At 71.6% G+C, this 113,812-nt stretch carries 103 protein-coding genes (2 of these 103 only partly in view); 45 read left to right on the top strand and 58 right to left on the bottom strand.

Translation table 11 applies throughout. The features are described 5' to 3' along the window. The 4 genes from H4696_RS15230 to H4696_RS15245 all read right to left on the bottom strand — a co-directional run. A protein-coding gene (locus tag H4696_RS15230; RefSeq protein ID WP_086856759.1) for an ArsB/NhaD family transporter crosses the window boundary here: on the bottom strand, positions 1–618 show its start. 675 nt of this gene lie to the left of the window's left edge; the window shows 618 of its 1,293 coding nt (coding positions 1–618); it begins with the start codon at positions 616–618; its stop codon lies beyond the left edge, outside the window. A 19-nt stretch (positions 619–637) separates the two neighbouring features. Beyond that, positions 638–1,084, bottom strand: coding sequence for a CBS domain-containing protein (locus tag H4696_RS15235; protein ID WP_086856758.1), 447 nt, complete (start codon positions 1,082–1,084; stop codon positions 638–640). Between the two features lie 39 nt (positions 1,085–1,123). Further along, positions 1,124–2,338 carry a cation:proton antiporter gene (locus H4696_RS15240; protein WP_086856757.1) on the bottom strand — a complete coding sequence of 405 codons (1,215 nt, stop codon included), beginning with the start codon at positions 2,336–2,338 and terminating at the stop codon, positions 1,124–1,126. 127 nt (positions 2,339–2,465) lie between these two features. Beyond that, positions 2,466–3,044 (bottom strand): hypothetical protein, encoded by a 579-nt coding sequence (locus H4696_RS15245; protein WP_192782326.1) that lies wholly within the window; start codon positions 3,042–3,044, stop codon positions 2,466–2,468. Positions 3,045–3,221: 177 nt separating this feature from the next. Here H4696_RS15245 and H4696_RS15250 point away from each other — a divergent pair, with 177 nt between their 5' ends. Next, positions 3,222–4,568, top strand: a complete 1,347-nt coding sequence (locus H4696_RS15250; protein ID WP_086856069.1) for an APC family permease — start codon at positions 3,222–3,224, stop codon at positions 4,566–4,568. A 142-nt stretch (positions 4,569–4,710) separates the two neighbouring features. Here H4696_RS15250 and H4696_RS15255 read toward each other — a convergent pair whose 3' ends face one another. After that, positions 4,711–5,676: an Lrp/AsnC family transcriptional regulator gene (locus tag H4696_RS15255; protein ID WP_086856070.1), complete on the bottom strand. Its 966-nt coding sequence runs from the start codon at positions 5,674–5,676 to the stop codon at positions 4,711–4,713. 116 nt (positions 5,677–5,792) lie between these two features. Here H4696_RS15255 and H4696_RS15260 point away from each other — a divergent pair, with 116 nt between their 5' ends. Further along, on the top strand, positions 5,793–7,232 hold the full coding sequence (locus H4696_RS15260) for an FAD-dependent monooxygenase (protein WP_192782327.1): 1,440 nt from the start codon (positions 5,793–5,795) through the stop codon (positions 7,230–7,232). Between the two features lie 24 nt (positions 7,233–7,256). Here H4696_RS15260 and H4696_RS15265 read toward each other — a convergent pair whose 3' ends face one another. Together H4696_RS15265 and H4696_RS15270 are read right to left on the bottom strand one after the other, a co-directional pair. After that, positions 7,257–8,243 carry a helix-turn-helix domain-containing protein gene (locus H4696_RS15265; RefSeq protein WP_086865481.1) on the bottom strand — a complete coding sequence of 329 codons (987 nt, stop codon included), beginning with the start codon at positions 8,241–8,243 and terminating at the stop codon, positions 7,257–7,259. 34 nt (positions 8,244–8,277) lie between these two features. Beyond that, positions 8,278–8,589 carry a hypothetical protein gene (locus H4696_RS15270; protein WP_143265501.1) on the bottom strand — a complete coding sequence of 104 codons (312 nt, stop codon included), beginning with the start codon at positions 8,587–8,589 and terminating at the stop codon, positions 8,278–8,280. Positions 8,590–8,791: 202 nt separating this feature from the next. Between H4696_RS15270 and H4696_RS15275 the strand changes: the two genes are divergently transcribed. Beyond that, positions 8,792–9,793, top strand: coding sequence for an RNA polymerase subunit sigma-70 (locus H4696_RS15275; RefSeq protein WP_086865479.1), 1,002 nt, complete (start codon positions 8,792–8,794; stop codon positions 9,791–9,793). A 17-nt stretch (positions 9,794–9,810) separates the two neighbouring features. On the opposite strand, the gene H4696_RS15280 is transcribed toward H4696_RS15275, so the two are convergent. Next, a complete protein-coding gene (locus H4696_RS15280) occupies positions 9,811–10,377 on the bottom strand; it encodes a dihydrofolate reductase family protein (RefSeq protein WP_086865478.1) in 567 nt (188 codons plus the stop codon). Positions 10,378–10,661: 284 nt separating this feature from the next. Beyond that, a complete protein-coding gene (locus H4696_RS15285; protein ID WP_086865477.1) occupies positions 10,662–10,859 on the bottom strand; it encodes a hypothetical protein in 198 nt (65 codons plus the stop codon). 178 nt (positions 10,860–11,037) lie between these two features. Here H4696_RS15285 and H4696_RS15290 point away from each other — a divergent pair, with 178 nt between their 5' ends. Further along, a complete protein-coding gene (locus tag H4696_RS15290; RefSeq protein WP_086865476.1) occupies positions 11,038–11,736 on the top strand; it encodes a TetR/AcrR family transcriptional regulator in 699 nt (232 codons plus the stop codon). 48 nt (positions 11,737–11,784) lie between these two features. Here H4696_RS15290 and H4696_RS15295 read toward each other — a convergent pair whose 3' ends face one another. Continuing rightward, positions 11,785–13,707: a putative Ig domain-containing protein gene (locus H4696_RS15295; RefSeq protein WP_192782328.1), complete on the bottom strand. Its 1,923-nt coding sequence runs from the start codon at positions 13,705–13,707 to the stop codon at positions 11,785–11,787. Between the two features lie 136 nt (positions 13,708–13,843). Between H4696_RS15295 and H4696_RS15300 the strand changes: the two genes are divergently transcribed. The 3 genes from H4696_RS15300 to H4696_RS15310 all read left to right on the top strand — a co-directional run bounded on the left by H4696_RS15300 (position 13,844) and on the right by H4696_RS15310 (position 16,640). Then, complete coding sequence (locus tag H4696_RS15300; protein ID WP_086862734.1) at positions 13,844–14,857, top strand: LuxR C-terminal-related transcriptional regulator; 1,014 nt, start codon at positions 13,844–13,846, stop codon at positions 14,855–14,857. Between the two features lie 68 nt (positions 14,858–14,925). Further along, on the top strand, positions 14,926–15,930 hold the full coding sequence (locus H4696_RS15305; RefSeq protein WP_225955693.1) for a permease: 1,005 nt from the start codon (positions 14,926–14,928) through the stop codon (positions 15,928–15,930). Then, positions 15,927–16,640, top strand: coding sequence for a TIGR03943 family putative permease subunit (locus tag H4696_RS15310; RefSeq protein WP_086862736.1), 714 nt, complete (start codon positions 15,927–15,929; stop codon positions 16,638–16,640). Before H4696_RS15305 ends, H4696_RS15310 begins: the two co-directional genes overlap by 4 nt. On the opposite strand, the gene H4696_RS15315 is transcribed toward H4696_RS15310, so the two are convergent. From H4696_RS15315 to H4696_RS15335, 5 genes are all read right to left on the bottom strand, one after another. Beyond that, complete coding sequence (locus H4696_RS15315) at positions 16,622–17,473, bottom strand: ACT domain-containing protein (RefSeq protein WP_086862737.1); 852 nt, start codon at positions 17,471–17,473, stop codon at positions 16,622–16,624. The two genes, H4696_RS15310 and H4696_RS15315, sit on opposite strands and share 19 nt — an antisense overlap. Before the next feature lie 65 nt (positions 17,474–17,538). Next, entirely contained in the window at positions 17,539–18,288 is a 750-nt protein-coding gene (locus H4696_RS15320; RefSeq protein WP_086862738.1) for a short-chain dehydrogenase/reductase, read from the bottom strand. A gap of 14 nt (positions 18,289–18,302) precedes the next feature. After that, positions 18,303–18,503 (bottom strand): hypothetical protein, encoded by a 201-nt coding sequence (locus H4696_RS15325; protein ID WP_143265241.1) that lies wholly within the window; start codon positions 18,501–18,503, stop codon positions 18,303–18,305. Between the two features lie 11 nt (positions 18,504–18,514). Beyond that, the gene (locus H4696_RS15330; protein ID WP_086862739.1) at positions 18,515–19,156 is read right to left on the bottom strand and encodes a DUF3159 domain-containing protein; all 642 of its coding nucleotides are present in this window, start codon (positions 19,154–19,156) and stop codon (positions 18,515–18,517) included. Then, on the bottom strand, positions 19,153–20,286 hold the full coding sequence (locus H4696_RS15335) for an FAD-dependent oxidoreductase (protein ID WP_225955694.1): 1,134 nt from the start codon (positions 20,284–20,286) through the stop codon (positions 19,153–19,155). The genes H4696_RS15330 and H4696_RS15335 overlap by 4 nt, the downstream gene beginning before the upstream one ends. A 101-nt stretch (positions 20,287–20,387) precedes the next feature. Here H4696_RS15335 and H4696_RS15340 point away from each other — a divergent pair, with 101 nt between their 5' ends. Further along, positions 20,388–20,993, top strand: coding sequence for a TetR/AcrR family transcriptional regulator (locus H4696_RS15340; protein WP_086862741.1), 606 nt, complete (start codon positions 20,388–20,390; stop codon positions 20,991–20,993). 7 nt (positions 20,994–21,000) lie between these two features. Here H4696_RS15340 and H4696_RS15345 read toward each other — a convergent pair whose 3' ends face one another. Then, on the bottom strand, positions 21,001–21,807 hold the full coding sequence (locus H4696_RS15345) for an NAD(P)H-binding protein (protein ID WP_086862747.1): 807 nt from the start codon (positions 21,805–21,807) through the stop codon (positions 21,001–21,003). Positions 21,808–21,888: 81 nt separating this feature from the next. Between H4696_RS15345 and H4696_RS15350 the strand changes: the two genes are divergently transcribed. Next, positions 21,889–22,821, top strand: coding sequence for an AraC family transcriptional regulator (locus H4696_RS15350; protein WP_086862742.1), 933 nt, complete (start codon positions 21,889–21,891; stop codon positions 22,819–22,821). A gap of 18 nt (positions 22,822–22,839) precedes the next feature. Here the strand turns inward: H4696_RS15350 and H4696_RS15355 are convergent, their stop codons facing one another. After that, a complete protein-coding gene (locus H4696_RS15355; RefSeq protein ID WP_086862743.1) occupies positions 22,840–24,054 on the bottom strand; it encodes a L,D-transpeptidase in 1,215 nt (404 codons plus the stop codon). A 59-nt stretch (positions 24,055–24,113) separates the two neighbouring features. Further along, on the bottom strand, positions 24,114–24,530 hold the full coding sequence (locus H4696_RS15360; protein ID WP_086862744.1) for a MarR family winged helix-turn-helix transcriptional regulator: 417 nt from the start codon (positions 24,528–24,530) through the stop codon (positions 24,114–24,116). A 46-nt stretch (positions 24,531–24,576) separates the two neighbouring features. On the opposite strand from H4696_RS15360, the gene H4696_RS15365 reads away from it, so the two are divergent. Both H4696_RS15365 and H4696_RS15370 read left to right on the top strand, forming a co-directional pair. Then, positions 24,577–25,263 (top strand): class I SAM-dependent methyltransferase, encoded by a 687-nt coding sequence (locus H4696_RS15365; protein ID WP_086862745.1) that lies wholly within the window; start codon positions 24,577–24,579, stop codon positions 25,261–25,263. 165 nt (positions 25,264–25,428) lie between these two features. Next, positions 25,429–26,550 (top strand): cytochrome P450, encoded by a 1,122-nt coding sequence (locus H4696_RS15370; RefSeq protein WP_338078677.1) that lies wholly within the window; start codon positions 25,429–25,431, stop codon positions 26,548–26,550. Positions 26,551–26,613: 63 nt separating this feature from the next. On the opposite strand, the gene H4696_RS15375 is transcribed toward H4696_RS15370, so the two are convergent. The 7 genes from H4696_RS15375 to H4696_RS15405 form a co-directional block, all read right to left on the bottom strand. Further along, on the bottom strand, positions 26,614–27,873 hold the full coding sequence (locus H4696_RS15375) for a cytochrome P450 (protein ID WP_086865453.1): 1,260 nt from the start codon (positions 27,871–27,873) through the stop codon (positions 26,614–26,616). Beyond that, positions 27,870–28,370, bottom strand: coding sequence for a GTP-binding protein (locus tag H4696_RS15380; RefSeq protein ID WP_420831564.1), 501 nt, complete (start codon positions 28,368–28,370; stop codon positions 27,870–27,872). Before H4696_RS15380 ends, H4696_RS15375 begins: the two co-directional genes overlap by 4 nt. A gap of 88 nt (positions 28,371–28,458) precedes the next feature. After that, positions 28,459–28,818, bottom strand: a complete 360-nt coding sequence (locus tag H4696_RS15385; RefSeq protein ID WP_086865451.1) for a DUF742 domain-containing protein — start codon at positions 28,816–28,818, stop codon at positions 28,459–28,461. Continuing rightward, positions 28,815–29,234: a roadblock/LC7 domain-containing protein gene (locus tag H4696_RS15390; protein ID WP_086865450.1), complete on the bottom strand. Its 420-nt coding sequence runs from the start codon at positions 29,232–29,234 to the stop codon at positions 28,815–28,817. Before H4696_RS15390 ends, H4696_RS15385 begins: the two co-directional genes overlap by 4 nt. Before the next feature lie 76 nt (positions 29,235–29,310). Continuing rightward, the gene (locus H4696_RS15395; RefSeq protein ID WP_249027285.1) at positions 29,311–30,669 is read right to left on the bottom strand and encodes a sensor histidine kinase; all 1,359 of its coding nucleotides are present in this window, start codon (positions 30,667–30,669) and stop codon (positions 29,311–29,313) included. Between the two features lie 331 nt (positions 30,670–31,000). Continuing rightward, the gene (locus H4696_RS15400; RefSeq protein ID WP_086865448.1) at positions 31,001–33,448 is read right to left on the bottom strand and encodes a glycoside hydrolase family 3 N-terminal domain-containing protein; all 2,448 of its coding nucleotides are present in this window, start codon (positions 33,446–33,448) and stop codon (positions 31,001–31,003) included. A 193-nt stretch (positions 33,449–33,641) separates the two neighbouring features. Beyond that, positions 33,642–34,439 carry a PaaX family transcriptional regulator gene (locus H4696_RS15405; RefSeq protein ID WP_192782330.1) on the bottom strand — a complete coding sequence of 266 codons (798 nt, stop codon included), beginning with the start codon at positions 34,437–34,439 and terminating at the stop codon, positions 33,642–33,644. Positions 34,440–34,636: 197 nt separating this feature from the next. Between H4696_RS15405 and H4696_RS15410 the strand changes: the two genes are divergently transcribed. From H4696_RS15410 to H4696_RS15420, 3 genes are all read left to right on the top strand, one after another. Then, the gene (locus tag H4696_RS15410; protein ID WP_225955695.1) at positions 34,637–35,962 is read left to right on the top strand and encodes an extracellular catalytic domain type 1 short-chain-length polyhydroxyalkanoate depolymerase; all 1,326 of its coding nucleotides are present in this window, start codon (positions 34,637–34,639) and stop codon (positions 35,960–35,962) included. Positions 35,963–36,042: 80 nt separating this feature from the next. Continuing rightward, positions 36,043–36,915, top strand: coding sequence for a class II glutamine amidotransferase (locus H4696_RS15415; protein WP_086861615.1), 873 nt, complete (start codon positions 36,043–36,045; stop codon positions 36,913–36,915). Between the two features lie 198 nt (positions 36,916–37,113). Then, on the top strand, positions 37,114–40,770 hold the full coding sequence (locus tag H4696_RS15420) for a glycoside hydrolase family 3 C-terminal domain-containing protein (RefSeq protein ID WP_086861616.1): 3,657 nt from the start codon (positions 37,114–37,116) through the stop codon (positions 40,768–40,770). A gap of 46 nt (positions 40,771–40,816) precedes the next feature. On the opposite strand, the gene H4696_RS15425 is transcribed toward H4696_RS15420, so the two are convergent. Together H4696_RS15425 and H4696_RS15430 are read right to left on the bottom strand one after the other, a co-directional pair. Beyond that, complete coding sequence (locus H4696_RS15425; protein WP_086861617.1) at positions 40,817–41,863, bottom strand: hypothetical protein; 1,047 nt, start codon at positions 41,861–41,863, stop codon at positions 40,817–40,819. Further along, a complete protein-coding gene (locus H4696_RS15430; protein WP_169735026.1) occupies positions 41,863–42,363 on the bottom strand; it encodes a SigE family RNA polymerase sigma factor in 501 nt (166 codons plus the stop codon). The genes H4696_RS15425 and H4696_RS15430 overlap by 1 nt, the downstream gene beginning before the upstream one ends. 131 nt (positions 42,364–42,494) lie before the next feature. Here H4696_RS15430 and H4696_RS15435 point away from each other — a divergent pair, with 131 nt between their 5' ends. Next, positions 42,495–43,013: a hypothetical protein gene (locus tag H4696_RS15435; RefSeq protein WP_086861619.1), complete on the top strand. Its 519-nt coding sequence runs from the start codon at positions 42,495–42,497 to the stop codon at positions 43,011–43,013. A 7-nt stretch (positions 43,014–43,020) separates the two neighbouring features. Here the strand turns inward: H4696_RS15435 and H4696_RS15440 are convergent, their stop codons facing one another. Continuing rightward, positions 43,021–45,411: a ricin-type beta-trefoil lectin domain protein gene (locus tag H4696_RS15440; RefSeq protein ID WP_086861620.1), complete on the bottom strand. Its 2,391-nt coding sequence runs from the start codon at positions 45,409–45,411 to the stop codon at positions 43,021–43,023. A 34-nt stretch (positions 45,412–45,445) separates the two neighbouring features. Further along, positions 45,446–46,909 carry an endo-1,4-beta-xylanase gene (locus H4696_RS15445; RefSeq protein WP_086861621.1) on the bottom strand — a complete coding sequence of 488 codons (1,464 nt, stop codon included), beginning with the start codon at positions 46,907–46,909 and terminating at the stop codon, positions 45,446–45,448. A gap of 386 nt (positions 46,910–47,295) precedes the next feature. Between H4696_RS15445 and H4696_RS15450 the strand changes: the two genes are divergently transcribed. Further along, positions 47,296–49,122, top strand: coding sequence for an RICIN domain-containing protein (locus H4696_RS15450; protein WP_086861622.1), 1,827 nt, complete (start codon positions 47,296–47,298; stop codon positions 49,120–49,122). Positions 49,123–49,129: 7 nt separating this feature from the next. Here the strand turns inward: H4696_RS15450 and H4696_RS15455 are convergent, their stop codons facing one another. Continuing rightward, positions 49,130–49,393, bottom strand: coding sequence for a hypothetical protein (locus H4696_RS15455; RefSeq protein WP_143265137.1), 264 nt, complete (start codon positions 49,391–49,393; stop codon positions 49,130–49,132). Positions 49,394–49,462: 69 nt separating this feature from the next. On the opposite strand from H4696_RS15455, the gene H4696_RS15460 reads away from it, so the two are divergent. From H4696_RS15460 to H4696_RS15475, 4 genes are all read left to right on the top strand, one after another. After that, complete coding sequence (locus H4696_RS15460; RefSeq protein ID WP_225955696.1) at positions 49,463–49,933, top strand: MarR family winged helix-turn-helix transcriptional regulator; 471 nt, start codon at positions 49,463–49,465, stop codon at positions 49,931–49,933. Continuing rightward, entirely contained in the window at positions 49,930–51,306 is a 1,377-nt protein-coding gene (locus H4696_RS15465) for an MFS transporter (RefSeq protein ID WP_086861625.1), read from the top strand. Before H4696_RS15460 ends, H4696_RS15465 begins: the two co-directional genes overlap by 4 nt. A 36-nt stretch (positions 51,307–51,342) precedes the next feature. Beyond that, positions 51,343–51,636, top strand: coding sequence for a DUF1330 domain-containing protein (locus H4696_RS15470; RefSeq protein WP_086861626.1), 294 nt, complete (start codon positions 51,343–51,345; stop codon positions 51,634–51,636). A 116-nt stretch (positions 51,637–51,752) separates the two neighbouring features. Further along, a complete protein-coding gene (locus H4696_RS15475) occupies positions 51,753–52,745 on the top strand; it encodes an aldo/keto reductase (RefSeq protein WP_086861627.1) in 993 nt (330 codons plus the stop codon). 70 nt (positions 52,746–52,815) lie between these two features. Here H4696_RS15475 and H4696_RS15480 read toward each other — a convergent pair whose 3' ends face one another. The 4 genes from H4696_RS15480 to H4696_RS15495 form a co-directional block, all read right to left on the bottom strand. Then, the gene (locus tag H4696_RS15480; RefSeq protein WP_192782331.1) at positions 52,816–53,046 is read right to left on the bottom strand and encodes a hypothetical protein; all 231 of its coding nucleotides are present in this window, start codon (positions 53,044–53,046) and stop codon (positions 52,816–52,818) included. A gap of 56 nt (positions 53,047–53,102) precedes the next feature. Next, positions 53,103–53,675 carry a hypothetical protein gene (locus tag H4696_RS15485; RefSeq protein WP_086861629.1) on the bottom strand — a complete coding sequence of 191 codons (573 nt, stop codon included), beginning with the start codon at positions 53,673–53,675 and terminating at the stop codon, positions 53,103–53,105. A 56-nt stretch (positions 53,676–53,731) separates the two neighbouring features. Further along, complete coding sequence (locus H4696_RS15490; protein ID WP_143265139.1) at positions 53,732–58,492, bottom strand: hypothetical protein; 4,761 nt, start codon at positions 58,490–58,492, stop codon at positions 53,732–53,734. A 63-nt stretch (positions 58,493–58,555) separates the two neighbouring features. Continuing rightward, positions 58,556–58,885: a hypothetical protein gene (locus H4696_RS15495; protein ID WP_086861631.1), complete on the bottom strand. Its 330-nt coding sequence runs from the start codon at positions 58,883–58,885 to the stop codon at positions 58,556–58,558. A 133-nt stretch (positions 58,886–59,018) separates the two neighbouring features. Between H4696_RS15495 and H4696_RS15500 the strand changes: the two genes are divergently transcribed. The 8 genes from H4696_RS15500 (at position 59,019) to H4696_RS15535 (ending at position 68,286) form a co-directional block, all read left to right on the top strand. Next, on the top strand, positions 59,019–59,669 hold the full coding sequence (locus H4696_RS15500; RefSeq protein WP_086861632.1) for a TetR/AcrR family transcriptional regulator: 651 nt from the start codon (positions 59,019–59,021) through the stop codon (positions 59,667–59,669). A 125-nt stretch (positions 59,670–59,794) separates the two neighbouring features. Continuing rightward, entirely contained in the window at positions 59,795–61,288 is a 1,494-nt protein-coding gene (locus tag H4696_RS15505) for a flavin-containing monooxygenase (protein ID WP_086861633.1), read from the top strand. Further along, entirely contained in the window at positions 61,288–62,196 is a 909-nt protein-coding gene (locus tag H4696_RS15510) for a metal-dependent hydrolase (RefSeq protein WP_086861634.1), read from the top strand. The genes H4696_RS15505 and H4696_RS15510 overlap by 1 nt, the downstream gene beginning before the upstream one ends. Beyond that, positions 62,193–63,245 carry a PDR/VanB family oxidoreductase gene (locus H4696_RS15515; protein ID WP_249027044.1) on the top strand — a complete coding sequence of 351 codons (1,053 nt, stop codon included), beginning with the start codon at positions 62,193–62,195 and terminating at the stop codon, positions 63,243–63,245. Before H4696_RS15510 ends, H4696_RS15515 begins: the two co-directional genes overlap by 4 nt. Beyond that, positions 63,242–64,735, top strand: coding sequence for an aldehyde dehydrogenase family protein (locus H4696_RS15520; RefSeq protein WP_211299715.1), 1,494 nt, complete (start codon positions 63,242–63,244; stop codon positions 64,733–64,735). Before H4696_RS15515 ends, H4696_RS15520 begins: the two co-directional genes overlap by 4 nt. Then, on the top strand, positions 64,732–65,613 hold the full coding sequence (locus tag H4696_RS15525; protein WP_086861636.1) for a short-chain dehydrogenase/reductase: 882 nt from the start codon (positions 64,732–64,734) through the stop codon (positions 65,611–65,613). Before H4696_RS15520 ends, H4696_RS15525 begins: the two co-directional genes overlap by 4 nt. Before the next feature lie 10 nt (positions 65,614–65,623). Continuing rightward, positions 65,624–67,393, top strand: coding sequence for a fatty acid--CoA ligase FadD11 (gene fadD11 / locus H4696_RS15530; protein WP_086861637.1), 1,770 nt, complete (start codon positions 65,624–65,626; stop codon positions 67,391–67,393). After that, positions 67,390–68,286 carry an alpha/beta hydrolase gene (locus tag H4696_RS15535; RefSeq protein ID WP_086861638.1) on the top strand — a complete coding sequence of 299 codons (897 nt, stop codon included), beginning with the start codon at positions 67,390–67,392 and terminating at the stop codon, positions 68,284–68,286. Before fadD11 ends, H4696_RS15535 begins: the two co-directional genes overlap by 4 nt. 9 nt (positions 68,287–68,295) lie before the next feature. On the opposite strand, the gene H4696_RS15540 is transcribed toward H4696_RS15535, so the two are convergent. Together H4696_RS15540 and H4696_RS15545 are read right to left on the bottom strand one after the other, a co-directional pair. Next, positions 68,296–69,051, bottom strand: coding sequence for an SDR family NAD(P)-dependent oxidoreductase (locus H4696_RS15540; protein WP_086861639.1), 756 nt, complete (start codon positions 69,049–69,051; stop codon positions 68,296–68,298). Then, positions 69,048–69,470: a nitroreductase/quinone reductase family protein gene (locus H4696_RS15545; RefSeq protein ID WP_086861640.1), complete on the bottom strand. Its 423-nt coding sequence runs from the start codon at positions 69,468–69,470 to the stop codon at positions 69,048–69,050. The genes H4696_RS15540 and H4696_RS15545 overlap by 4 nt, the downstream gene beginning before the upstream one ends. 72 nt (positions 69,471–69,542) lie before the next feature. On the opposite strand from H4696_RS15545, the gene H4696_RS15550 reads away from it, so the two are divergent. Next, entirely contained in the window at positions 69,543–70,106 is a 564-nt protein-coding gene (locus tag H4696_RS15550; RefSeq protein ID WP_086861641.1) for a TetR/AcrR family transcriptional regulator, read from the top strand. Here the strand turns inward: H4696_RS15550 and H4696_RS15555 are convergent, their stop codons facing one another. Then, positions 70,107–70,985, bottom strand: a complete 879-nt coding sequence (locus H4696_RS15555; protein ID WP_086861642.1) for an alpha/beta fold hydrolase — start codon at positions 70,983–70,985, stop codon at positions 70,107–70,109. 112 nt (positions 70,986–71,097) lie between these two features. Between H4696_RS15555 and H4696_RS15560 the strand changes: the two genes are divergently transcribed. Next, positions 71,098–73,023 carry an AfsR/SARP family transcriptional regulator gene (locus H4696_RS15560; protein ID WP_086861643.1) on the top strand — a complete coding sequence of 642 codons (1,926 nt, stop codon included), beginning with the start codon at positions 71,098–71,100 and terminating at the stop codon, positions 73,021–73,023. Here the strand turns inward: H4696_RS15560 and H4696_RS15565 are convergent. Next, positions 73,008–73,670: a hypothetical protein gene (locus tag H4696_RS15565; protein ID WP_086861644.1), complete on the bottom strand. Its 663-nt coding sequence runs from the start codon at positions 73,668–73,670 to the stop codon at positions 73,008–73,010. The two genes, H4696_RS15560 and H4696_RS15565, sit on opposite strands and share 16 nt — an antisense overlap. Before the next feature lie 299 nt (positions 73,671–73,969). On the opposite strand from H4696_RS15565, the gene H4696_RS15570 reads away from it, so the two are divergent. After that, positions 73,970–74,947 (top strand): phosphotransferase family protein, encoded by a 978-nt coding sequence (locus H4696_RS15570; RefSeq protein ID WP_086861645.1) that lies wholly within the window; start codon positions 73,970–73,972, stop codon positions 74,945–74,947. A 136-nt stretch (positions 74,948–75,083) separates the two neighbouring features. On the opposite strand, the gene H4696_RS15575 is transcribed toward H4696_RS15570, so the two are convergent. After that, positions 75,084–75,734 (bottom strand): VC0807 family protein, encoded by a 651-nt coding sequence (locus H4696_RS15575; RefSeq protein WP_086861646.1) that lies wholly within the window; start codon positions 75,732–75,734, stop codon positions 75,084–75,086. A gap of 229 nt (positions 75,735–75,963) precedes the next feature. On the opposite strand from H4696_RS15575, the gene H4696_RS15580 reads away from it, so the two are divergent. Next, the gene (locus tag H4696_RS15580; protein WP_249027045.1) at positions 75,964–77,040 is read left to right on the top strand and encodes a sensor histidine kinase; all 1,077 of its coding nucleotides are present in this window, start codon (positions 75,964–75,966) and stop codon (positions 77,038–77,040) included. After that, positions 77,037–77,717 (top strand): response regulator, encoded by a 681-nt coding sequence (locus tag H4696_RS15585; protein WP_086861647.1) that lies wholly within the window; start codon positions 77,037–77,039, stop codon positions 77,715–77,717. Before H4696_RS15580 ends, H4696_RS15585 begins: the two co-directional genes overlap by 4 nt. Positions 77,718–77,836: 119 nt before the next feature. On the opposite strand, the gene H4696_RS15590 is transcribed toward H4696_RS15585, so the two are convergent. The 5 genes from H4696_RS15590 to H4696_RS15610 are packed head-to-tail and all read right to left on the bottom strand — an operon-like array spanning position 77,837 to position 82,541. Further along, on the bottom strand, positions 77,837–78,643 hold the full coding sequence (locus tag H4696_RS15590) for an alpha/beta hydrolase family protein (protein ID WP_086861648.1): 807 nt from the start codon (positions 78,641–78,643) through the stop codon (positions 77,837–77,839). Beyond that, complete coding sequence (locus tag H4696_RS15595; RefSeq protein ID WP_086861649.1) at positions 78,640–78,960, bottom strand: DUF4387 domain-containing protein; 321 nt, start codon at positions 78,958–78,960, stop codon at positions 78,640–78,642. The genes H4696_RS15590 and H4696_RS15595 overlap by 4 nt, the downstream gene beginning before the upstream one ends. After that, entirely contained in the window at positions 78,953–80,320 is a 1,368-nt protein-coding gene (locus H4696_RS15600; RefSeq protein WP_086861650.1) for an acyclic terpene utilization AtuA family protein, read from the bottom strand. Before H4696_RS15600 ends, H4696_RS15595 begins: the two co-directional genes overlap by 8 nt. A gap of 5 nt (positions 80,321–80,325) precedes the next feature. Next, entirely contained in the window at positions 80,326–81,279 is a 954-nt protein-coding gene (locus tag H4696_RS15605) for a phosphoglycerate dehydrogenase (protein ID WP_086861651.1), read from the bottom strand. Continuing rightward, on the bottom strand, positions 81,276–82,541 hold the full coding sequence (locus H4696_RS15610) for an MFS transporter (protein WP_086861652.1): 1,266 nt from the start codon (positions 82,539–82,541) through the stop codon (positions 81,276–81,278). Before H4696_RS15610 ends, H4696_RS15605 begins: the two co-directional genes overlap by 4 nt. A 77-nt stretch (positions 82,542–82,618) precedes the next feature. Between H4696_RS15610 and H4696_RS15615 the strand changes: the two genes are divergently transcribed. Beyond that, positions 82,619–83,332 (top strand): GntR family transcriptional regulator, encoded by a 714-nt coding sequence (locus H4696_RS15615; RefSeq protein WP_086861653.1) that lies wholly within the window; start codon positions 82,619–82,621, stop codon positions 83,330–83,332. Positions 83,333–83,339: 7 nt separating this feature from the next. Here H4696_RS15615 and H4696_RS15620 read toward each other — a convergent pair whose 3' ends face one another. The 3 genes from H4696_RS15620 to H4696_RS15630 are packed head-to-tail and all read right to left on the bottom strand — an operon-like array spanning position 83,340 to position 88,089. Beyond that, on the bottom strand, positions 83,340–85,394 hold the full coding sequence (locus tag H4696_RS15620) for a hydantoinase/oxoprolinase family protein (RefSeq protein WP_086861654.1): 2,055 nt from the start codon (positions 85,392–85,394) through the stop codon (positions 83,340–83,342). Beyond that, a complete protein-coding gene (locus H4696_RS15625) occupies positions 85,391–86,998 on the bottom strand; it encodes a hydantoinase B/oxoprolinase family protein (protein ID WP_086861655.1) in 1,608 nt (535 codons plus the stop codon). The genes H4696_RS15620 and H4696_RS15625 overlap by 4 nt, the downstream gene beginning before the upstream one ends. Then, positions 86,995–88,089: a tartrate dehydrogenase gene (locus H4696_RS15630; RefSeq protein ID WP_086861656.1), complete on the bottom strand. Its 1,095-nt coding sequence runs from the start codon at positions 88,087–88,089 to the stop codon at positions 86,995–86,997. Before H4696_RS15630 ends, H4696_RS15625 begins: the two co-directional genes overlap by 4 nt. Before the next feature lie 97 nt (positions 88,090–88,186). Here H4696_RS15630 and H4696_RS15635 point away from each other — a divergent pair, with 97 nt between their 5' ends. The 4 genes from H4696_RS15635 (at position 88,187) to H4696_RS15650 (ending at position 93,219) form a co-directional block, all read left to right on the top strand. Beyond that, positions 88,187–89,113 carry a LysR family transcriptional regulator gene (locus tag H4696_RS15635; RefSeq protein WP_086861657.1) on the top strand — a complete coding sequence of 309 codons (927 nt, stop codon included), beginning with the start codon at positions 88,187–88,189 and terminating at the stop codon, positions 89,111–89,113. Positions 89,114–89,293: 180 nt separating this feature from the next. Further along, the gene (locus tag H4696_RS15640) at positions 89,294–89,863 is read left to right on the top strand and encodes a hypothetical protein (RefSeq protein WP_086861658.1); all 570 of its coding nucleotides are present in this window, start codon (positions 89,294–89,296) and stop codon (positions 89,861–89,863) included. Between the two features lie 219 nt (positions 89,864–90,082). Beyond that, positions 90,083–91,678: a GMC family oxidoreductase gene (locus tag H4696_RS15645; protein ID WP_086861659.1), complete on the top strand. Its 1,596-nt coding sequence runs from the start codon at positions 90,083–90,085 to the stop codon at positions 91,676–91,678. Continuing rightward, complete coding sequence (locus tag H4696_RS15650; RefSeq protein WP_086861660.1) at positions 91,675–93,219, top strand: GMC oxidoreductase; 1,545 nt, start codon at positions 91,675–91,677, stop codon at positions 93,217–93,219. Before H4696_RS15645 ends, H4696_RS15650 begins: the two co-directional genes overlap by 4 nt. Positions 93,220–93,365: 146 nt before the next feature. On the opposite strand, the gene H4696_RS15655 is transcribed toward H4696_RS15650, so the two are convergent. The 7 genes from H4696_RS15655 to H4696_RS15685 form a co-directional block, all read right to left on the bottom strand. Further along, complete coding sequence (locus tag H4696_RS15655; RefSeq protein WP_211299716.1) at positions 93,366–94,256, bottom strand: LLM class flavin-dependent oxidoreductase; 891 nt, start codon at positions 94,254–94,256, stop codon at positions 93,366–93,368. A gap of 8 nt (positions 94,257–94,264) precedes the next feature. Next, on the bottom strand, positions 94,265–96,052 hold the full coding sequence (locus H4696_RS15660) for a thiamine pyrophosphate-binding protein (RefSeq protein ID WP_086861661.1): 1,788 nt from the start codon (positions 96,050–96,052) through the stop codon (positions 94,265–94,267). A 25-nt stretch (positions 96,053–96,077) separates the two neighbouring features. Beyond that, a complete protein-coding gene (locus H4696_RS15665) occupies positions 96,078–96,746 on the bottom strand; it encodes a ThuA domain-containing protein (RefSeq protein WP_086861662.1) in 669 nt (222 codons plus the stop codon). Continuing rightward, positions 96,743–98,311 carry an APC family permease gene (locus H4696_RS15670; protein ID WP_086861663.1) on the bottom strand — a complete coding sequence of 523 codons (1,569 nt, stop codon included), beginning with the start codon at positions 98,309–98,311 and terminating at the stop codon, positions 96,743–96,745. Before H4696_RS15670 ends, H4696_RS15665 begins: the two co-directional genes overlap by 4 nt. Before the next feature lie 48 nt (positions 98,312–98,359). After that, the gene (gene hisD / locus H4696_RS15675) at positions 98,360–99,685 is read right to left on the bottom strand and encodes a histidinol dehydrogenase (RefSeq protein WP_249027046.1); all 1,326 of its coding nucleotides are present in this window, start codon (positions 99,683–99,685) and stop codon (positions 98,360–98,362) included. A 125-nt stretch (positions 99,686–99,810) separates the two neighbouring features. Beyond that, complete coding sequence (locus H4696_RS15680) at positions 99,811–101,397, bottom strand: PucR family transcriptional regulator (protein ID WP_192782332.1); 1,587 nt, start codon at positions 101,395–101,397, stop codon at positions 99,811–99,813. Further along, positions 101,382–102,407 (bottom strand): glycoside hydrolase family 3 N-terminal domain-containing protein, encoded by a 1,026-nt coding sequence (locus tag H4696_RS15685; RefSeq protein WP_086862150.1) that lies wholly within the window; start codon positions 102,405–102,407, stop codon positions 101,382–101,384. The genes H4696_RS15680 and H4696_RS15685 overlap by 16 nt, the downstream gene beginning before the upstream one ends. 126 nt (positions 102,408–102,533) lie before the next feature. Here H4696_RS15685 and H4696_RS15690 point away from each other — a divergent pair, with 126 nt between their 5' ends. Next, the gene (locus tag H4696_RS15690) at positions 102,534–103,592 is read left to right on the top strand and encodes a LacI family DNA-binding transcriptional regulator (protein WP_086862149.1); all 1,059 of its coding nucleotides are present in this window, start codon (positions 102,534–102,536) and stop codon (positions 103,590–103,592) included. Between the two features lie 10 nt (positions 103,593–103,602). Here the strand turns inward: H4696_RS15690 and H4696_RS15695 are convergent, their stop codons facing one another. Continuing rightward, positions 103,603–103,806, bottom strand: coding sequence for a hypothetical protein (locus H4696_RS15695; protein ID WP_225955697.1), 204 nt, complete (start codon positions 103,804–103,806; stop codon positions 103,603–103,605). On the opposite strand from H4696_RS15695, the gene H4696_RS15700 reads away from it, so the two are divergent. Further along, a complete protein-coding gene (locus H4696_RS15700) occupies positions 103,805–104,080 on the top strand; it encodes an SDR family oxidoreductase (protein WP_086862148.1) in 276 nt (91 codons plus the stop codon). The two genes, H4696_RS15695 and H4696_RS15700, sit on opposite strands and share 2 nt — an antisense overlap. A gap of 5 nt (positions 104,081–104,085) precedes the next feature. Here H4696_RS15700 and H4696_RS15705 read toward each other — a convergent pair whose 3' ends face one another. The 3 genes from H4696_RS15705 to H4696_RS15715 all read right to left on the bottom strand — a co-directional run bounded on the left by H4696_RS15705 (position 104,086) and on the right by H4696_RS15715 (position 107,558). Beyond that, entirely contained in the window at positions 104,086–105,504 is a 1,419-nt protein-coding gene (locus H4696_RS15705; protein ID WP_225955698.1) for a M1 family metallopeptidase, read from the bottom strand. 137 nt (positions 105,505–105,641) lie between these two features. Then, positions 105,642–106,634 (bottom strand): SMP-30/gluconolactonase/LRE family protein, encoded by a 993-nt coding sequence (locus H4696_RS15710; RefSeq protein WP_086862147.1) that lies wholly within the window; start codon positions 106,632–106,634, stop codon positions 105,642–105,644. 54 nt (positions 106,635–106,688) lie between these two features. Next, entirely contained in the window at positions 106,689–107,558 is an 870-nt protein-coding gene (locus H4696_RS15715) for a helix-turn-helix transcriptional regulator (RefSeq protein ID WP_086862146.1), read from the bottom strand. Positions 107,559–107,683: 125 nt separating this feature from the next. On the opposite strand from H4696_RS15715, the gene H4696_RS15720 reads away from it, so the two are divergent. The 5 genes from H4696_RS15720 to H4696_RS15740 form a co-directional block, all read left to right on the top strand. Beyond that, positions 107,684–108,628: a LysR family transcriptional regulator gene (locus tag H4696_RS15720; protein WP_086862145.1), complete on the top strand. Its 945-nt coding sequence runs from the start codon at positions 107,684–107,686 to the stop codon at positions 108,626–108,628. Positions 108,629–108,699: 71 nt separating this feature from the next. Then, positions 108,700–109,989 carry an FAD-dependent oxidoreductase gene (locus H4696_RS15725; RefSeq protein ID WP_086862144.1) on the top strand — a complete coding sequence of 430 codons (1,290 nt, stop codon included), beginning with the start codon at positions 108,700–108,702 and terminating at the stop codon, positions 109,987–109,989. A gap of 13 nt (positions 109,990–110,002) precedes the next feature. Beyond that, positions 110,003–111,649 carry a dihydroxy-acid dehydratase gene (gene ilvD / locus H4696_RS15730; RefSeq protein ID WP_192782333.1) on the top strand — a complete coding sequence of 549 codons (1,647 nt, stop codon included), beginning with the start codon at positions 110,003–110,005 and terminating at the stop codon, positions 111,647–111,649. Positions 111,650–111,710: 61 nt separating this feature from the next. Then, complete coding sequence (locus H4696_RS15735) at positions 111,711–113,051, top strand: MFS transporter (RefSeq protein WP_086858029.1); 1,341 nt, start codon at positions 111,711–111,713, stop codon at positions 113,049–113,051. Beyond that, on the top strand, positions 113,048–113,812 hold the 5' portion of the coding sequence (locus tag H4696_RS15740) for an aconitase X (protein ID WP_086858030.1). Its footprint extends 513 nt past the window's final position; 765 of the gene's 1,278 nt are visible here — the first part of the coding sequence; its start codon is at positions 113,048–113,050; its stop codon lies beyond the right edge, outside the window. Before H4696_RS15735 ends, H4696_RS15740 begins: the two co-directional genes overlap by 4 nt.

The raw sequence follows: 113,812 nt of genomic DNA on the forward strand, positions 1-113,812 counted from the left end.
TGCCGGGTCGACGGTGAAGGAGCCGCGGAACAACCGGGGCAGCACGAGCGCGAACACGACGAGCTCGATGGCCACGATCGGGGCGAGGTTGACCAGGAAGTCGTTGAACGCCAGCCCGGCGCGGCTGCCGATGATGATGTTCGGCGGGTCGCCGATCAGGGTCGCCGTGCCGCCGATGTTGGCGGCGAGCACCTCGGCGATGAGGAACGGCGCGGGTTTGATGTCGAGGCGGTCGCAGACCAGCAGCGTGACCGGCGCGATCAGCAGCACGGTGGTGACGTTGTCGAGGAACGCCGAGGCGACGGCGGTGATCAGCGACAGCAGGATCATCACCCGCAGCGGGGATCCCTTGGCCCGCTTGGCCGCCCAGATCGCGACGTACTCGAAAACGCCGGTCCGCCGGAGGATCCCGACGATGATCATCATGCCGAGCAGCAGGAAGATGACGTTCCAGTCGACCCCGGTGTCCTCGGAGAAGAACGCGTCTTCCGATCCGCTGACCCCCAGCGCGAGCACCACTCCGGCGCCACCGAGCGCGGCGGCGGTCTTCGGGATCTTCTCGGTCGCGATGAAGAGGTAGGCGACCACGAACACCGTGACCGCGATCGCGGTGGTCACGCCACCACCCCCGCGGCGGTCAGCGCGGGGTCAGCGCCAGCTCCAGGAGACGGGACGCGGAGATCACGCCCAGCAGGGTCTTGCCCTCCATGACCGCGACCAGCGGGCACCGCAACCGCGCCATCATCGCGGCGACCTCGATGATCGTGTCGTCGGCGTTCACCCGGGGCAGCTCCGTGGCTTCCTCGGGCAACAGGGACCGCACGGTCTTGCCACCCAGTTTGTCGCACACCCGGTCGGCCATCGACTCGTTGAGCACCCCGGCCAGCGACGGGTCGTCGCGCACATAACCGGGCACCAGGAACTGCACCACCTGCGAGGCCGGCAGCACCGACTGCGGGCAGCCGGCCTTGTCGGTCACCACCAGGCCGGGGAGCCGCCGCTCGGCCAGCAGCCGCGCGGCCTCGAGCGCGTTGGAGTCGAGCTCCACGACCGGGTATTCCTCGGCCATCTGGGCGGCGTGCATCTTCCCAGCGTACGACGTCCCGAACGGGGGCGCCGGGGTTCATGGGCTTCTCCTGTCGGTTTCTTGACGGGCCGCGTGGCCGGTGGGGAGGTTGTCCGGCGGCTCGACCCGCAGCGCCTTCGCGATGGGGACGTCGGTCGAGGAGTGCAGCACGATCGACAGCGCGATCGTCACGGCGACCAGGTCGAACACCAGCTCGCTGTCCGGGATGCCGGACTGCAGCGCCAACAGGCCGTAGACCACCGAGGCGAACCCCTTCGGCCCGAACCACGCGGCGGTCGACCGTTCCCGCCCGGACATCGGGGTGCGCAGCAGCGACAGCAGCACCGCGGCCGGCCGCACCAGCACGATCGCCAGCACCGCGACGATCCACGCGCCGACGCTCAGGTGCGACAGCCGATCCGGGGTGATCAGGGCGCCGAACACCAGCAGCGCGGCGAACTTCGTGATCTCCGAGAGCAGGTCGCCCAGCGGCTCGAAGTGCTCGGCGGCGAGCCGGTCCATCGTCGCGAGGGTCGAGCCGGCGGCGAACGCGGCCAGGTACGGGTTCGCGTGGGTGAGGTGACAGCCCGCGTAGAGCATCACCGCGATCGCGAGCGGCCCGAGCGCCTGCAGCCGCGGCTCGGCGGTGAGGATCTTCAGCCGCCACGCCAAGCACACCAGTGCGGGCACGGCGACGCCGAGCACCAGGCCGAGCACGAGTTCGAGCGCGACGGTGCCCAGATCGGACTCGGTGTGCGCGGCGGTGGCCAGGAAGATCAGCACGAACGGCAGCGCCAGGCCGTCGTTGAGGCCGGACTCGACGTTGAGCAGCCGCCGCAGCCGCAGCGGGACGTCGTCGCGCCCGACGATCGCCGCGGCGAACACCGGGTCGGTCGGCGACAGGATCGCCCCGACCAGCAGCGCGGTCGGCCAGTCCAGCCCGACCAGGAAGTGTGCGGGCACGGCGACGCCGATCATGGTCAGCGGCATCCCCAGCCCGAGCGCCCGGCCCGAGAGCCGCCAGCCCTCCCGCAGCGCGGGCAGGCTCGCGCGCTGACCGTCGGTGAAAAGCACGGTGAACAACGCGATGTCCGCCAGCGCGGTCACCAGCGGATCGCGGGGGTGGATCTCGACCAGCCCGAACCCGCCCTGCCCGATCAGGGCACCGGCCAGCAGGAACAGCAGCGCGGTCGAGAGGATCGTGCGGGCAGCGACCCCGGACAGCGACACGCTGACCAGCAGCACGACGCCGAACGCCAAGATGAGCGCCATCGGACTCCCACGTTCGGTCCAACCGCCCGCCGCCCAGGCCGGGCACGGGCAGGCCGACCAGACTTCCCGGCACTCCTCGCGTAAAGATGCCGCAAAGACGGCTCCGGCGCAAACCGGATGACGCCGGTCAGTTCGCGGGTTGCCGATCCCCGGCGAGCGACAACAAGGACATCCCGGCGGCAACGCCGACCATCGTGAACACGCCACGCGGCCAGAAGATGTGACTGTCCAAAAACGACACGCTCGAGAGCAGGAGAACCACGGCACCCGGCGCCGCCCGCCACCGCTCCCGCAGGGCGGCCGCGGCCACGATGAAGACGCCGGCGGCGAGGAAGCAGCCCGCACCGAGGTACCCGAGCAGGTCCCCGATCTCGAAGACGGCACCGACGACCGGCGTGGCCCCGTGCTGGGCGCGCACCACCGTTCCCGCCCCGATCCCCGCGACGGCGTCGAGACCGCCGTAGAACGCCGCGAACCCGAACGCGGCCAGCCGCCCGGGCCACCGGAGCCAGGGCGGCGCCGAAGTGAGCAAGAGCCACTGCGCCACGGCGAGCAGGGGGAAGACCGGGAGCAGGATGACGTGCAGCGTGACCCACCAGGAGGCGGTAGCCGCGTCGAGCTGCCCGGGATGCACCGCGCCGAAGCCCGCGAGCAGGAGTCCCGGCACCGCGAAGAAGACGGCGCGCTGCCACCGTGACCCGATCACCGGGCGACCATAGCCCGCTCAGTGGGCGATCGAGCGGGCGACGAGATTAGAGAACCCTTACGTCCGTGCACCGGGTCTGTCAGGGTGTCCGTCGGAACCGGCTCGACACCGATCGACGGAGGTAGCTCGACCTTGGCCCCGACCGCCACCGCACCACGACGGGCGACCAGCAGGCCGATGCTGTTGTTCGCGTTCGCCTTCGCCGTGATGGCCGACCCGGTCTCCTCGGTCGCCTACGCCATCGAAGCCGCCCTCCGCGCCTTGCACGGCGACCTCGCCCTGCTGCTCCCGACGATGGCGCTGGTCGTGGCGATCGTCGTCGTCGTGATCGTCAACTACCACCAGCTCGTCGCCCGCTACCCCCAGGGCGGCGGCGCCGCGGCCGCCACCGGCGAGGCGTTCGGCGAGGCCGGCGCGTTCATCCCGATCGGCGCCCTGATCGTCGACTTCGTCCTGACCATCGCCATCAGCTCGGCCGCCGGCGCGTCCGCGGTCATCGCGTTCTTCCCGGCCCTGGCCGGGCTGCGGATCCCGATCGCGCTGCTGCTGGTCGCCGGGGTCGCTGGCGGCACCTGGTTCGGGCACTTGGGCCGCACGGTGTTCGCGGTGATGACCGTCACCTTCATCGCCCTGGCCGTCGCCGTGCTGGTCTCCGGCCTCTTCGTCACCCCGCACCCGGCCGGGGTCACCACCGCCGATCCCGGGCACGCGCCGCCGCTCGCGGTCGCGCTCGCCTTCCCGGTCGCCATGGCGCTGGCCACCGGGATCGAGGCGCCGTCGTCGGCGATCGCGCAGCTCGGCCAGCTCGACGACCCCGGCCGCCGCCGGTTCGGCCGGGTCACGCTGTGGCTCACCCTCGGCGTCGTCGGCACGATCACCCTCGGCCTGACGGCACAGGCGGTGCGCCTCGGCATCGGCGTCCCGCACGAGGACACCACGCAGATCGCCGAGCTCGCCCGCGCCGCCACCGCGACGCCGGTGTTCGCCGCGTTCCAGTTCACCACCGCGCTCCTGCTGCTGTCGGCGGCGAGCTCGTCGTTCCAGGCCGGACCGGGGTTGTTCAAGGCCCTCGCCCGACACCGCCACCCGGACGGCTCGACGACCGGCATCCTGCCCGCGTGGCTCGGCCGCACCAACAGCCACCACACGCCGTACTGGGGCGTGGTGGTTTTCATGCTGGCCGCCGGCGTGGTCACCGCCGCGGCCGGCGGACGAGACCAGGAGCTCGTGCTGTTCTACGCCGCGTCGGTGTTCGTCAGCTTCCTCGCCGGTCTCGTCGCGATGGCCCGGTTTTCCTGGCACGAGCGCAGGTTTGTTTTCCTCGCGATCAACGTGGTCGGCGCCGCCGCGGTCGGGTTCACGCTGGTGGTCAACCTGACCCGGGGCGACCCGATCATCTCGATCGCCGCCGCGCTGCTCATCGCCGCCGCGCTCTACGCGCTGTGGGTCCACTCTGGACGGCCGCGCGGGATCCGCAATGTCGCCGCCGAAGCCGAACACGAAGAACACGGGACCGTCCACTGAGGCCAGGAAACCCGAACACCGCATCGCCGCGGTCATCAGCGGCGCGGCGAAGGTGTAGCGGGCGAACCGCTCGCGTGACCGGCCCTGCGGATGTCAGGCCGTCGTCACCCTCGGGACGTCCGATGTGTACACGACTCGGTAGTCAGCCCCGGCTGACGGCCCGCTTGACCGTCTTGATCACCGGTGCGGTCTCGACGTGTGTGATGGCCGGCAGCTCGGCCACCCGCGTCGTCAGGTACCGGTACAACGCTCGCTGGTCCGCGCACACCACGCTCCCGTACAGGTTCGTCGGCCCGGTCGTCGCGGCGGCGAACGCGATCTCCGGATGCCCGGCCAGCGCCTCGCCCGCCTCCTCCAGATAAGCGGGGGCGACCGAGAGCCAGAGCAGGGTTCGCGGGCCCACGCCGAACAGGCGCACGTCGACGTCGATGTCCAGGTACAGCACGCCGCGCTCGCGCAGCTCGGTCATCCGGCGCCGGACCGTCGTCGGCGACCAGCCGGTCACCGTGGCCAGCTGCTCGAGCTCGGCGCGGCCGTCGGTGGCCAGCGCGGCGAGGAGCTTGCGATCCCCGTCGTCGAGCCTCACCGGTCCCGGCCGGTGGGGCACCGGGAGCGGGCGCAGCCGTTCGATCGCCGCCTCGTCCAGCGACCCGAGCTTGGCGACCAGGCTGTCCGGGCCGCCGTAGAACGCGTGCAGCACGGAGTGCGCCGTCACTCCCTCCACGCGCGGGGTGCGCGGGAGCTTGGCCAGCAGCAGCGCCTCGCTGTCGGCCTCGCTCTCGGTGCGGACCGTGCAGGTGATTTCCGTGCCCCCGGAGGTGATGCTCACCCAGGACGTGTCGGGGCGCTGGGCCAGCGCCTCGGCGACCGGGACCGACGCGGCGGGCGCGCAGCGCACCCGCAGGAACCACAGCACCGCGCCCAGCGCGGTCGGGTCGACGCCGCCGAGCACCCGCACCGCTCCCGCCGACCGCAACCGGGCGTAGCGGCGGGCGATGGTGCGATCCGACACGCCGAGCACCTCGGCGATCACGCTGAACGGCGCCCTGCCGTTGACCTGCAGGGCGTGCGCCAGCCGGCGATCCAGCTCGTCGTAGTCGGATTCCACCGTTCCGAACGTAATCGACGTCGGATATCGACGCAATCAACCCTGGTTCTGGCGCGACCGGCTCGGCAAGCGGGAGCGTCGCTCTCGTCCTGATCGACACCACCAGGGGAGAAACCATGGACACCGAAGTGCTCATCGTCGGCGCGGGCCCGACCGGCCTGACACTGGCCAACGAACTGCGGCTGGCGGGGGTGCCCGCCGTGCTGGTCGACAAGCTGCCCGAGCGCAGCACGCTGTCGAAGGCGGGCGGCGTGCAGTCCCGCACGCAGGAGGCGTTCGACCAGCGCGGTCTGCTGGAACCGTTGCTGGCCAACGGAAATCACCCCATCGGCACCGCGCACTTCGCCAGTATCACGCTGCCGCTCACCCGGGGCCGGCACCGGCACCCGTGGCGGTCCATCCCGCAGGTGGAGATCGAGGGATTCCTCGTGCGGCACCTGGCCGCACAAGACGTCCACGTCCGGCGCGACCGCGAACTGACCGGCATCACCCAGGATGCGGACGGGGTCACCGCGACCTTCGCGAACGGCGACGTCGTCCGCTCCCGTTACCTGGTCGCCGCCGACGGCGGCCGCAGCACGGTGCGGTCGCTGCTGAACGCGGAGTTCCCCGGCCGGCCGGGCACGATGACCACCGTCGCCGCCGACGTGCGGTTGGCCGGCGACGTCCAGGCGATGACGCACGCCCGGAGCGAGGACGGGCAGTGGGCGTCGGTGTTCCCGCTCGGCACCGATCCGCAGGGCCGGCCGCTTCGCCGGCTCGCGCTGGGCGGGCCGGGCCGGTCACTCCCCCGCGACGTCCCGGTCACCGAGGACGAGATCCGCGAAGGTCTGCGCGCCGTCTTCGGTGACCGGGTGCGGCTGCTCGAACTGCGCTACGCCCGCCGCATCACCAACGCGGCCCGGCAGGCGGCCCGGTACCGGCACGGGCGGGTGTTCCTGGCGGGCGACGCCGCCCACGTCCACCTCCCGATCGGCGCGCAGGGCATGAACACCGGCATCCAGGACGCGCTGAACCTCGGCTGGAAACTCGCTGCCGCGGTGCACGGCTGGGCCCCCGCGCACCTGCTCGACACCTACCACGCCGAACGCCATCCCGTCGCGGCCGCCGTGCTGCGCAACGTCCAGGCGCAGAGCCTGCTGATGGACCAGCAGGGCACCGGCGACCCGGATCTGACGGCCGTCAAGGAACTGTTCGCGGCCCTGACGCGACTGCGGGAGGTGCAGTACCACCTCGACGACATGCTGTCCGGGATGGGCATCCGCTACCCCGTGCCGGGCGCCGAGGGGCAGCCGCTCCTCGGCCTGCCCGCGCCGGACGTCGATCTCGGCCCGGTCCGCTCGCACGAGCTGCTCCGGCGCGGACGCGGCGTCCTGATCGATCCGGCCGGCAGGTTCGCCGAGGTCGCCGCCCGCTGGCAGGACCGCGTGGACCGCGCGGGCCAGGGCGCCGACGCCGAGCCGATGCTCATCCGGCCGGACGGCTACGTGTGCTGGGCAGGCAAACCGGACGACCTCGAACCGGCGCTCGGCCACTGGTTCGGCGAACCCTGCTGATCGGCGGCGCCCGGCCGGTGGCCCTCAGGGAGTCTCTTCGCGCAAGGCGGCGGCCATCCATTCCTGGACCGCCGCCGTCTTGTCCGGGTCCGGCTTGGGCGTGCCGTTGATCGTCGCCACGAGCGTGCTGTACCTGACCATCAGGTTCGTCCCGGTCAGCCTCGCTCGCATCTGCGCCGACCTGGTCCGGTCGAAGCCGGCCATGGTGCGGCGGGCCTTGGCGATGTCGTGGTCGCCGGTCATGGCCGCGACGAAACCGGCCGAGTCGGCCGCCATCCGCTCGGCGATGTCCCTGGCCTGCGGGGAATCCGCCGGTACGCCTGCCTGCTGTGCCGCCTGCGCCTCCAGGTAGAGCGCGCGCTGCCGCTCGGCGCGGGCCAGCATCTCCGGTGTGGCCATCAGCTTGCCCTGCTCGGTGCCGAAGGCGCGGTGGAAGTAGGTCCGCAGCTCCGTGCGGAACTGGTCGTCCCGCACGATTTCGGCGAGCTCGATCCACGCCTCGAGCTGCTCGGTGGACGGCTCCTCCGGCAGGTGCGGCCGCCGGCTGCGCAGCAGTTCCAGGTAGCCGGGGTGGACGTCCACGCCGTCGGTCACGAAGTCCCAGAACCGGCTGATGAGCCGGTCGCGGTCGTCGTCGGACATCGAGACGAGCTTGTGCATCAAGCTCACCTGTTCCGTCGTGGTGTGCTGCCGCACGATGGTCCGCAGCACGGCGCGGCGCGCGTGGAACTGCCGCAGCTGGTCCTCGACCAGCCGCAGGTGCCTGACGGCCAGCTCCCGCAGGGTGCTTTCCTCGGCCAGCACCCGGCGGATGTCGTCCAGGCCGGCGCCGAGGTCGCGCAGGGTGCGCACGAGTTCGAGCCGGGCGATGGCGTGCACGTCGTACTGCCGGAAGCCGCCCTCGGTGAGACCGGTCGGCGGCACGACGCCCTCGTCGGCGTAGAACCTGATCGCGCTCACACTCAGGCCGGTGCGGCGGGCGACGTCGCCGATGGGGTAGAGCTCGTTCATACCCGCCACTATGCGACCTCGACCGGCTTGAGAATCAAGGCCTGGCACGGGTCGTCGCGATCATGCCGCCCGCCGCACCCGCCAGTGCGCCGAGGAGCGTGGTGACCAGCACCAGGGACACCCCGATTCCCAGCCAGGTCAGCGCCGCCGGCCCGGTGCCGTTGACGAGGGTGTAGAGCACCGTCAGCAGGAACACGACGACGTGGCCGGTCAGCGCGGTCACCGCGCCGGTCTTGACGGCCGGCTCGAGACCGCCACACCGGGCGGCCAGGAACCCGGCCCCGACGTAGTAGGGGAAGAACAGGACGACCACGATCATCGGGCCCGGCGCGTCCCAGTTCCGCATGAGGTACACCGACACCGACATCAAGAACCCGCACAGCAGTCCGTACGGGTGGATCGCGCGAGACCGACCGCCCGGCTGGGATTCCACAGTCCTCAAGTCGCCAGCGCGAAGCGCCCTGTTACCACCGGCTTCACCGATGAGGAATCCGTTGCCCCGTCGTCAGTTCTGGTACCCCCCTCGCACCGTGGAAGGATCGACGACCATGACCGACGCCAGGCCGCTGGGCACCGACGAGGCCGCGTTCATCGCGGCGGCCCGCTCGGGCGACACAGCACGGTTCGCCGTCGTCACCGAGCGCCACCGGCGTGCGCTGCAGACGCACTGCTACCGGATGCTCGCGAACTACGACGACGCCCAGGACCTGACCCAGGAGACGTTCCTGCGGGCGTGGCACAAACGGGAGTCGTTCAAGGGCCACGCCGCGCTACGGACCTGGCTGTACCGGATCGCGACGAACGCCTGCCTCGACTTCCTCGAGAAACGCAACGACCGCACCCCCGTGCCGGCCGAGCTGCCGGGGACCGAGATTCCTCACCTGCAGCCGTACCCCGACCTGATGCTCCCCGAAGACCCGCAGGACTCGGTCGTGGCGCGGGAAACGATCGAGCTGGCGTTCATCGTCGCCGTCCAGCGCCTGCCGCCGCGGCAGCGGGCGGTGTTCATCCTGCGTGACGTCCTCGGCTGGCCGGCGTCGAAGGCCGCCGTCGCCCTCGAGCTGACGGTCGCCTCGGTGACCAGCGCACTGCAGCGGGCACGCGTGACGATGCGCGAGCAACTGCCCGGCCGCCGCCTCGACTGGCGGAGCCCCGCCACCCACGAGCTGACGAACGCCGAGCGCGGCGCGGTGAAGTCGTACATCGACGCCCACGAGCGCAACGACCTCGACGCGCTGACGTCCCTGCTGCGCGACGACCTGCGCTTCGCGATGCTGCCCGATCCGGGCACCGTGACCACGACGGCTAAGGACGCGGTCGACGGCTGGGTCTCCGGCGGGCTCTTCCAGCCCGGCCACGACGACTGGCGCGGGATCACCACGACGGTCAACCGCATGCCCGCCGCCGCGCTGTACCTCCGCACCCCCGACGACCCGCGGTACCGGTTGTTCGCCGTCGCGGTGCTGCACGTCGTCGACGGGCAGATCGCCGAGCTCACCGGATTCGAAGCCGCCGGCAAACCCTGGCTGGGCCTGCCCCCGGCACTGTGATCCGGGGGCAGGCGGCCTCATCGCCTCGTCTCGTACCGGGTCAGGATCGCGCCGCCGGGAAACGCCCGCGTCTCCACCAGGTTCAGGCTCACCCAGCTGTCCAGCGCGGTGAAGAGCGGTGTGCCGCCACCCACCAGGGCCGGGTGCGTGACCAGGACGTACTCGTCGATCAGCCCGGCCCGCATGGCCGCCCCGGCGAGCGTCGCGCCGCCGATGCCGATCGGGCCGCCGTCCCCGGCCTTGAGCCGGGTGATCTCGGTGACCGCGTCGCCGGTGACCAGGCGGGTGTTCCAGTCGACCTGGTCGATCGTCGAGGAGAACACCACTTTCGGTGTGTCCCGCCAGTTCCGCGCGAACTCGATCTGCGCCGGGGTCGCGCCGGGCTGCTGGTCACCGGTCGGCCAGTAGGAGCTCATCGCCTCCCACAGCTTGCGCCCGTACAGCGTCAGCTCGTTCGCCCGCTCGTAGTCGAGCCACCACTGGAACAGCTCGTCGCTCGGCGCCCCGCTCCAGCCGATGTCGTCGCCGGTCGCGGCGATGTAGCCGTCCACGGTCACGTTCATGCCGAAGATCAGTTTCCGCATCGTGCCAGCCTCCTGTGAGTCGATGTCCCCCGTACAGACGGGCGCGGCGCGAAAACCTGATCGGTGCGCATCCCCCGTGGGGGTGGCCGTGGTCGGCCGTGTCGTCACGACCACGAACGGCGGAGGTTTCACGGCCGGGGAGCCGGAGGGTGGCACCGAGGGAACGGTGTGCCGGGCTCGCGTAGGGGGCGAGCCCGGCTTCACCGCGCGGGGCCGGCAACGCCCCCAGGCCTTTCCCGTTGGTGACACAAGGGTGGCGAGAGATCCACCGGATGAGCTAACCCTCAGGGGTGGCCGCTCGGCGGCTCGGCCTTGGCTTCGTCCGTGCAAAACCACCCGTTCGAGTGGGGCAGTTCGCTCTGCTCCCCGCTCGCCGCGGGCACGGCGTCAACCCAGGACAGGCCAGCCTCGGCGAGCAGCCGGTCGAAGATGGGGGTTGCCGGACGCCGCACCGAGCCGCCGTGAGTGTCCACATCGTTCATCGGCGTTCCCGCAAATCGGCGGGCGACCACCGATCCGGCAGGTGGTCGTCGTCCGTGGAATCGTCCATCGCCTACTCCGTGATCATTTGCGCCGCTTGCACTCTCGGTGATTTGTGAGCGCACAAAGTAACAGTTACAGAAGCGTAGCCCGTAATGGCCACCCGGTACGCTTCGCGAAGTGACGTCATCCAGAGCGGGCACCAGCTCCGGCGACGGCCGGGCGGCGCGCTGGGCCGGGCAGCGGGAGCGCCGTCGCCGCGAATTCGTCGACGCCGCCCTGCGGGCGATCGCCGAACACGGCCCGCACGTGTCGGCCGCACACATCGCCGACGCGGCCGGCGTGGCCCGCCCGCAGCTGTACCGGCAATTCGACGACGCGGCCGACCTGACGCGAGCGATCGCCGACCGGGCCACCGAGCAGATCATCGTGTCGTTGCGGCCGGTGTGGGAGCCGCAGGGCAGCGCCATGCAGATGATCTCCGCCGCCGTCGACGCCCACACCGGCTGGCTCGCCGAACACGGCAACCTGTACCGCTACCTGATCCTGCACTCCCAGATCGGCCGCCGCGAGGGCGAGGACGCGATCGCCGACGTCAAAACCGTCATCGCGCGCCAGCTGACCCAGGTTTTCGAGTACTACCTGACGATGTTCGAGCTCGACGCCCGCGTCGCCACCGTCCTCTCCTTCGGTGTCGTCGGTCTCGTCGATTCCTGCGCCGCGCAATGGCTCGAGGCCCCGCTCGGGATCACGAAGGCGCAGCTCTCCGGCATGCTCACCCGCTGGATCTGGCACATCCTCGACGATTCGCTCCGCACCGCCGGGATCGAGATCGACCCGGATCTTCCGCTGCCGCCACCGCCACCGCAGCCGCGCTGAACCGGAGAAGGCCGCCCCGGTGCCCGGGACGGCCTTCCGCGGTTTCGGTCAGCTCAGCGTCAACGCGGTGTCGTCGACGCAGAACGACGTCTGCAGGGACGAGTCCTCGGTGCCGGTGAAGGTCAGCGTCACCGTCTGCCCGGCGAACGCCGAGACGTCGACGGTGCGCAGCTGGTAGCCGGTCGCCTGGTTGAGGTTCGAATACGACGCGAGCGTCGTGGACCCGGCCTTGACCGTGAGCTTGTCGTACGCCGTCGTGGTGGTGGTTTCGGCGGTGTCGACGTGCAGGTAGTAGGTCAGGGTCGCGTGGCAGCCCGCGGGGATGCTCACCGACTGCGACAGCGTGTCCGTGTGCGTGCTGCCGTAGCCGTCGAGGTAGGCGAGGTAGGTGCCGCCGTGGGGCGCTTCACCGCTGGACGACGTGCTGACGACCCCGCTGGACGCGGTCCACGGGCTGGTTCCGCTCTCGAACCCGGGGTTGCCCAGCTTCTGGCCGGAGCAGCCACCGCCGCCGGTCGGGCTGATCGTCCAGGTGAAGGTGGTGCTGCCGGTGGCTCCGGAGGAGTCCTTGGCGGTGGCGGTGACCGAGTACGTGCCGGCGGTGGTCGGGGTGCCGGAGATCAGGCCGCCCGAGCTGATCGACAGCCCGGCGGGCAGGCCACTGGCGGTCCAGGTGTAGCCGCCGCTGCCGCCGGACGCGGACAGCTGCAGGCTCGCCGCGGTGCCGACGACCCCGTTCTGGCTGCCCGGGTTGGCCGCCGTGACGGGGCCGGGGCCGCTGCCGCCGGTGAAGGCCGCGGTGCCGTTGGGGGTGCCGAGCCCGGTCGGGCCGTCCCAGCCCGCGCCCGCCTTGCACTGCACCGCGACCGAGCAGCTTCCGTTGCTGCCGGAGGTGACGTCGTACAGGTTGCCGGTGTGCGAGTACGGGTAGGCACCGGGGGTGTCGGACGAGCCGGGCGTGCCGGCGAGGGCGTACACCGACGCGATGATCGGCGCCGACGCGCTGGTGCCGCCGTACACGGCCCAGCCGCTGCCGCCGTAGGTCTGGTACACCGCGACGCCGGTCTGCGGGTCGGCCACCGCCGAGACGTCGGCGACCGCGCGCATGGCGCAGCCGGTGGTGACGTTCTGGAACGACGGCTTGGCCACCGAGCCCGAGCAGCCGCTGCCCGCGCCGCTCCACGCCGTCTCGCCCCAGCCGCGCGTGCTGCTGTTGCGGCTCAAGGAAGTCCCGCCGACGGCGGTGACGTACTGCGACGACGCCGGGTAGCTGATGCCGTAGCCGCTGTCGCCGGTGCTCGCCGTGATCGCGACGCCGGGGTGGTGGAAGTAGCTGGAGTCGTAGGAGTTCTCGCTGCCGTCCTCACCGCCGCCGTAGCTGTTGGAGACGAACTTCGCGCCCAGGGACACGGCGGTGTTCACCGCCGTGCCGAGGTCCGCCATGCTCGGCTGGTTCGCCTCGACGAGCAGGATGTGGCAATTCGGGCAGATCGCCGAAACCATGTCGACGTCGAGGGAGATTTCTCCCGCCCAGCCCGAATCCGCGGTCGGCAATGGACTGGTTTGGCCGTTTTCGTTGACTTTCTTGAAGCAGCCGTTCGCGGTGGTGCAGGCGGGCAGCCCGTAGGTGGACCGATAGGCCGCGAGGTCCGATTCGGCGTTCGGGTCGTCGTTGGAGTCCACAATGGCCACGGTGGCCGACGCGCTCCCGCCGGCGGTGAGGTTGTAGGCCGCGCGCAGGTCCGTGGGGCCGAATCCGCCGGGCAGCGCGTTCGGGGAAAGCGTGGCGCGCATGGTGTCGGTCTGCCGTTCGGCGAAACACGTTGCCATGCCGGGCCGCACGTCCTGGGCGCAGACGCGGGCGGTCGGGTGCGCGGTGGACGGCGCGGCCACGGCGGGCAGTGCCGGGGCGGTCAGTGCCAAGGCCGCGAAGCCGGCCAAGGCGAGGATTCTTCGAGCTGAACGGGACACGATCCCTCCAGGGAATTTCCTACGAACGGCGATGGGATGCCGGTGTCCCGTTGTCTACAGTTCGTTCAGCCCTGGTGGTGACGCACTGGTGCCAGTGGCGCAATGGTGTCGGCTCGTCCGGTGGAGGTGCCCCCGAATGGTCCCCGAAACAACTGGCCATCTGGTGACTCTCGGCCTCAAACCGGACGAAGCCGAAATCTATCTCGGCCTACTTTCGTCGGGCCCCGTTCCCGTCGAGCAACTCGTCGCCGACACCGGCCGCGAGCCCGGCGAGGTCCGCCGTCTGCTCGACGTGCTGGCCGAGGTGGGCCTCGCCGGTGCCGTCGACGGACCCGGCTCGCCGGTTTCGGCGCTCCGGCCGGAACCCGTGCTGGAAGTGCTGAGCCGGGCACGCGAGACCGAACTCGCCAGGGCCCGGCTGGCGGTGACGCGCGTCTACGAGCAGAGCCGCCGGTCGGCGGGCGGCGACCACGACGGCTCGATGATCGAGGTGGTCAGCGGAACCGTGGCGGCCGAGCGCGTCCGGCGGCTCGAGCGGGCCGCGCGGACGGAGGTCCGCGGGCTGGATTCGCCGCCGTACTACGCCGACGCGGACGCCAACGAGATCGAGCTGGAGAACCTCGCCCGCGGCGTCCGGTACCGCGCCGTCTACGGGCGGTCCGCGCTGGAACGGCCCGAGTACGTCGCGGAAAACATCCTGCCGTGCGGGAAACTGGGCGAAGAAGCCCGGATCCTCCCGGAGGTGCCGGTCAAGCTGCTGATCATCGACGACGACTGCGCGGTGCTGTCCGGCGTGGACCGCACGGTGCTGCTGATCCGCCCGTGCGGCTTGTTCGACGCACTGGCCGGGTTGTTCGACATGTGCTGGCAGGTCGCCCTGCCGCTCGGCCTGGCCGACGACGGCTCCGGTTCCCCGATCCGGCCCAGCGAACGACGGCTGCTGGGCCTGCTCGCCGCCGGTCTCACCGACGACCAGGTCGCCCGCGTGCTCGGGGTGAGCAGGCGGACGATGTTCCGCTACCTCGAGAACCTGATGGCCCGCACCGGCGCGGCCAACCGGTTCCAGCTGGCCCTGCACGCCACCCGCAACGACTGGATCTCCGGCCCCGGCCGGCCCCGCGCGACGCCGATCCGGTCGGTGCCGGTCTGAGCCGTCCGCCCGGTGAACCAGGCGCGGCGCTCGTTCGTGGAATGTCATGTGGGTGTGAGGAGATCCCCTTGACTGTCACCGAAGAAAACCGGACAACTCCGCCGGGTCCGGGCAAGCGGGCGGGCTGGAACTTCGATCCGGTCCTCGTCCTCACGCTCGTCGTGCTCGCGGGTTTCCTCTTGCAGGGACCGGTCCGCGGAGCCTTGGCCACGCCGGCGATGCAGAGCTGGCTGACCGTGTTCGTGGCGGTGGTCGTCCAGGCGCTGCCGTTCCTCGTCGTCGGGGTGCTGCTCTCAGCCGGGCTCGCGGTGTTCGTGCCGCCGTCGTTCTTCAGCCGCGCGTTCCCGAAGCGGCCGGTGCTCGCGGTGCCGGCGGCCGGGCTGGCGGGGGCGGTCCTGCCCGGGTGCGAATGCGCGTCCGTGCCGGTCGCCGGTGCCCTGGTGCGCCGCGGGGTCACGCCCGCGGCCGCGCTGGCGTTCCTGCTCTCGGCGCCGGCGATCAACCCGGTCGTGCTGACGGCCACCGCCGTCGCGTTCCCCGGCCGGCCGGGGATGGTCGTCGCCCGGTTCACGGCGAGCCTGCTCGTGGCGTGCGTGATGGGCTGGCTGTGGCAGCGGCTGGGCCGCGCGGACTGGCTGCGTCCGCGGGCGCACACGTCGGCCGAGGGAGCCGGCAAGGGGGCGGCGTTCTGGGGTTCGGTCCGGCACGACGTGTTGCACGCCGGTGGCTTCCTCGTCGCCGGCGCGATGGCCGCGGCCACGCTGAAGGCGGTCGTGCCGGCCGGCTGGCTGCACGCCGCGGCCGCCGACCCGGTCGTGGCGGTCCTGGTGCTGGCCGTCCTGGCGGTGGTGCTGTCGATCTGCTCGGAGGCCGACGCGTTCGTCGCGTCGTCGCTGACCCAGTTCTCGCTGACGGCGCGGCTGGTGTTCCTGGTGGTCGGGCCGATGATCGACCTGAAGCTCTTCGGCATGCAGGCCGCTACGTTCGGCCGCGGGTTCGCGCTCCGGTTCGCGCCGGCGACCTTCGCCGTCGCGGTGGCCATCGCGGCCGTGACCGGGGCGGTGCTGCTGTGAACAGCCGGGCGGCGCAGGCGATCGTGCTGTTCCTGCTCGGCGGGGTGCTGCTGCACGCCGGGCTGACCGGCCTCTACCTGCGCTACATCAAGGCGGGGCTGCAGCCGCTGGTGCTCGGCGCCGGCGTCGTGCTGATCGCCGCGGCCGCCGCCACCGTCTGGTACGGCTGGCGCCGGGGACGCGCCGGCGCCCACCGCACGCCGCGAGTCGCGTGGCTGCTCGTGCTGCCCGTCTTCGCCCTCGTCCTGGCCGCGCCGCCGGCACTGGGCTCCTACAGCGCCATGCGCGCCGGCACCGCGCTGACCCCGCCCCTGGCCCTGCCCGCGCTGCCCGCCGGGAACCCGGTCCGGCTCGGCGTGATCGACTACGCCGACCGCGCGGTCTACGACCACGGGCAGTCGCTCGCCGGGCGGCGCGTCGTGCTCACCGGCTTCGTCGCCTTCGACCGGTCCGGTGCTCCTTTGCTGGTGCGGATGCTGCTCAGCTGCTGCGCCGCGGACGCCCAGCCGGTCAAGGTCGGCCTCACCGGGCAGGTCCCGCCCGTGCTGCGACCCGACTCCTGGCTCGAAATCACCGGCACCTACACCGCCCAGCAGGCCAAGGACCCCGCCAACGACGGGACCATCCCGTTCATCACCGTCGAACAGGCGAATCCGGTGGCGCCGCCGGCGGATCCGTACGAAGGCCTCGGCTACGCCCCGAGTCCATGACCCTGCCGCGGAACCTCCACATCGGACTCGGGGGCCGCGGTCCCGGCGAGCCGGCGGTGGAGGTCGAGGACGGCCCGGGCCCTGGCCAGCTCCGGCGGCGTGAACGGCAGCAGCGGCCTGGTCACGACCACGTCGCCGTCGGGGTCCGCCAGCCGCATCGTCGTGGTGCCGATGCCGTCCGCCGTCGCTTTTCCGGTGCGCCCGCCGGGTGAGGTGCGTTCGACGGCGCACTCGCCCAGCACGGCCCGGAGCAGCTGGGCCAGGCCGGCTTCCGGCTCGGCCGCCTGGGCCGCGATCGTCAGCAGGCGGGTGGGCAGATCGACGAACTCGTGCACGTCCGCCGGGACGACCCGGACGTCCCGGCCCCCGCCCAGCTCGGTCACCTCGGCGATGTCCGCCGCGCGCACGGATTCCCGTGTGCGGACGAGGAATTCGTCCACGACACCGTCCGGGACGGCGAGCACCTGCAACGAGACGATGTCGTAGCGGTGCGCGGCCAGGGCCGCGGTCACGCCCGCCAGGCTCCCGGGCACGTCGCGCACGGTGGCGCGGATCCGCCACGCCGTCCCGGTTTCCGGTGGGTGTACTCCCCCGGTGCCGCGTGCGGGCTCCGGTCGCGGACGGTGCGCCCACCGGCGCCACGCGACGGTGGCGATCAGGAGCCCGCCCAGCGCGAACAGCACCACCGGCCCGACCCGGTTGTGCGACAAGGTGCTGACGAACAGGTCGGCGACCCCCGTGGCGATGAACAGGGCCGCGAGCTCGATCAGCTCCCGGCCCATCGAGGTCCTCGCTCGCTTGGCGCTCTTCGGCTGTACCTCGGCATCGGTCATGCGGACAGCATCAGCGTCCTCTTTTACCCCGGCCTCGCCGCCCTGTCACGATTCAGTTAACGGCATCAGCGCGCCGCCGTCAGACCGCCGTCGATGGTGACGATGGTGCCGCTGATGTAGCCGGCGCGCCCGGACGCCAGAAACGCCACCAGGTCCGCGACCTCCTGCGGCTCGGCGATGCGCCCCGAGGGCAGCGAGGCGAAGCTCGCGTCGAGGTCGGCGTTCGCGGCGCGCATCGTGGTGATCCGCTCGGTGGCCACCGGGCCGGGGTTCACGCCGACCACCCGCACCCCGTGGCGCGGGCCTTCCCCGCCGAGCGCCTTGGTGAACGCCATCAGGGCCGCATTGCCCGCCCCGCCGGCGATGTACCCGGCGGTCGGCCGTTCGCCGCCGGTGCCGATGACGTTGACGATCACGCCGTGGCCCCGGTCGCGAAGCCGCGGGTACACGAGCCGGACGAGGTCGATGTAGCCGAGGACCTTCAGGTCCCACGCGTGCCGCCACCGGTCGGGACCGACGTCGTCGAGCGTGCCGGCCGGGATGTCCCCGGCGTTGTTGACCAGGATGTCGGCGTCGCCGGCGGCCTCGGCGAGTTGCTCGAGGGCGGCGGGGACCCGCAGGTCGACGGCGTGGGTGGTCACCGCCACGCCGTGGTTCTCCCGCAGCCTGCGGGCGTGGTTGTCCAGCGCTTCCCCGTTGCGCGCGGCCAGGTGCAGGTCGCACCCTTCGGCGGCCAGCGTCTCGGCGATCGCCACGCCGATGCCTTTCGAGGCGCCGGTGACCAGCGCGCGTTTCCCCTTGAGGTGCAGATCCATCGGTCCCGTTCCGTTCAGCTCGTCGCGGCCAGCACGTCCTTCGCGGTACCAGTCTCGGCGATGCGCGGAAAGATCTTCGTGATGGCGTGATCGCGCGTCCGAGGTTCGTTGACAGCGCCGCGGCTCAAGCGCCCCAATGTGGCGTTGGTTGCGTCTGACGCACCGAACGCCACATTGGGTGCGCTGGACGCACCGAACGCCACATTGGGGCGCATGGCCCCGAGCGTCAACCAACTTTCGACGCGTGACACACGGTGGCCTGTGGAGCCGTGCGCAGGATCCGCCAGCTCAGGTAGACGCAGACGCCCAGCGCCGGCGCACCGCCCAGCAGCGTGGCGGCGATGCCGAGCGGGACCACCGATTCGGCCAGGTACAGCGGCACCAGCACGGCCACGGCGATGGCGTACTTCGCCAGGAAGATCGCCGTGCACGCGTAATAGCGCCGCCGCTCCCGGCGATCTCGCCGCCAGGCGGCGCGTTCACCGCGCGCGGTGCCGATCACCAGCCCGATGACCGGCCACCGCACCAGGATGGACACCAGGAACAGCGCGCCGCCGACGGCCTGCCAGAGGACGGAGGTGAGGTAGAAGTCGGCCGCGTTCCCGGTGCCCCCGGCCAGCAGTGCGGACACCCCGACCACGAGCAGCCCGACCACCGGCTGCCAGACCTTGCCGGTGGTGCACAGCCGCACCACGGCGAAGGCCACCACGCCACCGACCGCGATCAGCGCGGAAGTCAGCACCTGCCCGGTCAGCAGGTACGCGACGAGGAACAGGGCCCGCGACGCGACGCTTTCGGCGACGGTGCGCCAACCGCCGACGGCACTGAACAACGACAGGGACTTCTGAGTGAGCATGCCGAAGCTCATGCGGTCGCCTTCGCCGTGACGGACGCGAAACCGTTGCGGCGCATGGTCTCCTCGTAGGCGCCGATCGCGTCGAGCAGGCCGAGCCGGCCGCGATGCGCCTCGGCCAGTGCCTGGCAGAGGCGGTGCGCGTCCTGGATGGCCAGGTTGCCGCCGAAGCCCGGGGCCAGGTGGATGGCGTCGCCGATGACCGTCACCGGACCGGGCGGCCAGGCGGGCATCGGCGGGATGGTGCCGCCGCGCAGCGCGACCGTGACGTCCGGCCACGCCTCGGCGACGATGGTTCGCAGGACCGAGGGCAGGTCCGCGGTCAGCTCCTCGGCCCGGCGCCCCACCGCCACCGGCGATCCGAGCTGCTCCCGCGTAATGGGCAGGGCCCACATCACGTAGTCCTCGATCCCGGCGACCGCACTGGAACGCAAGGCAGGCAGCCACTGTTGCCGCGCGGCCACGGGAGACTCGGTGAACCGCAGCACGCCGAACACCATCATCGTGCCGCGCACCCGCACGCTGGCGGGGCTGTCGCCGATCAGGCCGGGCAGCCCGGTGCCGGCCACGGCCCGCAGCGGAGTCGCGCCCATGATCGTGCGGCGTCCCGTATCCACGACCCGCACGTCGGGCAGATACCCGCGGCGAACCGCCGAACCGACGCCGTCCGCGCCGACCAATACGTCCGCGGTGTCCGTTGTGCCGTCGGCGAACCACACCCGGACGGTGCCGTCGGCGCGCCGCTCGAACCGCGTGAACTCCGCCCCGAATCGCACCACGTCGTCCAGTTCGGTCAGCAACACCGCCCACAGCAACGGCCGGTGGACCTGCCGGCCGGGCCGCGGCCGTCCCGCCACCCCGTCGGACGGCTGAGCGCCCGCGACGGTGAGTTCTCCGTCCACTTCGGACAGCGTGAGGGTCCGCTCACGCGGTCCGCCCGTGGTGGCCGTCAGCATCGCGACATGCGCCGGCGGCAGGCACGCCCGCAGCCCCGAAGCGCCCCGGTCGTCGAGGTGCAGGCTGATGCCCTGCGGACGGCCCAGCGCACCGTCCCGCTCGTACACCGCGACGTCGATCCCCGCCCGGCGCAACCCGTGAGCCAGCGTCAGCCCGCCGAGACCCGCGCCGACCACAACCACTCTCATCGCGCCATCCCCATTCTTCATCGCTTGGTGAAGACCACCGTACGGCGGGTCCGGCCAAAACTCCACCGAGTGATGAAGAAAGGTGTTAGGCTTCGGTGGTCATGACAGACCACGACACCCACCGCCCCGGACGCTGGCGCTCCGGCGCGGAGAGCAAACAGCGGATCCTGCGGGCCGCCCGCGAGCTGTTCGGCCAGCACGGCTACGGCGGTACGACCGTGCGCGCCATCGCGACCGCGGCGGAAGTCGACCCCGCGATGGTGTTCTACTTCTTCGGCACCAAGCAAGGCCTGTTCAGCGCCGTGATCGACATGCCGGGCACCGTCCCGCCGGCCATCGAGTCGATCTTCACCGGCGACCTCGGCACCATGGGCGAACGCATCGTCCGGACCCTCGTGGAAAACCTCGACAAGTCCGACCGCCCCCCGCTGGTGATGCTGACCAGGTCGGCGCCGACCGACGCGCAATCCGAAGCGCTGCTGCGCGAATTCATCGACCGGGAGATCACCGGCCGGCTCGCGGCCCTGCTCGGCACACCGGACGCCGTGCTGCGGGCGAGTATGGTCAACGTCCAGATCCTGGGTCTCGCGGTGGCCCGGTACATCGTCCGCGTCGAGCCGATCGCGTCGGCCTCCGTCGACGAGCTGGCCATCACGTTCGGCCCGCTCGTGCAACACTGCCTGACCGGGCGAACGGCACCGTCTTGAGCGCGAGTCATGCGCCCGCTTCGTTCCGGTGTGGCCAGGTGGTCGCGACGAAGTCCTCGAACGACCGCGGCGGGCGGCCGAGGGCACGCTGGACACCGTCGGCGAGCTCGGCGCCGCGGCCGTCGCGGAGATCGACCAGCAGCCCGGTGAGCAGGTTCGCCACGTTTTCCGGGACGCCGTAACGGATTTGCCGCTCGACGAAGGCCTCCGGGGCGACGTCGAGGTAGTCGATCTTCCGGCCGGTGGCCCGCGCGATGAGTGCGGTCGCTTCCGCGAAGCCGACTGCTCGCGGCCCGGTCAGCTCGTAGACCCGGCCGTGGTGCCGGTCGTCGGTGAGCGCTGCGGCGGCGACCTCGGCGATGTCCTCGGCGTCGACGAACGGAGCTCGTCCTTCGCCGGCCGGGAGGGTCAGCACGCCGTCGCGGATGCCGGCCGCCCACGGGCCCTCGCTGAAGTTCTGCGCGAACCAGTTCGGGCGCAGGACGGTCCAGCCCGCGCCGCAGCCGCGGACTGCTTCCTCGGCGGCGTGCAATGGATGCTCGGCTTCGCCGGCACGCGGGGCGGACAGCAGCACGAGCCGGCGGGCGCCCGCCGAGACCGCTTCGGCCACGAACCGCGGGAGCCGGTCCCCGCCGCCCAGGTTCGGTTCCACGAGGTAGACGGCCGTGACACCGGCCAAGGCGGCGGCCCAGGTCGCCGGGTCGGCGAGGTCGAAGCCCCGGGTGCGGGAGCCGACCCGGGCGGCGGCGCCGAGCCTGCGGGCGATGCGGCAACCGGTCTTGCCGGTGCCGCCGAGAATCAAGGTGGTGGGCATGCCCATAAGCCAACTCGCTGACGGCGAGACGATCCATGGGTGAAAATCGCCGATACCTTTGTCAGCGTCTACAGTGCCGAGATGGACGTCCTCAGCGACCTGCTGGACCGGGCCCATGCCGGCCACGCGCTGGTCCGGCAGCTGATCCAGCGGCCGCCGTGGTCGCTGGCCTTCGCCGACGCCCCGCCGCTCACGCTGGTGGCCACGCTCGGCGGGCACGCGTCACTGCGCGTCGGCGACGCCGCGCCGGTGCGTCTCGCCGCCGGGGACCTCGCGCTGATCACCACGTCCGCGTACACCATCGCCGACGCCCCGGGCACCCCGCCGCAGCTGGTGATCCGCGGGACGAAGAAGTATCCGGTCCCCGGCGCGGAGCGGGTGAAGAACCGGTCGCCGCGCACGTACGGCGGCGGCGAGCCCGGGGCCACGACCATGCTCCGCGGCGCTTACGAACTCCACGGCGCCGCCGCGGAACGGCTGCTCGGCATGCTCCCGCCGGTGGCGGTGGTGCCCGCCGGGCCGCGGACCCGTGGCGCGCTGGACCTGCTCGCCGCCGAGGTGGCCCGCGACGAGCCCGGCCAGGACGCCGTGCTCCGACGGCTGCTGGACCTGGTGCTCGTGCTGGCACTGCGCGGCTGGTGCGCCCGGCTGGAGCCGTCGCCCGCCTGGTACCGCGCGTTGAGCGACGCCGGCGTCGGCGAAGCCCTGCGCTTGCTGCACACCGAGCCGGCGCACCGGTGGACGGTCGCCGAGTTGGCCGTCCGGGCCGGCCTGTCGCGCGCCGCGTTCGCCGCACGCTTCGCCCGGCTGGTCGGCGAGCCGCCGCTGACCTACCTGACCGGCTGGCGGATGACGCTTGCCGCGGACCTGTTGCGCGACACCGAAGACACCGTCGCCACCGTCGCCCGCGCGGTCGGGTACGACGACCCGTTCGCCTTCAGCGTCGCCTTCAAACGCGTCCGCGGCGCCAGCCCCTCGGACTGGCGCCGCGGCCGGGTGACTCCCGGTCCGTGACCGAGGCGCGCTCAGGGCTCAACCGTGCAAAGCGCTACCGGCCTGCCAGGCGCTCCAGCTGATGGCCCAGTCCCCGTGGCCGTTGTTGATCGACAGCTGCGGACCGCCCGAGTTGGTGATCTCGACGACGTCGCCGACGTTGAAGTTGTCGAAGAACCACTTGGCGTTCTCGGTGTTCATGTTGAGGCAGCCGTTGGAGACGTTGGCACTCCCCTGCACGCCCACCGTCTTCAAGTTCTCGTGCAGGTATTCGCCGTCGTTGGAGATCCGGACGTTCCAGTTCTCCGGTGCGTTGTAGTAGCCGGGGTCCCCCTCGCACACGCCGTAGCTGCAGGAGTCCATGATCTTGTGTTCTTCCTTCCCCAGCACCGTGTGGGTGCCGTTGAAGGTCGGCGTCGGGCCCCGCGGCGGGGTGTCGACGGTCTTGCCCATGCTGATCGGCGCGGTCTTCACCAGCTCCCCGTTGTGGAACGCCTTGATCTGGTGCGTTTTGCCGTCCGCCTTGGCGATCCAGGAGTCGTGGACCTTGTAGCTGGCCGAGACGTCCTGCCCGCCGTACACGCCACCGCCGATCGGCATGCCGAAGGTCGTGGTCTCCAGCTTCACCGTCGACCCGGCCTTCCAGTACTCCTGGGGCCGGAAGTGCACCTCGCGCTTGCCCACCCAGTACCAGCCACCGCCCTGGGCCGGCGAGGAGGTCACCTTGAGGGACTTCTCCACCGCGGCCTTGTCGGTGATGTCGTGGTCGAACTTCAGGCCGAGGACCAGGCCGACACCGACATCGCCCGACGGCGGCTGGGAGAGCGACGGCGTGGCGACTCCGGCGGGCTTGAGCGTGTGCACTTCGCCGCGCTGTTCGGTCGCCGCGCCCGCCGCGTTCACCGCCGTGGCGACCACCTGGTAGGTGGCCCCGTACCGGAGGTGGTCGTCGCTGGTCCACGTCGTCTTGTCCGGCGAAAGCCCGCCCTTGACGGCGTTGCCGGTCTGCGGGTTGGTGACCGCGACCGCCTGCAACGTGCCGCCCGCGGCCTTGACGACGATCGGGTCCTTCGGGCTCAGCTGGTCCTCGCCCGCGGGCACGAACGCCACGGTCGCGGCCGGCACCCCGGGCACGCTTGTCATCCCGGCCGCCGCGGGCGCACCGGCCGCTAGCGCCGTCCCCGCGGTTTCGGTCTGCCCACTACACGCGGCCAGCACCAAGCCGGCCAAGCCGAGCCCGGCGATACGGATCATTCTCACGATCCCTCAGACGTCCGAACCGCCACCCCGTTGTGTCACGATCCGATCTCCGTTCACCGGCCGACCGCGACGAGGAGCCTCCGGAGCTCGCGCCGGTCCTTTTCGCCGAGTTTGGCCAGGACCCGGTCCTCGGCTTCGGCCACCGCGGGGTCGAGGCGCGCGAGCAGGGTCACGCCTTCGCGCGTCAGCGTGGCGGGCAATGACCTCCCGGACGGCACCGTGGCGGGTCGCGTCACCAGGCCGCGATCCTGCAGCTCGCGAACCACCTTGTTCATCGCCTGCGGCGACACCTGGGCCTCGCGGGCCAGCTGGGCGTTGGACTTCGGCGCCTGCGCCAGCATCCGCAGGCAGAGGTACTCGGGCGCCGCCAGCTCCGCCGGCTCGAGCACGGCGGTGGCCACCTCGGCGCGCAAGGCCGCGGTGACCCGGTGCAGCAGGTAGCCGAGCGGCTCGTCCCGGAGTCCTTCCATGTCAACCATGTTGACATATATCAACCGGGTTGACATCCTCAGGTGCATGACGAACTCGACCGGCGACGCGTTGTTCGAATCCGCCTACCGCGGCCAGGCTCCTGAGATGGGCCAGGGATTCCGGCCCCCGTGGAGCATCGGCGAACCGCAACCCGAGATCGCCGCGCTCATCGACGCGGGCGCGTTCCACGGTGAGGTTCTCGACGCCGGCTGCGGTGAGGGCGCGACGTCGCTCCACCTCGCCGAGCGGGGTTTCACGACCGTCGGTCTGGACCAGTCGCCGACCGCGATCTCGCTCGCCCGGGAGGAAGCCGCCAAGCGCGGCTTGGCCAACGCCGGCTTCGCGGTCGCCGACATCAGCACCTTCACCGGCTACGACGGCCGGTTCGGCACCATCGTCGACAGCACCCTGTTCCACTCGATGCCGGTCGAGCTGCGCCGGCCCTACCAGGAGTCGATCGTGCGCGCCGCGGCGCCCGGCGCGTCCTACTTCGTGCTGGTGTTCGACAGCGCGACCGTGCCCTCGGACAAGGTCAACCCGGTCTCCGCGGAGGAACTACGGGAGGTGGTGGGCGCGTACTGGACGATCGACGAGATCCGGCCGGCCCGCATCCACGCCAACGTCCCCGACGGCTTCCCCGGCTTCGCGGACTTCGCCGGCAGCGACGTCCGCGACGAGGGCGACGGCCGCAAGTCGGTACCCGCCTGGCTGCTGTCGGCGCACTTGTCCTGACCGGACGACCACCTTGGCGGTGTCAACCATCCCGGATAGCCTGAGGACTTCATCGCCGAGCGAAGGAGTCCCGTGACTTCAGCAGGGCACGCACCTGACATCTTGTCACCGGAGTTTGCCGCCGATCCCTATTCCGCTTATGACTTCATGCTCGAACATTCGCCCGTGCTCTGGCACGAAGGAATGCAGAGCTACATCGTTTCGCGGTACGACGATGTGTCTCGCGCCTTCAAGGAGAGCACGTTCACCACCGACAACTACGGCTGGCAGCTGGAACCCGTGCACGGGCGCACGATCCTCCAGATGAGCGGCCGCGAGCACGCCATCCGCCGCGCGCTGGTGGCGCCCGCGTTCCGTGGCAACGAACTGGAGGAAAAGTTCCGCCCGGTGATCGAGCGGAACTCCGCCCAGCTCATCGACGCCTTCCGCGACCGCGGCACGGCCGACATCGTCACCGACTACGCCCGCCACTTCCCGATCAACGTCATCGTCGACATGCTCGGGCTGGACCAGAACGACCACGCCCGGTTCCAGCGCTGGTACAGCGCGATCATCGCCTTCCTCGGCAACCTCAGCCAGGACGAGCGGATCACCGCCGCCGGGCTCGAGACCCACGACGAACTCGCCGCGTACATGATCCCGATCATCCGGGAGCGCCGGGAAAACCCCGGCGACGACCTCCTTTCGGCACTCTGCGCCGCCGAGGTCGACGGCACCAGCATGAGCGACGAAGACATCAAAGCCTTCTGCAGCCTGCTGCTGGCCGCCGGCGGCGAGACCACGGACAAGGCGATCGCCAGCCTGTTCCGCAACCTGCTGGCGCACCCCGATCAGCTCGACGCCGTCCGCGCCGACCGCACCCTGATCCCGAAAGCGTTCGCCGAAACCCTGCGCCACACCCCGCCGGTGCACATGATCATGCGGCAGCCCGCGGCGGACGTCGAGATCGGCGGCCAAACGATTCCCGCCGGCAGCACGGTGACCTGCCTGATCGGCGCGGCGAACCGCGACCCGCGCCGGTTCGCGAACGCGAGCGCGTTCGACATCTTCCGCACGGACCTCCCGACCGAGACCGCGTTTTCGGCGGCGGCGAGCCACCTTTCCTTCGCACTGGGCCGGCACTTCTGCGTCGGCGCGCTCTTGGCCAAGACCGAGATCGAGGTCGGTGTCAACCAGCTGCTCGACGCGATGCCGGACCTGCGCCTGGCGGAAGGCGCGGCACCCGCCGAACGAGGCGTGTTCACCCGGGGGCCCGAGTCACTGCCGGTGACGTTCACCCCCGCCTGACCCGCCGGGCCCCGGCCGGCCGAGGCCGCCGGGGCTCGACGGCTCAGCCGCGAAAGAAGGCGCTCACCACAGCGCCGGCCCGGCCACGTGCACCGGGGTGAAGTGCACCGGCAGGCTCTCCAGACCCCGCATCCACACCGACGGCCGCCACTTCAGCTGCTCGGCCGGCACCGCGAGCTCCAGGTCCGGGAGCCGGTCCAGCAGGACTTCGACGGTGGTGCGGGCGATGACCTCGGCCACCTCCGGCGCCGGGTAGGGACAGCCGTGTTCGCCGTGCCCGAAGGACATGTGCGCGTGGTTGCCCAGCGCGCCCGACGCCGCGTCCGGCCGGGCGTGCGGGTCGGCGTTCCCGGCCGCCAGCCCGAGCACCACCAGATCCCCTTGCCGCACGCGGACACCGCTGAGCATGGTGTCGCGGCTGGCGAAGCGCCCGATGAAGTTCTGCGTCGGCGTGTCGTGCCACAGCACCTCGTTGAGGGCCTGGCCGACACTGCCGCGCCCGCCCGAAAGCGTCATCGCGAAGCGGCTGTCGGTCAGCATCAGGCGGATGGTGTTGCCGATCCAGTTCGCCGTCGGCTGCTGCGCCGCGGCGGTCACCACGAGGAGGTCCTGGACGACCTCCTCGTCGGTCAGCGCCGCGGGGTGCTGCAGCATCGCCGTCGGGACGTCCGCGCCCGGCTGCTCGTGCTTCACCGCCACGAGCCGCGCCATCGCCTCCTGCACCCGCATGTACGCGGGCAATGCCTCGGGACCGACGTCGAGGGACAACGCGACGTCGCGCACCAGCGCCGGCGCCTCCGAGTCGGGCATACCGTACATCTTCGCGACCGCGAGCAGCGGCGCCTGCTGGGCGAAACCGGCGATGAGGTCGGCTTCGCCGGTGCCCGCGAACCCGTCGATCAAGCGGTCCGCGATGCGCTCGCAGTGCGCGCCGAGGTCGAACTGGTCCACCGCGGACAGCGCGTCGCCGATCGCGCCCGCCCGGCGCCGGTGCTCCCCGGCCTCGGTGAACATCACCGACGGGTTGTGCATCACGTAGGGCAGCAGCGGCCAGTCTTCGGGGACGTTCTTCCACTGGTTCCACCGGCGGCTGTCCCTGGCGAACAGCTGCGAGTCCTGGCACACCTGGTGGATTTCGCGGTAGCCGGTCGCCAGCCACGCGGGGATGTCACCGTCGAGCAGGACCGGGACGACCCCGCCGTGCTGCCGCCGGATCCGGGCGTACAACGCGGCGGGGTCCTTCTGGAACTCCGGCCCGTACAACCGGACGCGGTCCGACGTGGAGGCCGCCTCCGCGTGGGTGCTGGTGTGGGAACCGGTCACGATGCGCCCTCCCGGACTTTGGACAGGGTGTAGAGGTGGTCGACGAGCGAGATCAGCACCTGCTTCGACGAGTCCCGGTCGCGGGCGTCGCAGTCCACGAGCGGCACCTCGGCGGACAGGTCGAGCGCCGCGCGCACGTCGTCGAGGCTGTGCTTAGGCGGGCCGAAGTTGTTGCGCGCCACGATGAACGGCGTGCCGTGGTGTTCGAGCCGGTCGATCGCGTACCACGAATCGGCCAGCCGCCGGGCGTCCACCAGGACGACGGCGCCGAGGGTGCCGGCGAACAGGCTGTCCCAGAGGAACCAGAACCGTTCCTGCCCCGGGGCCCCGAACAGGTAGAGCACCAGCTGCTCGTCGAGGCTGATCCGGCCGAAGTCGAACGCGACCGTGGTCGTCGTCTTGGCCTGCACCCCGCGGGTGTGGTCGACGCCGATCCCGGCCTGGGTCATCGTCTCTTCGGTGCTCAGCGGCCGGATCTCGCTGACCGACCGGACCATGGTCGTCTTCCCGACGCCGAAGCCGCCGACGATGACGATCTTCACGCCGTCGTTGGCGGTGTCGGCCAGGGGCAGCCGTTCTTCTCGTTCAAAGATTGCGGAGTCCAACGAGCACCTTCTTGAGGAATTCCGAGTCGGAGGTCCGTCCCGCGGCCTGGGCCGACGACGGATGTCGGGCGGACACCTTGCCCGTGGCCAGCAGGTCCGCGAGCAGGATCTTGATCACACTCACCGGGAGCGCCAGATCGGCCGACAGCTCCACGACCGACGTCGGCTTCGCGGTGATCCGCAGGATCCGGACGTGCTCGGACTGCATGCCCGCCGACGGCTCCGACTCCCGGACGATCAGGGTGACGAGATCGAGATCGACGTCATCCGCGCTGCTGCGCCCACCCGTGACCGTGTAGAGCCGGTCCGGGTCCTCCCCGTCGAGCGCGGCGCGCGTCACGAAGCCGGGTGGTCGGCCGCCGCGAAGCGCGGCGGGGCGGTGAAGATCGAGCCGATCTGTTCCACCAGCTCGTCCATGTTGTGGCCGATCAGGCCGACGTCGGCGTCTTCGGTGGCGATCACGGCCAGGTGCGAGCCGACCCCGGCCTCGACGATGAAGAGGATCCCGCCGTGGAACTCGGTCATCGAGTTCCGCACGCCACCGGTGCCGTCGCCGAACTCGACCGACGCGCCGTGCGCCAGCGCCTGGACGCCGGCGGCGATCGCGGCGAGCTGGTCGGCACGGTCGACGGTGAGCCCCTGCGTGTGGCAGAGCTTCAGGCCGTCGCGGGAAAGCACGAGGGCGTGGCAGGCCCCGGCGGTGTTGGTGACGAGGTTTTCGAGGAGCCATTCGAGGCTCTTGTCCGAATCAGTCATCGAATCCGGGGACCGGGCGCGGCGGGTCCCCTTGCTCCCATCTGGCGGTGTGCGGGTGTACGGGCGGGGCGACGGGTCACGCGTCTTCGCCGGTGTCCGAAGGGGAAGCGGCCTGGCGGGTCGGCAGGGAACCACCGCTGCGCCGCTGCTGGAAGGCCCCGAACCGGGACCCGGTGTCCCGCTCGGCCCGGGCGGGGCTCGGGGTGGGTGACGGCGGCCGGCGCGACGCGGCGGTCAGCGTCTGCCCGCGCGAGCGCTTCGGCAGCTCCGACGGCTCGGACAGGTCGCCGGCGATTTCGTGGCTCGTGTCGGCGGGGCCGGGCCACACGACCGACGCGGCGTGCTCGTCCGCCTCCGGCAGGGCGTCGGGCCGGGGCTGGGTGATCAGCTGGGTCGGGATGCGCATGACCACGCCGATCCCGCCGCGGGAAGACGGCCGGAAGAACACGTGCAGCTGGTGCTTGCGCGCCAGGCTGCCCACGACCGCGAGCCCGAGCCGCGTGCCCGACATCGAGGTGAGGTCGAGCGGCTGGTCGAGGGAAACCGTGCGCTCGGCGCGGGCGAGCGCCTGCGGCTTCATGCCGAGGCCGCCGTCCTCGATGGTGATCACCGCGCCGTTGTGCAGATCTTCGACGTAAACGTGCACTTCTTCCGACGGGGCGGAGAACTTCGTGGCGTTGTCCATGAGTTCGGCCAGCGCGTGCATGACGTCTTCCGCGGCGTAGCCGACGACCGCCACCCCGCTCGCGGAATGCACCCGCACCCGCTGATAAGCGCCGATCCGGCCGAGCGCCCCGCGCAGGATGCTTTCCATCCGGATCGGTTTCGTCCAGCGGCGGCCCGATCGCGCACCGGTGAGCACGGCGATGCTGTCGGCCAGCCGCCCCGCCTGCGCGGTGAGGTGATCGACCTTCAGGAGATCGCCGAGCATCGCCTCGGACGACCGGTTCTCCATTTCGCGCAGGTCCCCCAGCGTGCTGGTCGCCAGTGCCTGCAACCGGCCCGCCGCGCTCGCGCAAGCGGCCGTCGCGGCGGCGCGGCGACGTTCGCCGACGGCGATCTCGTCGACCAGGAGCCGCAGGGCGCGCTGGTGCAGTTCGTCGGCGGGGCGCGGCACCTCGGCGAGCACGCTGTCCGCGAGCCCGCCACCGCGCAGCCGCCGCACCGCGTCCGGGACGGTCCGGTCGAGCAGCAGGGCCAGTTCGCCGCGGCCCTGCTCGACGGCTTCGCGGGCGTGCCGGGCTTCGTCCTGCGCGGCCTGGGCCTGCGCGGTCGCGGCCGATACCTGGTCACCGCGGCGCAGCGCGAAGAACACGGCGACACACGCGACGATTCCGGTGAGCGCGCCGGCAACGGCGACGAGAATCGCCTGACCACCGGAAACGGACAAGGACACCCCGGTCCAGATCGCGGCCGCGGCGACGGCGGTGACCACTACCCCGGTTACCGCCCGGCCGACTGACGCGCGTTCTTCCCGATGCTGTGCGGGCGGTCGTTCCGACATCGCTCCACTTCCTCGAGTCCGATTGGTGTCCGAACAGTACTCGGTTCGCCCGGAGAGATCACGACTCGGTTTCGGAGCGCCGCCGGACCGGCGCACCGGCCGCAGCCGGTGTCCGACGGTGTCGGCGAAAATCTTGATTACCACACATGCGGAGAATTGGCGGCGAAATTTGATTCACCGCAGGTCGGCACCTGTGCGGTCACTGTCCATTGTGGAATGCTGCGCGGGGCGACGCGCCGGCGTCGCCCCGCGGCAACCCGTGCTACTGGATCACGAACGGCGCCGACACGTCGACCGCGTACGGCGTCGTGCCGTTCTTGTCCAGCTGCAGCACATAACTGCCCGGCACGACCGCGGGCGGCCCGGACGCGTTGATGTCCGGCGCGCTTTCGGCCAGCGTGGCCGCCGGGAAGGACACGCGCACGACCTGGGACCGGCCCGGGTCGAGCGTCACGCGCGCGAAGCCGACCAGCCGTTGCGGCGGGACGACCACCGGGCTCACCGGCTGGGCCACGTACACCGGCACGACGTCGGTGCCGGCGCGGGTTCCGGTGTTGGTGACGGTGAACGTCGCGGTGGCCGTGCCGTCGCGCGCGACCTTCGGCGTCACCGCCAGGTTCGTGTGGGTGAACGTCGTGTAGGACAGGCCGTAGCCGAACGGGAATTGCGGGTTGTACGCGTTGCCCGGACCGGACGCGGTGCTGGGCAGCTGGTCGAAGAACTTCGGCTGGTCCCCCAGCGGCGACGGGGCCGTGCCGGCGAAGTCGGCGCCGACGGCCGGCGCGTCGGACGGCCAGCTGATCGGCAGCTTGCCCGCGGGGTTCGTCTTGCCGAACAGCACATCCGCCACCGCCGTGCCGGCTTCCGTGCTGCCCTGGTAGGCCATCAGCACCGCGTTCGCCTTCTCGGCCGGGCCCAGCCCGACCGGCCGGCCCGCGACGACCACGACGATCACCGGTTTGCCGGTCGCCTCCAGTGCCGAGACGAGGGCCTGCTGGTCGGGCGCCAGTGCCGGAGCCGGGTTGTCGCCCAGCCCTTCCGCGTAGGCCTTCTCCCCCACCACCGCCACATAGGCGCTGGTGTCGGCCGCGGCCGCGACGGCGCTCGCCTGATCCGGCGCGTAGACCGCGGCCGGGTCCGCGGCCCGGATGCCGCCCAGCACGGTGGTGCCCGGCGGGATCTGGTTCTCGGGGCCCATGCAGCAGACGTGCCCGGCCCCCGCCACGCCCTGCCAGCTCACGCTCCAGCCGCCGAGCTGGTTGGTCATCGAGTCCGCGCTCGGACCGGTCACCACGACCTTCGCGCCGGCCGGCAACGGCAGCGCGTTGTTCTCGTTGCGCAGCAGGGTGATCGACTCGCGTGCGGCCTTCGCCGTCTGGTCGCGGCCCGCGGTGACGGCGGCGTTGGCGGCGTTCGCGTCGACGCACGGTTTCGCCGGGTCGGCCACGCACGGCTGGTCGAACAGGCCGAGCTGGAACTTGAGCGTGAGGATGCGGCGCACGGCCTGGTCGATCCGCGCGTGCGAGATCTTGCCCGTGTCGACGGCCTGCAGGATCGCGGCCTGCCACCCGGCCGGGTCGGTGACCTGCATGCTCATGTCGACGCCCGCGTTCACGGCGGCGGCGATGGCACCCGGGAGATCCGGCGCGATGTGGTAGGCGGTCTGCAACGCGGTGACGTCCTGGTAATCGCTGATCACGACACCCGGGAAGTGCATCTGGTTGCGCAGGACGTCGGTCAGCAGGTAGTGCGACGAGGTGGCGGGAACGCCGTTGATCGAACCGGAGTTGACCATCACGGTCCCGGCGCCCGCGTCGATCCCGGCCGCGTACGGCGGCAGGATCGTCGTCTGGAGGTAGTTCATCGGGAGGAGCGCCTCGGCCCGGTCGTGCCCGTTGACCGACTGCGAGTAGCCGGCGAAGTGCTTGACCGTCGCGCTGACGTTCAGCTCACCGCGCTTGCCGGGCGTCTGCATGCCCTTGATGTTCGCGGCCCCCATGGCGGCCGACAGGACCGGTTGCTCGGCCCACGTCTCGTAGGTGCGGCCCCAGCGGTTGTCGCGCGCGATGTCCTGCACCGGGGCGAAGTTCCAGGTCCAGCCGGTGGCGCGCAGGGCGTCCGCGGTCGCCTTGCCGCCGGCCTGGGCGAGCGCGGGGTCCCAGGTGGCGCCCATGCCGATGGACTGCGGGTACAGCGGCGCCTGCCACGGGTGGCCGAAGCCGTGCACCGCGTCGATGCCGAACACGACCGGGAGGTGCAGGCGCGAGTTCTTGATCGCGAACTGCTGGATGGTGTTGTACTCGGTGGCCCAGTCGTAGCCGGTATTGCCCACGCCGCCCTTGCCCGTGGTGTCGACCGGATTCTCGGTACCACCCGCGAGAATCGAGCCGACGTGGGCGTCGAGCAGGATTTTCCGCATGCATTCCGGATTGGGCATGCCGAATCCGTTGTTCCCGCACGTCGTGCTGTTCGCGTCGGTCAGCGTGGTGACCAGCTGCTGGTCCATCTGGCCGACCTTTTCGGGCAGCGTCATCGCGTGCAGCAGCGCCTCCACCCGCGCCGGCACCGGGCGATGCGTGTCCAGCCAAGGCGCGGCGCCCGGCTGGCCGGCGGCACTGCCGCTGGCGGTGAACGCGGGAACCGCGAGCAGGGCAGCCGCCGCGAACACCGTGACGGTGGCGCGGGTACTGGGTCTGTGGTTGCGGAACACCTGACCTCCTTCAGCCGTGGTCGGCGCAGACCGGCCGGATGGGTGCCAGCGCACCGTAGGCACCTTCCGCCGGGCTGTAAAGCGCCGAACGGCCGCCGGTAACGGCGTTCGTACACACCTTGAAGGAACGCCACGGCGCGGTCGACGACGTTGCGGGCAATGCGCCCGGGAGCTACGCGAGGAACAGAACGCCTCAGGCGTCCACGATGGACCCGAGAAGTTCCCCGGCCAGCTTGCCCGCCGGGCGGGCCCACTGGTGACGCAGCTCGCCGAACAACGCCGCGGCACGGACTCCGGGCCAGTCCGCCGGCAGGAGCGCGGGCGGGAGGACCGGGTCGCGGCGGATCAGCAGCAGCCATTCCGCGCCCAGCCGGACGCGGCGGGACAAATCGTCGAGGTCGGCGAAGGCCCCGCCCGTCCAGCTGCGGAGAAACCGGGTGTACCCGTCGGCGATCCCGGCCAGGTCCCAGGCTTCCGCGGCGATGCGCGCGGGGTCGGTCCACAGGAAGGATTCGGCGCGGAACACCTCGGCGTGGTCGAGGAGATCGAGTTCGGCCAGCGCCGCCGAAACGTCCTGCGCCGACGGCGAAACCCAGAGGCCGCTGCGCAACGCCCCGAAGCCGAACCAGCCCAGCCGGGTCCGCAGCGCGTGCCGGTCCGCGCGGCGGCTCTCCGGCACCGAGAACGTCAGCAGCGTCCACCGGCCGTCCCAGTGCCGGTCGACGACCTCGCCCTCGAGCTTGCGCTGCCCGTCGCGCAGCACTTCGGTGCCGTGCGCGGTCAGCCCGAGGAACGCCTGGCGGCCACGGCGTTCCGTGCGGAGCAGGCCTCGGTGCCCCATCCGGCCGAGCGTCGCCCTGGTCGCGTGTTCGCCGACGCCGAGGCGGCCGAGCACGCCGAGGACACCGCCGGTCGACACGACCGTCCCGCGGTCCAGCACGTGGTCGCCGAACAAGGTGAGGAGCAGCGTCTCGGGCCGTACGACCGGCATTCCCGGCCCCCTCTCGCCGAACCGGAGCACCGGCCGATATGCACCAAGAATGCGACGATCTTCAAATATTCGTCCACCTTTTACCGAAACTTTCGGCGCGATCAGAGTAACCACAATTCCAATGTTCGGCAAATCATTGACGGTCGTTGGGGAACTGCCTACCGTCGTGGCGGGGAATTCCCAACCGGAGGTCGACGATGACGAGAATCAGGACCCTGCTCGGAATGCTCGCCGGTGCCACGCTGATCGCCGCCGCCGCGCTGTCGGCGCCACCGCCGGCGGCCGCCGCCTCACTGGTGGAGGTGACCGGCTTCGGCGACAATCCCGGCGGCATGCGGATGCACGTCTACGTGCCGGACTCGCACCCGGCCCACCCCGGGATCGTGGTCGCCATGCACGGGTGCGGCGGCTCGGGCCCCGGCTTCTACGCGGGCAGCGAATTCGCCTCGCTCGCCGACCGGTACGGCTTCCTCGTCATCTACCCGAGCGCCCAGCAGCAGGCCGGCTTCGGGAACTGCTTCGACACCTGGTCCGACGCGGCCAAGCGGCGCGGCGGCGGCAGCGACCCGGTCTCGATCGTCTCGATGGTCACCTACGCCGAGCAGCACTACGGCGGCGACCCCGGCCGGGTCTTCGCCACCGGATCGTCCTCCGGCGGCATGATGACCAACGAAATGCTCGCGCTCTACCCCGACGTCTTCAAGGCCGGCGCGGCGTTCATGGGGGTGCCGTTCAACTGTTTCGCGAACGCCGCCGACTACCCGCCCGGCAGCAGCAAGTGCACCGGCGGCAGCATGAACCGCACCCCGCAGCAGTGGGGCGACGCGGTCCGGCAGGCCTACCCCGGCTACACCGGTCCCCGCCCGCCGATGCAGCTCTGGCACGGCACCGCCGACACCCTCGTGCCGTACTCCCTGCTGCAGGAGGAAATCGAGCAGTGGACGAACGTGTTCGGGCTGAGCCAGACCCCGACGTCCAGCGACACCCCGCAGTCCGGCTGGGACCGCCGCCGCTACGCCGACGCGTCCGGCACCGTCCAGGTCGAGGCGTACAGCATTCAGGGCGCCGGCCACAGCCTGCCCGCCACCGGCATGGCCGCGTACGCCATCGCCTTCTTCGGCCTGACCGGTACCACCCCGCCGACCACCACCACGACCACGCCACCGACCACGACGACCCCGACGACCACCACCCCGCCGCCGTCGGCGTCGTGCGCGGTCGCGGCCGCGGTGAACGCGTGGAACAGCGGGCTGACCGAGAACCTCACCATCACGAACACCGGCACCACCCCGGTCGACGGCTGGTCGCTGGTCTTCCCGCTGCCGGCCGGCCAGACCATCACCTCCGGCTGGAACGCCACGTACTCGCCGTCGTCGGGCGAGGTGACCGCGCGCGCCGCGGCCTACAACGGCACGATCGCGCCGAACGCGTCGGTCACCATCGGCTTCCAGGCCACCCACACCGGGACCACGGCCGCGCCCGCGTCGTTCGCCCTCAACGGCTCGGCCTGTTCGCGCGGCTGACCGGGCGGCGGGCAATCGAACGGTTCGCCGCGCCCCGGCCGGGTATCCGCCTCTGACACCGTCAGGAAGGAATCCGGAGGATGTGTCGTCTGTTCGGTTTGTCCGCCGCGCCGCAGCGCGTGCACGCGACGTTCTGGTTGCTCGAAGCGCCCGACAGCCTCGCCGCACAGAGCCGCCGGGAGCCGGACGGGACCGGCCTCGGCGCCTTCGACGCCCGGGGTGAGCCGCTGGTGTGGAAACAGCCGCTGGCCGCCTACGCGGACGAAAAGTTCGCCTACGAGGCCAAACAGTGCGAGTCGGCGACGTTCCTCGCGCACATCCGCTACGCCTCGACCGGGGGTGTCGAGCCGGCCAACACCCACCCGTTCGCCCAGCACGGCCGGCTCTTCGCCCACAACGGCGTCATCGGCGACCTCCCGGCACTGGAAGCCCGCCTCGACGGCGAACACCGCGAACTCGTCGGCGGCGACACCGACTCCGAACGGTTCTTCGCCCTGGTCACCCAGGAAACCGAGGCGCACGGCGGTGACGTCGGGGCCGGCCTCACCGCCGCGGCTCGCTGGGTCGCCGAGAACCTGCCGGTCTACGCGCTCAACGTCATCCTGACCACGGCCTCGGAGCTGTGGGCGCTGCGCTACCCGGACACGCACGACCTGTACGTGCTGCAGCGCTCGCCCGGCGGCCCGCACGGCGACCGCCACCTCGAGCACGCCAGCGCCGCCGGCCGCATCCGCGCGCGGTCCGGGGCACTGGCCCACCACCGCGCGGTCGTCGTGGCCAGCGAACGGATGGACGAGGACCCCGGCTGGCGGAACCTCGAACCCGGGCAGCTCCTGCACGTCGGCGCCGACCAGGTCGTCACCCGGCGCACCGTCCTGGAGCAGCCGCCGCGGCACCTGCTCGCCCTCGACGACCTCGGCGGCCACGCCGCCGCCTCCCAGCTCGGCCGGTAGCGGCTCCGCCGGATCCGCGAAAGTTTCGCGGCAGCTGAAAGTTACATCCGGAAAGCACAGCCCGGCGATCGGGCGGAGCCGAAACCCTTGCCTCGAAACGGGAACGGCTGCTAACGATGACGGGACCAGGCCGGGGATTTCGCCGGAACACAGCAAGCACCCAGGTGATCCCCACCGACACTCTGTGACGGAGATCCGATGTCCTTGCTCCTCCGGCGAAGGGCACGGCTCACCGCCGTTTCCCTGCTCGCCGCCACCGTGACCGCGGCCACGTTCGTCCCGTCCGCGTGGGCCGGCCCGCAGCCGGCCGCCGCCGCGCCGCCGGTCTACCGCGACACCCACTACAGCTTCGCCGAGCGGGCCGCGGACCTCGTCTCCCGGATGACGCTGCCCGAGAAGGTGCTGCAGCTGCACACCAACAGCGCGCCGGCCATCCCGCGGCTCGGCGTGCAGCAGTACACGTACTGGAGCGAAGGCCAGCACGGGCTCAACACGCTCGGCGCGAACACCAACCCCGGCACCGCGACCGGCGGCGTGCACGCCACCAGCTTCCCGACGAACCTGGCGAGCACGATGTCCTGGGATCCGGAGCTGGTCTACCAGGAGACGACGGCGATCTCCGACGAGGCCCGCGGCATGCTGGACAAGTCGCTGTGGGGCGTCGCGCAGAACAACATCGGCCCCGACAAGAACGGCTACGGCTCCCTGACCTACTGGGCGCCCACGGTGAACCTGGACCGCGACCCGCGGTGGGGCCGCACCGACGAAGGGTTCGGCGAGGACCCGTACCTGGTCGCGAAGATGGCCGGCGCGTTCGTGAACGGCTACCAGGGCCAGACGCGAGAGGGCCGGCCGATGACGCCCTACCTGAAGGTCGCGGCCACGGCCAAGCACTACGCGCTCAACGACGTCGAGAACGACCGCCACGCGGACTCCTCCGACACCACGGACGCCAACATCCGCGACTACTACACCGCGCAGTTCCGGGACCTGATCCAGGACGCGCACGTGTCCGGCCTGATGACGTCGTACAACGCGATCAACGGCACGCCGGCGCCCGCGAACACGTACACGGCGAACGAACTGGCCCAGCGCACCTACGGCTTCGACCGCTACACGACGTCCGACTGCGGTGCGGTCGGCGACGTCTACGCGCCGGGCAGCCACAACTGGGCGCCGCCGGGCTGGACCACGACCACCGCCAACGCGGCGACGCAGTGGACGAACACCGCGACCGGCCAGCAGGTTTCCGGCGCCGCCGGTGGCCAGGCGTACGCGCTGCGCGCGGGCACCCAGCTCAACTGCACCGGCTCCGAGGACACCCTGGCCAACATCCAGGAAGCCATCAAGGCCGGCGTCCTCTCCGAGGGCGTCATCGATAACGCGCTGGTGCACCTGTTCACCATGCGCATGCAGACCGGCGAGTTCGACCCGGCCGACCGGGTGGCCTACACGAAGATCACCAAGGACCAGCTCCAGAGCGCCGCGCACCAGGCGCTGGCCACGAAGGTCGCGGACAACTCGCTGGTGCTGCTGAAGAACGACCGGGTTCCGGGTGCCGCCGCGCCGCTACTGCCCGCCGATCCGGCGAAGCTCGGCAGCGTGGTCGTCGTCGGCGACCTCGCCGGCAAAGTCACCCTCGGCGACTACTCCGGCGAGCCGGCGCTGCAGGTGAACGCCGTGCAGGGCATCACTTCCGCGCTCAAGGCGGCCAACCCGGCCGCCACGGTCACCTTCGACGCGTGCGGGACCTCCACCGGCACGACCGCGGCGGCGAGCTGCTCGGCGGCGACCACGGCCGCGATGAAGACCGCCGACCTGGTCGTGGTGTTCGCCGGTACCGACACGAACGTGGCCACCGAGGGCAGGGACCGCACCGGCATCGCCATGCCGGGCAACTACGACTCGCTGCTCGACCAGGTCGCGGCGGCCGGCAACCCGCGCACCGCGCTGGCCGTGCAGGCGGGCGGCGCCGTGTCGCTCGACCACGCCAAGAGCGGCTACCCGGCCATCGTGTTCAGCGCGTACAACGGGGAAAGCCAGGGCACCGCGCTGGCCGACGTGCTGTTCGGCAAGCAGAATCCCAGCGGGCACCTGAACTTCACCTGGTACGCCGACGACACGCAGCTGCCCGACATGAAGAACTACGGGCTGACGCCGTCCCAGACCGGTGGCCTCGGCCGCACCTACCAGTACTTCACCGGCACCCCGGCGTACTCATTCGGTTACGGCCTTTCCTACACCGGCTTCGCCTACTCACACGTGCACGCCGACGCCAAGACCGCCCGCGCGGACGGCAAGGTCACCATCGGGCTCGACGTCACCAACACCGGCCGCACCCCTGGCGCCACCGTCGCGCAGTTGTACGCCGCCACGGCGTTCAGCGTGCCCGGCGTGGAGCTGCCGCGCCAACGGCTGGCCGGCTTCAAGAAGACGGATGTGCTGGCCCCCGGCCAGACCCAGCACCTGAGCATCCCCGTGCGCATCGCCGATCTGTCGTTCTGGGACGAAGGAAAGCACCGCCAGGTCGTGTACAACGGCGCCTACCGGTTCGGTGTCGGCGCCGACGCCGCCCACCTCGCCGGCAGCGCCACGGTGGCCGTCACCGGCGCCATCACGCCGAAGACGCAGTACGTGACCGTGCAGCCCGACCAGGTGGTGTTCGCGCCCGGCCAGAGCATCGACCTGGCAGGCAAGAACCCGTGGATCGCCGACGACACCGCCCAAGCCGCGCAGCACGTGCCGGCCGACCACGTCGTGGAGGCGGTGAACAACGACCAGTCGTTCGTCGACCTGGCGCGCAAGCGGGTCGCCTACCGCAGCAGCGATCCGCGCGTGGCCCAGGTGAGCCGGACCGGCAAGGTGACCCTGCTCGCGCCCGGCGTCGCGACCATCAGTGTCACGGTCGACGGCGTCACCGGCTCGACGCCCGTCGTGGTCAAGCAGCCGTTCACGCTCAGCGCGCCCGACCGGGTGCAGCCGGGCACGACCTACACCGTCACGACCACCCTGCCCAACCCGGCGGGAGCCCGGCCGCTGCGGGACGTGACGCTGACGCTCAGCGTGCCGGCCGGCTGGACGGCGCAGGCCACTTCGCCGTCGACCTTCCCGACCGTGGCCGCGGGACAGACCGTCAGCACCACGTGGCAGGTCGGCGTGCCGGCCTCGGCGCAGCCCGGGAAGTTCGACGTGTCGGCGCAGGCCACGTTCACCTCCGCCAACGGGCCCGGCAGCTCGGTGGACGCGACCACCGTGATCCTGCCGCACCCGCCGTACCCGTCGTTGGCCGCGGCCTACAACAACGTGGGCGTCAGCGACGACGCCACCCCCGGCGCGGGCAACTTCGACGGCGGCAACGCCAGCTTCTCCGCGCAGGCGCTGGCCGCCGCGACGCCGAGTCTCACCCCGGGCGCCACCTTCACCCACGACGGCCTGACGTTCACCTGGCCCGACGTCACGCCGGGCAGCCCGGACAACGTCGTCGCGGGCGGGGTGGCCGGCGGGCAGACCATCACGGTCTCCGGCACCGGCCACACCCTCGGCCTGATCGGCGCCGGTGACTACGGCAGCCCGACCGGCACCGCGACGGTGACCTACACCGACGGCACCACCGAGTCCCACAGCGTCAGCTTCGCCGACTGGTGGGCCAACGCGGCGACCGGCGGCGACATCCTGACCACGGTGCCGTACCTCAACAACAGCAACGGCCGGCTGAACCAGCAGGTGAGCCTGTACTACGCCCCGATCCCGCTGCAGGCGGGCAAGACGGTGCAGTCGGTGACCCTGCCGGACGTCAGCGACGGCGCGAACGCCGGGACGGCGGCGATGCACATCTTCACCCTCGCCATCGGCTGAGCCGTGGGTCCTCTTCGGACGTGTCCGAAGAGGACCCACGGCACCCTCAGTGCGGAAGGACGACGTGGTCGGCGATCGCGTACAACTCCGCCTGCGTGCTGGGACCCGCGACGGCGATCGGCGCGTCGTGGACGGCGTCGAGGATCCAGAGCGTGCGGTAGCCCTTCTCCTCCACGTAACGGGTCGCGTGTCCCTGGACCGGCCGCCCCGCGGTGCCGCGCACCTGGCCGGCCTCGTCGCTGCGGACCTGGACCGGCGGCACGGTGCTGCACGTGCCCACCGAGTAGCTCGTGCGCTCCCCGCCGCCCGGACCGCCCTTCTCGACGTCGAACGTGCACATCCGCAGGCCGTCGGGCAGCTTGCCGAGGCCGAACGCCGGGGTGACGGTGGTCTTGCCCGGGAAGGTGACGTTCTCGGCGACGCGGCGGCCCGCGTCGATCAGCTGCTGCGCCGGCGCCGTGCTGCCCGGCTCCGCGGACACGTTGACGTACAGCGAGCCGCCTTCGGGGTGGGTCAGGTACACCTCGTAACCGCCCCGGCCGCCGGAGTTCGAGCTCTCCACCCCGGCCCGCCCGCCGATGGTGACGGGCCGGCCCGGCCCGGACTTGAAGGCGGCCTCCGAGACCGGCATCATCCGCATTTCCTGCACGTCCACGAGCAGGACCTGAGGTCCGGACGTGACGGTCAGCATGTACTCGCCGCCGTACACCGGCTTGTCGGGGTTCGCCGCGCTGCCCCCGGTGTTGATCCGGCGCGCGTGGTAGTCGGCCTTGCCCGGCGGCAGCCAGCCGAGCGAGTACGGCATGGTCAGCTCCGCGATGGCCGCCTTGGGCGGGGCCGCGACGGGAGCCGGAGCAGCGGGCCGGCCGGCGCCCGTGGCCACCTGGTCGTCGGGCGCGGACCGGTTCAGCGCGACGACGGCGACCGCGGCCAGCGCCAGCAGGACCACCCCGGCACCGGCCGCGAGCGGACGGCTCACCACGGCGCGCTTGCGGTCGAGGCGCTGCCGCGTGGCCGCCAGCACCTGGTCGCTGTCGGGGGCGTCGGGCTCGTGGGCGGTGAAGGTGTCCTTGATCAGGTTCTCGAGGTCCATCAGCTCTCCTTCGCCTGGGCCACCCGGTCGATGCTCAGGCCGTGTCGCAGGGTCGTCAGTGCTTTGCGGGCGTGGGCCCGGACGGTGGCCTGGGCGCAGCCGAGCAGGCCGGCGATGTCGGCGTCGGCGAACTGCTCGTAGTACCGGAGCACCACGACCGCGCGCTGGCGCCGGGGCAGCCGCGCCAGGCGCTGCCACATGTCCTCGCGCGCCGCGTGGTCCGCCGCGAAGTCGTCCGGCCGCGCCGCGTCCGGCGGGTCGCCCACGGCGATCAGCCGCGCCGACCGGCTGCGCCGCCACGACAGGTAGTCGTTGGTCACCATCCGCAGGACGTAGCGGTCGGGGTGCTCGGCGTCGCTGATCCGCCCCCACCGCCGGTACGCCTTGACCAGCACGTCCTGCACCAGGTCAGCGGCCTGCTCCCGCTCGCCGGTCAGCATCGTCGCGTAGCGCAGCAACCGCGGCAGGTGCGCCCGGACGAAGTCCTCGTAGTCAGCCATCACTAGGAAGACTGCTCCCGCGCGCGATCCGTGTACCGCCGGGCAGAACTTTCTCGCGAATCCCGCGTACCTCGCCGGGTGAGGGCGTTTGTCCCCTCCCGCCGAGGCCGCGGCCGTGGTCGGCTGGACCGATGATCATCCTGCGCCTCGTCGGCACCGTGTTGTGGTTCGCGCTCCCGGCCGCGCTGCTCACCTACACGATCCACGACCTGGCCGTGCGGGACGCACCGACCTACGACGTCGAGGGCACGGTCATCGCCCACCGGAAGGAGGTCCACACCGGCAGCGGGTCGGACGCCACCTCCTCCACCATCTACTTCATCACCGTCCGGGACGCGGAGAACGGGACCTTCGAGTTCGGCGACGACGACCAGGCACTCGACACCGACCCCGGCACGCCGGTCGTGGTCAAGGTTTCGAAGCAGACCGAAGAGATCGTCCTGGTGCGCAAGGGCGGCACCGTGGTCGACCTGCGCGCGACGATCAGCCAGGACGTCTGGATGATCGTGTTCGGCGGGCTCGGCCTGCTCGTCGCGCTCGTGCGCGAGTTCCTGCTCGAGGACTACGACATCCCGCGCTGGGCGGGCCTCCTCCTGGGGTTCCTGGCCGCGGGCGGCGGCGTGTACCTCGCGCTGCGGCTCGCCGGGTAGCCCCTCCTCAGTTCCGGGTCCACTTCTGGTTGCCGCCGCCGGTGCAGGAGGCGAGGTCGATCAGGGTTCCGTTGCCGGTGCCGTTTCCGATGGCGTCCAGGCACAGGCCCGACTGGGTGCCCACGATCGTGCCGTCGGACTTGAGCGTCCACTTCTGGTTGGCACCGCCGGTGCACGTCCAGATGATCGCCTTGGTGCCGGGGGTCGTGCCCTGGCCGCTGGCGTCGAGGCAGGAGCTGCCGTACACCCGCAGCTCACCGGCGGCGGTCGAGGTCCACTGCTGGTTGGCGCCACCGTTGCAGTCCCACAGTTCCACCTGCGTACCCGACGTCTGCGAAGCGTTGGGCACGTCCAGGCAGCGCCCCGAACCGGTGCCGACGACCGTCGACGTCGTGCCGCCGTTCCCGCCGCTGCCCGGGGTGATCGACAGGTTGTCGAACTGGGCCGTCTCCCCTTGGCTCGTCGCGTAGCCGACCTGGCCGGCTCCCCAGGTGGCATCGTTCGCCGAGCCGACGGTCGCGCCGTCGACGACGGCGGTGACGGTGCTGCCGGAGAAGGTGAGCGCGAACGTGTGCCACCGGTTGGTGCCCAGCGCCGCGACCGTGCCGTGCGCGAGGGTGGCGACCGTGCCGTTCGTGTTCGAGTTCAGGATCGACCAGTTGCCGGTGTCGCTCACGCGCAGGTGGTAGGCGTTGAGCCCGGCCGCCCCGGTGTAGCTCTGGCTGCCGGCCCGCCCGATCACCTCGGCGTACCCGGACTTTTCGAGCAGGACGTCGGAGGAAACGGTGTAGTTGCTCCAGCCGAGCTCGCCGAGCAGGGTGTGCGGGTCGGTCAGCGGGTCCCAGGTGATCGGGGCCTGCGCGCTCATCTGGCGCACGCACCGGCCCGCGCGGCCGCCGCCGCAGGCCGCCACCTCGAAGGAACCCTGCCAGTCCATCAGGTACTTCGCCTCGGTGCCGATCGCGTTGCCGTCGAAGGAGTCGCTGTAGGGCAGGCTCAGCGCGCCCGCCGCCGGACCGGCCGCGGTGCCCTTGCCCTGCCCGGTCGTGGTGGTGAGGGTGTAGACGTACCCGGGCTGCACGGTCAGGCTGAAGCTGCCGCCGGACGGGGTGAGGTCGGTGGTGTGCACGAAGTAGTCGGCCGCGTTGCCGGAGCTGACGTTGGTGGCCCACACGTGCACGGCGCCCGTCGACAGGCCACCGGTCGCGGTGAAGGCCAGCGTCTGCGGCCCGCTCGCGTCGACGGTCTCGACGACCGTGCTGTAGTCCTGGTTGTTCGGCGACTTCAGCGAGACGTAGCTGCCGTTGTTCCGGTTGCCGCCGAGGTAGCCGCTGGAGGCGTCGAGATATTTCCAGCCGGGCGCGGTGAACTGGCTCGTCTGCGCCAGCACCCAGGCGTTCTTGCCGATCGAATAGTGGCCGGACCACGGCTGCGCGGCCAGCGCGACACCCATGGTCGGGTAGGGCAGGTTCGGGGTGATCGCGGCGACGATCGGCCAGTTGAGGTACGCGGTCATCTTCCCGTCGATGTACCCCCGGTTGAGGCCGCGGGCCATCGCCTGCGCGCCGCCGTTGTAGTCGTCCGAGCCGTTTTCGCTGGCCCACAACGGTTTTCCGGACGAGGTGGCGGCCGCGGGCACGCCGCAGTTCGTCTGGGCCGAGCGGTAGCCGCACGGGTAGTGCGCGCCGATGATGCCGATGGCGGAAGCGAAAGCGGGGTTGGAGTTGACGTCGTTGGCGATCGACCAGTCGGAGTCGGCACCGACGATCTTCACCGCCGAATAGCCGCCGGAGTTGAGCGTGGAGCGCAGGTTCTCGTACCAGCCGACGTTGTAGCCGCGCTCGTTCCAGCCGCCGAGGTAGTCGATGGCCAGGTTGTGCTGCTTGGCGCAGCCCAGCCACGTGGTCAGGTAGCCGAGCGTGTCGGTCGACCAGAAGTTGCCGCCGCCGATCCAGCCGGGCGCTCCCCAGGCCAGTCCGTACAGCTTGATGTTCGGGTTGCGGGCCTTCGCCTGCTCCGCGAGCCAGAACTCGTAGCCGACGTCGCAGTTGACGCTCCCCCGCGTGTGCTCGACGCTCGGCTCCGCGCCGGAGGTGGAGTTGGTGTCGCCGCCGATCTCGATCTTGAGGATCTGCACCGAAGCGCCGTAGCCGGGTTTGAACAGGTAGTCCAGGATCTGGCCGCGTTCCGGCTCCGGGTAGTCGATCAGCAGGCGGGAGTTGCCGCCACCGCCGCTGATCGCCCCCACGCCGTCGAACGTGCGCCCGCCCGACGAGCCGTTGATCGTGATCGAAGTCGCGGCTTCGGCCGGTGCGGCGGTGCCGGCCACGACACCACCGGCGGTCAGGGCGAGGCAGCCGACCATGACCGCCACCCGCCGGCTCCTGAACCTTGTCATGACGAGTTCCTTTCCCGACGTGGTGGTTGCGCGGCTAGCCGAGGGTCCATTGCTGGTTGCTCCGGCCGTTGCAGGTCCACAGTTCGACGAGGGCGCCGTTGGCGGTGGACCCGCCGGTGACGTCCAGGCAGAGCCCGGACTGCACGCCGGTGACCGTCCCGTCGGCGTTGACGGCCCACTGCTGGTTGGCCTGGCCGGTGCAGGGCCAGATGATCACCTTGGTGCCGGCACTCGTGCCGCGGCCGCTGGCGTCGAGGCAGTCGCCGCCGTTGTACACGCTGAGCGCGCCCGAGGAGGTGCGGGTGAAGGTCTGGTTCGACCCGCCCGAGCAGTCCCGGATCTGCAGCTGCGTGCCGGCCGTGGTGGTCGAGTTCGGCACGTCCAGGCACTTGCCCGCGCCCACGGCGTGCACCGGCCCGGTCCCGCCGCCGGTGGGAGGCGGGCCGCCGAGAGCCGTCGCGGTGGCGTTGTAGGCGGGCTTGGGCTGGTAGTTGCCGTCGTACATGCTCGCGGCGCCATAGCCGGGGAAGGTCCCGGGAATCCAGGAATCGGCGTCGCCGACGCCCCACTGCGAGACGCCGGGGCAACGCGTCACCGCCAGGCAGTCCTTCACCACGGTGGCGTAGTCGTTGGCCTGCTGCTGAAGGCTGCTGCTGGAGGCCGGCAGCTGGATGCGGTCGTCGAGCTCGGTGATGGCGACGTCCAGTCCCAGCGCGGCGAAGCGCTGCATGTTCGCGAGCATCGACGACGGGACCTGGCCGACGATGAAGTGGCTTTCCAGGCCGATCCCGCCGAGCGGGACGCCCTGGGACAGCAGGGATTGCGCGAGGCTGTAGAGAGCGTTGCTCTTGGCGTTCTGGCCTTCGATGTTGTAGTCGTTGATGTACAGCACGGCGTTCGGGTCCGCGTTGTGCGCGGTGCGGATCGCGTCGGCGAGGTAGCCGGTGCCCATGGCGCCGGTGAAGGCGTCCTGGCGCAGGCTGCCGTCCTCGTTGAAGGGCTCGTTGATCACGTCCCAGGCGTAGATCTTGCCCTTGTAGTGGGTCACCTCGGTGGTGATGTGGGCTTCCATCGCGCCCTGGACCTGGTTGCGCGGCAGGCTGTTCACCCAGCCGGGCAGCTGGGCGTGCCAGACCAGGTTGTGCCCGCGCACGCGCATGTTGTGCGCTTGCGCGAAGGACACGACTCGGTCGCCGGGGCCGAAGTTGTACGAACCGTTGCCGGGCTCGGTGGTGTCCCACTTCATCTCGTTGCCCGGGGTCACCATGTCGAACTGGGCGCCGGCGAGCGAGGTGATCGTCGCGTTGTTCACCATGTTGCCGGTGAGCTCGGTGCCGATGTACTTGTTCTGGGCCTCGGCCAGCGAACGCAGGGGCGAGGCCGCATCCGCGGGCGGTGCCGCGGCCAAGACCGGCGCGACGGCGAGCCCCACCGCGACGGCGAGCGCACCGGGCCGGCAGCGGGGTGATCGACGCGGTGAGCGGGCGAAGGGGCGCATGGCGAACTCCGATGGCTTCGTTGGCATCTCTGCGGGTGGCGCAGTCCGAAAGGCGGCGGTCCGGCACCAATCCCTGGTGCGACAGCGAAAACAGGTAACTCCCCGGCGGTGATCGGTGTCAAGCGACCGTGAAAGGTGCACGGCCGGGACCTCGGCACGCAGGGCCTCCGACGTCGAACCGGTTCACCCGCCAGCGGAAATCCGGCCAGCCGCCGGGACTGAAACTTTCATCGGCGTGCGCTTGAAACCCGGTGGTCATCCGGTTTCCGGCAACCGGCACATTGACCGCGTCCGGCTCACGACGTACCGTCCGCCCGACCTCGTCGGTCGAACCGGTTCGATATCGCCGGCCGGTTCCGGCGGTCGCGTGCGACGCGGGAGGACCCATGAGAACGAGAACCGGGCGCGGCCGGCTGTGGCCGGTGCTGGGTGCGGCGCTGGTGCTGGCCTGGTCCGTGCTGACCCCGGCCACCAGCCAGGCGGCGGGCGTTTCGCTGTCCGTGGACCTTTCCGCGACGCGAGGACCGGCGACCGGCGTGGGCGAAGGCTTCCTCTACGGCATCACCCAGGACGGCAGCCAGCCGGCCGACGCGTTGCTGCAGCCGTTGGACATCAACGCCTTCCGCGGCGGCGGCTGGTTCTCCGGCGGCTGGATCAAGGACGGCTACCAGAACGGCTCCGCGACCAAGGCCGACCTCGACTCGATCATCGCGCAGGCGAAGCGGCTCACCCGGCCGCCCTACCACGCGCAGTACCAGGTGCTCGTCACCGACATCTACGGCCTCAACGGCGGGCAGCCGTCGAACACGGTGTACCCGTGCGACAACGGCGACTGCTCGAACTGGCTGAAGTTCATCGACGCGACGGTGGGCGCGTTGCAGGCGTCGGGGCTGAAGTTCGCCTACGACATCGACAACGAGCCGGACATTTCGGTGTTCTGGACGCGCGGCGTGAACAGCCCGCAGTACTTCCAGATGTGGGACACCGCCTACCGGGAGATCCGGCGGCTCGCCCCGGGAGCGCAGATCGTGGGACCGTCGTTCGCTTACACCCCGCAAAGCCGGCCCGAGCAATGGCGAACCTGGCTGGCGCACGCAAAGGCGGCCGGGACGGTGCCGGACATGATCACCAACCACGACGAGGGCGACGTCGACGACCCGGTCACCGTCTCGCAGTCCCTGAACAGCGCCCTGGCCGCGGCGGGGATCGGCGCGGTGCCGCTGTCGGCGAACGAGTACCAGCCCGCCGACCGGCAGACCGCCGGCGTGACCGCGTGGTACCTCGCGCGCTTCGCGCAATCCGGGTACACCAACGCGATGCGCGGCAACTGGGTCTGCTGCGTGACGCCGAACCTCACCGGCATCCTCACCCAGAGCGGCGGGACCTGGCAGCCGACCGGCAACTGGTGGGTGATGCGCGACTACGCCGACCTCACCGGAACCCTCGTCGGCACCGCCGGCCAGGTCGGCTCGACGGCGATCTCGGCGGCCGAGGACGCCACCGCCCGGCGCGCGGTGGCGATCATCGGCGACGCCAACGGGTACACCGGCGCCGCGTCCGTCACCTTCACCGGCCTGGGCGCGGTTCCCTGGCTGGCGGACAACGGCAGCGTGAACGTCACCGTGCACCGCATCCCCGACCAGGCGCCGCTGGCCGCACCGCAGGTGGTGTACAACCAGAACATCAGTGCCGGCACCGCGATCACCGTGCCGCTCACGTTCCAGGCGTCGCACGACGCGTTCGCCGTCTACCTGACCCCCGCGTCGGGTTCCGGCGGCGGGTTCCCCACCGGCTACCACCGGCTGGTCGCCGCCCACGACAACCTGTGCCTCGACGTCTACGGCAACACCTCGGCCGCGGGCGCGGCGATCGACCAGTGGACCTGCAACGGACAGGCCAACCAGCAGTTCCAGTTCATCCCGGGCACCGGCGGCTACGGCGAACTGCGGGCACAGAACTCCGGCCAGGACGTGGCGGTGTCGGGCGGTGCCACCGTCCAGGGCACGCCCGACATCGTCCAGCAGCCCCCGAACACGGCCACCGGCAACCTCTGGCAACCGGTCCCCCAGTCCGACGGCTCGTACGAGTTCCGCAACCAGCGCAGCGGTTTGTGCCTGGACGTGCCCAGTGCCGGCACCAGCCCCGGTCAGCAGCTGGACCAGTGGCCGTGCAAGAACGCGCCCAGCACGAACCAGGACTTCCTGGTCGGCTGACCGGCGCCTACTCCGGGTCGGCCCGCAAAGACAACCAGGCCAGGACAACGGAGACCGGCGGTGCGAGCAACGCTGCTACCCGCGCCGCCCGCACCGGCATCCCGGCTCGCACCGGCGGATAGCCGGGCGGGACGGGCGGTGGGACGAAGCGCAGCCGGGCGTCCAGGTGGTGCCACCGGTGCACTTCCAGGTACATGATCCGCCAGCTGCCCGCCCAGATCGCGAGTGCGCCCACCAGCGCACCCCTCAGCACCCGGACTTCCGGCTTCATGACACCACTCTCGCACGTGACGACGACCACTTACATAAACAATGAATATAAACCTGCTATGCTCCGGGCATGCGCCGTAGAGACAACCCATCCGCCGCCATCGGGGCAGCCCTCTACGGCCTGGCCACGCGAGCCACGAGACGCCTCCCCCGGGACATGAGCCTGACGTCCGCCGCCACCCTGGCCACTCTGGACCGGACCGGCCCGCGGCGCATCACCGATCTGGCCGCGGTCGAGGGCGTCACCCAGCCCGCGATGACCACCCTGGTCCGGGTGATGGAAGAGTCCGGCCTGGTCGAGCGGCGGGGCGACCCGTCCGACAAGCGGGTCACGCTGGTCTGCCTGACCGAGGCCGGCGCCTCCTACGTCCGCGCGCGGCACCAGGCGGGCATCCACGCGTTCGAGCGGTTGATCGGCGAGCTCGACGGCGACGAGGTCGACGCGCTGGTGGCGGCCCTCCCCGCGCTGAAGCACCTGGCAGAGCTCGAAAGCCAGGACCGCGAAGCAGTGACCGGCGCCCGGTCGGCGGGGTCGCGGTGAAGGTGCTCCCCGAGACGCGGTTGCTGGTCCCCGCCCTGATTTTCATCGCTCTGGTCGTGGCGGCGGTGGCCAGCCTCGGGACGCCGCTCATCACCAGCGTGGCGACGTCGTTCCACGTCTCGCTCGGCAGCGCGCAGTGGACGCTGACCATCGCGCTGCTCAGCGGCGCCGTCGCCACGCCCGTCCTGGGCCGGCTCGGCGCCGGCCCGCACCGGCGGGCCACGATCCTCGCCACGCTGGCGGTCGTCGTCGCCGGCAGCGCGCTCACCGTGCTGCCGCTGCCGTTCGCGTGGCTGCTGGCCGGCCGGGCAGCCCAGGGCGTCGGGCTCGGGCTGACGGCGCTGATGATGGGCGTGGCCCGGGACCACCTCCCCGAGGAGCGCAGCGCGGCCGCGATCGCCCTGATCTCGGTGGTCTCGATCATCGGCGCCGGCGTCGGTTACCCGCTGGCCGCGCTGCTCGCCGACCTCGGCGGGGTGCGGGCCGCCTACGGCCTCGGCCTGGTCGTCACCGCCGCCGCACTCCTGACCGCGTGGCGCTCCATGCCCGAGGCCCCCGAAGGCCGCTCCGCCCGCGTGGACGTGGCCGGCGCGGTCGTCCTGGCCGCCGCGCTGCTGCTGGTGCTGTTCCTCGCCGGCGAACGGAATCTGTGGAGCCGGCACCTCGCCGTGGCGGCGGGCCTCGCCGTCGTCGCGGTGGTGCTGCTCGGCGTCTGGGCCGTCACCGAGCTGCGCAGCGCTACGCCCCTGGTCGACGTGCGGGCGGTGCGGCACCCGGCGGTCGCCGGGGCGAACTTCGCGATGTTCGCCGGCGGGATCGGCATGTACCTCCTGCTCACGCTCATCACCCGGTACGCGCAGACGCCGCACGACGCCGGCTACGGCTTCGGGCTGACGACCTTCGTCGCCGGGCTGGTCCTCATCCCGTTCTCGGTGCTGGGGTTCGTCGCCGGCAAGCTCACGCCGCGGCTGCGCACGCGGATCGCCGACCCCCTGCTCCTGGCCGGCAGCGCCGTCGTGGTCGGCGGCGGGTTCGCCCTGTTCGCGGCGGCCCGGTCGAACCTGGCCGAACTGTTCGCGGCGATGGGCGTGCTCGGCTTCGGCGTCGGCGGCTTCTCGGCCGCGATGCCCGGCGTCATCCTGGCCGTCACCCCCAAGAGCGAGACGTCGAGCGCCATGAGCTTCAACTACGTCGTCCGCAGCGTCGGGTACTCCCTGGGCAGCGCCATCGGCGGCCTGATCCTCGCCGCGGGCACCGGCCCCGGCCGGCTCTTCCCGGACGACAGCGCCTACACCACCGCGGCGCTGGTCGGCATCGGCGCACTGGCGATCACGACGCTGACGAGCCTCGCTCTCGCCCGCCGGCGCTCGTAAGCCGGATTCACCCATCACAACACTGGAGGTTCCATCATGCCCAAGGGCTACTGGGTCAGCGTCTACCGCACCATTTCCGACCCCGAGAAGCTGGCTGCCTACAACGAGCTGGCCCGTCCGGCCGTCAAGGCCGCGGGCGGCCGGGTCTTCGTCCGCGGCGGCCGGGTCGAGGCGCACGACGCCGGAATCGCCGAACGCACCATCCTGATCGAGTTCGACAGCTTCGAGCAGGCCGTCGCGGCACGCGAGAGCGCGGCCTACCAGGAGGCGCTGGCCGCCCTTGCCGACGGCGTCGAGCGCGACTTCCGCATCGTCGAAGGCATCGACTGACCGCTCACGACGGGTCCTGCGGCTTGACCTGGTGCGCGCTCCAGGTCCTAGCGTCGAAGGCGTTCGCCAGCCCTCGAGCTACCGCCCGGTCCGCCGGGCAGGAGGAGTATCCGCGCATGATCACCCGAACCACGCTCGGCTCGCCCGGTCTCACCGTCAGCGCGATGGGCCTGGGGTGCATGGGGATGAGCGAGAGCTACGGCGCCGCCGACTGGGACGGCGGCCTGGCCACCATCGACCGGGCCCTGGAGCTGGGCATCACGTTCCTGGACACCGCCGACGCCTACGGCACCGGGCACAACGAGGTGCTGGTGGGCCGGGCCATCCACGGCCGCCGGGACCAGGTGCAGCTGGCCACCAAGTTCGGCATCGACCGCAGCGCCGGAGATCGGGCACGCCGCATCCGCGGTGCGCGGGACTACGTGCTGCGCTCCTGCGACGCCTCGCTGCTGCGGCTGGGCGTCGAGGTGATCGACCTGTACTACGCCCACCGCCCGCCCCAGGACGTGGAGATCGAGGAGACCGTCGGGGCGATGGCCGAGCTGGTCCAGGCGGGCAAGGTCCGCCATCTGGGCCTGTCCGAGGTCGACGGCCAGCTGCTGCGCCGGGCGCACGCGGTGCACCCGATCACCGCGGTGCAGAGCGAGTATTCGCTGTGGACCCGCGACGTCGAGGCAGTCACCCCGGTGCTGGCGGAGCTGGGGGTCGGGCTGGTGCCGTACTCCCCGCTGGGGCGCGGGTTCCTGACCGGCGCTCTGGACCGCTCCGCGCTGGGCGAGAAGGACTTCCGGCGCACCAACCCCCGTTTCGCCGGCGAGGCGGGCGAGGCCAACGAGAAGATCGCGCAGACCGTGCGCGAGGTCGCCGACCGCCTCGGTGCCACTCCGGCTCAGGTGGCGCTGGCCTGGGTGTACGCCCAGGCCGACCGGCTCGGCGTGGCGGTGGCGGCCATTCCGGGCACCCGCAGCCCCGCGCGGCTGGAGCAGAACGCGGCCGCGCTGGAGCTCACCCTGGACGCCGAGGCGCTGGCCGCGCTGGACCCCCTGAGCGACCAGGTGCTGGGCGAGCGCTACCTCCCGGCGCACACCGCCGAGGTCGCCCGGGGCTGAGGTCGTTCAGGATGCCGGTGCGGTAGGCGTCGGCGACGACCTGGGCACGGTTGTTGCCGCAAAAGTCTGCCTACACCGGCACCCCCTCGAAACCGAGCACGCGCTCCAGACCGGTCACCAAGTCCCGAAATGACAATCCCGGAACGTCAACCTTCAGCTCTACCTCGCGGGCAACGGCGAACAACTCTGACGCCTCCGCGGTGAACTCGAGGAACAACCTCGAGCCCGCCAAGGCCACGCAGAACACGCCCAGCGAGTCCGACTCCTGCGCCTTCGCCGCCCGCAGCGTGTACACGCTCACCTGGTCGCCATCCACGTTTCGTCGCCCCATCCGTGATCGAGCCGCCGCCGAGGTGGTCAAGGTGACGAGCCGACCCGGCGCCGCAGTTCCTCGATCCGCTCGACGAACAGCTTCGCCGTCTCGACCTCCCCGTCGTCCACCTCACCGCCACCGCTGCGGAAGCCGATGGTTCTCTCGCGCTCCCTCTTCAGCGACTCGGCCCCTTCGACGTGGTGCCGGTACAACGCGTCCAGCAAGGAGTCCGCCAGGCGTGTGACAGGGCTTTCCGGCGTGACGTCGTACTCGATGCTGTAGATCGTCGACCGGCCCGCCGCGAGTTCGGTGACGCGGTAGCACCAGAACACGCCGCCGAACGCGCTGCCGATGCTGTAGCTCACGCCGAGGGGAACCAGGTCCGCGTCGCGGGCGAGGATGTCGGTCTCGAGGTCGTCCGTCCGGTCCGGTGGCGGGCCGCCGCGGGTCAGCGGGACGGCCAGGTCCCACGGCTGGTAGGTGTACTCGAACATCAGCACCGGCCGTGCCTCGGCGAGCACGAAGAACTCGTCCGGGAACGCCACGCCGTAGCACTCGCGGAGGACCGCGCGCGGGTCGAGCCCGCGCTCGTACAACGCCCGCGCCAGGCGGGTCATCGCCGGGTAGTCGTCGCGGGCCGCCTCGGCGCGGAGGCGGTCGAGCGGTTCCTCGGTCAGGACGATCCGCCTCCGCTCTGGTGCTCGCTCATGATGGTGTCCAACAGCCGGTGCAGCCGGTGCCAGGTCGCACGCAGGTCGTCCGCCGTCAGCGCGTTGATGATCTCGCCGGCGGTGTTCTCCGCCGCGCGGATGGTGTCCACCATGGCCTTCGGCTTGCCGTCCCGGACCGCTCGTTCCGCGATCCTATTCGCCGTCCGGTGCAGGGTCCGCACCCGGGACTGGACCTCGCGGCTGTCCGCGGTCAGCCGCGGGTTGTCCGACATCAGCAACGCGATGTTCTCGACGTGCTCGAAGATCGCGTTCTGGATCTGGCCCTGGAACTGCTCCCGGACGTCCCTGGGCAGCTTCATCAGCTCGGCGTTGGACTTGACGAGTTCCCGGGCCAGGTTCTTCGCACTGGCCATGCTCTGCGACTGCAGCATCAGCACGTAGGCGCGGTGCGCGACCCGGATGCGCTCGTCCGCAAGGGTCCGGCCCTCGGCCGCCGCCACGACGTGGCGCGGGGTGGACTCGAGCCCACGCGGGATGTTCCCCGGCGCCGCGCTCGTGACCGTGCTGACCTCCGGCGCGAAGTGCAGGGTGAAGTCGACGCCGAAGACCCGCATCAGCTTGTTGCGCAGGAACCGGCCCTCGGCCTCGCCGACGCCGTAGAGCCCGCCCTGCACGTGCAGCAGCGCCCTCGTCCTGATCTTCTGGAAGATGCCCTTGACCGCGCCCTCGTTCACGTCGAGCAGCTTGATCAGCATGTTGGGCTCGGTGGGGTAGAGCATCTGCGGGTGCACCTTGTTGATCGCCGCCCGGATCGCGTGGTCGACCTGGTTGGACCACAGCGTGAGCTGCCTGCGACGCCGGGCGTCGCCCCGCCGCCACTTGAACCCGCCGAACCGGTACCCGCCGATCACGATAAGCGGGTGCTGGCCCAGTTCGTCGAGGACCTTCACGTACGCGGCGAGCACGCCCATCGTGTTCTTCGCCGTGACGGAGGTGTCGGCATCCTGGCCGACGGCGTACACGACGTCGTTCATCTTCGCCAGCACACGCGTCGCGGTCCGTACGTAGGACGAGCCGAGCACCTCCTCGCGGAAGAGCCCGAACGGCAACGCCTCCTTGGCGCGCAGACCCTTCTCCCGCTCCTCGGCGAGCGGCTTCTTGTCGCCCAGCTTCTTGAACTTCCGGCGCACTTCGGCGATGCCGACCCGCTTCCTCTTGCCCTTCTTGACGCGGACCCAGTTCGGGGTCCACACGAAGCCGAAGACGGCCATGTTGAGCTCGGGCCGCGTCTCGACCTTCCCGACGGCCGCGCCGATCTCGCTCTTCCCCTTGTCGGGATCGAGGAACTCCATCGCGTTGATGCCGATCACGACCGCGGTCCGGGCCGCCGCGAGGTCCTCGGTGCCGCCCTCCCACGCCTTGGTGGTGTAGCGCACGGCCATGTCCGGCTTCACCTCCGACGGGATGGTCGCGATGGTGACGACGAACCCGATCCGGCGGTCGTTGCCTTCCATCGGGATCACGGTCGCCGTCAGCCGGCTCACCGCGCCCGGAAGCTTCTTGAGCTTCATGCCCTTCTCGGCCTTGTCGATCTCGTAGGGGAACTCGTCCTCCGTGAGCTCGACATCCGACGTCGTCTTCGACGGGTTGACGGTCACCTGGACCGCGTAGACGTCCTCGCCGTGCTTCTCCAGCCGGATCGACGTCAGGCGGTGCCGTCGTTTGATGCCGGGAAGACCCTTCCGGACCGACTCGGGGGTCGCGTCCTCCGCGTGCAGCAGGTTCGTGGCGTCGCGGACAGCCGCGTCGAGGGCGCGTCGCTTGGCCTTGTCGGACCGCTTGTCGGGCTTGCGGTCCTTGCGGCGGCCGGGCCTCTTCGCGGGGCGGCGGCGGTCGGGGCGGCGGCGCGGACGGGCGCGGTCCCCGGGCCGTCTCTTCGGCGGCCTGACCGGCTTCTCGTCCGGCTTCTTCTTCGGGCGCTTCTTCCGGTCCAGGGCCGCCTTGAGCTTCGCCCAGAGTTTCTTGACCAGGGAGACGATCTTGTCGACGACCCAGTCGATGGCCCGGTTGACCGGGCGGGCCAGCTTCTGGAAGATCTCGCGGACCTTGCCGGCGATCCCGCCGATGCCGAGCAGTGCCGCCAGTGCGCCGATCAGGACCGGGATGGACCGGGCCAGTGCGCGTTCCACCAACGCGGGCACGCCGCCGGTGCCGCCGCCGGCTATCGCGATCACCGCGTCCAGCACCGCGTTGACGAACTCGATGATCTGCCGGCCGTTCGTGACGATGAACCGGATGATGTCGATGATCATCTTGCAGGCGCGGATGAACGCGGAGGCCGGGTTGAACAGCGACACGATCCACGTGACGCCGGCGATGACGATGGTCGGCAGCAGGTAGGAGACCAGGTTGCCGATCAGGTCCTTCTTCAGGTCGCCCACGCGCTCCTTCAGGTCCGACCACATGCCGGCGACGCCACGTTTCTTGGTCTCCGCCACGATCGGGATGGCGGTCTCCGCCGCGGTCACGGCCTGGTCGGGCACCTTGCGGACGAGCCGCGACCGGATGTTCGCCCACGACAGGCCGAGCATCGCCGCCAGCATCATCAGGATGCCGAGGATGTCGAAGCTGGTCGGCAGTGTCAGGCCGGCCGCCGCACCGGTGCCCAGCAGCCAGGCCAGCACGCCCTGTTCGAGGTGCCGGCCGGCGTTCTTGGCGAACAGCTTGAGACCGCCGCCGACGCCGGTGACGAGGTTGCCCAGGAAGCCGATCGGGTCCTTGAGAATGGCCTTGACCGCGGCGGCCGCCTTGCGGAGCACACCCATGAGCAGGGAGCCGAGCTCCTTGATGGTGGTGATGACGCTGCCGATCGCGTCCTTCGCCTTCGAGACCAGGCCCTTGTTCTTCTCCTTCTCCGCCGCGATCTCGTCGTCCACCGACTTGACGGCGTCCTTGTACTTGGTGGCCAAGGTGTCGACCAGCTCGGTGCCCTTGTCGTCGACGGTGTCCCGCAGCTCGTCGAACTTGCCCTCGAAGTCCGCGGCGGCCTCGCGGCCGATCGACCGCAGGTCCTTGGGCAGCTTGTCCACGGCGGTCTTGAGGTCCTTGCGGCCGGCGGCGATGCGGTCCTTGGCCCGTTTGAGCTCACGCTCGATGGTGTCGGCGATGTCGGCGATCACCTGGCGCATCGCCGTGAGGTAGTGGTCCTTGGCCGTCTCGTAGATCCGGTTGGCCTCTTCGGGGAGGTCGGCGAACAGGTCCTTCACCCACCGGCCCTTGCCGAGCAGGCCGGAGTAGCGGCGGTCCTTGTACTCCGCCATGCCCTTCTCGTGCTCGGCGGTGAACTTGTCCCGTGCGGCCTTCTCCTGCCTGGTGAACTGGTCGTCCACCGTCTTGTCCAGGTCGGTGAGGATCTTCTCGACGTCGCCCTTGGTCTTGTCGAAGACGTCCTGCAGGATCGCGGTGACCTGGGTGCGCTTCTCCTCGTCGGTGGTCTTGGTGCCGACCTTGCCCGCGCCGACGTTCTTGCCCGTGGTGACCCTGGTGGCGTGCATGGCGGTCATGGCGGCGGCACTCCGGGTGGCCGCCACGGCCTTGACGTGCGTGATCTCCTTCGCCTCGCCGGCACGCAGCTGGCCCGGGGCGGTCTCCGAGTGGGCCTCCATCGTCTTCTTGTCCTTGACCGCCTTGGTGAAGGCCGGCTCGTTGGACTTCTGCAGCTGCGGCTCGGTGACGGCCGCGTCGGCCATTTGCCGGTCGACCTGCGCCGGACCGGCCGACATGTCCGTCGCCGAGAGCGGCAGCACGTCCGGGGCGGCCTGGTTCGGGTCCGGGGTGCCGGGCTTGCCCGGCACCTTGTCGCCGGTCAGCGGCACGACCGGCTTCTCGTCGGGCGCGGGCTTCGGCGTGGCGTGCGTGGTGTCGGCGATCTCCTTCGCCGAGGCCTCCTTGCCTTCGCCGACCTTGCCCTGGACGTCCTTCTTGATCTGCTCGGCCTTGCCCGACTCGCCGAAGCTGTCCGCCTCGTCCAGGTTCTTGGGGGCCTGCTTGGCGACCGCGTCCTCGACGGCCTTGACGAAGTCGGTCTTGTTGAACTCCTTGGGCTGGGCGGCATCCATGTCTTCGGCGTGTGCCGCCTTGCCGCGCGCCTCCCGGTCGTCGCTCGGGGGCACGGAGGCGGCCTGTGCCGAGCCTGCCTCGGCCTTCGCCGGCGGGTGGCTCGAGCCGACCCGCCGCTTCTTGGCCCCGACGTCCTTCTTCAACGCCTGGAACTTCGGGTCGCCACCCGGCGACCGCGGCCCGGTGGCACCTTCCTTCTTGGCCGCACCCTTGTCCTGGCCCTCCTTCGGGGCCGTGCCGGGATCTTTCTCGTCAGGCTTGGGTGCCGCCGGCGCAGTCGCCTTCTCCAGCGGCGCGGGTGGTGCCTTTTTCACCGGAGGCGTCGCGGGTGCCTGCCTCGAGGGTGCCGGCGCCGTGAGGGCGGGAAGCGTTCCGGCGTGGGTCGCGACCGCCTGGTTGCCGACGAGGTTCTGCCCGGCCGGCAGCAGCTGCCCGCGCCAACCCGGCGACAGCGCCGCGGTGCCGGGCGCCAGCCCACTCATCGCCGCCGCGACGGCCGCGTTGCCCGCCGCCGGTGTCCGCGCCTGCACGACGTCCGCCGAGACCGGGTCCATCGCGGTACGGGGCTCGTGGGAGTTCGGGAGGGTCGTCACAGCTGGGGACGTCGCCAGCCGTGGCGGGCGGACCTTCAACGGAACAGGCATCCGGCATTCCCCACCGCGAGCTGCGTTTCGCCGGATACTCGCACAATGCTTGTCGCGCGAGCGCTATCCCGGCGTCACCACGGCGTCACCACGGTCAGTGCGGTAGCCCACGAAGCGAAGTTCGGCCGGGTGGTCGTCATCGGCCAACCGGGCCACCTCGTAGACAGCGCCCGGTCCGCCGGGGCGGAATGGCGGTAAGAGGGAGGTGCCACGGCTTCCCAGGTCGTTGACGGCGTATCCACGCTCTCCGGCGAGCGGGCCGTCCAGATGAACCGCCGGGCAGAAGGCGACATCCGGCATGAGGACCACCCGATCCACGCCGTGCAGCCGGGCGATCTCTTCGTGGGGCATGGCGGGATCGACCAGTACCTGGCGTCCGTCGGAGATGGTCATGGGTACTCGCCCGTCAGGGGTGCAGGCTCGTCTGCCGAGCACGCCTACGAGGTCGTCCATATCCCGGCACTCTTCCATCCGTCGCCCCCGCGTCCTGCGGCGACCTCGCCGAAGGGGATGCGATGATGGCACGATGACCGCCGAGCAAAACGCCACCGGTGTCGTGCGGCGCCCTTGGCGGGGTGTGGCCCCCGACGAGCGGCAGGCGCGGCGGCGTGAGCAGCTGGTCGAGGCCGGGTTCGCGATCATGGGCGTCGAGGGGGCGGCCGCCGTGACCATGCGGCGGGTGTGCCGGGACGCCAAGCTGACCGAGCGGTACTTCTACGAGTCCTTCGCCCGCCGGGAAGATCTGCTGGTCGCCGTGCTCGAAACCACCGCGGCGCAAGCGCGGGACGTGCTCGTCGCTGTTCTCGAGCAGGCGCAAACGGACACCGTGCGGACCGCGGTCGGTGCCTTCACCGGGTTCATCACCGAAGACCCGCGGCGCGGCCGTGTCCTGTTCGTGGAGTCGCTGGCCGCCCCCGAGCTGGCCGGCCGCGGCGCCGAGCTCGTCGGGGAGTTCACGGCGACCATCGCGGCGGCGCTCCGCGATCCCGCGCTCGCGGGCGACGAGGCCGACGACCGCGACGTCGAGCTGAACTCCCAGGCCGTGTTCGGCGCCCTGGCCTACCTGTTCCAGGGGTGGCTCGAGGGCCGCCTCGCCGTCGACCGCACGCGGTTCGTCGACCACGTCGTCCAGGTGATCGAGCAGCTCGCCAAGGCGACCTCCCGCCGCTCCGGCTGAAACCGACCGCTCTCCTCTCGCTCCCGAAGACCGCCCCAAAGTTGACATCACCTGATGTTGACATCATGCGATGTCAACGTTTAGCTTCAAAACGGTCAGGCATGCGTCAACGAGGAGGCGGCCCCATGACGAACGCACCCCCGCGGCGGGTCCGGGTGGCGATCATCGGCGCGGGTTTCGGCGGGCTGGCCACGGCCATCGCGCTCAAGCGCGCCGGGATCGACGACTTCGTCATGCTGGAACGCGCCGGCGACGTCGGCGGGACGTGGCAGGTGAACACCTACCCCGGCGCCCAGTGCGACATCCCGTCGATCCTGTACTCGTTCTCGTTCGCGCCCAACCCGCGCTGGAGCCGGCTCTACCCGCTCCAGCCCGAGATCCACGAGTACCTGCGCCAGTGCACCGAGGACTTCGGGATCACCCCGCACCTGCGGCTGCGGCACGAAGTGCGGGAAGCCGCGTGGGACGACGCCGCCGCGGAGTGGCAAATCCGCACCGACCACGGCGACTGGACGGCGCAGATCCTGGTCGGCGCGATCGGCCCGTTCAGCGAACCCGCCGTACCGGACCTGCCGGGGCTGGCCCGCTTCCGGGGCACCACGTTCCACTCCTCGGCCTGGGACCACGACCACGACCTGGCCGGGCGCCGGATCGCGGTGATCGGGACCGGCGCGTCCGCGGTGCAGATCATCCCCCGGATCCAGCCGGCGGCCGCGCGGCTCACCGTCTTCCAGCGCACCCCGACGTGGATCATGCCGCACCCCGACCGGCCCCTGGGCGACCGGTCGCAGCGGTTGTTCGACCGCGCGCCCGCCGTCCAGCGGCTGGCGCGGACCGGGTGGGACCTGCTGCAGGAAGCCCTCGTGCCGGGCCTGGTGCACCGGCCGTGGCTGCTCAAAGGCCTGGAAGCGGTGAGCCTCGGCCACCTGCGACGTCAGGTGCGCGATCCGCGGCTGCGCGCGAAACTGACGCCGTCGTACGCGTTCGGCTGCAAGCGGCCCACGTTCTCCAACGCCTACTACCCCGCGCTCGCCGCGCCGAACGTCGACGTCGTGACCGACGCGATCCGCGAGATCACCCCCGAAGGCATCCGCACGGCCGACGGCGTCGAGCACGAGGTGGACACCATCGTCTTCGGCACCGGCTTCCGGATGACCGACCACCCCGGGTTCGGCCGGATCCACGGCCGCGGGGGACGCTCGCTCGCCGAGGTCTGGGCCGGCAGTCCCCGCGCGTACCTCGGCACCACGGTCGCGGGCTTCCCCAACTTCTTCCTCATGCTGGGCCCGAACTCGGTCGTCTACACCTCGCAGGTCGTCACGATCGAGGCGCAGGTCGCCTACGTCCTGAGCTGCCTGGCCGAAATGGACCGAAGTGGACTGTCCACAGTAGAGGTACGCGAGGACGTCCAAGAGGGCTTCGTCCGCGAAGTCGACCGGGGACTGAGCGGATCGGTGTGGAACACCGGCGGCTGCCGCAGCTACTACCTCGACCCGACCGGCCGCAACTTCGTCTTCTACCCCGGCTTCAACCGCCGCTTCCGCGCCCGGACCCGGCAGGTCGACCTGGCCGACTACCACCTCGGCGTCCGGCTCCCCCAACCGACAAGGACCGCGTGATGCTCAAAAAACCCGTCGTCGACCCGCGCGGCGCCCGCCGCTACACCGACCAGGCGCACGCCATCGCGGCGCGGGACGTGCACTTCTCGTGGGACGGCGTGCCGATGCACTACATCCCCGGCGAGCCGATGGCCACGCACATCATCAACGTGATGCACCTGGTGCTGCCCGAGGGCGAGCGCGCGATGTCCGCCGCGCTGACCGAAGCACTCCCCCTGATCACCGAACCGCGGCTGCGCGAGGAAGTCATCGGGTTCATCGGCCAGGAAGCCACCCACGCCTCCTCCCACGAAGGCGCCCGCGAACACCTGGCGAAGCTCGGCCTGCCGGTGGAACCGGTGGCCCGCAAGATGGACTGGCTCGTCGACCGGGTCCTCGGCGACCACGGGCTGACCGGCAAGGCCCGGCACGCGTGGCTGTGCGAACGGCTCGGTCTCTTCGCCGCGATGGAGCACTACACCGCGGTCGTCGGGGAATGGCTGCTCGGCGCCGACCAGCTCGAACGCGCCGGGATGCACCCGACGATGCTCGACCTGATCCGCTGGCACGGCGCCGAAGAGGTCGAGCACCGCAACGTTGCTTTCGACGCGTTCATGCACGTCGACGGCAGCTACGCCCGGCGGGTGCGCACCGCGCTCCTCGCCAGCTTCACTCTGGCCGTCCTGTTCCTCACGACCGCGCGGTACCTGCTCGGCGCCGACCCGACGCCCGGCGTGCGGCGTTCCACCTGGGTGCGGCAGCTGGTCAGCGCGACCCGCCGCGACCTCATCCCCAAGGCCACCATCTTCCTCACCGAGATCCCGAAGTACCTGCGCCCGAGCTTCCACCCGTCTCAGCTGGGCAGCATGGACGCCGCGATCCGCTACCTGGCCCGGTCCCCGGCCGCCAACGCGGAGGCCCGGCCGTGACCACGACGCGCGCGATGCGCCTGGCCGCCGCGGCCAGCACCGCCTACCAGCGCGTGTTCGCCACCAGCCGCGTCGCCCCGCTCCTCTCCCGCCCGCGGCCGGTGCGCCGCAGCGGCTACGAGCTCGAACTCACGGTCCAGGCGGTCCGCGCCGAGGCCGACGACGTCGTCAGCGTCGTCCTTGCCGCCCCGGACGGCGGCCCGCTGCCCACCTGGATCCCGGGCGCGCACCTCGACGTCTTCCTGCCTTCGGGACGGCAGCGGCAGTACTCGCTGTGCGGTGCTCCCGGCGACCGGTCGTCGTACCGGATCGCGGTCCGCCGGATCGACGGCGGCGAGGGCGGCGAGGGCGGTTCCCGCGAGATCCACGACACCGTCCACGCCGGCGGCACGCTGCGCGTCCGCGGCCCCCGCAACGCCTTTCCCCTGGCCGCCGCGGACGCCTACCTGTTCGTCGCCGCGGGCATCGGCATCACGCCGATCCTGCCGATGGTGCGGACCTGCCACGACCAGGGCGTGCCGTGGCGGCTGGTGTACCTCGGCCGCAGCCGCGCGAGCATGCCGTTCCTCGGCGAACTCGCCGCCTTCGACAGCGGGACGGTCGAAATCCGGCCGGACGACGAGTGCGGGCCGCCGTCACTCGGCGACATCCTGCCGCTCGCCCCCGACGGCGCCGCTGTGTACCTGTGCGGCCCGCCACCGCTGATGCGCCCGGCCCGCGACCTCCTGCGGGCGAGCAACCCGCGGGCGTCCCTGCACACCGAGCGGTTCTCCCCGCTGCCCGTCAGCGGCGGCGCGCCCTTCGAGATCTTCCTGCGCCGAACCGGGGTGACGGTCGAGGTCGGTCCCGGCGAGACCGCGCTAACCGCGATCGGCCGGGTCGCCGACGTCCCTTACTCGTGCCGGCAAGGCTTTTGCGGCACCTGCAAGGTCCGGGTCCTCGACGGCGACGTCGAGCACCGCGACCGCCTGCTCGCCCCGGCCGACCGCCGGGACTCGATGCTCCTCTGCGTCTCCCGCGCGACCGGCCGGCTGGTGATCGACCGATGACCGCGGCGGAAAGGACCGAACCCATGACCGCCGAAACCTTCGACGTGCTGGACCCGGCCACGGGCGAACTCGTCGGCCGGCACCGCACCACGACCGAGTTCGAAGTCACCGGCGCCGTCCGCCGGGCCCGCGACTGCGCGGCCTGGTGGGCCGGGCTCGGGTTCGCCGGACGGGCCCGGCGGCTGGATGCCTGGCGCCGCCGGATCGCCCGCGGCGCCCCGGAACTGGCCGGTCTGATCAGCCGCGAGATGGGCAAGCCGCATGCCGACGCGATGCTGGAGATCGCGATGGGGCTCGAGCACCTCGCGTGGGCGTCCCGCAACGCCGCCCGCGTCCTCGGCCCGCGGGCCGTGCGGCCGAGCGCGCTGACCATCAACCAGAAAGCGGTCGTCGAATACCGCCCGCTCGGCGTGGTCGGCGTGATCGGCCCGTGGAACTACCCGGTCTTCACCCCGCTGGGCTCGCTGGCCGGCGCGCTCGCCGCCGGCAACACGGTGGTGTTCAAGCCGAGCGAGTACACCCCGGGCGTCGGGCAGTGGCTCGGCGACGCCTTCCGCGAGGTCGTGCCGGAACACCCCGTGCTGCAGGTCGTCACCGGCGACGGGGTCACCGGAGCGGCGCTGTGCCGCGCCGGGGTGGACAAGATCGGGTTCACCGGCTCGACCGCCACCGGGCGGGCTGTGCTGGCGGCCTGCGCGGCGACCCTCACCCCGGTGCTCATGGAATGCGGCGGCAAGGACGCCCTGCTCGTCGACGCGGACGCCGATCTGGCCGCGGCCGCCGACGCGGCGGTGTGGGGCGGCCTGTCCAACGCCGGGCAGACTTGCCTTGCCGTGGAACGGATCTACGTCCACGCCGCCATCCACGACGAGTTCGTCGACCGGGTCGTCGCGCTGGCGCGCAAGGTGAAACCCGGTGCGCAGATCGGGCCGATCACCATGCCGTCGCAAGTGAAGATCATCGAGCGGCACATCCGGGACGCCCTCGACCGCGGCGGCCGGGCCGTGCTCGGCGGCACCGACGCCGTCCGGGACCGGTTCGTCTCGCCGACGATCCTCGTCGACGTCCCCGACGACAGCGCCGCGGTCACCGAAGAAACGTTCGGGCCGGTCCTGGTCGTCACCAAGGTCGAAGACATGGACGAAGCCGTGGCGCGGGCGAACAACGTCCGCTACGGGCTCGGCGCCACGGTGTTCTCCCGCCGCAACGGCCGCGCCATCGCCGGACGGCTCCGGTCCGGCGCGGTGTCGGTGAACGCGTTCGTGGCCCACGCGTCCGTGCCGTCGCTGCCGCTCGGCGGCATCGGCGATTCCGGGTTCGGCCGCGTGCACGGCGCCGACGGCCTCCGCGAGTTCGCCTACGCCCGTGCCACGACCGTGCAACGGTTTCCGTCCCCACTGCCGCTGACGACGTTCCGCCGCACCGCCGGGATCGACGCGCTGGTGCGCGTGCTCGTCGGCATCCGGCACGGAAGGGGCGTGCCGCGATGATCGCCGTGCTGCGAGACCTCGGATTCCCCCTTCCCGGCGGCCGCACCCACCGGGTGGCCGGCCGGACCGTCCTGATCACCGGGGCCGCCGCCGGGATCGGCCGCGCCCTGGCGGAAACGCTGCACGAGCGCGGCGCGACCGTCGCGCTCGTGGACCGGGACGCCACCGCGCTGGCGGACACCGCGAAGGCGATCGGCGGCGACCGCGTGCTGACCGCGGTCGCCGACGTGCGCGACCGGGACGCGCTCACCGCCGCCGTCCACGAGCTGGCCGAGCGGGCCGGTGGCCTGGACGTCGTCGTGGCCAACGCGGGCGTGACCCCGGCCCCGGCGACCCTGCGGCGCATCGACCCCGCCGAGTTCCAGCGGGTCCTCGACGTCAACGTCACCGGCGCGTTCACCACGGTCCGGGCCGCCGCCGACGCCGTCATCGCCCGGCGGGGCCACGTGCTGGTCGTGTCGTCGGTCGCGGCGTTCGTGCCCGGTCCCGGCGGCGCCGCCTACATGATCAGCAAGGCCGCGGTCGAACAGCTCGGCCGCGCCCTGCGCCTCGAGCTCGCCCCGCACGGCGTCACCGCCGGCATCGCCTACTTCGGCGTCGTGGACACGCAACTGGCCCGGACCACTTTGGACGATGACCCGCTCGGCCGCGAACTGGAGAAGCGGCTCCCGCCGCCCCTACGCCGCCGTCTCACCGCCGCCCAGGCCGCGGGCGTGCTCGCCGACGCGATCGAACGCCGTGCCGGCCGGACCCTCGCCCCGGCGGTCTGGCAGCCCTGGGCGCTGCTGCGCGGGCTGGTGAACGTCGTCACCGACGCCTACCTCACCCGCGACCGCCACGTCCAAGCCTTCGTCCGCGACCTCGAATCCCGTTCGTGAGGACCACGCCATGACCCTGTGCGCCGCCTTCCAGCACGTCGCCACGATCGACCCGGACGCCGTCGCGGTCCACACCGTCGGCGGCACCCGGACGCTGACCTGGCGCGACTACGCCGCCCAGGTGCGTGCCGTCGCCACCGGCCTCGCCGCGCTCGGCGTCCGCCGCGGCGACACGGTCGCGCTCATGATGGGCAACCGCGTCGAGTTCTACCCCGTCGACGTCGGCGCGCTGCACGTCGGCGCGACGTCGTTCTCGATCTACAACACCCTTCCGCCCGCCGGGATCGGGTTCGTCCTCGGCAATGCCGGGGCGAAGGTGGTCGTCTGCGAAACCCAGTACGTCGAAAGCATTCGCGCCTCCGGGGCCGCCGTCGAGACGATCGTCGTCGTGGACGCGGCGCCCGACGGCACGCTCGCGCTCGGCGAGCTGATGGCCCTCGATGCGCCGGGATTCGACTTCGACACCGCCTGGCGGGCCGTGCGGCCGGACGACGTCGCGACCCTCATCTACACCTCGGGCACCACCGGCGACCCGAAGGGCGTCGAAACCACCCACGCGTCGCTGCTGTTCGAAGCCCGCGCTGTCGCGGACATCCTGCCCGTCGAGTTCGGCGACCGAATCACCTCGTTCATGCCGTCGGCGCACATCGCCGACCGGATGACCGCGTTGTACTTCCAGCTCGTCTTCGGCACGCAGGTCACCGTGGTCGACCACCCCGGCGCCGTCGCGGCCGCGTTGCCCGACTGCCGTCCGACGATCTGGGGCGCGGTGCCGCGGGTGTGGGAGAAGCTGAAGTCCGCCGTCGAACTGGCCGTCGAGCGCGAGCCGGACGAAACCCGCCGGGCCGCGCTGCGCTGGGGTCTGGAGGTCGGCGCCCGCCGCGTCGCCCTGGAACGCGCCGGGCAGGAGGTGCCTCCGGAGCTGAGGGCCGAGCACGCCCGCGCGGAAACCGCGGTTCTCGCGCCCCTGCGCGAAAAACTGGGCTTCGGCGACCTCAAGTGGGCCGTGTCCGGGGCGGCGCCGATCTCGCCCGACACCCTCGCGTTCTTCACCGGGCTCGGCCTGCGGGTCTCCGAGATCTGGGGCATGTCCGAGCTGACCTGCATCGCCAGCATCGCCCCGGCCACGCCGGACCGGCTCGGCACCGTCGGGAAGATCCTGCCCGGCATGGAAATGCGCGTCGCCGCCGACGGCGAGCTCCAGGTCCGCGGGCCGCTGGTGATGAAGGGCTATCGCGGTGAACCCGGGAAGACGGCCGAAGTCCTCGACGCCGACGGCTGGCTGTCCACAGGGGACATCGTCACGGTGGACGACGGCTACCTCACCGTGGTTGACCGCAAGAAAGAGCTCATCATCAACGCCTCCGGCAAGAACATGTCCCCGGCCAACATCGAGAACGCCGTCAAAGCCCGGTCCTCGCTCATCGCCGGGGTCGTCGCCATCGGCGACCGCCGCCCGTACACGACGGCGCTCGTCGTCCTCGATCCCGAAGCACTCACCGGCCGGGGCATCGCTGTGACACCGGCGGACCTGCCGCGGCACCCGGACGTCGTGGCCGAGGTCGCCGCCGCCATCGCGACCGCGAACGCCGGGCTTTCCCGCGTCGAGCAGATCAAGCGGTTCCGCATCCTCCCGCACTTCTGGGAACCCGGCGGCGACGAGCTGACCCCGACCATGAAGCTGCGGCGCAAACCCGTCGCCACCAAGTACGCCGGCGAGATCGAAAGCCTTTACGCCGAAACGATTCTTGACGACGTCCGAGAGCCCGCCGTCCCATGACCGCACCGTCCTGGCAGTCCCGGCTGCTCGCCCAGGTGCTCGCGCGGACAGCCCGTCCACTCGGCGCGCACCTGCCGCTCAACGCGACGACGTTGCCGTGGATCCGGCGCGCCATCGACCGCGCCGCGGCCGGCACCGGACGGCTGCCCCGCGGCACCACCTGGGAACCCGTCGTCCTGCCCGCTTGCCGCGCCGAACTCGTCCGGGCACCGGCGGCGGCTCCGGTCTTGCTCTACCTCCACGGCGGCGGCTTCATCGCCGGATCGGCCCGCGCTTGGCGGCCGTTCGTCGCGGCGCTGTCCGCCTGCACCGGGCTGCCTGTGCTCTCCGTCGACTACCGCCTGGTCCCCGAGCACACGATCGGCGACGCGACCGAGGACGCGCTCGACGCCTACCGGTGGCTCGTCGGCCGAGGCGTCCCGGAAGCCGGAATCGTGCTGGCCGGCGATTCCGCCGGGGGCGGGCTGGCGCTCGCGGTGGCCACCCGGCTGCGCGCGGAAGGACGGCCCGGCCCCGGCGGGATCGCGGTCATCTCGCCGTGGGCCGACCTCGACCCCGTCTCCCGCACGCCGGTTCCGGATCCGTTCCTGTCCGCGAACTGCGTCGCCCAGGTCACCCGCCTGTGCACGGCCGGCGGCGTGGCCCTCCCGCCGCCCGCGGACACCGACCTGCGCGGCCTGCCACCGACCCTGATCATCGCCGGAGAACACGACTTCCTGCGCCACGACAGCGAACTGCTGGCCCGCCTGCTCGGCGCCGCCGGTGTCCCGGTCGAGCTGGTCTCCTGGCCGGGACAGTCACACGCCTTCCCCTTGGCCCGCGGGCTGCCGGAAGCGCGTGCGGCGTTGCGGCGCCTCGCCCGTTTCGTCAAGGCACTTCCGGCACCTCGATGAGTGGCTGCCTCAAAGCAGGGCTCCGCCGGAGACTTCGATGCGTTCCGCCGTGATCCAGCGCAGCTCGTCCGATGCCAGTGCCGCGATGGCGTCGCCGATCTCCTCCGGGTGCCCGACCCGGCCGAGCGCCGTCTGACCGGAGAGGGTTTCGCGCAGGCCGGGGTCGTCGCGCATGGCGCCACCGTTGAAGTCGGTCGCGCTCGGGCCGGGGGCAACGGCGTTGATGCGGATGCCGCGCGGCCCCAGTTCGGCGGCCAGGCTGCGCGACAACGCTTCGACAGCGGCCTTCGACGCCGAGTAGACCGAGGTTCCCGGACTGACGTGGCGGGTGAGTGACGTCGACACGTTGACGACGCGGCCGCCGTCGGCGAGGTGGGGCGCGAGTGCCTGGATGAAGAAGAAGGTGCCGCGGAAGTTGGTGTTCACCAAGGCGTCGAAGTCTTCGGGCGTGACGTCGGCGAGTGCGCCGAAGCGCCCGATGCCGGCGTTGTTGACCAGGACGTCGAGCGTGTCGGTCCCCCATCGGCTGCGTAGTGCGTCGAGCAGGTCGGCGGTGAATGCCCCGAAGGTGGCGATGTCCCCGATGTCCAGCCGCGCCGCGAAGGCGTCGCCGCCTTCTTCCTGGATCAGCCGCACGGTCTCCGCCCCGGCCTCGGCTCCCCCACGGCAGGCCACGACGACGTTCAGGCCACGCCGGGCCAAGGCCAGTGCGGCGCTGCGGCCGAGGCCCCGGTTCGCGCCGGTCACGAGCGCGGTTCCGATCATTCGAGTCCTTCCGGGAAGTCGACGCGGACGAGCGGGCTGCCGGCCAGCCACGCGTCCAGCGGTTCGACCGGTTGCGGGAGGCGCGCGGGGTTCGACGGCTGGTTGAGGTCGGCGATGATCGAGGTGAACACCGCTTCGCGCTCGGCCGGGTCGTGGACCGGGGTGCCGATCGCGGCGAGGTCGGCGCGCACGCCGTGCTTGAGGTGGAACGTGAAGGCCGGGTTCTTGACGATGTTGGCGTACCAGCCGCGCTTCGCGGGCGTCGTGCTGAGGTAAATGCGCCCGCCGGCCCGGTAGAACCAGACCTCGATGCGGCGCGGCAGGCCGGTCCGCGCGCCGGTCGTCGTGATGTCGATGGTGCGCTCACGGGCCGAAGACGCCGGCGTGATCGCCAGCGCCCGTTCGATCTCGGGTTTCATGACCCTCCTGTAAGTAAGTCCTTATTTACTTATACCCTGAGACCGCCCCCACGCCACGGAGACGGAGACCACATGCCCCCACGCGACGGCCGAGCGACGAAGGCCCGCATCCTCGAGGCCGCCGTCGCCGAATTCGCCCAGCACGGCCTCGCCGGCGGCCGCGTCGAACGGATCGCCCGGGAAGCCGAAACCAACGTCCGGATGATCTACGCCTACTACGGCAACAAGGACGGGCTCTTCGACGCCGCCCTGACCAGCGCGATCCAGTCGATGGCCACCAAGGTTCCGCTCCGGCCGGACGACCTGGCCGGCTGGGCCGGCGACCTGTTCGACTTCCACGGCCGCGAGCCGGCACCCCTGCGGATCAACATCTGGGCGCAGCTGGAGCGCCCCGAAGCCGCGTCCGAGCCGCTGGAGACCTACCTCGCGAAGACCACCGCGCTGGCCGGCACCACGACCGCGGCACCGCTCACCGCGGTGGACCTCCTCGTCTTCATCTACGCCATCAGCCAGGCCTGGCAGCTGACCCCGGTCGGCCTGCTCGAAGCCGACGGCTCCGGCGCGCGGGATCCCCGGCGGATCGCCGCGCACCGCGAGGCCGTCGTGACGGCGGCGACCCGGCTGATCCAGGCGTGATCAGCGGGCCAGCAGGTCCCGGATCGCCCCGGCGATCTCGCCCGGTGCCTCCTCGGCCATGAAGTGCCCCGCCTTGGTCAGCCGGTGGTCCAGGTCCGGCGCCCACGCCTTCCACACCGCGGCGGCGTCGTAGCCCAGCTGCGCGCCCCAGTCCTGCTGGACGACCGTCACCGGCATGGCCAGCTGCGACCCGGCGTCCAGGTCGGCTTGGTCGTGCGTGACGTCGATGCCCGCCGAGGCCCGGTAGTCCGCGACGATCGACGGCACCGCCGCCGCGCTCGCCCGCAGGTACTCCGCGCGGACCTCCGCCGGGATCGCGGCCGGGTCGTTCGCCCAGGCGTCGAGGAACGAGCCGAAGAACGCGTCCGCGCTGTTGGCGATCATCGTCTCCGGCAGGCCGGGCGGCTGCGCCATGAGGAACAGGTGGTAGCCGACCGCCGCCGGGACGCCGTGCAGGACGTTCCACATGTCCAGCGTCGGGACGACGTCGAGGATGCCGAGGTGCGAGATGGTCTCGGGGTGGTCCAAGCCGGCCCGGAAGGCGACCAGCGCGCCCCGGTCGTGGCCGACCAGGGCGAAGCGCTCGTGGCCGAGCGCGGCCGCGAGAGCCACCACGTCGGCGGCCATGGTGCGCTTGGCGTACACGTCCTCGCCGGTGGCCGCGGGCTTGTCACTGGCGCCGTAGCCGCGCAGGTCGGGGCAGATCACCGTGTGCTCGCCGGCGAGCCGCTCGGCGACCTGCCGCCACATCAGGTGCGTCTGGGGGAAACCGTGCAGCAGGACCACCGGACTGCCGCTGCCGCCGACCGCGGCCGCCAGCTCGGCACCGCCGGCACCGGGCAGGCGGACGTGGTCGAAACCGGGAATGGAGAGTGTCATCGAAAGCCGTCTTCCGGGTCGGGAACTTGACCTGGCCGAGCCTGGGCGACGGCGATCAGCAACCGATCAGTGCGCCCGGGCGCACCCGGCCGCCGGCACCGATGATGGGGACATGCGAATCGACGTGCTCGGTGCCGTCCGGGCCCTGGGCGACGACGGCAGCCCGGTCGGCCTCGGCGGCCCCCGCCACCGCGAGGTGCTCGCCCGCCTCGTCGCCGCCGAAGGGCGGCTGGTCACGACCGACACCCTCGTCGCCGACCTCTGGGCCGAGCCACCGGCACGCGCGGTCGGCGCGCTGCGGACGTTCGTCGCCGCGCTGCGCCGCGCCCTGGAACCCGACCGGCCGCCCCGCACCCCGCCGCGGGTGATCGTCACCGAAGGCCCCGGCTACGCGCTGCGGCTGCCCCGCGAAGACGTCGACGTCCACCGGTTCGAGGACGCACTCGCCCGCACCCGCCACTCCCCCGGCGCGGTGACCGAGCTCAGTGCGGCGCTCGCGGCCTGGCGCGGCCCGGCCTACGCCGACCTGCCGGATTCGCCGTGGGCGCACCGCGAACGGACCCGGCTGGAGGAACTCCGGCTGTCGGCGCTGGAACTGCGCGCCCGCATCCACCTCGACGCCGGGGAAGGCGCCGACCTCGTCGCCGAACTCGGCGCGCACGTCACCGAACACCCGTGGCGCGAACCGGCGTGGGGACTGCTGGCCCGCGCGTTGCACCGCGCGGGCCGCCAGGCCGACGCGTTGGCGACCCTCCGCCGCGCCCGCACGATGCTCGTCGACCAGCTCGGCCTCGATCCCGGACCCGACCTGCGACGTCTCGAGACCGAGATCCTGACCGGGCCCGCGCCCGGGTGGACCGGCCCGGGCGCCCGGCTCGGCCCCCGTACCACCGTGGACCTCGCCCGCACGCTCGCGCTGGCCGGCGGCGACGCGCTCATCCACTCCCGGCGTGACCGCCTCACCGCGATCCACGCCGCCGAGCGCACCGGGGACCTGGGCCTGACCGCCCGGATCATCGGCGCCTACGACGTGCCCGCCATCTGGAGCCGGGCCGACGACCCCGAGCAGTCCCGCGCGGTCGTCACCGCCGCCGAACGCACGCTCACCCAGCTCGGCCCCGCCGACCTCCGGGCCCGTCTCCTGGCCACGATCGCGGTCGAAAGCCGCACTGCCGGCCTGGCCGCGGCCGAGCTGAGCCGTGCCCGGCAGGCCGCACAGCAAGCCGAAGCGCTGGCCCGGGAACTGGGCGACCCCGCGCTGCTGGTGTTCGCGCTCAACGGCGTGTTCCTGCAGTCCTTCACCCGCCCCGGCCTCGCGGCAACGCGCGACGGGATCGGCGCCGAGATCCTCGACCTGGCGACCAGGCACGGCCTGCCGAACTTCGCGGTCCTCGGCCGGCTGATCCGCCTTCAGTCCGCCTCGGCCCTCGGAGACCTGGACACCGCGTCAGCGCACGCGACGGCGGCCGAACAGCTCGCCGTCACCACCGAGGCTTCCCTCGTCGCCGTCCTCACCGCGTGGTTCCGCGCCCGGGCCACGGCCGCCCGCAGCACCGAGCCCGGCGGACCGGCCCCCGCCGAGGCCGCGGCCCAGTACCGCGCCGCCGAAGAGGCCCTTCGTCCCGCCGGAATGCCCGGACTGCACCGCGGCCTGTTCCCGCTCGCCCTGCTGGGGTTGCGCCTGCTGCACGACCGGCCCGCACCCACCGACCGGCACCTCGACTGGGGGCCGTACCTGCCGTGGTCGCGTCCCCACGTGCTGCTCGCCCAAGGCCGTGACGAGGAAGCCCGAGCCGCGCTCGCCGCGGCGCCGGAGCCACCACCCGACCACATGCAGGAGGCGATGTGGTGCCTGACCGCCCACGCGGCAGTCCGCCTCGACGAACGCGAAGCCGCCGCACGGGCTGCCGCCGCCCTGCGGGACGCTCGGGCGGAAGACGCCGGCGCTGCCAGCGGAATGCTGACCCTGGGCCCGGTGGCACGGTATCTGGCGAAGGCAGAGGCACTCGCCGGTCAGCCGGGTCAGCGGCTGGGGTAACCGATGGCGACGACACGATCCGCGACGGCCGCCAGGGTGGTGGCGGGGTTGAGCGCGGTCACGACGTCCGCGGTCAGTGGCTGCCCGGCGTAGACGTGCCGCACGGCGTCGAGGTCGATCGGCATCTCGTGGTAGTCCTGCGCCCAGTCGCGGAACGCCTCGGGCGTGCCGTCGGTCAGCAGGGCGAACAACCAGTCGGCTCCGTCGTCGCCGTTGCCGGGGAAGGTGATGGTCCCGTGCCGCCAGGCGGTGTCACCGTGCTCGCGCCACAGGCTCACCGTCACGTACGGCGTGCCGGTCTCGTCGCAGAACGCCGGTTCCTTGACGCACTCCTGGAACACGGCGGGAACGTCGTCGAGCACACCGGGCCACGGCTCGTAGTCGTCGGTGGCGTAGGGACTCATCGGCGACTCGTGGTCGAACCCGCGCACGTAGGCCCCGGCGGCGGTGAACACCACGGAGTACTCGTTGCCGGCGCCGTCCCGCATGGACGCCATTTCCTCGCCGGGTGCCCAAGCTGCGTCGTAGAGGTGGTAGCCGTGTTCGCTGCCGGGGCTCAGCACGGCATCCAGCACGGCCAGCGCACGGCACAACGCGCGCAGGTCGGGAATCGCGGGCAGGCGGCGGGCGACGTCGTACACGGTCACGCCGTCATCCAAGCAGACAGCCTGAAACGACAGCCGCTGATCGGCATGACAGGGCTCGCGAAACAGGCGAGCGGTCGGAGCGCACTTCGATGGGTTCACCTGCGAGTTCGCACGACTGCTCCCTCGGCCGAACCGCTCCCGGCTGCGGGCGCACCGGCAGCAACCGCCGGTGTGCCGCTGACGTCCGCTCGTCGGCATGACAGGACGTTGGCTTGCGCCGCCGTCCGGATGACCGGCGCAGCTGATCGTTGCCGGATCAGCAGCACGCCGCAGCAGGAGAGCGGTTGTAGGCTGCGGAAATGGTCGGGATCCGGGGGCAGCTCGGCAAGGGTGAGCTGTCGGGCGTGGTGCGGGCGGCGTTCGGGGAGCGTGCACTGGTTTCGGTGGAACGGCTGCGCGGCGGTTCCAAGAAGGGCGTCTACCGGCTGGTACTGGATGACCGGACGACGTGCGTCGCCTATGTGTGGAACGCCGATGAGAACTACTGGCCGGAAGCGGTGTCACAGGACGAGAGCGACCCGTTCGGTCATGCCAGTGGTCTCGATCTGTTCGAAGCCGCTCATACCGCCCTGTCTTCGATCGCCGTCCGGATTCCGCGGGTGGTGATGGTGGACCGCAGCAGGAGCCTGCTCGCGGGCGAGGTGGCCGTGCTGGAGGACGTGCGTGGTGGCACGCTCGAAGCCCTGCAGGAACGGGGCCCGAGGCGAGCTGGGCATGTGTTGGCCCGCCTCGGTGACGTGGTCCGGGCGATGCACGACTGCCGGCGCGATCGGTACGGTCGTCCGGGCGTCGGCCGGGCCGGCGGCGCCGATCCGGTGGAGCAGGTCGTGTTGCGCCGCGCGGTGGGCCATCTCGCCGAGGCGACGGCCCGCGTCGACCGGATCGCGGCGGCCGAAGGTCGCCTCCTGGACCTTCTCCACGAGCGGTGCGCCGCCGTGGCTCCTCGTGCCGAGTACGGGTTCGTCCACGGCGAGCTGGGGCCCGATCACGTCTTGGTCGACGACCGCGACGAGCCGGTGCTGATCGACATCGAGGGTGCCATGTTCTTCGATGTCGAATGGGAGCACGCGTTCCTGGAGTTGCGCTTCGGAACCGGCTACTCCTGTTTTCGCCGTGACGACCTCGACGGTGACCGGATGCGCTTCTACCGCCTCGCCATGTATCTTTCGCTTGTGGCGGGTCCGTTGCGGCTGCTGGACGGTGATTTCCCGGATCGGCCGGCAATGCTGGACATCGTGGAACACAACATCGGCCGGGCCCTGGCGCAGCTTTCCTGAGGTCGGCACCCGCGCAGGCCGGATCGCCTACCTCTACGACATCAGGATCGACGCGGACCTGCGTGGGCAGGGGCATGGTGAGGCAGTCATGCGGGCGATGGAGAACTCTGACAGCGGTTGAGGTCGACCAGCACCTTCACGACCGCGCCGCCATCGCCAGGGACTTCTTCCGCGAAGACGTCGCGAACAGCGTCCACGGCACGAGCCCCACGTACACCGCGACCATCAGGACCTGCGACAGATCGGCGGCGACGTCCACCGGCAGCAGGTAGATCGCGGCCACGCGCACCAGCGAGTCCGTCAGCAGCGCGATGCCCCAGACCAGGGAAATCCGGTACCAGTGCGCCTGCCCGCCCGGCGCGGCCGCCGCGGCCCGGAACTGCTCGGTCCGCCCGGCGGACCGGGCCATCCGCTCCGCCGCGTAGTAGGCGAACGGCCTGCGGACGAGGCAACTGCCCGCCATGACCAGCCCCGCGAGCAGAGACGTCGCGGCGTCCTTGGCGAGCAGCAGCCGCGCGTCGCCGCTGACGAAGGCCAGCACCAGGCTCGCGCCGAACATCAGGAGCAGGAACACCGCGAACGGCTCGATCCGCCGCTGGCGGGCCACCACCCACAGCACCCGCAGGCCGGCGACGACGGTGCCGGTCAGGAGCGCCTGGTAAGTGCTCGCGCCGACCAGGCCGGCGACGAAGTACGCGGCCACCGGCATCCCCACGTCGAAGGCCAGCGTGCCGATCAGGGTGCGCGCGGCCGACGCTGCGGGGCCGGCTTCCGCGGGTTGCTGCATGGCGTTTCTCCTTGCTCGGAACAGGTTTTCGGGTGTGTTCCGAAACCTACGGACGGCGTGCCGCCGGGTCTTGCGCCCGAGGTTCGACTGCGGGTGGAGAAGCCTCTCCACCCGGACTACACCGGCGCTCCCACGACCGGCGGGCGGATCGCCGGTACGTTTTTCCCGACGGAATCGGAAGCGGGGGCACGGATGAACGCGGCGGCGCCGGAATGGAAGACTCGGGGCCGTGCGCGTCGCTGATGAGCAGACCCTGGCCACGTCGCCGGGTACCTTCCACGACCACCTGCTCCGGCCGTTCCTGATGCTGTTCGCGATCGGCGGGACCATCGTGCAGTGGCCGGCGGTGCTGGCGCCCGGCGTCGCGCTGCCGGTGTTCGTCCTGGCCTGCGTGTCCGCGATCGCCACCCTGTTCTCGTTGCGGCGGCTCCCCACCGGGTGGCTCGTCACGCTCTTGTCGATCGCGATGCTGTCGGGCTCGGTGCTGCTGCCGCTGACCGAACAGACGACGAGCGGGCCCTTCTTCGCCTTCCTCGCGGCCGGTGCGGCGGGCGGCCGGCTGGCGTCCCGCCGGATCGCGGTCGGGATCGCGGTGGCCGGCGCCGTGGTCGCGGCGGTGCTCACGGCCGTGACCGGAGCGCTGGCCCCGGCCGCCGCTCCGTGGCCGTGGTGGCTCGCGCTGACCGTCGCGCTGCCGGTGTACATCGGCGTCGCGCAACGGGACCGCAAGGTAGCGCTCGGGCTCGCGGAGCGCGGGCGCATCGCGCGGGAGATCCACGACGTGCTGGGGCACTCGCTGTCCGGGATCGCGCTGCAACTGGACATGGCCGACGCCCTGCGGGAGAGCGGCCGGGACGAGGAGGCGAACGCGGCCGTGCGCAAGGCCCGTGCGCTCGCCGTCGACAGCATGGCCGAGACGCGGCGCGCGGTGCACGCGCTGCGGCAAGGAGCGTTGCCGCTCACGAAATCCCTGCGTGCGCTGACCGGGGACGTGACGATTTCGGGCCCGGTCCGGGACGTCGGCACCGAGGCGGCGCACACCGTGCTGCGGACCGCGCAGGAAGCCGTGACGAACGCGGCGAAGCACGCGCCCGGCGCGAACGTGTCCGTGCGGCTCGCGTACCGCAAGAACGGGTTGCGGCTGACCGTGCACAATGGACCCGCCACCGAGGAGCGCACCGACCTCGCCGGGGGCACCGGGCTGGGGCTCGTGGGCATGCGTGAACGCGCCGCGCTGCTCGGAGGAACTCTCGAAGCCGGACCGGACGGCGAAGGCTGGACCGTGGAACTGGAGCTGCCGCTATGACTCCCGCACCGATCACCCTGGTCGTGGCCGACGACCAAGCCACCGTCCGTGAGGCGCTTGTGGTGATGCTCGACCTCGCCGCCGACGTGAGCGTGGTGGCGGGCGTGGCCGACGGCGAGGCGGCGGTGCGGGCGGTCGAGGAGCACCGGCCGGACGTCGTGTTGATGGACCTCAACATGCCCGTGCTCGGCGGGGTCGAGGCCACCCGGCGCATCCGCGAAGCCGAACTGGACACCGCCGTGCTGGTGCTCACCACCTTCGACGACGACGAGTCCATCCTGGCCGCGCTGCAGGCCGGCGCCACCGGTTACCTGACCAAGGACGCCGACCGCGCGACGATCCTCAACGCCGTGCGCACCGCGGCGCAGGGCCAGACGGTGCTGGCCCCGGAGGTCCAGCGCCGCCTGCTGGCCCTGGCGACGCGCTCGGCCCGGCGCCCACGGGACGACTTCGGCCTCACCGCCCGGGAACGCGAGGTCCTCGGCTTGATCGGCGAGGGCCTCCGCAACCCGGAGATCGCGGCCCGGCTGGTCATCTCCGAGGCGACGGTGAAGACGCACATCAACAACCTGTTCGCGAAGGCCGGGTTCCGCAACCGCGCCGACGCGGTCCGGTACGCGCTGAACCCGGGGCGTCAGCCGGCCGCGCCGGACGTACGCGGCCGGCCCTTTCCGTGATGTCACCGGAACTTGCCGGTCGAGCAGGCGTCAGCCACCTTGCGATCTCGAGCGATTCGATAGTCAGGGCCGCGGTGAGCACCACCTGACAGCGTCGGCGGAGGCCGGAGCTCTCCGGCTCATCCGCGCAGCAAGCCGGTGAAGAATTCGACGACCGGTGGGCGGGTCCCCGCGGCGCTGTGCCCCACCCCGGGGACCACCACCTGCCGGACCGCGGCGCCGTACCGGGTCAGGGTTTCGGCCAGCCGGTCGAGCTGCTCCGGCCGGCTGCGGCCGTGGTCGCCCATCGCGGCCAGGTCGGCCCGCCCGTCGTCGTCACCGCCGATGACGAGCAGCACCGGCACCCGGGCGACCGCGGCGGGATCCACGGTGATCCCGAAGCGCTGCCGGGTGTCACCGGTGCCTTCCGGCCAGGCGAGCGAGTCGTCCAGCAGGGTCACACCGCCGGGCGCCCCGACCGCGACGGCGGCGACCCGGTCCGGGTGCAGGTACAGGAAGCGGTGGGCGAACTGGCCGCCGCCGGAGTGCCCGCACAGCAAAACGGTGTCGACCCGTGCGTTCCACCGGTGCCGGACCTGTTCGAGGATGCCGAGCAGCACCCGGTCGAACCGGATCCCCTTCGCGTCGACGAGCTTGTAGTCGTGCACGTCGTCGGGATCGTCGATGCCGACCGGGAACAGCGGGAGCACGACGATGACGTTGTGCTGTTCGGCGAAGGGGATGAGCCCCTCGCGCAGCTCCCCGACGCTGCGGCCGGTCCCGTGCACCGCCACCAGGACGGGCAGTTCCGCATCCGGGGTCCAGCTCGTAGGGATGTAAGCGCAGTAACTGCAGCGCGGCTCGTCCGGCGCGACGAAGAACGGGGTGCGCTTGGTGAGCAGCCGGCGCCCGGGGTGCGTGGCGGGCAGGTCCGCGACCCGGATCACGAGACGCCGCCGGTGACCGGGACGCGGGCCAGCGGGACGTGGTGCTGTCCCGCGTGGACGTCGCGGTCCCGCAGCGACCCCTGGCTCACCGGGCGCGGGAAGGAGATCTTCACGACGTTGAGCGAAGGGATCCGGAAGATCCGGACGCTGCTTTGCTCCAACCGGTACAGCCGGGCGATCATCCGCTCGTCCACCAGGTCCGCGGCGATCCGGTAGCCCTCGGCGTCGCGCATGAAGAGTTCCATCGTGACCCAGAACGGGCCCGCGTTCTTGGACCGGACCTCGTGCGCGAGATCCGCCAAAGTCGTTTCAGGCACGGGTCTTCTCCCCCAGCTCGGTCCGGAACAGGTCGGCGGGATCGGCGCAGTCGACGACGTGGTTCAGCACGAACTCGTACGCCGCGCCGCGCTCGACCTCCGCGGGTGAGAACGGGAACGCGAGACTGGGCAGGTAGCTCATCCCCGGCGTCGGCAGGTGCAGCATCAGCGGGTTGGCGACCTTGGCGACCGCCGTGGCCGTGGCCTGGTCGGGGGCGTTGACGAGCAGCATCACGCCGACCTCGCGCGGCGGCCCGCTTTCGGGCTCGAGGTCGTCCAGCACGGCGTTGTGGCCGTACAGGCGGAGGTCGAAGGCGTACTCGTCGTCCGCCAGGCCGAGCGTCTGCCCCACCCGCTGCGTGATCATCGTGCGCATCAGCTGTGCCCAGGCGTCGATGTCGGCGAGGATGAGCGGGTCCCGGACCGCCGAGAACGACACCGTCTCGTAGCCGGTGATGCGGGCGCCTTCCAGCTTGATCGTGTACTGCTCCGCGGTGTGGAACCGCGACCCCTCGACGCGGACGATCCGGTCGTCGACCGCGGTGTACCGCGCGTCCCGGACGTCGAGGGTGCCGGCGGGCTCCCGCATCTCGAACGGGTCCGCGGACTCGTAGAGCATGTGCGCGGCCACCGAAATCGGCGTGCAGGACACGGCGGGGTCGAGCGGCTCGATGGTGAAGCCGTCCGCGTCGATGGTGGCGAGAACCCCGCCCGCGCGCGGGTTGCTCGTGCACTGGCCGCCGCATTCGACGATCTTGGCGGCGTGCCACGTGGGTCCGGCGGGCATTCCCTTCATGAGCGGGTAGGCGGCCGCGACCGCGGTGTCGGTGGCGCGGCCGGCGAGCACGACCTGGGCCCCGGCGCGCAGTGCCGCGACGATCGGTTCGTGCCCCATCGCGCCGACGATGTGCGTGCAGCTCTCCAGGGTCTCGGCGGTCAGCTCTCCCAACGGGGGCAACGGATGCACGCGGCCCGCGTCGAGGTGTTCCTTCAGCTCGGCCGCGTTCTGCTCGCTGTAGATCTTCGCCACCTTCAGGTCCAGGCCTTCCTCGGCCAGCACGTCGGCGGCGATCCCGGCGACCCAGTCGACGCCGGTGTCGGTCCCGCTCGTGCCGCAGGAGCCCACGATCACCGGGATCCCCGCGCCCGCCGCGGCCGTGAACAAACTGCGCAGGTCGCGGGCCACCGCCTTCGCCGTCGTCTTGGCCGTCGCGGCACCGAGGTAGTACGGACCCGAGTCCGTCGAGCCGCCGTCGATGCTGATGACGTCGGCGCCCAGTGCGATGCCGCGCTCGACGGTCGCGTGGTCCCAGCCGGCGCCGAGCATTCCGCTCGGGGCCAGCACGCGCACTTTGTCCATGTCCCTCATTTCTGTTGGTTCACCACGAACTTCGCCCGGCCCGCGAGGGCGGCCACCAGTTCCTCCGCGCCGCGCAAGCCCGCGGCGGCACGTGCTTCGGCCGTCTGCCCGGCCAGGTGGGAATAGACGACGATCCCGTCCACCCCGCGCAACGGGCTTTCGGACGGAAGCGGTTCCTCGGCCACGACGTCGAGCGCCGCACCCGCGATCTCGCCGGACCGCACGGCCGCGACCAGCGCGGCTTCGTCGACGATGGCGCCCCGGGCCGTGTTGATCAGCAGCGCCGTCGGCTTCATCTGCTTGAACGCCACCGCGTCCAGCAGTCCCCGGGTCCGTTCGGTGAGCGCGGTGTGCACGGAGACGTAGTCCGAAGTGGACAGCAGCTCGGGCAGCCCGGTGAACCGGACGCCGGGATCCCGCAGCTCCGCCGGGACGTTGGTCGTGCAGACGACGTTCATGCCGAACGCGCGCGCCAGCGGCACCACGGCCCGCGCCGCCGCCCCGTAGCCGATGAGCCCGAGCGTCGAGCCGCGCAGTTCGCGGCCGTCCTCGCGGGGCCAGCTCCCCCGGGCCACGCCGTGGGCGGACTGCACGAGCCGCCGGGCACCAGCGAGCAGCAGGCCGACGGTGTACTCGGCCACGGCGTTGGCGTTGACCCCGGGCAGGTTGCTCACGGAGATCCCGAGCCGGCGCGCGGCGGCGACGTCGATCGAGTCGTACCCCACGCCGGTGCGCACGATGACGCGCAGCTTCGGCGACCGGGCAAGGACATCCGCTGTCAGCGGCTCGTTGGCCACCAGTGCCGCGTCGATCCCGTGGAGAGCGGCCGCGAGTTCGCCGGGATCGCGCCGGCCGGACATGGGCAGGTGCACGGTCTCCAGGCCGGAGCTTTTCAAGAACAAGTCGACGTCGTCGCCGGGACGCAGGTAGTCCGTGGTGATCAGCACGCGTTCGTTCACAGCGCCCGCCCGGCGGCCGACCGGCGCTGCAAGGCACTCACCCGCGCGACCGCCAGCACGGCGAGGAGCGCGACGATCGCGACGTGGAGCAGCAGCAGGGACCAGCCCGTGAGATCGACCAGGCCGCCGACCACGGCCGGGCCGAGGAAGCCGCCGCTCACCCAGCCCACGGTGTAGAGCCCGGTGTAGGTCCCGACCACGCGGTCGGACGGCGCGAGGTTCCACAGCACGACGACGGCGTTGACCAGGAACGCCGACGCCCCCGCGGACGCCACGCAGAGACCGGTGACGACCCCGGTGGGCGTCCGGACCACGGTGCCGAGCACCATGCCGGCCACGAACACCGTCATCCCGAAGGTCATCACCCGCAGCCGGCCGAAGCGTTCGGCGAGCCTCGCCACCGGGTAGGCGGCCACGATGAAGGCCACGCCGCTGGGCAGGGTCAGCCCGCCCGCTCCGCCGCGGGACATGCCCAGCACTTCCATGCCGTACGGCGTGACGAGCGCCCGCGAGGCGGCCCACGCGCCACCGAACAGCAGGATGGACGCGATGAGCAGCAACCGGCTGCGGTCGGCATCCCGCACGATGTCGAGCACGGTGTCCCGCACCCGTGCAGCGGGTGCTGCCTCTTCGCGTTCTTCGTCGAGTGCGACCTGGTAGGCCGGCGACCGGCTGTCGCGCACGTTCGCGGCCAGCACGGCCAAGGACACCACCATCAGGATCGCCGGGATCGCGAACGACAGCTTCGGATACGTGTCGATCAGGAAGATGCTGATCAGCGCCGCGACCATCACCGTGAGGCTGGACGCGATCTTGACGACCGCATTGGCGCGGCTGCGCCGCTCGGGCGGGACGAAGTCCGGGAGCAGGGACTCGGCGATCGGCTTGAACGAGTTCGCGACGAGCGCGTAGCCGAACATCGTCAGGATCAGCAGCGGCAGCGAGGCCGCGGCGTGCGGGATCAGCAGGAACAGCAGCGCGGCCACCGGCATCCCGACGAGGAGGTAGGGCATGCGGCGGCCCCACGAGGTGCGCGTGCGGTCCGACCGGTTGCCCATCCACGGCTGGATGAAGATGCCGAGCACGTTGTCCATCCCCATCAGGAGACCGATCAGCGCGGCACTGCCGATGTGTTCGCGAAGCAGCGGCGGAACCTGGGAGTCGTAGAGGTTCCACGTCGACTCCTGCGCGAAGACCGCCAGGGCCACGAAGAACGTGATCCGCCCGGTCCGCACGCGTTGTGTGCTCGACGTCGTCGTCATGCCGCCAAGCTACTTTTGCTATAGCAAGAACGTCAAGTGTTTCTTATTGACTTTGCGATGGCAGATAGAGTGACGCCATGGCAAGTGAGACCTTGAAGGGCCTGACGGCCGACACGCTGGCCGACCGCGCCTACCGCGCCATCCGCGACGCGGTCACCACCGGCGAGCTGCGGCCGGGGCAGAAGGTCACCGAGCGCGGGCTCGCCGAGCGGCTGTCGGTGAGCCCGACGCCGGTGCGGGAGGCCATCCGGCGCCTCGAGCAGGACGGTCTCCTCGAACGGACCGGACCGCGGACCGTCCAGGTCGCCGCGTTCGGGGACACCGCGATCCAGGACCTCGCCGAGGTGGAGGTGGCCCTGCGCGGGATGGTGGCCCGCTTCGCCGCGCGGCACGCGACCGCGGCCCAGCTGGACCACCTCGACGCCGTGCTCGACGAAGCCGACGACCTGCTGATCGTCATCAAGCAACGGCAGCAGGCGGGGCAGGACCTCTCCCGGCACCTGGATCGGCTGCTGGACACCATGCAGCGCTTCAACGAGGTCGTCGAATCGTGCGCCCACAACCCGGTCCTGGTGCGCCTGCTCGGCCAGACCCGGGTGTTCTCCTGGCCGGAACGGCGGGCCCGGCTGATCGAACGCATCGCCGAGAACGACCGGTTCGGCCTCGATCGCTACGGCAGCCACCGCGCGCTCGTCCGTGCGTTGCGGGCCGGCGACCCGGCGGTGGCCGAAGCGCTCGTCATCGAAGACGCCCGTGGCGGGCTGGGCGACCTGCTCGCCGCGCCGGCTTGAGGGATCGTCACGGCCCGACGTCGACGAGGAGCGTCAGGTCGCGGTCGACGCGGATCCGGCACTCCGGCCCGAACGCGCACGAGGACTCGCGTTCTTCGAACACCGCCGGCCCGGTGAGCTCCGTTCCGGGGCGCAACCGGTAGCGGTCCCACACCGTGGCCTCGAGCCGGCCGTGGCCGGGGAACCGGACGTCGCGGACGCCGCGGCGCGGATCGCCGTCGAGCGGCTCGCACCCCAGCGGGATGTCGGGGCCGGGCAGGTGGGCCGAAAGCCGCCAGGTGACGACTTCCGCGGGTCCGTCGAGGGATCGCCCGAACGTCGCGCGGTACGTCTCCTCGAAAGCGTCTTGGAGAAGGCCGGCGTCCATCGTCTCGGGGAGATCGACTTCGATCGCGGATCCCTGGCCCAGGTAACGCAAGTCGGCCGAACGCCGCAGCCGCACCACATCCGTGGCCTCCGGGGCCAGGACCGCCGTGGCGCGTGCGGCCATCTCGGCGTAGAGGGCGGTGACGCGCTCCCAGTCGACCTCGGTGAGCGCCGAAGGCAGGCTGCGCGCCTGGTCCACCGTGGGCGGTGCGACGAGGAAACCGTAGGCGGACATGACGCCGGCGCGCATCGGCACGACGATCCGGGAGATCTTCAGCTGCTTCGCCAGGCCGTAGGCGTGCACCGGACCCGCTCCGCCGAACGCCACGAGCGCGAAACCGGCGGGATCCCGGCCCTGCTCGGACAGGTGCATCCGGGCCGCCGCCGCCATGCCCGCCGTCGCCACCTCGACGACTCCCGAAGCGGCGCCGACCGTGTCCAGGCCGAGCGGCTCGGCCACCTCCCGGTCCAGCGCCTTGCGGGCCTCGGCCGTCCGCAACCGCATCTCACCACCGAGGAAGGCGGCCGGGTCGAGGTGACCGAGCACGAGATCCGCGTCCGTGACGGTCGGCCGCTCCCCGCCGCGGCCGTAGGCGACCGGCCCCGGAACGGACCCGGCGCTGCGCGGGCCGACCTTGAGCAGCCCCAGCGAGTCCGGGGCGGCGATCGACCCGCCGCCGGAGCCGATCTCGATCATGTCGACGACCGTCAGCCGGACCGGCAGCCCCGAACCCGGCTTGAACTTGTCGACGCGGCCCGCCTCGAAGTCGTGCCGCCGACGCGCGCCGCCCCCGCTCACCACGGCGATCTTGGCCGTGGTCCCGCCCATGTCGAACGAAAGGACGTCCGGTTCGCCCAGCCGCCGGGCCACGGCGGCCGCGGCGATCGTGCCCGCCGCCGGGCCCGATTCGAGCAACCGGAAGGGAAACGCCTTCGCGTCGGCCGAGGTCGTGACCCCGCCCCCGGAGAGCATCACGCGCAGGGGCGCCTCGATGCCCATGGCGAGCAGGTCGTCGCGCAGGCTGTCGAGGTAGCGCGTCATCAACGGCTGCACGTAGGCGTTGAGGCAAGCCGTGCTCGCCCGCTCGTACTCGCCGACGACCGGCGCGACCTCGCAGGAGAGGGTGACCGGCAGCCCGGGGCAGGCCCGCGCGAGCAGTTCCCGCACCCGCTGTTCGTGCCGGTCGTCGCGGTAGGCGTGCAGCAGGGCCACCGCCACCGCCTCGACGCCCTGCTCCACCAGGTAGCCCGCCTGCGCGAGCACGCCGGCCTCGTCCAGCGGCTCCAGCTCGGTGCCGTCGGCGGCGATGCGGCCCCGCACCCCGCGGCAGCGGTGCCGGGGAACCAGCGGGCGGGCCGGCCGGGCCAGCAGGTCGGTCGTGTCGAACCTGATCTCCCGCGCCATCTCCAGGACGTCGCGGAACCCCTCCGTGGTAAGCAATCCCACCACCGCCCCGGTGCGCTCCAGCAGCGTGTTGGTCACCAGCGTCGTGCCGTGCACGACCCCTGCGACGTTCCGGGCCGGGGTGGCGGTCTCCGCCAGCAGCCGCGCGATGCCCGCGGTGATGGCCTCGTTGGGGGCGTGCGGCGTGGTGGGCAGCTTGCCCGGCCAGGTCAGGTCGCGCACCGGGTCGTGCAGCAGCAGATCGGTGAACGTGCCCCCGACGTCCACGCCGATCCGGACGGTGCGGCTCATCGGACGTACCCGCCGAGCTCGTCGGCCAGTACCAGGTCCGGCTCACGGTCCTCCGGCGCGCCGAACCCGCCACCGCCGGGGAACGAGATGACGATCGACGCACCGGGCGCCAGTTGCGAAATCGACTTCAGCGGCACGCTTTCCCCGGTGTCCAGCACCGCCCGCGCCGCGGCGCCCGGCTCCCCGCCGTCGAGCCCGAGCGCCGGGTGCCGTTCGCGGTCGCCGAGCACCACCAGCTGGACCGGGCGGCGGGTCGGGTTGTGCACCTCGACGTCCTGCCCCAGCCCGCCGCGGCGCCGGCCTCGGCCACCCGAGCCCGGCCGAAGTTCCTTGCGCACGAACCGGAGCGGGGACGCGACCTCGAAGGCCTCGATGCTGCCGCTGCCGGAGTTCGTCGGAAAAGCGGTCGTGGACAAGCCGTCCTTCTCCCGGGACGCGCCCATTCCGGCGTTGGCGAAGAGCATCTGCGCGAACGGACGGCCCGCGTCGTCGACGCCGGCGAACCGGACCCGCAGCGCCGGCGCTCCCCCGCTGTCGGCGATGACCCGGCCGGGCAGCACCGGTGCGAGCGCCCGGTAGATCGCGCACGACAGCAGATGCCCGGTCAGGTGCCGGGCGACGACGGGCGCGGGGAACACGGGGTTGACGATCGTGCCCTCCGGAGCCGTCACGCCGATCGCCCGGTAGGAACCCCAGTTCGTCCGCGTGGCCGGGTCGAGCAGGATCTTCAGCGGGTACATCGAGTAGGCGCGCGTGTAGTTCAGGGTGGAGTTGACCGGGAACGGCACCTGCGCCGAGGTTCCGGCGTAGTCGATCCCGATCCGGTCACCGCGCACCGTGACCGCGCACTCGATGTGCGTCGGGTGCCCCTCGACCCCGTCGGCGTCGACGCTCGCCCGGTACGCGCCGTCCGGCAGCTCGCGCACGGCCGCCCGCATCGCGGTCTCGGCCAGCGCGTGCACCTCGGCGGCGAACCCCTCGAAATCCGGCTCGCCGAAGTCGTCGAGGAACTCCCGCGCGCGCCGCCGGCACACCGCGTGCGCCGCGGCCTGCGCCTCCAGGTCACCCCACAACGGGTCCGGGAGGCGGACGTTGGCCAGCAGGAGGTCCTTGACCCCCGGCTCGACCCGGCCGCCCCGGTACAGCCGCAGCGGCGGGATGAGGACGCCCTCGGACATCAGGTCGGTGGCGCCCAGCGCCGGGGTCCCGCCGATGTCGGGCGAGTGCGCGGCGGTCCCGGCGAAGGCGACGAGCGCGCCCCGGTGGAAGACCGGGGTGATCATGGCGATGTCCGGCAGGTGCCCGGTGGCGATCCACGGGTCGTTGGTGATCACGGCGTCGCCGTCCTGCCAGTCCGCCGCCGGGAACCGCGCCAGGACCAGCCCGGTCAGCGAGCTCATCAGGGCCGCGAAGCCGGGGATGCCGGCCCGTGACTCCGCCATCGTGCGCCCCCGGCGGTCCATCAGCACGACGGTGTAGTCGTTGGATTCGCGGATGATGGTCGAGAAGGCCGTGCGCAGCATGGTCGACGCGGCCTCGTCGGTCGCGGACGCGAGCCGGTCCCACCGGACCTCGAGGCCGACCGGGTCGAACGCGGGTGTCATGACGCCACCACCTTCCGATGCGCGATCTCGGCGGCGATCGCCGTGCCCAGGCCGTCGGTCGTGCCGGAGCCGCCGAGGTCGGGGGTGAGCACGTCCGGCTGTCCGGCGAGCACGGTTTCGATGGCGGCCAGGACCCCCGCGGCCGCAGCGGTCTCCCCCAGGTGCTCGAGCATCATGGCGCCGCTCCAGATCTGCCCGACGGGGTTGGCGATCCCGCGCCCGGCGATGTCGGGGGCCGAGCCGTGGACCGGCTCGAACAGGCTCGGCCACGTCCGGTCCGGGTTGATGTTGGCGCTCGGGGCGATCCCGATCGTCCCCGCGCAGGCCGGCCCGAGGTCGGAAAGGATGTCGCCGAAAAGGTTGCTCGCGACGACGACGTCGTACCGCTGCGGCTGGAGCACGAACTTGGCCGCGAGGATGTCGATGTGGTCCTTGTCCGCGGCGACGTCCGGGTACTGCCGCGCCATCAGCTCCGCGCGTTCGTCCCAGTAGGGCATGGAGATGGCGATGCCGTTGCTCTTGGTCGCCCACGTCAGGTGCTTGCGGGGGCGGGCGGCGGCGAGCTCGAAGGCGTAGCGCAGCACCCGGTCCACCCCGGTCCGGGTCAGCACGGTCTCCTGCAGCACCGTTTCGCGGTCGGTGCCTTCGAAGATCCGGCCGCCGATGCTCGAGTACTCGCCTTCGGTGTTCTCGCGGACGACGAGGAAGTCGATGTCACCGGGCTCGTGGTCGCGCAGCGGGCTGCGCACTCCTCGCAACAGCCGCACCGGCCGCAGGTTCACGTACTGGTCGAAACCCCGCCGCAGCTGCAGCAGGCTGCCCCAGAGCGAAACGTGGTCGGGCACCACCTCGGGCCACCCGACGGCGCCGAAGAAGAGCGCGTCGAAGCTGCCGAGCACGTCCTTCCAATCCGGCGGCAGCATCTCGCCGTGCCGCAACCAGTACTCGGCGCAGGCGAATCCGTAGTGGACGGTCTCGAGCTTGAACCCGTAGGCCTCGGCCGCGGCTCGCAAGCACCTGAGTCCCTCCGGGACGACCTCGCGGCCGATGCCGTCGCCGGGGATGACCGCGATGCGGTGACGCTGGGGCACGGGGGACGCTCCTGTCGATCCGGTGGGCACGCGCCTTCACCCTGATCGGCCGCGCACGCCACGACAAGAGCGCCGGAGGCAACCTATCCTTTCGCTCATGGAAAGGGTGACCACCTCGATCGACGACCTCCGTTTCTTCCACGTCGTCGCGGCCAGCGAGACGCTGACGGCCGCCGCGCGCGAGCTGCAGTGCTCGCTCCCGGTCGTCAGCAAGCGCCTCAGCGCCCTGGAACGCCGGCTCGACGCCCGCCTGGTGCACCGCGGCACGCGACGGCTCACGCTGACCTCCGAGGGCGAACTGTTCGCCGCGCGCCTGGAACCGATCCTCGACCAGGTCCACGAACTCGAGGACCTCGTCACCCACCGCTCCGGGGACCTGCGGGGAGCCATCGTCGTCCAGGCCACCCTCGGCCTCGGCCGCGCGCACGTCGCCCCGCTGCTCGGCGAGTTCACCGCCGCGCATCCCCAGGTGAACGTCCAGCTGCGCACGTCCGCGCTGCCCCTGCGCCCGCACCGGCGCGAGTTCGACCTGGCCGTCCATGTCGGAACGCCACCGGACTCCTCGCTGCGGATGCGCCGGCTGGCGAAGAACCGCCGGGTGCCGTGCGCCGCGCCGTCCTATGTGGAGCGACGAGAGATGCCCGAGCGGATCGAGGACCTGGACGACCACGACTGCATCGTGCTCCGCGAGAACGACGGGGACTTCGCCCTGTGGCGCTTCGGAGACGCCCGCAACCCACGTCAGGTGCGCGTGCGCGGCCGCCTGTCGAGCAACGACGGCGACGTCGTGACCGACTGGGCACTGCGGGGGTACGGGGTGATCATGCGCTCGGAGTGGCAGATCCGCGCCCACCTCGAAAGCGGCGCCCTGGTGCGCGTCCTGCCCGACGTGCCGACGCCGGCCGCCGACATCTACGCCCTCCGGTCCGACGACGTCCACGTACCCCGCCGGATCAGCGAGCTGATCAAGTACCTCGCCGCGCGGCTGCCCGAGCGGATCGCCGCCTCCCCCGGAAAAAGGTGACCTTCCCGCGGCGCTCGCTGGGCGCCCTTGGCCGCGTCCAGCGCACCCAATGTGGCGTTCGGTGCGTCAGACGCAACCAACGCCACATTGGGGCGCTTGAGCCGGGCCGCTGTCAACGAACCTCGGACGCGCGACACGCTAGCGTTCGAAGGCACCGTTCACCCGCCCTGGGAGCTCCCGATGACCCGACCGTCCCCCGAAGAGCAGGCCCGTGAGCTCGCCGCCGCGACCGGCCGCGACTACGACGACGCGCTGCGCCTGGTCCACATCGAACACAAGGTCAGGCTCACCGTCGGCGAAGCCGCGTTCGCGCTCGGCCATCCGGTCGCGGTGCTGGTCGACGGCCCCACCGCTCCGGAGGTCGTCGGCACCTCCGGGCGCGGCCCGCACCTGCGAGACGTGCGCATCTCCTACGGAACCGGCCGCTATCCGGACTTTTTGGTGATCACCAGCATCCCGATGCCCGGCGAGGAGGTCGAGGACCAGCTGCTGACCGAGGTGCTGGCCAACTTCCTGAGCTTCCACGACCGTTCGACCGACGAGCTGAAGCGGACCAGCCCGCGCAAGAGCTGGGAGCGGGCCAACGCCGCCGTCCCGGAGCCGTTCGAGGTCACCTTTGCCGGGGCTGGCACCCGGGGCACCCGGATCAGCATCGACGGACTCACCGCGCTGCGCGTGCCCTACCTGCACGGCCAGGTCGTCGTCGGCACCAGTGGCGCGGAAATCCCGGACCTCGGCCTGACCTGCTGAGAGCCGTGTTCAGGCGGCGGTGTCCGGCCCGGTCGCCCGGATGTCGCGGTCGGGCAGGGATCAGCCGACTGCCATTGTGCGCTCCGGAGGGCACCCGCGTGCTCCCCGCAGCACGGTGTGCAGTGTGGACTCCTCCCGTTGCTCACTTCGTGCATCCCCCACCGGGGCCGGGCTGGCTAGCGTGGCCGGAAATCCGTCCACAGCCGCCCAGGAGGACACATGGCCCAGGAGCACTACGACTACGTCGTCGTGGGCGCCGGATCGGCGGGGTGCGCGCTCGCCGCCCGGCTGTCCGAAGACCCGGACCTCACCGTCGCGCTCGTCGAAGCCGGGCCGCCCGCACGGGGCCGGCTCTTCGAGATCCCCGCCCTGTTCTCGCAGCAGCTCAAGACGGCCTACGACTGGGACTTCGAAACCGAACCCGAGCCGCACCTCGGCGGGCGGCGCGCCTACCTGCCGCGCGGCCGCGCGATCGGCGGCACCAGCTCGATGAACACGATGCTCTACGTCCGCGGCCACCGCCACGACTACGACACCTGGGCGGAGCTGGGCAACAAGAACTGGGGCTACGACGACGTCCTGCCGTTCTTCAAGCGCTCCGAAGACAACCAGCGCGGCGCCGACGACTTCCACGGCGTCGGCGGCCCGCTCACGGTGAGCGACCCGGTGTCCGTGCACCCCCTGCTGCGCGGCTGGGTCGAGGCGGCGCAGGACGCCGGGCACCGGCCGAACCCCGACTTCAACGGCGCCGAGCAGGACGGAGTCGGGTACTACCAAGTGACCCAGCGCCACGGCCTGCGGTGCAGCAGCGCGGTCGCGTTCCTGGGTCCGGCCGCCGGCCGGCCGAACCTGACCGTCCTGCCCTCGACGCTCGCCCTCCGGCTGCGCTTCGACGGCGACCGGGCCACCGGCCTGGAGGTCGACCACCTCGGCGACGTCCGCACGATCGGGGTGACGCAGGAGATCATCCTGTCGCTGGGCGCGTACAACTCGCCGCACCTGCTCCTGCAGTCCGGCGTCGGCCCGGCGGACGAGCTGACCGCCGCGGGCGTGACCCCCGTGCACGACCTGCCCGACGTCGGCCGGAACCTGCAGGACCACGCGGGCTGCTTCCTCAGCTTCTTCAGCAGCACCCCGCCGGTCGTCGGGCCGGACACCTCGGCCGAGGAAAAACAGTTGCGCGACAACGGAACCGGCCCGATGGCCTGGACCGAGGTCGGCGGGTTCCTCCGGTCGTCCGACGACGTCCCGGCGCCGGACATCCAGGTGCACGCCGCGCTGGGCATCGTCCGCGACCAAGGGCTGGCGGCACCGCTCGAGCCCGGGATGTCGTTCGGCCCGTACGTCGCCCGGCCCGCGAGCCGGGGCAGCGTCCGGCTGCGGCATTCGCACCCGTACGCCAAACCGCGGATCGTCCACAACTACCTCGACGACGCCGACGACCGCGCCCGGCTACGCGAAGGCGTCCGGATGTGCATGGAGATCGCCCGGGAGGGGCGGCTCACCTCGCTGCTCGACGGCGACCTGCGGACCGCCGCCGACGCCGGGCTCGCCCCGCGGTCCGATGTGGACAAAGACATCGACGACTACATCCGCACCCAGTCGTTCTCGTTCTACCACCCGTCCGGCACCTGCATGATGGGCAAGGTCGTCGACGCCGAACTGCGCGTGCACGGCCTGGCCAACGTCCGGGTCGCGGACACCTCGATCATGCCGACTCTCGTCACCGGCAACACCAACGCCCCGGCCATCATGATCGGCGAACGCGCCGCCGCGTTCCTCCGGGGCACCGACCAGGAAGACCGCGCCTCATGACCGACCCGTCCGTCGTCACCCCCGACGCCACCGGCGAAATCGACACCGACGTCCTCATCATCGGCTCGGGCATGGGCGGCGGCACCCTCGCCTGGGCCCTGCGCGATTCCGGCGCACGCGTGCTGATCGCCGAACGCGGGGACTTCCTCCCCCGCGAGCCGGAGAACTCCCAGCCCGAGCAGATGTACCTCAAGGGCCGCTACAAGAACGCCGGGCGCTGGTTCGACGGCCGCACGGGCGAGCCGTTCGCCCCGGGCGTCTACTACTGGGTGGGCGGGAACACGAAGTTCTACGGTGCCTCGCTCCCCCGGTTCCGGCGCAGCGACTTCGCCGAGGTCGAGCACCAGGAAGGCCGTTCGCGCGCGTGGCCGTTCTCCTACGACGACCTGGAACCCTGCTACAGCCGGGCGGAACGGCTGTTCGACGTCCACGGCCAGGTCGGCGAAGACCCGACCGAACCCCCGCACTCGACGCCGTACCCCTTCCCGCCGCTCGCGCACGAGCCCACGATCCAGCGGTTCGCGGACTCGCTGACCGCCCAGGGCCTGCACCCGTTCCACACCCCGAACGCGCTCGACGTCGAAACCCAGGCGGACCGCGCCGCCGTCACCACCGCGGATGGCTGCCCGGACGGCACCGGGCGCAAGGCCGACGCCGAGAACCGGGTCGTGCGGCCCGCGCTGGCGGCCGGGGTGAAGATCATGGTGCGCACCGAGGTCACCCGGCTGGTCACGTCCGAGGACGGCCGCCGGATCGTGGCGGCCGAAGCGCTCCGCGACGGCCGCAAGGTCCGGATCACCGCGAAGCGGGTGGCGCTGGCGGCGGGCGCGGTGAACTCCGCGGCCCTGCTGCTGCGTTCGGCGACGCCGCAGCACCCGGCGGGGCTCGCCAACTCCTCGGGCCTGCTTGGCCGCAACTACATGGTCCACAACAGCACGTTCTTCGTCGGGGTGAACCCGCTGCGCACCAACCCGACGCAGTGGCAGAAGACGCTGGGGATCAACGACTTCTACGAAGCGGGTCCTGGCACGCCGTTCCCGCTGGGCAACCTGCAGATGCTCGGCAAGCTCCGCGCCCCGATGCTCAAGCCCGCGCGAGCGTGGGCGCCGATGTGGGCGCTGGACTTCATGTCCGCGCGCAGCCTGGACATCTACCTGACGACCGAAGACCTGCCTTCCCGGGACAACCGGGTGCGCGTCGACGGCGACCGGATCCTGATCGACTGGACGCCCACCAACGTCGCGCCGCACCGGGAGCTGGTCCGCCGGGTGACGAAGCTGGTCCGCAAGGCCGGCTACCCGCTGATCTTCACCCAGCGCATGGGCATCGAGACGAACTCGCACATGTGCGGCACCGCGGTGGCGGGCCACGACCCGGCGGACAGCGTGCTCGACGCGTCCTGCCGCAGCCACGACGTCGAGAACCTGTGGCTGGCGGACGCGTCGTTCTTCCCGTCGTCGGCGGCGCTCAACCCGGCGTTGACGATCGCGGCCAACGCCCTGCGGATCGCGCCGTCGGTCGTGGCGGGGCTGTCTGCTTGACGAACACGAAAAGGCCGCCCGCGGCTCCGCACTGTCGTGAATGAGTCATTCAGGACCTCGGAGGTCCTGAATGACTCATTCACGACGTTTGGCGAGCCGGTCACCGGCGAGAGAGTGGCCTGGCCGGGGTCGGGAGGGGCGGCCGTTCAGCGCCGGATCGCCGGCAGGAGCGTGTCGCGCAAGGCGTCGACCTGGTCCCGCTCGTCCCCCGGAAGCGGCGCGAAGACGACGGCGTCCGCGCCTGCCTCCTCCAGGATCTCGAGCTGCCGCACGCAATCGGCGAGGTCACCCGAGACCGTCACCTCGGCCAGCGCGTCTTCGACACCGCGCGCGGTCCCCAGCTGGAACCGCATGAACTCCTGCCCGAGTGCCCGCTCGACGACGGGCCGGAGGGCGGCCCGGGCGGCGTCGCGCTCCGGCCGGAGGCACAGCCAGGCGAACACCGTGATCCGCCGGCCGGGACCGACCGCGTCCCGCACCGAGCGGACGTAGGCCGGGCCGGAGCCCTCGGCCAGGATCACGCCATCGGCCGCCCGGGCCGCGAGCGCCACGCCCTTCGGGCCCCGCACGCCGAGGTGCAGCGTGGGCGGGATCCGCGGCGGGTGGGTCAACGCGACCTCCTCGAGGCGGACGTGGCCGCCGTGCAGCGTCACCGTCTCCCCGGCCAGCAGGCGCCGGACGGCGTCCGTCACCTCCTCGAGCGCGGTCATCAGGCTCGCCGGGTGGGCGCCGACCTGCCGGAGCCAGCCGGGCATGCCGTGCCCGATCCCGGCCCGGAACCGGCCCGGGTGCATCCGGGCCAGTGTGGCGATCTCCATCGCCAGGTAGGCCGGGTTCCGCACGGCCGCGGGGCTGATGCCGAGCCCGACCCGCACCGCCGAGGTGTCCGCGAGGAGCGTGGCCGCCTGGGCGAACCCGCCGGCCAGCCCCAGGTCCTCCACGACCCACAGCTCGTCGAGGCCCGAATCGTCGATCGGCCGGGCCAGCCCGCGCACGTCCTCGGCGGACAAGCCGTCCAGCTTGATTCCGTAGTCCACGACCGTCCTCAGAGGTGTTGTTCGGTGGCGCGGGTGCGCCGGTACTCGTCCTGGCGCTCGTCGGTGACGTAGGCCGGCACCGGGAAGTCCCACCAGCCCGGCACCCACGGCCCGGCCGCGTCGCGGTCCGTCGGGACCTCGACCAGCGCGGGCGCCCCGGACTGGACGGCCTTGCGCAGCGTCGGCTCCAGCGAATCCGCGTCGGAGACCTTCCACGACTCGATGCCGAACGACGCGCCGAGGGCGGCGAAGTCGGGGCTGTACGGGGTGCCGTCGGGGCGGGAGAACTCCGTGCCGATGTGGCGGGACGTCTGCTTGCGCTGGCCGCCGCGGATCGACATGTAGCCCGCGTTGTTCTGCACCACGAACACCACCGGCGCGCCCGTGGTCACGCTGAGCGCGATCTCCTGCGCCGTCATGAGGAAGTCGCCGTCGCCGACGACGCACACCACCGGGCGGTCCGGCTGCCCCAGTTTGGCGCCGATCGCCGCCGGGATCGCCCAGCCCATCGACGAAAACCCGCCGGACGTCAGGTGCGTGCGGGGGCCGTAGACCGGGAACGTCTGCTTGACCGCGCCCTGGGTGTTGCCCGAGCCCGCGACGATGATCGCGTCGCGCGGCAGCACCGCGCGCAGCGCGCCCAGCGGCCGCTGGGACGTGAACGGGAAGCGGTCGCTGTCGCGGCGGCCCGCGAGCTTCTCCTCCCAGTCCGCCTTGAGCGAGGCCAGCTCCGCGAGGTACTCCGGCCGGTCGGCGGCCGTGGTGGGCAGGGACGCCGCGATCGCGCCGACCGCGCGCTGCGCGTCGGCGACGATCCCGACCTCGGCGGGGTAGTTCTTGCCGATCTCGTGCGGGTCGATGTCGATGTGGATCAGCTTCGCAGGCGGGATCGAGAAGCTGATCCCCTTGGCGTAGCTGGACGCCGACCAGTCGGTGAACCGGCAGCCGACCGACACGACGACGTCGGCCGAGCTCGCGATCGCGTTGCCGGTCATCGTGCCGGTCTGCCCGACGCTCCCGGCGAACAGGTCGTGGTCCTCGGGGAAGGCGCCCTTGCCGTTCCAGGTCGTCACGACCGGGATCTTCCAGTGCTCGGCGAGCGCGACCACGTCGTCGGACGCGCCGGAGGTGATCGCGCCGCCGCCGGCGACGAGCACCGGACGCCGAGCGGCGCGCAGCACCGCCACGGCGCGCTCGACCGCCTCGGGGTCCGGGTGCTGGCGGCCGACCGGCAGCCGGCGGGCGAGGTCGTGCAGGTCGACGTCGGCGGCCTCGGCCTGCACGTCCATCGGCACTTCGAGGTGGACCGGGCCGGGCCGGCCGGTCAGCATCGAGTTGAAGCACCGGTGCAGGACGAACGGCAGCTCCTCGACCCGGGTGACGACCCAGTGCCGCTTGCTGACCGCTTCGGCGACCTTCGGGAAGTCGTTGGCCGTGTAGCGGTCCAGCTCCTGGAGCAGCCCGTGCCCGCGCATGTGGGTCGGCGGGCCGCCGGTGATGACCAGCACGCTGGTCGAGTCCGTGAACGCCGTGCCCATCCCGATCACGGTGTTGCTCGCCCCGGCGCCGATCGAGGTGATCGCGGCGATCGGCCGGCCGGTGGCGCGGTAGAAGCCGTCGGCGAGGTGGACGGCGCTCTGCTCGTGGAACGTCTGGATGAACGGGATGTCGGATTCGGCGTCGAGGAAGGCGTCGGTCAGGGACCAGATGCCGTGGCCGGGGATGCCGGCCACGTAGTCGACGCCGTAGTTGCGCAGGGTGCGCGCGACGATCTGGCCGCCGGTGAGGACAGGCATGGTTTTCTCCGCTCTCGCGTGGTGACTACTTCGCGTCCCGGGCGGCCCAGGCGAAGCCCTGGGCGCACAGCCGGGTGACATCCGGGTTCCGCAGGTCGTCGAGGTCGTGGCCGACGGCGCTGTAGAACACCCGCCCTCGCCCCCACGTCCTGGTCCACGCCTGCGGGATCCGGTACCCGTCGATCCAGGGCACGTGCTCGCCGGTGAAGGTGGTCTCGGCCAGCACGTGGTTGTTCGGGTCGACGGACATGTAGTACTGCTCGGAGGCGACGCGGAAGTCGCCGACGCCTCGGGTGATCTCGTGCGACTTGTCCACTATGGACACTTCGTACGGGTGCTTGACGCCCTCCCCCGCCGGGTGTTCGAGGAAGCTGCCGCCGAGCAGCCAGTGGTACTTGATGCTCGTGCGGAACGCGGCGGCCGCGCCGTGCCACGCGGCGATCCCGGTGCCGGCCGCGACCGCACCGAGCAGGCTGTCCTCCTGGGCCGCCGACAGCCCTTCCGACAGCAGGGCGTTGTTCCAGTTGAGCGCGATCAGGTCGTAGCCGGTGAGGTCGGCGTCGAGGGCGAAGACGTCGTTGGTCTCCTCGACGTCGAACCCGAGCTCCGCGAACAACGGCCGGGCCCATTCCCCGGCGACCTGGTAAGGCTTGTGGCCGGGCCAGCCGCCGTAGAGGTAGAGCACGCGTGTCATGAGCCGATTCCTTCCTTCGCGGTGGCCCGGGCCCGCAGCCGGGCGGCGACTTCGAGCGCGTCGCCTTCGGGCGCGGTGGACTTGCGTTCCGGCTTGGCCGCCAAGAGGTAGACCAGCCCGACCGCGGACACGACGAGGAACCCGATCAGCGCGATCCACCGGTCGACGAACGGGGTGTCGGCGTCCCCGGTGGGCGCGGCGAGCAGCACCATCGCGAGCACGCCGTAGACCAGCGCGGCGATGTTGACGACCAGCCCGTAGCGGCCCAGCGACCAGGCACCGGCCGGGCGCCAGCCGCGCAAGCGCATGCGCAACGCGGCCAGCACGACCAGCTGGAAGGCCGCGTACCCGGCGAGCACCTGGAACGCGGCGATCCGCACCAGCGAGTCCGGCGAGAAGTAGACGAACACGAAGATCAGCACCGGCACGACGTTCACCGCGAGCAGCGCGTTGACCGGCACCCGGTGCCGCCGCGAGACCTGGGAGAACACGCGTGAGCCGGGGAACATGTCGTCGCGGGCGAAGGAGAAGACGATCCGGCTCGCCGCGGCCTGCTGGCTCAGCACCCCGGCGATGAACGACGTCAGGGTGACCACCAGGACGAGCTTCGTGCCCACGGTGCCGATCGAGTTCTGCAGGATGGCCGGGATCGGGTTGGTGTCCGCACCGGACACGATCGCGGTCAGGTCGGGCGCGGCGAGCGCGTACCCCGCGAAGGCCAGGATCGCGGCGAGCCCGCCGACGACGACCGTCAGCTGCATGGCCCGCGGGATGCTGCGCGCGGGGTTCGGGACCTCTTCGGCGACCTCGCCGCACGCCTCGAACCCGTAGTAGAGGAACAGGCCGACGAGTGAGGCGGCCATGAACGCCCCGAAGTAGCCGCCGGCGCCGCCGGTGCCCATCCCGTCGAAGAAGACGGACACCGGGTTGTGGCGCTGGAACACCAGCAGGTAGAGGCCGACCAGGACGATGCCGATGAGCTCGGCGGCCAGGCCGATCTTGGAGATCAGCGCCAGCACCCGGGTGCCGAAGGCGTTGCACACCAGGCAGAACGCGGTCACGGCGAGCGCGATCACCAGCCGCTGCCCGGGGGTCGAGCTGACGCCCGGCTGGGCTGCGGTGCCCCCGAAGAGGCTGGCCACGAAGTCCGAGCTGAACAGCGCGGTGCTCGTGATGCCGATGGTGATGCAGCTGATGTAGGTCCAGGCGGTGAACCAGGCGTACCGGCCGTTCCACAGCCGGCGCGACCACTGGTAGAGGCCGCCGGCCAGCGGGAACTGCGAGACGACCTCACCGAAGACCAAGGCGACCAGCAGCTGGCCGACGCCGATGACCACGATCCAGAAGATCGACGGCGGGCCGGCGGTCGAGAGACCGATCGCGAACAGGGACACCACGCCGACCAGCGGCGAAAGGTAGACGAAGCCGAGGGCGAAGTTGCCCCACAGGCTGACTTTGCGGTCGAAGCGCTGCTCGTAACCCAGCGCGGCCAGCAGTTCCGCGTCCTCCGCCGACGACGCGGGCGCGGCCGTGGCGGGTGCGGCTGCTTTTTCCGGTGCTGCCATGACGACCTCCGTCGGTCGAGGCGGGAAGGGGGAGTTCCGGAGCGCCGCTCAGGCGCGGCCGAAGGAGTGCTCGGTCCAGTCGAGCCGGGCCGAGCCGAAGCGGGCGGTGCGGACGTCGCCCGAGCGGGCGTGTCCCTCGAAGTTCTCCAGGCGCGACGCGCGGCCGCAGATCTCGCCCAGCTCCGCGCTGGAGCGAACGTCCTGGATCTCTTGGTAGGTAACGGTTTTGAGGTACTTGCCGACCCAGAGCCCGCCGGTGTAGCGGGCCGCGCCCAGGGTGGGCAGGACGTGGTTGGTCCCGATCACCTTGTCCCCGTAGGCGACGCAGGTCTTGTCGCCGAGGAAGAGCGCGCCGTAGTTGCGCATGCGGTCCAGCGCGAGCCGCGGCCGGTCGGTGAGGATCTGGACGTGCTCGCTCGCGTAGTCGTCGGCGAGCTCGTAGGCCGCGGTGAGGTCCGGGACGACGACGACCTCGCCGTGGTCGCGCCAGGCCCGCCCGGCCACCTCGCCGGTCGGCAGGCCGGGCAGCAGTTCCTCGACGTACTCGATGGTGCGCCGGGCCACCTCCGCCGACGTCGTGATCAGCACCGCCGGGGAGTCCGGACCGTGCTCGGCCTGCGAGAGCAGGTCGGTCGCCACGGTGAACGGGTCGGCGGTGTCGTCGGCGACGATGAGGACCTCGGTGGGGCCGGCGAACAGGTCGATGCCGACCTCGCCGAAGAGCTGCCGCTTGGCCTCGGCGACGTAGGCGTTGCCCGGTCCGGCGAGCATTTCGACCGCGGCGACCGTCTTGGTGCCCAAGGCCAGCGCGGCGACAGCCTGGACGCCGCCCAGCACGTAGATCTCGTCCGCGCCGGCGAGGTGCATGGCCGCGACGCTGATCGGCGGCGGCCCGCCGCGGTCCGGCGGCGTGGTGGCGGCGACCCGCTCGACGCCGGCGACCTTGGCGGTCACCACGGTCATGTGCGCCGACGCGGTCAGCGGGTACCGGCCACCCGGGACGTACGCGCCGACGGCACCGATCGGGATGTTGCGCTGTCCCAAGTAGACACCGGGCAGCGTCTCGACCTCGAAGTCGGTGAGCGAGTCCCGCTGGGCCTGGGCGAACCCGCGCACCTGGCGCTGCACGAACCGCAGGTCGTCCAGCACGGTTTCCGGTACCGAAGCCAGGACGGCGGCGATCTCGGCCGGCCCGAGCCGGTAGGAGTCCGGGCTCCACGAGTCGAACTTCTCCGACCAGCGCCGGACCGCGGCGTCGCCGTTGGCGCGGACGTCCGCGATGATCTCGGCGACCGTGTCGGCGATTTCCGGGCGGCCGGCGCGCGGTGCCGCGGCCACCACGGGCTTCTTCACGATCATGGACGATGTGGACACTCCGCACTCCTTGCCGTTACGCGAATCCCGGTGGGCTTGACCGTGAATTCTGGGGAAGGCGTGACCCCCGCGACAGACACAAGCCGTGCCACCCCGGGGTCCGGAGTTGCACACACTGGACGGGATCAGCGGCGGCGCGCCCGCCGGTCGAGCAGGTCGTGCCCGCGGACGGCGAGCTGCAGCCGGTGCTGGACTTCGACGTCCGCGAGGTCGAAGCCGAGGACGGCGGTGAGCCGGTCGAGCCGGTGGTAGAGCGTCCGCCGTTGCACGAACAGCTCTTCCGCGGCACGTGCCTTGTTGCCGCCGCACCGGAGGAAGACGCGCAGCGTGGGCAGCAACGGGTTCGAGGCGGTCGCGTCGTGCTCCAGCAGCGGGCCCAGCTCGTCCTCGACGTACCGCGACAGCTCCGGGCCTTCCGCGAGCGCCACCAGGAGCCGCAGGGCCCCGAGTTCGTCGAACCGCAGGAGCTGCCCGGACTGCCCGTCGGCCGCCGACGCGGCGCTGCGGCTCTGGCGGATCGCGGCGGGCAGTGCGGCGGGGGCGACGATCCGGCTGACCCCGCCGCGCAAGTCGTGCTTCGCCAGCAGCGCGAGCAGGTCGGTGTCCCCCGCGCCGGGCGGCAGCCCGACCACCGCGAGGTCGAGATCGCCGAGGTCGCCGACGATCGCGGGGTGACCGGCTTCGCGCAGGACCAGCGCGAGGTCGGCGTCGGCCGCGCGCCGGGCGACCACGGCGATCAGGTCGCGGTGGCGCAGGTCCTGGCCCAGCGCCAGCGCCCGGTCGAGGAACTTCTCCCCCGGGATGTCGCCGAGCTGGAGCCGGTTGAGCAGCGCGCCCTGCCGCTGGGCCGCGCGGGCACCGCTTTCCCGTTCGCCCAGCAGCGTGATCGCGACCGCCGCGGCCGCGCGTTCGAGCGTCCCCAGTTCGACCGGGTGGGGCGGGACGGGACCGTGCAGCAGGTGCAGCCAGCCCCACGACTCCCCGCGCAGCACGACCGGGCGCCGGGCGCAGGCCGCGACGTCGCGGAACGACCCGGCCCGGGCCGTCGGAGCCGCGCGTCCCTCGCGCAAGACCGGTTGGTGCCGCTCGTGGATCGCCCGCGAATGAACGCCCCAACCGGCGACGACGTCATCCGCTTCGGGAGTGGCACCGGCGTAGGCGAGCATCCGGTGGGCGACGTCTTCGAGCACGACCGGGTGGCCGGTGCGGCGTGCGACCTCCTTGACCATCCCGACGTAGTCTTCGCCGGCCAGCAGCAGGTCCATGAACGCCTGACCCGTCGCCTCCTCGGCGATCAGGCGGCTCACCCGCAGTTCCACCAGGACTTCGTGGACCTGCGCCGAGGCTTCGGCGAACGGGATCTCGTCGCGCAGCCCGACGAGCGGCAGCCCGGCCGCCCGCGCCTCGTCGACGACCGCCGCCGGCATCGCCGAGAACATCCGCCCGGCCAGCTCGACGACGAGGACGGCCGCGCGCGCGTCGGCGATCCGCCGGACGAACGCCCGCTGGAGCTCGGCCGTCGCGCCCATGCCGAGCCCGGCCGTCAGCAGCATCTCCTGGCCGGAGAGGAAGCGGTGGATGTCCGGGATCTCGCCGGTGTGGACCCAGCGGACGGGCTGGTCGAGCCGGTCCTCGCCGGCGAGGACCGCCACCTCGGTCCGGCGGAAGACCTCGAGGTCGAGCGCCTCCCGGACGGTCAGGACATCGCCCATCCCGCACGTCCTCGCTCGAAGGTTTCCGCCGTTTTCCGCACTCGCGCCGCGGCCTCGGTCAGCCGGGCCGCGAACGGGTCGTCGGTGCTCGCCCGGGCGGCGATGCGGCCGGCGAGCCCGGCGAGTTCCGGGCCGCCGGGCAGCAGGAGCAGGTCCGCGCCCGCGTCGAGGGCCGCCATGACGGTGCCGATCAAGGACCGTCCCCTGGTCGTGGCAGGCGTGTCGAGGTCGTCGCTGACGACGAGGCCGGCGAAGCCGAGTTCGCGCCGCAGCAGCCCGACGGTCGCCGCCGACGTCGAGGCGGGTTCGGCCGGGTCGATCGCGGGCACCACCACCGGTCCGGTCATGACGGCCCGCACGCCGGCCGCCACCACCCGCCGGAAGGGTTCCAGGTTCGCCGGGACGGCCGCGTCCAGCGTCGTGTCGTGCAGCGCGGGATCGAGGACGAGTTCCGGGTGGCCGGGGAAGTGCTTCGCGACCGCGAGCACCCCGGCGCCCTGGACGCCGGTCACGAACGCGGCCGCGATGCGCCCGACCTCGGCGTGGCCGAAGGGCAGCGTCCGGCCGGTCAGCCACGGGTTCTCGCCGGAGAGGACGTCGAGCACGGGCGAGAGGAAGACGGTGACGCCCAGCGCGCGGGCGGCGCTCGCGACGGCGGCCGCGGCGGCGGCGATCTCCTCGTCGGGCAGCCCGCGCAGGACGTCGGCGGCCGGGAAGGCGGGCACCAGGTCGTGCAGCCGCGCGATGCCCCACGGCTCCTGGTCGACGGCGAACAGGAGCGGCTCCGCGGCGGCGCCGGCCAGTTCGGCGGTGAAAGCCTCGAAGTCCGCGGCCGACTCGGTGGCCCGGCGCTCGGGGGTCATCGCGCGGGCGACGTACTCGGCGCGGGTCTCCCCGATCAGGACCGCTCGTGTACCCCGTCCCACCAGGTCGCGAAGCCACGGTTCGGCCGTCAGCGCACCGGCGACGGGCAGCAGCACGGCATGCGCGTCACGCTCGAATTCGGTCACGTTCGACCTCTCCTCGACTCCGCTGAGTAGTTAGTGATACGATTAACTTTGCACAGAGGGTACGCGTCCAGGCAGCGCTGTCAAGCCGTCGCGTTCGGGCGGGAGCGGATCGAGGAGACTTCGCCGATGGTCACGATGAAGGACGTCGCCCGGGCCGCGGGGGTGTCGCAGGCCGCGGTGTCCTACGCCTACAACCGGCCGGAGAAGCTCTCGGCGGGGCAGCGCCGGGCCATCATGGAAACCGCCGCCCGCCTCGGGTACGCCGGTCCCAACGCCGTCGGCGCGAGCCTCCGCTCCGGCCGCAGCGGGGCGATCGGCGTGATGCTGATGGACACCCTCGAATACGCGTTCACCGACCCGTCCACCCGGTGTCTCCTGGAGGGCATCGTGCGGACGCGGCGCTTCGACGATCTGGCCCTCACCCTGCTGCCGCTCCCCCGCGGCGGCGAGCAGGCCGCGCTGCGCGGGCTGGTGGACGGCGTGATCGTGCACAGCCTGCCCGACGACCACCCCGCGCTGCTGACCCTGCGCTCGCGCGGCATCCCGATCGTCGTCGTCGACGCTCCCCGGCTACCCGGCGTCCCGCTCGTCGGCATCCCCGACCGGGCGGCCGCCCGGGAGCAGGTCGAGCACCTGCTCGGCCTGGGCCACCGCCGGCTCGGGATCATCGCGGACCGCCTGATCCCGGACGGCTTCCGCGGGCCGGCCGACGCGGCCCGGCGCGCGAGGTGCGCCGAACGCGTCGTGCGCGAGCGGATCACCGGCTACCAGGAGGCGTGCGAAGCCGCGGGCCTGGACTTCGATGCCGTTCCACTGGTGGAAGCCGGCGGGTTCGACCTCGCCGCGGGCGTCCCGGCGGCACTCGGCCTCTTGTCGGACAACGAGGTCACCGCGGTCGTGTCCACTTCGGACACGATGGCGATCGCGGTGCTGGAAGCCGCGCGGGAGCTGGATTTGCGCGTGCCGGAAGACCTGTCGGTCGTCGGGTTCGACGACGCTCCCGAAGCCGAACCCCACGGCCTGACCACCATCCGCCAGCCCATGGTCCACAAGGGACAGCTGGCGGCCGAGCTCCTCTTCGCCCTGCTGCGCGGCGATCCGCGGCCGGACGACGTCGACCTGCCCACCGAGTTGGTGCGCCGCCGCACTTCGGGCCCGGCGCCGACGGGCACAGCTCGCGGCTAGCGTCGCCGGCTCAGCGGGCGTTCCCGGTGTCACCGGTCAGAGCGCGTCCGACGATCGAGGCGTACAGGCGCACGGACCACCGCCGGGGCAGCAGGTACTTGCCCATGAGGTCGGCCGCGCGGTTGGCCGCGCCGGGGATGACGTGGGCACGTTTGCCGAGGTTCTCCAGCGCGGTCCGCGCCACTTCCGCGCTCCACGGCGACGCCGTCGTCATGGCGGCGCACCCCGGCCCCGTCGCGACCGGTTTCTTCGACGGCACTTCGGCCACGATCCACTCGGTCGCCGACACACCGGCGACCGTCGCGGCCAGCACGCTCGACGACTACGCCCGGCGGCGCGCCGTGTCCTACCCGGGCCGGACCGCGATGCGGACCCTGAACCGGGCCTCGACCTGGGCCGCGCGCCTGCTGCCGCGCACCGCGGTCACCCGGGTGACCGGCGCGATGAACCGCCGGCTGGGCATGCACGAGGTCGTCGACCTCGCCTGACGCGGTCAGAGCTTGGGCTTACCCGGCTGGTAGAGCCAGGTCTGGAAGAACGAGCCGAGATCGCGGTTGGTCAGCCGCTCGACGAACTGGATGAACTGCTGCGTCGAAACGTTGCCGTACCGGTGGACCGCCGGCCACTGCGCGAGCAGGCGGAAGAAGTCGCGGTCGCCGATCTTCAAGCGCAGCGCCTGCAGTGTCATCGCGCCGCGGTTGTAGACCAGGTCGTCGAAGATGTGATCACGTCCGGGGTCGGCGACTTCGCCGGTCCAGTCCTTCTCCCCCGCGTAGACCTTCGCGAAGGTCTGCTGCACGGGGACGTTGTTGAACTTCTCCTGGTAGAGCCACTCCGAGTAGGTCGCGAAGCCTTCGTTGAGCCAGATGTCGGACCAGTGCACCGGGGTGAGGCTGTCGCCGAACCACTGGTGGCCGAGTTCGTGGGCGAGCAGGTCGCCGTCGAAGTCGCTGGTGCGGTGGTCGTAGACCGGCCGGCTCTGCGTCTCTAGGGCGTAGCCGACCCCGACATCGGCGAGGATGCCGCCGGTCGAGTCGAACGGGTACGGCCCGTACACCGAGGATTCCCATTGGGTGATCTGCGCGGTGGTCCGGTTGAAAACCTGGCCCTGACCGGGCTTGGTGTCGATCGACTTGCCGATCGCGGTGATGTTCGGCAGGCCGTCGGCCGTCGCGCCGCGGGTGACGTCGTAGTCGCCGATCGCGAGCATGCTCAGCTCGCTGGCCATCGGCCGGTTCATGGTCCAGCGGAACGTCGTTTGGTTGCCGCGCGTGGTGGTGGGCCCGGGTTCGCCGTTGGCCAGCACGGTGAGTCCGGCCGGCACGGTGATCGTCTGGGTGTAGGTCGCTTTGTCGTCGGGCGTGTCGTTGACCGGGTAGTAGGTCGCCGCGCCGATCGGCTGGTTGAGCGCGACCGCACCGTCCTTGGTGGCGACCCAGCCGGAGACGCCCAGCGCGGGGTCGTCGATCTTCTCCGGCACACCGGCGTAGGTCACCGAGACGGTGAACTCGCTGCCCTTCCGCAGCCCGCCCGGCGGGGTGATCACCAGCTCCTGGGCACCGCTGCGGGTGTAGCCGGCGTTCCGGCCGTTCACCGAGAGCTTGCTGATCGCCAGCGGTCCCTGGAAATCCAGGTCGAAGCGAGAAAGGTCCTGGGTGGCCGTGGCGAGGATCGTCGTGGTCGCGTCGATCGCCCCGGTTCCGGGGCTGAACCCCAGTCGGATGTCGTAGTGGCCGACGTCGTAGCCGCCGTTGCCCATGTCGGGGAAGTACGGATCCCCGGCACCGGGCGCACCTGGGGAGTATCGCGGGGCCGACGCCGCAGCCGCCGGGTTCGTCGCGGCCAGCAGACCGGCGGCCAGTGCACAAGAGACGATCAGCAAATGACGACGATTGCGCTCGGCGCCTGGCATCGGTCCTCCTCGGCAATCATCGACGCTGAAGAGTAGGTCGCATCCAGCACGCGGATCAACCCCGATGTGGCGGCCCGGAGTCCGGTTCGGGCGGTTCGTAACCGGTCGTCTTCATTGGACTCTCGGCCGCCGGCGGGTCAGTACCTCCGGAGTTCGGCGAGCAGCAAGTTCGGATCGTCCCCGGCCAGGTTGGCACCGTTGGTCACATAGACGCTGTTTCCGCGGACGGCGACGGCGGTCGTCCCCTGCATGCCGTCCTCGGCGTCGAGAAGTGTCTCATGGGCACCGTCCGCGCTTACCCTCACAAGCTCGCCGGCTTGATTGATCGCGGCGAAGATCTCGGTCCCCCGGCCGGTGAAGTCGAAGTCGTCAATGCCCTCCAGGCCCGTGGCCCGGACCTCGGCACGGCCGGCGCCGCCGTCCCCGGTCATCGGGATGCGGAGGATGGTGCCGCGATCGGAGTTGCTCGCCCACACGGCGTCGTCGTGGATCTTCATGCCGTTGGCGCCGAAGAAGCCACCGGGCGCCAAGGTCGGATCCGCCGACCACACCGATGCGTTGCCACCGCGCAGCGGGGCCTGCCAGATGCGCCCGCCGGTCGAGTCGGTGATCAGGAAGCGGTCCCGCTCGCCGTCGACGACGAGCGCGTTCGGGAAGGTGTCGGCCGGAAGCGGCACGACGAGCCGGGGCGCGCCGGAGTGGCGGAGCTGCCAGACTCCGGTCAACCCGCCCTGTCCGGCGGAATAGAGGAAGTACAGGGCGCCGGTACGCGCACGGGCGACCCCGGTGACCACAGGCATCCCGACGACCGGGGTGGTGCCGCCCCCGTCCGGAGGCAGCGGCATGGTGACGAGTACCTGGACGGCCCCGTCCCGCGCGACCCGCACCACCTGGCGGGCGGGGATCATGCCGATGACAACGCTGCCGCCGGGCTCCAGCGCGATGCTCTCGGCGACTTGGCCCGCGCTCCGGTCGAAGTGGGCCAGGAAGCGCACGTCTCCGACGCCGGTGCCGGAGGCGTGGTGCCCCGGGGTGGCGGCCAGGGCATCGGTCGGGCCCGCGACGAGCAGGGCGGCGAGGCCGACCGTGGCGGCACGCCACCACAGCCCGGTGGTCCGGTGGGAGGACACGGGATTCCTTTCGGTCGTGCGGGGTGAGTGGCCAAGGCAGGACGCGCCGCCCGGCTAGCCGCGGAGGTGCCGGTCCGTGGGCGTTTCGCCTTCGAACCGTTCCTGACCGAGCACGGCCAGCAGTTCCAGCTGCGAGACCGCGCCACTGCCCGGCGCGGGCGAGTAGACGATGAGACGCTGGTCGGCCCGGGCCGTCGCCAGGACGTCGAAGTCCAGCTCGATGAGCCCGACCGAGGGGTGCAGGATCCGCTTGCGGTCGCCGCGACGAACCGCGACGTCATGCCGTGCCCAGAGCCGGGCGAACTCCGCGCTCTCCGCGCGCAACGCGCCGACCAGCTTGGCCGCCAGAGGATCGTCCGGGCGAGCCGCGAGGGTCGCTCGCAGGTCGTCCACTTGCGCACGGCTCTCGTGCTCGTGGTCCTCCGAGGGATAACGCGCGCGCATCGCCGTGCCGGTGAACCACCGGTAGGTGCAGCTGCGGGCGAGCCCGCGGAACCGGGTCTGCGCCCCCAGCAACGCGTCCGCCATCGGGTTCTGGGCGAGCACGACGTTCAGGTCGGAGGCGATCAGCGCGGGCAGGCCCCGCAACCCGTCCAAGAGCCGGAGCAGCCCGCGGCCGACATGCTCGTCAGCACCGGTACGAGGCGGAGCGTGATGACCGGCGAGGCGGAAGAGATGGTCGCGTTCATCGACTGTCAGCCGCAGCGCGCGCCCCAACGCGGCGAGCATCGCGACCGACGGTCGCGGACCGCGCCCCTGCTCGAGCCTGGCGTAGTAGTCCGGTGACATGCCTGCGAGCTGAGCGACCTCGAAGCGCCGAAGCCCCGGCGTCCGGCGTCGCCCTCCATCGGGGACACCGACGTTTTCCGGCTGCAGCAGCGCACGTCGGCGTCGGAGGAAATCCGCGAGTTCGTTCCGTTCCACATTTCCAGCATGATCCGCACCCGGAGGGACAACCAGGACTCGTCGATACCACCTTCACCGGACACTCCACGGCCAGGCGGCCGGAGTGCGCTGCGCTGGGTGTCAGCCTGATTTATAGTCCCCGCGTGGCGAGGCAATCCGCCGTTCACCTGGCGAACCTGGATCTCAACCTGCTGGTCGTACTGCGCGAGCTCCTCGGCGAGCGGAACGTCACCCGCGCGGCGGCCCGGCTCGGGGTCTCGCAGCCCGCGGCCAGTGCCGCCCTCGCCCGGCTGCGGCGGCACTTCGGCGACGAGCTGCTCGTGCGGACCGGGAACGGCTACGTACTTTCCGCGCTGGCCACGCAGCTGGCCGACCAGGTCGAGGCCGTGTGCACCGGCGCGGAACGGCTCTTCGGCACCGGTCACGACTTCGATCCCGGCGCGTCCGCCCGCGAGTTCACGCTGGTCATGGCGGACTACACGATCGAGGTGCTGGGGTCGCGGCTGTCCGCGCTGCTCGCCGAGCGGGCGCCGGACGTCCAGCTGCACGTCCGGCTGGTCCGGGAGGCGTTCGCCAGCGACATCACCGACACGATCCGGCTGATCGACGGGATGGTCGCGCCTCCGGTGAGCCGGTTCGAGCTGCCCGACGTGCGGTCGGTCGCGTTGTTCACCGACCGCTGGGTCTGCGTCGTCGACGCGGCGAACCCGTCGGTGCGCGGCGATGAGCTGAGCCTCGAGCAGCTCGCCGCGCTGCCGTGGGTCGCGCCGTTCCAGCCGGACCGCGGGTTCCCGCCCGCCGCGCCGATGGGCCGGCAGCTCGCGCTCTTCGGCATCCAGCCGCGCATCCGGGTCCGCGTCGAGAGCTACCAGGCCGTGCCCCACTTCGTCGCGGGCACCGATCGCGTCGCGCTGCTGCAGGAACGCCTTGCGACGCGCGTCGCCGACCGGCTCGGCCTGCGGATCCTGCCGTGTCCCGGTGATCCGGAACCGATCGTCGAACGGTTCTGGTGGCACGCCGGCTACGACGGCGACCCGGCCCACCGCTGGCTCCGGACCGTGCTCACCGACCTCGCGCGCGAGGTATAACCCACACTGATACTTCCGCAGCGCGATTCTCTATTTCCGGGGGCCCGGGAGCGCGACCTAGCGTGTGAGCCATGCCGCACCCCCTCACCGAGCTGAAGGTCCACACCGTCCGCAAGCCCGCCGGGGCGAGCGCCCACCAGGTCTCCGCCGACGTCTGCGTCGTCGGCGCCGGCATCGCCGGGCTGTCCGCGGCCATCGAGTCCGCCCGGCTCGGCCGCGACGTCGTGCTCGTCGACGCGCTGCCGGTGCTCGGCGGCCAGATGGTCAACTCCCTGATCGGCTTGTTCTGCGGGGTCTTCGGCAACGCCCCGGACTACCACCAGCTGACGCACGGGATCTTCGACGACATCTTCCGCGACCTCGACGCCACCGGCGACCTGTTCCGGCAGTGGCGGCACACGCTCACCGTCGGCTACGACGAAGTGGCGCTCGGCCGGTGGGTCGAAGACACCGTGCGGGAGCACGGCATCCGGGTGATCACCGGCGCGGTGATCACCGGCGTCGTGCGCAGCGGTGACCGCATCGAGTCCGTCACCTTCGCCACCCGCTACGGCGGCGTGGACGTCGACGCCACCGGGTTCGTCGACGCGAGCGGGGACGCTTCCCTGATCTGGGAAGCGGGTTTGCCGTGCCGCCTGCCCGAGCGCGAGATCTACGGCTCGCAGCAGCTCGTCGTCGAGCACGTCGCCGAGGACGCCGCCCCCGAGCCCGACGAGCTGGCCGAACGCGTCGGCGCGAAAGCCGCCGAGTACGGCCTGCGCCGGCACGACGGCCTCGCCTTCCACTTCCCCGGCCGGGGCACCGCAGTGCTCAACATGACGCACATCGAGGCCCCGCTCGAACCGATCGCCGCGGCCCGAGCCCAGCTCGCAGGGAAGGCCCAGGCCGACCGCGTGGTGACCTTCCTGAGGACCGAGTTCCCCGAGGCGTTCGGGGGCATCCGTGTCCGGGCCTACGGGCTGCCCGGGCGGCGGCAAACCCGCTGGGCGCAAGGGGTCCACCAGCTGACCATCGACGAGGTGCGCGCCGGAACCCGCTTCCCCGACGCCGTCGCGCGGACCGCCTGGCCGGTGGAACTGCACGACAGCCCCGAAGGCTACGTGTGGGAGACGTTCGGGCCCGGCCACGTGCACTACGTCCCGCTGCGGTCGATGACGCCCCCGGACGTCCACAACGTCCTGGTCGCCGGCCGGTGCATCGACGGCGACGCGGCCGCGCTGTCGAGCGTGCGCGTGATGGGCCCGTGCGGGGCGATGGGCATGGCCGCCGCGCATGCGCTGGACCTGTCCGGAAAGGACAGCGTGCACGACGTCGACCACGGCGAGCTCGCCACCCGCCTGGCCCGCAACCTCGAGTCCTGAACGGAGGAAAGTCATGGTCCGCAGCGACTTCCCGCCCGGCTCGGTCCGCTGGGCCACCCGGCGCGCCCAGTGGCGGGCACTCGGGCTCACCGACGAGGACCTGGCCAAGCCGAAGATCGCCGTCGTCAACTCCTCCTCGGACCTCGCGATCTGCTTCAGCCACCTCGACCCGATCGCGGCCAGGATCAAGCAGGGAATCGCCGCCGCGGGCGGGCTGGCGTTCGAGGTGCGCACGACCGCGCCGAGCGACTTCATCCACTCGGCCGGGCACGGCGGCGGGTACATCCTTTCGGCGCGCGACCTGATCGTGAACGACATCGAGGTCGGCGTGGAGGGCGCGCAGCTGGACGGGATGGTGTGCCTGGCCAGCTGCGACAAGACCGCACCGGCCCAGCTGATGGCCGCCGGGCGGCTCGACATCCCGACCTTGCTCGTCGCCTGCGGCTACCAGCCCAGCGGCTGTTTCCGCGGCGGCCACTGCGACATCGAGGACGTCTTCCTCCACGCCTGCGGCACGTCCACTGTGGACGAACTCGCCGAGATGAGCGAGAGGGCCGTCGGCGGCCCCGGCGTCTGCCCGGGCATGGGCACCGCCAACTCGATGCACGTCGTCGCCGAAGCACTCGGCATGGCCCTGCCCGGCACCACGCCCGTCGCGGCGAACTCGCCGTCGATGTGGGCCGCGGCCGACGCCGCCGCGGCGCGCATCGTGCGGATGGTGGAAGAGGACTTGCGCCCGCGCCGGATCATGACGGCGGCCGCGTTCGGCAACGCCGTCCGCGTCGCACTGGCGGTGGGCGCGTCGATCAACACCGTGAAGCACCTCCAAGCCGTGGCCGAAGAGTCCGATGTGGACGTCGACGTCCTCGGCCGCTACGCCGAGCTCGGCCGGGACACCCCGGTGGTGTCGGCGGTCCGGCCGAACGGGCCGCACCTCATCGAGCAGTTCGAGGCCGCGGGCGGCGCCCGCGCGGTCATGAAACAGCTTGGCGACCGGATCGACCCGGCACCGATGACCGTCAGCGGCACCACCGTGGGCGACAACCTGTCCTCGACCGAAGTCGCGGACCCCGAAGTCATCCGCCCGGCCGACCGGCCGTTCGCCGCCGAGCCGCTGATCGTGGTCCTGCGCGGGTCGCTGACCCCGGACGGCGGCATCGTCAAGCTCGCCGTCGGCGACGAGCGCCCGGCCGCGTTCACCGGCCCGGCCCGCTGCTTCGAAAGCCAGGAAGCCGCGGTCGCCGCCCTGGCCGCCGAAAAGATCACCGCGGGCGACGTCGTGGTGGTCCGCGGGCTCGGGCCGCGCGGACGGCCCGGCATGGGGATGGCGTCGCAGATCGTCTTCGCCCTCGACCGCGCCGGGCTCACCGGTCAGGTCGCGGTGGTCACCGACGGCCAGCTGTCCGGGCTCGTCAACCGCGGCATCGTCGTCGGTGAAGTCCGGCCCGAAGCGGCCGACGGCGGTCCCCTGTCCCTCGTCCGCGACGGCGACACCGTCCACATCGACCTGCCCGGGCGGGTGTGCGACCTGCGCGTCGACCCGGCCGAACTCGGCGCGCGGCAGCCGGTGCCCGCCGAAGACCACCACGAAACCGGCTGGCTGTCGGTCTACCGCCGCACCGTGCGCCCCCTCGGCCACGGCGCCGTGCTCCGTCCCTAGCGCGGAGGCGGAGCTTTCACGTGAAAGCTCCGCTTCGCTCCCCCACGACCAGGAGGCCGCAATGACGCCGCCCGAAGTCACCCCGTCCACCGTCATCACCGAAGCCGACGAACGGCGTTCCGCGCGCGGTGGCGCGTTCTCGATGTTCGTCGACAGCTTCGACGTGTACCTCCCGGCGCTCGTGCTGCCGGCCGCCATGGCGTACTTCATGCCCGCGAACCTGTCGCCGGCGATCCGCGCGACGTTCACGACATTGCTGTTCACGGTCGGGCTGCTCGCGCGGCCGATCGGCAGCGTCATCTTCGGCAACCTGTCCGACCGGATCGGGCGCAAGCCCGTCACCATGATCAGCGGCTGGGGCTTCACGATCGTCACCCTGCTGATCGGCCTGCTGCCCGGCTTCGCGACGTGGAACTACGGCGCGATCGCCGTGTTCGCCGTGCTGCGGCTGATCGGCGGGATCTTCCTCGCCGGCGGCTACGCCGCCCCGATGCCCCTGGCACTGGAACAGGCCAAGCCCGCGCGGCGCGGCCGGGTCGGCGGGCTCATCGGCGTCGGCGCGCCCGGGTCGTTCCTGGTGATCAACCTGCTCCTGCTCGGCTTGCTCGATGTGCTGCCGCACAGCGGTTTCCTGGCCTGGGGCTGGCGGATCCCGTTCTTCCTCGGGTTCGTGCTCGGACTGGTCTACCTTTGGCACTACCGCGGCGTGAAGGAGGACGACTCGGTGTTCCGGCAGCGCCGGACCGGACGGCAGCCGGTGGCGGAGCTGTTCACCACGCACCGCGCGCTGTTCTTCAGCGTCTTCCTGTTCACCTGCGGGTACTGGTTCGCCACCCAGATGTCGGTGTCGTTCTTGCCGACCCTGCTGGTGCAGGTACTGGACCAGAGCCCGCGGCTGTCGTCCACAGTGGAGATCATCAGCTCGGTCGTCACTATGGTGCTGATCCTGGTGCTCGCCGCGGTCGGCCAGCGGATCGGGCGGCGCGCGCTGCTGATGCGCTGGGCGCTGGTGCTCACGTTCGTCGTGAGCGGCGCGTTCGCGGTGCTCGCGGTGGCCGGCCGGGCCGGGGCGCCCGCGTGGCTGATCGGGCTGATCGCCGTGGTGGCGAAGGTCCTGCCGTCCGCGCCGCTCGGCGTCATCCTGGTGTACCTCAACGAGCGGTTCCCGGCGTCCGTGCGGGCGAGCGGGTACGGCATCGGCTACATGTTCGGCCTGATCCTGCCCGGGCTCTACACGTTCTGGCTGCTGGGACTCAGCTCGATCATGCCCTACGAGTTCACCCCGATCGCGCTGATCGTCTTCGGCGGCCTGCTGATGTTCGTGGCCGTGCGCCGGGGTCCGGAGACCAACGGCGTCGCCGACCCGGTCCCGGCGGTCGCTCAGCAGGAGGTCGCGCGGTGATCCTCACCGACGACGAGAAGGCGATGCGCGACGGCGCCGACGGGCCGGCCGTGGCGGCGGCCATGGACCTGCTCATCCGCTACGGCGAGGCGCTGGGCGCGGAACACCTGTGCGACACCCGCAACGTCGCCGGGACGAGCACCCAGCCGTCCCCGGTGAAGGCGAAGCTGGTGGCCGAAGGCGGCTGGAACAAGGCGTTCGCGGTGCTCAACCTCGACTGCGACGACGTCGTCGACATCCCCGACATGCGGGTGCCGACCTGCCAGCTGCAACAGGGTTTCGGCCCGGATTCGGTCGGCGTGGTGCCGTACCCGAAGGAGTTCGTCGAGCTGCAGAGCGACGCCGAAGCGTTCTACGGCCGGCGCGGGGTGAACATCCTCGCCACCTGCACGCCGTACCAGGTCGGCAACCTGCCGGTCCGCGGCGAGCACTGCGCGTGGATGGAGTCGTCCGCGGTCGTGTACGCCAACTCCGTGCTCGGCGCCCGGACCAACTGCGAAGGCGGGACGTCGACCGGCGCGGCGTCGCTGACCGGGAAGATCCCGTGCTGGGGCAACCACCTGCCGGAGAACCGGTTCGGCACGCACCTCGTCGAAGTCGACGCGGGCGTCCGCGACTTCATGGACTGGGGCATGCTCGGCTACTTCGCGGGCGGGCTGGTCCAGGACGAGCGACCGGTGGTCACCGGCGCGTACTCGCGCCCCGATCTCGTCGACCTCAAGCACTTCGGCGCGGCCGCGGCGTCTTCCGGCGGGGTCGAG

Origin of the sequence: Amycolatopsis lexingtonensis (assembly GCF_014873755.1) — a bacterium.
GTDB lineage: Bacteria > Actinomycetota > Actinomycetes > Mycobacteriales > Pseudonocardiaceae > Amycolatopsis > Amycolatopsis lexingtonensis.

Bases quoted from the DNA above. Each gene is read 5' to 3' on its own strand.
- H4696_RS15235 (WP_086856758.1), bottom strand. From the start codon at position 1,084: ATGCACGCCGCCCAGATGGCCGAGGAATACCCGGTCGTGGAGCTCGAC.
- H4696_RS15240 (WP_086856757.1), bottom strand. From the start codon at position 2,338: ATGGCGCTCATCTTGGCGTTCGGCGTCGTGCTGCTGGTCAGCGTGTCG.
- H4696_RS15250 (WP_086856069.1), top strand. From the start codon at position 3,222: ATGCTGTTGTTCGCGTTCGCCTTCGCCGTGATGGCCGACCCGGTCTCC.
- H4696_RS15260 (WP_192782327.1), top strand. From the start codon at position 5,793: ATGGACACCGAAGTGCTCATCGTCGGCGCGGGCCCGACCGGCCTGACA.
- H4696_RS15265 (WP_086865481.1), bottom strand. From the start codon at position 8,243: ATGAACGAGCTCTACCCCATCGGCGACGTCGCCCGCCGCACCGGCCTG.
- H4696_RS15270 (WP_143265501.1), bottom strand. From the start codon at position 8,589: ATGCGGAACTGGGACGCGCCGGGCCCGATGATCGTGGTCGTCCTGTTC.
- H4696_RS15275 (WP_086865479.1), top strand. From the start codon at position 8,792: ATGACCGACGCCAGGCCGCTGGGCACCGACGAGGCCGCGTTCATCGCG.
- H4696_RS15280 (WP_086865478.1), bottom strand. From the start codon at position 10,377: ATGCGGAAACTGATCTTCGGCATGAACGTGACCGTGGACGGCTACATC.
- H4696_RS15285 (WP_086865477.1), bottom strand. From the start codon at position 10,859: ATGAACGATGTGGACACTCACGGCGGCTCGGTGCGGCGTCCGGCAACC.
- H4696_RS15300 (WP_086862734.1), top strand. From the start codon at position 13,844: ATGGTCCCCGAAACAACTGGCCATCTGGTGACTCTCGGCCTCAAACCG.
- H4696_RS15315 (WP_086862737.1), bottom strand. From the start codon at position 17,473: ATGACCGATGCCGAGGTACAGCCGAAGAGCGCCAAGCGAGCGAGGACC.
- H4696_RS15320 (WP_086862738.1), bottom strand. From the start codon at position 18,288: ATGGATCTGCACCTCAAGGGGAAACGCGCGCTGGTCACCGGCGCCTCG.
- H4696_RS15325 (WP_143265241.1), bottom strand. From the start codon at position 18,503: ATGCGCCCCAATGTGGCGTTCGGTGCGTCCAGCGCACCCAATGTGGCG.
- H4696_RS15330 (WP_086862739.1), bottom strand. From the start codon at position 19,156: ATGAGCTTCGGCATGCTCACTCAGAAGTCCCTGTCGTTGTTCAGTGCC.
- H4696_RS15335 (WP_225955694.1), bottom strand. From the start codon at position 20,286: ATGAGAGTGGTTGTGGTCGGCGCGGGTCTCGGCGGGCTGACGCTGGCT.
- H4696_RS15340 (WP_086862741.1), top strand. From the start codon at position 20,388: ATGACAGACCACGACACCCACCGCCCCGGACGCTGGCGCTCCGGCGCG.
- H4696_RS15345 (WP_086862747.1), bottom strand. From the start codon at position 21,807: ATGCCCACCACCTTGATTCTCGGCGGCACCGGCAAGACCGGTTGCCGC.
- H4696_RS15350 (WP_086862742.1), top strand. From the start codon at position 21,889: ATGGACGTCCTCAGCGACCTGCTGGACCGGGCCCATGCCGGCCACGCG.
- H4696_RS15355 (WP_086862743.1), bottom strand. From the start codon at position 24,054: ATGATCCGTATCGCCGGGCTCGGCTTGGCCGGCTTGGTGCTGGCCGCG.
- H4696_RS15360 (WP_086862744.1), bottom strand. From the start codon at position 24,530: ATGGAAGGACTCCGGGACGAGCCGCTCGGCTACCTGCTGCACCGGGTC.
- H4696_RS15365 (WP_086862745.1), top strand. From the start codon at position 24,577: ATGACGAACTCGACCGGCGACGCGTTGTTCGAATCCGCCTACCGCGGC.
- H4696_RS15380 (WP_420831564.1), bottom strand. From the start codon at position 28,370: ATGGTCCGGTCGGTCAGCGAGATCCGGCCGCTGAGCACCGAAGAGACG.
- H4696_RS15390 (WP_086865450.1), bottom strand. From the start codon at position 29,234: ATGACTGATTCGGACAAGAGCCTCGAATGGCTCCTCGAAAACCTCGTC.
- H4696_RS15405 (WP_192782330.1), bottom strand. From the start codon at position 34,439: ATGCCGGTCGTACGGCCCGAGACGCTGCTCCTCACCTTGTTCGGCGAC.
- H4696_RS15410 (WP_225955695.1), top strand. From the start codon at position 34,637: ATGACGAGAATCAGGACCCTGCTCGGAATGCTCGCCGGTGCCACGCTG.
- H4696_RS15415 (WP_086861615.1), top strand. From the start codon at position 36,043: ATGTGTCGTCTGTTCGGTTTGTCCGCCGCGCCGCAGCGCGTGCACGCG.
- H4696_RS15420 (WP_086861616.1), top strand. From the start codon at position 37,114: ATGTCCTTGCTCCTCCGGCGAAGGGCACGGCTCACCGCCGTTTCCCTG.
- H4696_RS15425 (WP_086861617.1), bottom strand. From the start codon at position 41,863: ATGGACCTCGAGAACCTGATCAAGGACACCTTCACCGCCCACGAGCCC.
- H4696_RS15430 (WP_169735026.1), bottom strand. From the start codon at position 42,363: ATGGCTGACTACGAGGACTTCGTCCGGGCGCACCTGCCGCGGTTGCTG.
- H4696_RS15435 (WP_086861619.1), top strand. From the start codon at position 42,495: ATGATCATCCTGCGCCTCGTCGGCACCGTGTTGTGGTTCGCGCTCCCG.
- H4696_RS15440 (WP_086861620.1), bottom strand. From the start codon at position 45,411: ATGACAAGGTTCAGGAGCCGGCGGGTGGCGGTCATGGTCGGCTGCCTC.
- H4696_RS15445 (WP_086861621.1), bottom strand. From the start codon at position 46,909: ATGCGCCCCTTCGCCCGCTCACCGCGTCGATCACCCCGCTGCCGGCCC.
- H4696_RS15450 (WP_086861622.1), top strand. From the start codon at position 47,296: ATGAGAACGAGAACCGGGCGCGGCCGGCTGTGGCCGGTGCTGGGTGCG.
- H4696_RS15455 (WP_143265137.1), bottom strand. From the start codon at position 49,393: ATGAAGCCGGAAGTCCGGGTGCTGAGGGGTGCGCTGGTGGGCGCACTC.
- H4696_RS15460 (WP_225955696.1), top strand. From the start codon at position 49,463: ATGCGCCGTAGAGACAACCCATCCGCCGCCATCGGGGCAGCCCTCTAC.
- H4696_RS15470 (WP_086861626.1), top strand. From the start codon at position 51,343: ATGCCCAAGGGCTACTGGGTCAGCGTCTACCGCACCATTTCCGACCCC.
- H4696_RS15475 (WP_086861627.1), top strand. From the start codon at position 51,753: ATGATCACCCGAACCACGCTCGGCTCGCCCGGTCTCACCGTCAGCGCG.
- H4696_RS15485 (WP_086861629.1), bottom strand. From the start codon at position 53,675: ATGACCCGCCTGGCGCGGGCGTTGTACGAGCGCGGGCTCGACCCGCGC.
- H4696_RS15490 (WP_143265139.1), bottom strand. From the start codon at position 58,492: ATGCCTGTTCCGTTGAAGGTCCGCCCGCCACGGCTGGCGACGTCCCCA.
- H4696_RS15495 (WP_086861631.1), bottom strand. From the start codon at position 58,885: ATGACCATCTCCGACGGACGCCAGGTACTGGTCGATCCCGCCATGCCC.
- H4696_RS15500 (WP_086861632.1), top strand. From the start codon at position 59,019: ATGACCGCCGAGCAAAACGCCACCGGTGTCGTGCGGCGCCCTTGGCGG.
- H4696_RS15505 (WP_086861633.1), top strand. From the start codon at position 59,795: ATGACGAACGCACCCCCGCGGCGGGTCCGGGTGGCGATCATCGGCGCG.
- H4696_RS15510 (WP_086861634.1), top strand. From the start codon at position 61,288: ATGCTCAAAAAACCCGTCGTCGACCCGCGCGGCGCCCGCCGCTACACC.
- H4696_RS15520 (WP_211299715.1), top strand. From the start codon at position 63,242: ATGACCGCGGCGGAAAGGACCGAACCCATGACCGCCGAAACCTTCGAC.
- H4696_RS15525 (WP_086861636.1), top strand. From the start codon at position 64,732: ATGATCGCCGTGCTGCGAGACCTCGGATTCCCCCTTCCCGGCGGCCGC.
- fadD11 (WP_086861637.1), top strand. From the start codon at position 65,624: ATGACCCTGTGCGCCGCCTTCCAGCACGTCGCCACGATCGACCCGGAC.
- H4696_RS15535 (WP_086861638.1), top strand. From the start codon at position 67,390: ATGACCGCACCGTCCTGGCAGTCCCGGCTGCTCGCCCAGGTGCTCGCG.
- H4696_RS15540 (WP_086861639.1), bottom strand. From the start codon at position 69,051: ATGATCGGAACCGCGCTCGTGACCGGCGCGAACCGGGGCCTCGGCCGC.
- H4696_RS15545 (WP_086861640.1), bottom strand. From the start codon at position 69,470: ATGAAACCCGAGATCGAACGGGCGCTGGCGATCACGCCGGCGTCTTCG.
- H4696_RS15550 (WP_086861641.1), top strand. From the start codon at position 69,543: ATGCCCCCACGCGACGGCCGAGCGACGAAGGCCCGCATCCTCGAGGCC.
- H4696_RS15555 (WP_086861642.1), bottom strand. From the start codon at position 70,985: ATGACACTCTCCATTCCCGGTTTCGACCACGTCCGCCTGCCCGGTGCC.
- H4696_RS15560 (WP_086861643.1), top strand. From the start codon at position 71,098: ATGCGAATCGACGTGCTCGGTGCCGTCCGGGCCCTGGGCGACGACGGC.
- H4696_RS15570 (WP_086861645.1), top strand. From the start codon at position 73,970: ATGGTCGGGATCCGGGGGCAGCTCGGCAAGGGTGAGCTGTCGGGCGTG.
- H4696_RS15575 (WP_086861646.1), bottom strand. From the start codon at position 75,734: ATGCAGCAACCCGCGGAAGCCGGCCCCGCAGCGTCGGCCGCGCGCACC.
- H4696_RS15585 (WP_086861647.1), top strand. From the start codon at position 77,037: ATGACTCCCGCACCGATCACCCTGGTCGTGGCCGACGACCAAGCCACC.
- H4696_RS15600 (WP_086861650.1), bottom strand. From the start codon at position 80,320: ATGGACAAAGTGCGCGTGCTGGCCCCGAGCGGAATGCTCGGCGCCGGC.
- H4696_RS15610 (WP_086861652.1), bottom strand. From the start codon at position 82,541: ATGACGACGACGTCGAGCACACAACGCGTGCGGACCGGGCGGATCACG.
- H4696_RS15615 (WP_086861653.1), top strand. From the start codon at position 82,619: ATGGCAAGTGAGACCTTGAAGGGCCTGACGGCCGACACGCTGGCCGAC.
- H4696_RS15620 (WP_086861654.1), bottom strand. From the start codon at position 85,394: ATGAGCCGCACCGTCCGGATCGGCGTGGACGTCGGGGGCACGTTCACC.
- H4696_RS15625 (WP_086861655.1), bottom strand. From the start codon at position 86,998: ATGACACCCGCGTTCGACCCGGTCGGCCTCGAGGTCCGGTGGGACCGG.
- H4696_RS15635 (WP_086861657.1), top strand. From the start codon at position 88,187: ATGGAAAGGGTGACCACCTCGATCGACGACCTCCGTTTCTTCCACGTC.
- H4696_RS15640 (WP_086861658.1), top strand. From the start codon at position 89,294: ATGACCCGACCGTCCCCCGAAGAGCAGGCCCGTGAGCTCGCCGCCGCG.
- H4696_RS15645 (WP_086861659.1), top strand. From the start codon at position 90,083: ATGGCCCAGGAGCACTACGACTACGTCGTCGTGGGCGCCGGATCGGCG.
- H4696_RS15650 (WP_086861660.1), top strand. From the start codon at position 91,675: ATGACCGACCCGTCCGTCGTCACCCCCGACGCCACCGGCGAAATCGAC.
- H4696_RS15660 (WP_086861661.1), bottom strand. From the start codon at position 96,052: ATGCCTGTCCTCACCGGCGGCCAGATCGTCGCGCGCACCCTGCGCAAC.
- H4696_RS15665 (WP_086861662.1), bottom strand. From the start codon at position 96,746: ATGACACGCGTGCTCTACCTCTACGGCGGCTGGCCCGGCCACAAGCCT.
- H4696_RS15670 (WP_086861663.1), bottom strand. From the start codon at position 98,311: ATGGCAGCACCGGAAAAAGCAGCCGCACCCGCCACGGCCGCGCCCGCG.
- H4696_RS15680 (WP_192782332.1), bottom strand. From the start codon at position 101,397: ATGGGCGATGTCCTGACCGTCCGGGAGGCGCTCGACCTCGAGGTCTTC.
- H4696_RS15690 (WP_086862149.1), top strand. From the start codon at position 102,534: ATGGTCACGATGAAGGACGTCGCCCGGGCCGCGGGGGTGTCGCAGGCC.
- H4696_RS15700 (WP_086862148.1), top strand. From the start codon at position 103,805: ATGGCGGCGCACCCCGGCCCCGTCGCGACCGGTTTCTTCGACGGCACT.
- H4696_RS15695 (WP_225955697.1), bottom strand. From the start codon at position 103,806: ATGACGACGGCGTCGCCGTGGAGCGCGGAAGTGGCGCGGACCGCGCTG.
- H4696_RS15705 (WP_225955698.1), bottom strand. From the start codon at position 105,504: ATGCCAGGCGCCGAGCGCAATCGTCGTCATTTGCTGATCGTCTCTTGT.
- H4696_RS15725 (WP_086862144.1), top strand. From the start codon at position 108,700: ATGCCGCACCCCCTCACCGAGCTGAAGGTCCACACCGTCCGCAAGCCC.
- ilvD (WP_192782333.1), top strand. From the start codon at position 110,003: ATGGTCCGCAGCGACTTCCCGCCCGGCTCGGTCCGCTGGGCCACCCGG.
- H4696_RS15735 (WP_086858029.1), top strand. From the start codon at position 111,711: ATGACGCCGCCCGAAGTCACCCCGTCCACCGTCATCACCGAAGCCGAC.